Origin of the sequence: Aquimarina intermedia, assembly GCF_008124785.1 — a bacterium.
Lineage (GTDB): Bacteria > Bacteroidota > Bacteroidia > Flavobacteriales > Flavobacteriaceae > Aquimarina > Aquimarina intermedia.
Genome location: NZ_VNHU01000005.1, coordinates 173,015 through 277,704, shown reverse-complemented (window position 1 = coordinate 277,704; position 104,690 = coordinate 173,015). Strand labels below are relative to the sequence as shown.

Below are 104,690 nucleotides of genomic sequence, written 5' to 3'. Positions count from 1 at the left end.
ATCTTTGACTCTAAATGGAATGAGCCCGATACAATATCGAGCTCATTTCCAAAATTAAATTTTGTTTAACCGTCCAACTTTTGGGGTTCAGTCCATAAAGATGACTTTTTTTAATTTTTGGGCAAAGTTTAATTATTTAGCATTCACCATCCATTGTATACCGTATTGGTCTGTGCATCTGCCATAGTGTGCATCCCATGATGTTTCTTGAAAGGGCGTGTTTACCTGTCCCTTCGCGCTTAACGCATCAAACGCCTCTTTGGCTTCTTTCTCATTATCATAATCAATACTCATACACACCGAATTTCCAGAATTCAAAGGGGTATCAGGAGCTACATCATATCCCATAAAATGAAATCCTTTTCCTTTTAATTCTGCATGTTGTAATTTATTACGATAATGCTCTGGGATATCTTGATCTTTATTCTGCCAGGTCTCGCGATTTACGATATCCCCTCCTAATATGCCTTTGTAAAAATTAAATGCCTCTTGACATTCGCCTCTAAATGATAGGTATGCTTGTACTTTCATAATGTTATATTTTATTTTGTCATCTCTAAAATAGGCACTTTCCAATGTTTCCTCAATGCTTTTATAGCGAGCTTATAAAATGTTTAACGTAAGACTCATTTTTTCTTAAAATTACGATCTTCTTTACCTCAAATATCTCCCTATACGCTTAACTAAAAAGCTTTTTACTCACCATGGCTTTATTTGCTCTCACTAATATTCTGTTTTTTTAAGCTCGTGTATATTCAAAAAATTATTTCATCTAATAGCTCCCAGATCACAGATTTTTTATCTAACTTTTCTAACCGTATCCCACCCATCATACGGCAAGCTGAAATACAGCCAACCTGCTCAAAATTGCGTTACTCCATATTCTAGGATACTGAACTAGGATATGATGCAACTAGCTCAGTATCAACATATATTCTATTTTTTATAAACCAATTTAAAATTCAAACAATGAAAATCGTTATCCTGTCACAAAACCCCAAATTGTATTCAACTAAGCGACTTGTCGAAGCCGGAGAAAAGAAAGGCCACGAGATGGTGGTTATCGATCACTCACAATGTAATTTAGTCATTGAAAAAAAGAAACCTTCAATAATATATAAAGGAAAAGAGATCACGAATGTGGATGGTGTCATTCCACGAATCGGAGCCTCCATCACATTTTACGGCACAGCTGTAGTACGTCAATTTGAAATGATGAAAGTCTTTACCGCTACAGAATCTCAGGCACTGGTGCGATCCCGGGACAAACTGAGAAGTCTACAAATTCTATCACGAGCAGGTTTAGGATTACCTAAAACAATTTTCAGCAATTACTCTAAAGACGTTACACAAATTGTCGAACGTGCCGGTGGAGCTCCGCTAGTGATAAAACTTTTGGAAGGAACACAAGGCTTAGGCGTAGTACTCGCTGATAATCAAAATTCTGCCGAATCCATTTTAGAAGCTTTTAATGGATTACAAGCACGGGTTATCGTGCAAGAATTCATCAAAGAGGCTAAAGGTGCCGATTTAAGAGTATTTATAGTCGACGGTGTCGTAGTGGGTGCGATGAAGCGACAAGGGAAAGAAGGCGAATTTAGATCCAATTTACATCGAGGTGGCAGTGCTAATATTATCGAACTTACCGAAGAAGAAGAAAATGCAGCGCTCAAAGCTGCACGTGCTATGGGACTTGGCATTGCCGGGGTTGACATGTTACAGTCTGAACGTGGACCACTAATTCTGGAGGTAAACTCCTCACCGGGATTAGAGGGAATCGAAGGTGCCACAGGCAAAGATATTGCTAATCATATTATTCGTTACGTAGAGCGTAATATAGAATGAAATTTTGAAGCTTGACCTGGATAATATAAGAAAAGGAATCTTACTCCCAAACGGAATTAAGATTCCTTTTTCAATTCATCACTATCATGGTATCGAGATGTACTAATTGTATAAAAAAACACTGTATTTTTAGTCCATACCCTGTTGATAGCATTTCTCTATTATGCCTTTTATCTACATGAAACATCAGACAACTGTTGATATAAACGCAATTTTAATTTCTGGAAATCTTGTATCGACTGAAGATAAACCTCTCTTCTCTTTTCATGTTCTTTTGCCCGGGTAACATCATATTCTTGAGTTCCATATTCATATTCTTTTTTTAATTGTTGCTCATACTGACATAACGTCCCCATATTCAATGTATTCGTTCTTCGTAATCCTTTAATGTTTGAAACGAAGGTTGGGTTATTCAAAAACTTTTTTTCAATACGAATTATAACATCAAGTTCTGTGTTAATGTTTTCCAACATGTCCATCCACTGATTTAATTCAATGGCATCTTTTCTTATACATAGCCGCCTATGAGTATCAACTTTATAAGCCAATGATGCGTTATTCATTCTTTCGATTTTCGTGGATTAAGATGATCTATTTAACAAGGTGAGTTGCTGGCCTTGTACTTTAATGAAGAATTCATCCTTTAGTCTTCTATATTTATCCAAATGATATAAATAACTTCTTCGATAACTTTCGTGCTCTGTAATAAAGACCATATCACACTTAGTATCCTCACATTCTGTTATTTTTTCTCTGGAGAGCATATAGGCACTAAATGCATTGAGCAGATGATCATTTTCTGTCTCCTTTTTTTTAAATTTATCAAGCACACTTTCATCTTTCAATTTGCCATTCAGCTCTTCTGAGCAAAGACTGATCAAATTGTTCAACTCCTTATTGATATATTGTAAATGGTTGATCCAGTTCTTTAACTCTATGGTATTAATTTTATGGGTTACATCCAAATCATTATCATGATTGTATATTTCTGTATTTGAAGCTTCCATTCTTATATTTTTCAAGTTGTTACATTTATTTTTTGATCTTCCATTTGAATGACCGAAACAATCTTAAGTTGCTGTTTTCCGGTAAGAAAATCCCACGTCATACTATCCCCTTCAGCATAGCCGAAGAGTGCAGCGCCCATGGGTCTGAGAACTGATATTTTATCGTTTTTTGCATCTTTCTCTGCCGGAATTACGATTTGTATCGTTTTCTCCCATCCTATCTCTGAGCGCACTGTTACGTGACTCGTAAACCGCACGATATCCTTGGGTATGTCATCTTCATCTACGATAAGCGCATTTTTCAACTCCTCACCCAATCGGATTAACGACTTTTGCGTCTGAAAATCTTCAACATACTCCGAAATATTAAGTATACGTTTTAAGTATACATACTCTTTTTTCTCTATTATTAAACTGCCATACTTCATTTCTCTTTCTTTTAAATAATTATTACTTATGGAAAAATCCCTCGCTGTACATATGCTTTTTCAATACGTCTGATCGCAATACAATAAGCAGCGGTTCGCATGTCCATACCCTCACGCTCAGAATATTCAAAAACTTTATCAAAAGATTCTTTCATCTTCTTATCAAGCTTTGCCATGACTTCATCCAGTTGCCATAACTCTCCATTACGGTTTTGTAACCACTCAAAATAACTAGCTACAACACCTCCTGAATTACATAGAATATCGGGAATAACCGTTATACCACGTTCTAATAGAATTTTCTCACCATCACCATTTGTAGGTCCATTGGCTCCCTCTGCAATTAATTTCGCTTTTATTTTTGGAGCATTGTCTTTGGTAATCTGGTTACCCAGTGCTGCTGGGATACAGATATCACAATCCGTTTCAAAAAAACTTTCTTTAGCTATCTCAGAAGCTTCCGGAAAATCAACAATGCTTCCATTGTTTGCCTTGTTATAGTTCAAAAGGTTTTCTACACTAATACCTGTTTGGTTTTCAATACTTCCAAAAGCATCTTGTGCCGCTACTAATTTTGCGCCTTCTTTTTCTAAGAAATAAGCTGCCCAATAGCCCACATTACCAAAGCCCTGTACACTAAACTTTTTGTCATACAATGCCTCATTAGTACGTTCTGCCCAAAACTTTATATTTAGAAACACGCCATAACCTGTGGCACGATCGCGACCTTCAAGTCCGCCACTACCTTCCGGTTTTCCGGTTACCACATGTTGATTTGCGGTACGCTCAGCTGGCGGGCGCGTACTCATATAGGTATCTGCAATCCATGCCATGGTCTGGCTGTTTGTATTCACATCGGGGGCTGGTATATCATGCTCCGGTCCAATATTATCGGCAAGTGCATAGGTGAACCTTCGTGTAATACGTTCTAACTCTCCTTGAGAATAGTTGGAGGGATCCAGTTGGATACCGCCTTTACCACCACCATACGGCAAACCAGCTAGCGAAGTTTTCCAGGTCATCCACATGGCCAGGGCTCTTGCAGCATCAATATCCACCGTTGGATGATAACGCAATCCACCTTTATATGGACCTAAAGCATTGTTATGCTGTACGCGATAACCTGTAAAAATTTCAACTTCGCCATTGTCCATTTTTACCGGAAAATGGACAATGATTTCATTGTTGGTAATACTTAGTATCTTGCGAATATTAGGATGTAAATCAATGTGATCTGCAGCACTGTTAAATTGCTCCATCACATTCTCCATCATACCTCTTACCGGTGCTTTTTTGATTTTATTATTGAGTTCTACTGTTATTGCTGTCATAATTTTTGTTTTTTGGGGTCTATGCTTATTATTATTATTTGAAAAGTCGGTTAACGATGCTTCTCTCGTGATACTTTTCTGTGATATACTTACTTCTACGTTTCCTGATTTCGGACTTTTGAGAAGTCTTAGTCGTTACTATTGCTTGTGAATTCATAGCGTGTAATTTTAAAGTTACTTTTAAGTCATTACCATTTCTTGCTGACTTTCGGATTTTATTGATACCGGCTCTTGAAAATTATGTGATTGGGTAGTCTCTTCATCGTATTCACTACACGACCATACTTGACTTTTCTCGGTGGTTAGCACACACGTTTCATTATAGACGCACGTAGGACAAATATTAAATGGGTTTGTTTTCATAGTCTTAACTGTTATTTCATCTACTAAAAGGCAATGTGCATGCCACCAGCATACCCAAAAACAGATAGAAACAAGAAATCCCTTATATAGCAAGGGATTATAGACTTTTTGAAATGATAGGAAATTAATTAGTATCGGTACAAAATTACCCGGTTGGTGCAATTTGTACCGAAAATCATGACTATTCTGAAAGCTTTAGACGTATCGTTTTACGATCTATACCTAGAATTTCGGCAGCTTTAGTTTTATTATTATTGGTAACACGAAGTACTTTTTGAATATAACGCTTTTCCATTTCTTTCAGTGGAAGTAATGAATCTTCGGGAAATTCAAGGTTTAATTTTAACGAATCCGGTAGATGTTTCACATTAATTATTTTGTCACACATGATCACTGCTCGCTGAATCACATTTTCGAGCTCACGTATATTCCCCGGCCAGTCATACCGTTCTAAAATAGCCGAAGCCTCTGGACTTATTTTTACAAAGCCATCTTTATATTCAACCCCATATTTAAACAAGAATTTATCTACTAATAAATTTATGTCTGCTTTCCGTTCTCTAAGAGGTGCAACCTCTATTTCTACCACCGTAAGTCGATAATATAGATCTTCTCTAAAAGTTTCTTTTTTAATCATCTCCTTTAGATCGCTATTGGTAGCGGCAATGATTCGTATATCAACTTTTTCCGCTTTTTGGGAGCCTACTTTTACTACTTCTTTTTCCTGAAGTACACGCAATAATCGAGATTGTACTGCAGTTGAGGCATTTCCTATCTCATCGAGAAAAATAGTTCCACCATTAGCAGCCTGAAAGAAACCGTGCCGATTTTTTTCTGCTCCAGTGAAGGCACCTTTAGTGTAACCAAATAATTCAGCCTCTAACAAGTTTTCAGGAATCCCACCACAGTTTACTGCAATAAAAGGTGCTCTTGAGAATTTACCTTGATAATGAATGGCACGCGCTACCAGTTCTTTACCTGTACCGCTTTCCCCTTTGATAAAAATCGTGGCTTTATTATCCTTAACACGCTCAATAATTTGAATGACCTCCCTAATCTTTTCTGAGTTGCCTATGATCTCACTATAGGCTTTACTTTTTTTAGTTTCCGCTCCTACTTCTGCGAAAGCGGTATCTGTAGTAGCGCTTGTATGAGTGCTCATAGATTTATCTATCGCCTTTTTTAACTCATTCTTAGTAAAAGGTTTAGTTAGATACTCCACGACACCTGACTTAATAGCCGCCAGTGAATCTTGCACTGAAGGATAGCCGGTCACAACTAGTTTAGGTAATTTGGGATAATGTTCGGAAACAAATTTGATCAATTCAAATCCATCGATTTCCGGCATTTTCAAATCTGTAACAAGTAAATCAATCTTAGTATCACGTAAAATCTGAACCGCTTCTTTTACCGATACGGCCTTATAAGTATGATAGTTCCAGGATTGCAAATGGCGCTGTAATAGCTCTAAGATATTGATATCATCATCTACAATTAATATGTTTTCCTGTTTCAGCTGCATCGATTGACTAAATTAATTAAGATTTAGGAAGTTTTACGGTAAAGGTAGCACCTTTTCCTTTATTATTTTCTACTGAAATGGAGCCTTTGTGACTCGTAACAATTCCGTGGACAACGCTCAACCCCAATCCAGAGCCATCACCCGTAGGTTTAGTAGAAAAGAACGGTTGAAATACTTTAACCTTCGCTTCTTCTGATAACCCCGGTCCTTCATCCGAAATTTTTAATATGATATCATTTTTAGATTGAAAAGCTTCAATGGTAACAACTCCCTTTTTGGGTGAAAAGTAAATAGCGTTAATAATCAAGTTAAAAATAATTTGCGTGAGTTGGACGGTGTCTGCTTTTAACCATAAGGTTTCTTCCTCTATTTTTACAATATATTTAACTGCTTCTTTTCTGAAGGTAGCATCAAGTAGTGCAATCGCATTTTTAATGCTTGGGACAATATTTACTTGTTGCATCTCCTGCGGCATCTCACAGGCAAAAAACATTAGCTTTTTAACTACCTCACGTGAAAAAATTGAATTTTGAATAATTTTATCAAGATCATCGGCAACCTTTATATCATTCTTAAAATCGTCTTTTAAAAGCTCTGCAAACCCTAAAATATTAGCAAGTGGTGTATTGAGTTCGTGAGCGATCCCTGCGGTTAGTTCTCCTAAAATAGAAAGTCTGTCGGCATGTTCCATTTTTCGCTTAAGCAAGGTTTCATTTTGTTGCATCTCGATACGTTCTAACAGGTTACCAATTTTTAAGGCAACGCTGTCAAGTAGCTGTTTTTCTTCTTTTAAAAACGAACTTTTATCGTCTTTAAGCGAAGCAATGATTTCGCCATTTGGTTTATTAAATACGTTGATTTTTGCAGAAACACTCAGTGGCATAGTAATATTGCCGGTTTCTATAGAATTCATGGCAGTTGATATTGCTATTTCGGTCTCTTTGGGATATTGAAATCCTTTTTTAAGACTGAACGCAATAGCCTGTAGTGTTTCGGTCATTTGCCCGGCATCGGCATTTACAATAATAGAAGAAACTTCGTATAAGCAGGTGAGCTCCTTAATACGTTCTTTCAAGGCATCTTCGGTAGTATTCATCAAGGGTCGATTTAGCACTGCCACAATAATATATCATTAACACATCGTGATGGTAGTATCCTTTTACTTTTTCAAAAACAAGATAAAGATATCTCTTATTATTTAAAAGCCATGAAGATTTCTGACATTCCACACAGTATGGAGATGATTACCTAGTTTATCTCAATAACGTTTTGTAAATGCTTTGTTTATGGGTGCTTATTCGGTAATGAGGATCCCATCTTTCATTTCAGTTTTACTTGGCCTTTCAAACCAATCTTCCATAAAATCAAAATTTTCTGTACTTACTTCGAATTCAAAGGTAGCACCTTTTTCTTCGTTTCGTTGCAGTACCCTACTCAGGCGTGTTTCTTTTGATATATCTAAAAAATGAAGCTGTACCTCATACCCTTTATCGCTCGCAAAGGTTCCGAATTTTTCTCGGTGCTTAAATTTTGATAAACCCAAATCGAGAATTGAATCTGTGTTGGCCGCTTCTAATTGTTCGATCAAATTCATCATGATACGCTCTGCTCTCTCAATCCGCTCCAGAAACCAGTCTAAACCATCTTCTGGCTTTTTATCGGCAAGAAACAGTGTATTGTTCCATTTGTCAATCGAAAAAACAATACCCTTTGTTTTCTGTTTTAACTCAGCCGCATAGGTGGTTTTTCCTGAGCCTGTATTGCCAACGATTAGATGGATCATGTTGTTGATTTTATGATAATAATTTTTGCGTGTCAACCTACTATGAGACTTACAAAATATAGTTATTTGTTTTTCCATGTATTATAAAACCCCATTCGATTCAGTTGGGATTCATATTCAACGTTTTGGTCTGCAAAACTAGCATTTGATTTGCTAATTGTATTCATCTTATATTTAGTCTGAATAGTTCTTATCGGCTCTCCATCAAAATTGAAATAAAGTCTCTTTTCCACAGTTAAAGGTTCCTCTGCCTGATAAGTATTCATTCTCCAAAATACAAAATAAAGGTTATTATCCTTATTAAAATAGTAATCAGAGCTAATGTACCAATCCCCAGATATTGAGTAGTTGTCATAATGAACATAGGTTCCTAAGTTGATGTCTTCAATAACACTCGCGATTTGACATAGAAGCTTATCCTCATCATATGTTTCACTACTACACCATTCATCATTTCGATAATTCTCCCCCCAAACATAGTGGTAAAATTTAGATGAAGTTTTCAATTCATCTTTAACAACTGGTTGCCATTTTTGAAACTTTTCCCGAATCGCATCAATAACCTTTCCCTCCTGCCCAAATGAGTAAGTGCAGATCAACAGGCATAGTTGGATAAGTAGTTTTTTCTTCATTGCTAATTTATCTATTCTATAATTCAACTGTATCCATTTATCACTCCAAACTCATCTGATTTTCCTAATCCGTTGTAATGAATCGAGATTGTTTCTGGCAAATGATTAGACGATAAGATACGAAAATGATACGATTCACAGTTAAGAATGATACATGAGGGAGCACCCTTTTCCTCATTTCATACATTATACATCATGACCCTTCTCCCACAAAGAAATTTGGGGAAGAAGGGACCTTGGATCTAACAAAAAAATCGCTTCTGATCTTTTTATTCTAGAACAGCATGAACGCTCTCACGCTGCTCCACCATTCGTGCAATAAACCATATAAAAGGTTCTACTTGCCCTTTTAGCACACAAGTTCCCTCGCAAATGCTATTGAGTAATCCTTGAACGTCTGAGGACTGCAAAGCAGTTACTGTTTGCTTATCTGTAAGAAGCATTGAACAATAAGATATATCACAACTTCTTTGCCCATTTAATACTACTTCTCCATCTTTTACCAAAATAGTGATAGGCTCAGATTGCCCAGAAACACTAACAGCTATAGCAAGATTTGGAGTAGAAACAGTTACCTCAGCTATCGATTTTTTTAGAAAGTCTGTAAACGCATCGGCCCAGACTACTAAATCAGCGCTTTTAATAGTAATATCCTTTTTCTTATCCTTTTTTTCTTCAAATTGTTCCTCTACTTCACGTTCTGCTTCGATAAGCGCTTTTACCGTTTTGTCTATATCATCACGCGTATGGGATGCCGAGCAAATAAATCTCAAGCGCCCTCGTCCGATTTCAACTATGGGATACGTAACTGCTAATGTTTGAACACCACGTTCATATAAGCCTTGCACTATTGCATATAACTTATCTTTGTCTCCAAAATGAGGTGTGACAATAGGACCGTCTCCGGTTCCCAGATCATAGCCTGCTTCTTCAAATTGCTCGCGCATATAGCGTGTCGTGTCCCATAATTGCTTACGTAACGTATCATCAGAGCGTAGACGTCGTAATGAAGCGAGTCCTGCTGCTATGTCTGCAGGACTAATAGAAGCTTGAAAGATATACGCTCTGGAGGATGATTTCAAAAGATCAATGTGCTGCTGGCTAGCCGCTATAACGCCTCCAATACTTCCCAACGCTTTACTAAGCGTCGTCATAATAAAATCCACCTCTTTAGTGACACCTTGCGCAGCACATACTCCGGCTCCATTCTCACCATAAAAACCAAAAGAATGGGCTTCGTCCACTAACACAAGTGCATCATATTTTTTAGCGGTACGCACTATTTCTGCAACCGGTGCAGTACCTTCCCCCATACTATATACGCTTTCTAACACTACCAGAACTGTGCGATAGGGTGACACTTCTGATTCAAGGACAGCCGCAAGATCAGATGCATTATTATGCTTAAACGTTCTCATAGTTGCACCGCTTAGACGAGCGCCATCAACAATGGATGCATGACAGAGTTGATCGATCACAACGACATCGTTTTGTCCAAGAAGACCAGAAATCGCTCCCAGATTAGCTGTATATCCGGTAGGAAACAAGCATGCACTAGGTTTCCCTACTAAATCGGCAAACTCTTTCTCAAACTCCAGATGTTGAGTAGTCATACCAGTCGCTGCCGCCGAAATACCCATTCCGGTGCCGTAACGCGCTAAGGCATTTGAAGCTTCCTCGATAATTTGTGGATCCCGGTTCAAACCAAAATAAAGATTGGTCGACCAGATAATAGCTTCCTGCTTTTCATTAGTATAGGAGTCCCCTATGGTCCCTCTGGCCGCACTACCCGTTTGTAATACTTTCCCATAAGGATTTCTGCGATTATTATTTACCAAGTGCATAAACTCCTGAACCAGCTTGCTTTTATCATTAGCACTCCATGAGGGGGCATTCGCAGCCTGAAATGTTGGATGACTGGACTGAATATTAATTTGGAAACTGGCAAGCGTATCCCGAACCACCTTAGGTCGTTTATTTGCTAAATGATTATCAGGACCACTTCCTGCCGTAGTAATAATATAATTTGCTAACGTGTTTGGGGTAGTATATTCAAAAATCTTTTGAGCTGACACCTCCTGCCCTAACACTTTGCTAAGTCGACTACTAAACTCTAAGGTACTCAGTGAGTCGAGACCCATGTTTTCAAATGCATCGTCTGGCACAACATCCTTGGGATCACCAAAATTTAGGATTGAAGCCAGTTCATTCTGAATGATTGACAGGATGGCTGCTTGCTGATTATCTTTGGAGCCTATAAATTGTTGTACCAGTTTACCTGTGCCATTTGCTGTATGTTCTCCTGATGTAACTTTCTCTACAACATCTTCTATCCGTACCTCTGTTTCCATGCTCACGAGTTTCTTACGATCGAGTTTGTCATTGGGTAAAAACGGTAAAGATTCTAAGTGTCTTACAACTTGAGGTACCATGTACTTGGGTAGGCGTTCTGATAAATAGGATTTGACTTTTACTTCAGTTACCGCTGCATCCCGACTTACCACGTAGACTACCAATATTTTTTGACCTATACCACCATCTACGGCAGCTGCAGCTGCAGCGTCAACACCCTCCATTGACTCAAGTGCCGACTCAATTTCTTCAAGCTCTATTCTAAAACCTCTGATCTTTACTTGTTGATCAACTCTACCCAGAAATTCAATTTCTTTATTTTCTGTCCAGCGACACAAATCTCCGGTTTTATATAATCGATTGTCCGGTATCAGATCACAAGGTTCCCTTTCTATAAAACGTTCTTTCGTTAGCTCCTCATCATATAAATATCCGCGTGCAAGCTTGCTTCCTGCAAGGTACAATTCACCGGCCTCTCCGACAGGAACTGGTTGCATAGCATCGTCCAAAATATATGCACGAGAGTTCGCTACCGACTTGCCTATCGTAACTATTTTAACTCCCGAAGGAACCTCGGCCAGGGTTGAATATACCGTGTCTTCAGTAGGACCATAAGCATTTAAGATACGTAGATTCGGTGCTAAAGCGTATACCTGTTCTACCACTGAGCGTTTGAGCGCCTCGCCTCCAAAAACTAAGCATCGTAATCCCTTGGGCAATGTTTTAGTAGTTAATAGTGCTTGCAGTGCCGAGGCAACGATTACAACAGTTCTCAACTGATCCGCCGCAGGAAGCGTGGTCAGCTCAAGCGCATTTTTTGCAAGGATAATGGTACCACCAAGTGATAAGGTTCCCATAATTTCCATCACCGAAGTATCAAAACAAACCGAAGCTCCGGCAAATACACCTTTTAGTTCTTCATCACTAAATTTCTCACGCATGGACTGACGCATGGCAACAACGTTTTTATGTTCTACAGCTACTCCTTTTGGGCGCCCTGTTGATCCTGAGGTATAGATGACATAAGCCAAATCATTTGCAGAGGGTCGAATTGTAGCATCCGTATAAGATCCAACTGAATTAATCCATAGCAGTTCACGTACACCTTTACAAAGGGCTGCTGCCTTATCCGTATCAACAATGGCTGCTACCGCACGAGAATGTTCTAACATATATTGCACTCGATCTTGCGGGTATGCTGGATCCAAAGGTACATAAGCACATCCTGCTTGCATCACTCCAATAAGTGTAGCAACAAGTTCCCAGGTACGAGTCATGCACACCCCAACTAATGATCCCGGTACTACCTTACGATTATTGAGCTCTCCTGCCACTTCACTAGCCCGTTTCATAAGGTCCTTGTACTCAATATTGGTATTACCATCAATAATTGCCGTCCGTTCGGGATGTGCTAACATTTGTTGGATAATTAACCCGGATATGGTTGTTTTCATTACCTCACCGGATTTTGGAAACAACTCTTTCTCCATAAACTTTTGCAGATCTTGAGCAGACATTGTAATAATCTCTTCTGAATGTTCAACTCCGGCTGCATGTAACATGCGTTTTCGATTATTGGTAATTTCGCCTTCTGTAGCACCGGAATTAAAATGATTGAATGCTTCTGTATTGGTCAACAGTTCGTTGAAAAACTGAGTTAATTTGTCCATTCTTTCCTTCTTTTATAATTAGTTAGTATGATTAAAAAACAAATGATTGAGGGCGTCAATTGTATGTACATCTCTTTTATCATAACATTCAAATTTGTAAAAACCTAAGGATCATGACATCTGTTCAAACTTAATTGCTTACTACCAATGGCTTCTTCAATTAGCTAAATGGTCTAGTCTTCTATTTTAGCAATGCTAGCAACAAGAGATGAAAAGTTTATAATCAGAATCAGTGGATATTTTGGTTTTAAGTAGTACTAAACTACCGATTTTTTTTGAAACAGATATTTTATCAAAGTCTTTGTAAAAAGAAAAAGAAGGGAATGGGAAACATGAAGTGGAATAAAAGGAGAGCTCAAACACTGGAAACCTTATCTTGATCTTAAACATCTGAAAGACCAGAAATTTTATCAATTCGTCTTTATGATCTTAAGCAAAAAGTAAGCTATCGAAATAAACATGACTCCAAGTGATACCGGAAAAAGCCAAGCCCCAAGATCATCGATAGTTCCTGTTGCTTTTTGTAAAGTTGTTAGAACAACTAAAGTAAAAACAACTACAATAGTCAATTTAACCACCCGTATTAATCGTGTTGCCAGCGTATAGTTTTTTAAAGCATTTTCGTTTGTGATTGTCTTAGGATAATTGAAAATGTGTGGTTTTCTAACCAATAGCATTATCCCAATATAGCATATCAATGCCAGACTCGGACCTAAAAAAATATTCCCTTTGTGACCAAACTCATCTGCTTTTCCTAACCCATTATAATGAATCGGTATTATCTCTGGTAAATCAGGATACGTTGATAAAGGCAATATCCAAATTATCATCAATAGGATAGCCGCTACCACTTCGATACTTTTATCCAAATTAGTTAATGATATTTGAATTTTTGGACGCGCTGTTTGAGTCATTTTTTGTTTGTATTCTATTAATTAATATCAAAAGTATCAATCCATAAACATAACATTTATACTATCTGGGTTATAAATTGCCTTCATTGAAACACTCGATTTTGATTAATCCTTGTCTACTTAAGCCAACCTTTTTTAGCAGCTTTTTTACTATAATAATAAAGAAAAGCTGCGATCCCAATAACCATCATAGGTATAACAATAGAAAATACAATAGAAGTTTTTTTAATGTCGAAAAAAAACAGCCAATAAAATTCAATAAAAAGTAAAGTTATCAATGCAATTGCAAAGAAGACAGTGGCAACCTTTCGTCTCATAAAAAGCATAAAACTACCAAGCATTTCCGAGAATAGGGCGATCAAAAATATAACTATATACCAAAAAGGGATGGACTGCATACTATCAAATTCCTCAGTAGTCATATTTTCTTGTAGCATGTCTAGCTCAAAGGAACTAAAATAGATTTCTATGATATTCCACAAAAGCGCAAAGGTAGCCACAATCCAAAAGGATGTTGGCGGTTTAACGTTTACAACCATAATTTATATTGTTTTGACTGAGTGCTTTATAAAGATAGGTAAATTAACGTGGATTTTGAATTAATAGTTTCAATAGTAGTTATTTAGATGATAAACGCAACTTTAAAAATACTTGCGGTGTTAACCAAGGCTAGCTACATTCTTTTACCGGTATTCAAAGTATTCTTGGTTTTTTTCCTGTACTGTTATCTACGAATTAAAAAACTCGTTTATTTGTATTAAAATTTTTACTTCTTAGCATACTATTAGCAACTACTTATTCCGTATAAAAATCATTATAGTAATAAATCATATCCTTTACCGTAGATTTTCTGAACTCCCCACTATTCACCTTATTAACCAGTCCAGTACAATCAGAAAAATATTCTTTTACTTTTCTCCTAAAATTACCTGTCAAGGCTACCGGAAACTCATCTCCCTCTTTTTGAATATAAATTTTCGAAATTGAAAATTGTTGTCGTGATCTTGATGTTGGCAAACCGTTCGTCATTCCGTGATTTGCATAAAAATAATACGTGGTTACATCAGAGAATAATTTTGTGTTTTCATATACAAGTACTTCTACTAGTGTTGCAGGTTTATCAGGTTTTAATTGCACGTATTCAAAAGTAGTGCTCATATTGAAGCCATAGAAAGTTATCTTTTTGACCATTAGTTTTGTCCATATATCCGGTTTGTCATCTAGGGAAATACGAAATTTGATTTTATCAGTTTTATGAAGCATGCCGTACCCCTCGATGGAGGTTCCATCATTAAAAAACAATTCTGCATCCGTATCTTGTGAAGTCACTAGTCCATAACAGGCAAAGGCTATAAAAAATAGCATACATTTTTTCATTTGTAAATGATACTTACCACCAGTTTTTGTTTGTGCTAATCCTTGACCAATGATTAAAGCTTTCTTAGTACTATTTCTCTTAATTTTATAAAATTATTAAAAAACTATTCTGTTTGTATTATAGCATTTGTACATTTTTTTATTGCAATGGTACGAGCACAAAGTCCGTGGTAGCGAGGGAATTTTTTACTTTAATTTATCTTCTTGATTTATTCGTATTATTATATCCTTTCGCAAACGTTTAATTTATTTAAAGTCATTCTTTGTTGGAATTGAAAAATAATTTCCTTCTTCAAGATTTTGTTTTTGAGTGGCAAGTGAATTATTAGTGCCAATAATCTTCAAATTTTTAATTATAAGCTCAGACACTCCAAGTCCGCCATACTTCTTCTTCCAGTAATAAAAGGTGCTTAGCTTATACCCATTTTTCTACAAATCCCACCCCGTGAAAGCGGTTCCTGTTTCAACTTGTTTAGTCACAAATACAATTTGGGATTCGGGATATTTTGATCGTCTCGTATTAAATAAACTGTTTTAAAATTAATCATTATTAACTCAGAATTCTCCAAATTTTAACTGTGCTGTATATCAGAGGAGATCAATCAAAACCTTGTAAAATAAGGATATTCGAAAATTGGCAAAATATGGGGGCTAACGAATGATTTAAAAACTCTTTCTCTTGAATTTGAACTTAAATAAAACGGATTAGAGGTTACCAATACATTTCGAAGATAATCTTCATATGAATTGAAAGAAGAATAGTTTTCGGCGATTGCCTGAATTGGTTCAAAATCAGCGTTATTAAAAACTTCATGAATATTTCCTTCAAACAGCCCCTGTGGTATTTTAGGTATTATAATCTTATCAACTGTGCCATCAAAAATAAATTCTAAAACAACGCTTGGGTTGTCAATAGAGATAGGAACGCCAGCTTGAGTTTCATTTTCTATCCGAATTTTACCAACTTCATAATTAGATATTCCTTGAAAATTAAGTTGGTTTCCAATTAATGAAAAATCCATAGATAAATTCGGAATATCTATTGACTGAGGAGGCAAGCCTAGTCCTTCTTTATAATAATTGTTAGCACGTACTGAATAAAAATAATTGCTAAAAATATCTGGAAAATGATATTTATATAATTGAAAGGCTACCGAAGGCATTCTTGAATCATAGAGGTCGTGACCACTAAAAACATTCATTAATTCGGTGTTTTCAAAACCATAAATTCTTAAAAATTGGTTATTAACTGTTGAATTAAGATCTATAGAACTAGTAATTACATTGTTGCTACTAAAATCAGAAGATTGTAATGCAGAAACATTTTCAAGATGATCGATAAAAGCCCATTTATAATCATCTGTTGTCGATTGGCTATCATATGCTTTAATCAATGTCTTTGAAGATCCCAAATTATTTGCATAAGAGGTTGTTAGAGTACCGCTCAAAGTGTTACTGATATTGACCATCGAATACCCTTGTCCTGAAGCTTTTATATTTCCTGATAAATTAAGATTGCTAGTGCTTAAATCTATGACTGCATGCGAATTTGTTAGAGGTCTTGGTTTTAAAGTGATTTCGTTTCCAATTCTTTTTTTCGATAAATTACTGTAACAAAATACATTATAAATACTATTGTCAAATACTTCAAAAAATGTTAGCATGTATTCAGCATCAGGGCTAATAGTAATATTACAAAATTCTAAGGTTTCTGGCTGATTATTATAGGTCTTGCTATCAATATAGTTTCCTTCAGCATCTGAAAGTACAATTATCAGTTTTTCTATGGAAGCTCTAGTGAAATCGTTTGGTAAATTAATGTTAACAAAAGGCTTCCCTATCAATACATTAATTGAATCAGATGACTTGTTGCCAACCTCGTCTTCCATTAAAAATTTTAGTTTAGTTTGACCTTCTGAATATAAATTTGGATCTATTTCAAATGTGTAATTAGAATTTCCTTGGATTTCAGAAACGAATACATCATTGACTAAAAATTGTACGTTTCTAACATTTGTGACAGCATCTTCGATAGTAGAATTCAGTATTATTTTATTGCAAATAACTTGACCAGGAATAAGCTCTAGATTGGAAATGACAGGACCGTTATTGTCAGTTCTAAATTTCAGTGATTTCTTTACTGAATTTTGATTTTTTTGAAAAGCTTCTACTTCAAATAAATGCTCTCCGTCAGAATATTCTGATCCAATAAGATTGAATTCATATGGAGGTATCGATAGGGTTTTCTTTATATCACTATCTACTGAAATAATAATTGAATCTATTACAATGTCATTCTCAATTGTAATTGAGATAGTTTTTTGATTCAAAATCTCAAGAGTATCAAAATTTAAAACAATATTGGAAGATTCTAAAACAGGTTCAGAAATCACATCATCTTCACCACATGATACTATAAGTATTAGTAAAAGTAATTTAAAAAAAGGATAATTTTTCATTTCATCTTATTTAATAGTTATTATGTAGCGTTGTTGAGTAAGAAAAGGAAACTTCACCCTACGTATCACTAACAACTTAATGTGATAGTCTCACATCGTGTAGCTCATGTTGTACAAATCTAAGCAATTAAATATATAATGATGTAGCCAATGGAAAAATAAGCAGTTCTAATTTGGGGAAGCTGACACCGGAGTTGGAAAAAATGTTGGATCAAAGCTGCTTTCTATTTCAACACTTGAGGTTTCCAAATTAATTTTCAGCTGATATTGTTTATACAATTTATGAAAGTATTCGACATCTATAAGATCCTCTTCTAATCTTCTTATTGACATTTCATATACCCTATTGTTTTTAGTATCCGCAGTTAAGGCGATATGATAATTTTTGATTAACGCTGGTATTCCCTTAGAAGCAAAGGGTTCAATTTCTTTTAATCCTGCTGTTATCAACACGTCATGTATGTTTTGAAGAATTAGATAATATTCTTTACTAAGTGTATTGCTAGCATAAGAGTCTTCTAAACGATATAAGTTCATCATTAGGTCTTCAGGTTGTACTGCACTACCCAATTGAAATTCAATGCCTCCATCGGCCGTTCTTATTACAGCGGGATCCTCCCAATCCACACCAATATTTTGAATCCCTAGATTAACATCTCCCTTTTTGTAAATTTTAGGGTTAATAAGAAATGTTATTTCATTATAAGCATAGTAATCTTTAACATTGCGAATCTTGTTTTTAAGATGAACTCTTGTCAATTGATTCAAAGGATATCCATTATTTCTTAATTTTTTGGCAATGTCTACGATGAGTTTTTGTTCTAAATCTGTAAAATTAGCAATGTTAGGTGCAAGCCCTCTGGTAATCTTCATAGATAGTTTTTGGTGATCTGCTATATTTAAAAAAGGTATTGTTGCATCTGTATCCTGTGCAGTTATTAGACCATGACAAGCAAGGACCATTAGAAGTAGCATACATTTTTTCATTTGTAAATGATTTTAGCTGCCGCTATTTCTCAACTGATAGATACTGCTTTCTTGATCATATCCTCTTCCAATGTCTAAAAATAAATATGCTGTTTGTACAATAATTCTTGGGTGCATTTTAGTAGTCTTTAATTCTTGTTGTTAGAGATTGTCTATTGCCAAAGTCAAGTTCTGCACTAAATACGAAGTCGTAAATTTCTGATTCTATTTCCCAAACTGTTGAATCTTTTCGAGTTAATTCCATCTTTTCATTTGAGTCCAATGGATTAATTCCGTAATCAGGTGAAAAAGCAATCAACTTTCTAAACAATTTTGAATTTGTAGGCTTTGAAGTGGAAACTAAACTATCTGAAATGTCTAATTCTATTAATAATGATTTTGTGCTATACAAGTCGCTAAGTTCTTTTCCTTCCTTGAAAATTGGATTTCTCTCAACCGATATAATCAAGACTTGATTTATGCCACCTTCAATTTTATACGCGTTTTCGAGAGTATCAATAATCAACTCAGAATTGTTGTATGTCTCAAACGTTCGAGTTATTTCCCAATGGTCCACATAGTCGCCTATAGCTAAGTCGCTCCTTCCACCACAACTTGCCAGTAGCAGAACAATTATGATCTGTATTAAGTATAGAATTTTCATTGTTCGTTTAGTGCCACACAAAGTGTTCTGATATGATTAGTTGCGTGTTTTATGCTCCTAATTTAGTAAATTAGGTGATAAAATAAGCATTTGCTATTGCTAAATCTAGGTGGTCCCATGATGAAAAATGTTGTAACAAGGTTAACATAAAAAACTTGATTCTCAATTCAGTTCCTTATTGTTTATAGTTTTTTTATTTCATATTCAAATTGCAGAACTCTAAAATTCCATAAAGTTAGAGTTTGTATGGCCGTAATTCTATCATTCACACTTTTCACTACTAGCCTATCCTTAAATGACTTAATAAACTTAGTCCATAGCTGTCCTTTTGAGTCTTTTAGCAAAAAGTAAAATCCGCTATCACCAATTTTTTGACCTGAGGAATCCAATATCAGTTCCCCGTTTTTACTAATCTTAGGAGTTAAAATGACTGTTGCGTTCCCATTTGGTAAAGGAAAAATTGCTTTGATGCACGTCTTACCTGATGGAATAGTACAAGTTTCATAAACACCAGAATAGACTACTTGACCTGTCGATTTAAATTCTCGAAGCCAAATTGTTCTTTCAACTCTATTGGTTTTAGAATTGAGTAGTTGAATTATATCACTCGTCAATTCTGATGAATCCTCTAGATCTTGAATTGGAACATTCAATTGTTCTATTCTCTTGCTGAAAATTAGTCTTACCAAAATGCCAAATCCTTTAAATAGTGGATTCCATTTTGCTTTTAATCGAAGTTCATAATCAGATGTGTTTTCATAAAAGTCAATCACATCTTTAGATAAAGCATTTATTTCATTTACAGACAGATTTAACTGGTCAATTGATTCTATTAGTCCTTTGCCTGTTTTTTGGTTACCAATAACTAACTGTTCTTTTACCGCTAATTGCTTAATAAATTTTTGACCAATACCACTTGTACCACCAAAAGGACCCAAAAGCCATTCATGATTTGTTTTGTCAATTTTTCTCCCAAAAACAATGACCCATTGCTGAGTAATCCAATCTTGTAGATTTTGTTTTCCGTGTGCTATCGCCATTTTTACTAGAGTGCTGAAGTGTTGGGAATAAAGTTTGATTGTCCTTTCCATCTACCAAACTCGGCCAAAGGTTTAAATCTCAATGTGGTGAATTCAAAATGAAAGTCTTTTCTTTCTCTTTCTCTCATTGCTGAGGCATGTCTCTTAGGTTTTTTAACCGCACTATGACCATGAACCATATCGGTCATTTCTTTTTCAGTTTTCCAAATTGAAAAAGTTGATACTGTGTTTGGAAACTTTACTGATGCCAATGAAAGGGTAGTACCGGAATGATCTCTTACTAGTTTTTCTACAGGCCTCCCCCAACGGATAAATCTGGGCACTGCAAAAGGTTTCATTCGTGCTATTGTTACAGCAACTACTGGAGAATTTGGATTTTCTAATTTGTCCTTATCGACCGGTATTTTAAATCCACTAAAACTTCCCCATTCTCGAATAAAAGACAAACGAACATACCATCCTTTTGACAGAACTTTTCCAAAATTATCTTGTTCCAAATAGCTGTTAAGTGCAGTTTCATTTTCCCATTGTATAAAAATTGCTACCTGTCCTATTAAGACTCTAGAAGGAGAAAAAATTGGAGAACCTAGAGTCATTGCTGTCATGTATTCGGAGTGAATCAGTCCCTTTGTATTCTTGGAAATTGGATTCGAGAAGATTCTTTTTGCCGCAACAAAAAAAGGTAATTCGACTAAATGATAAGAGAATATACTCACTTTGACTTTGATTGATTTATTAGTTTAATAGGTTCTTCAAGTTACGCATAACGTTCTGTTTATAAAAAGCAGCAAGGCGAATTGCTGCTCTGCTCTACGAATTTTCTGCGCATTGGTTGCCAACCTTTACTTTCTGCAAGCCTTTGCCATTGCAGAATCAGGATTACTATACAATGATTCTTATAGAAGTGCTTTTGTGAGAAATAAACACAGTATTGCTTGTTTTTTGGAACAGTACTCTGTTATTATACGACGTTTTTGTTTTATTTAAAAAATGGTAAGATTTGTGTCTCTAGTTTATTTTGAAACTCATTAGATCTCTCATTCTAAATGATTTTGCATTATTCCATTTATCTTTACTTATTCTATACCAGAAAAATGATATACTAATTTCATCTATTCCTTTAATTAAATCTATATGAGATATTAAATCTAAATATTTTTTTGAAACTAATTCAATTAGTTCATTTTCATTCAAATCGGCCTGTTGTCTAGTCATTTCAACTCTTTTTTAGAATTTAACCAGATGATTCTATAATTTAGAAAGTGTATAATACAAGTTTCACGTAACTCGAAAAATTGTTTTCCAGATCTTTCAATAACATACCAGTTAAAGAAACCGTCATCTACAGTATCAGGCATAATTTGAAAATATGGAGTTTTTTCTTCTAATGGAGTGTGTTCAGATTTGCCCCATTTTCTATGTGCTCCTTGAGCAAAAACATAATTATGTCCAGTAAATTGTTTTAGAAAAATTCTGGCTTCTTTTTCATTAAGGTATTCGTTTTCTAGTTCCATTTTCGTTTTTTAAATTTTCGTTAAGGGACATCCTTTACACAAGTTAAAGATTAGACTTTACACTAAATTAGTTTCTAACCTTGTTGATTGTTTTTTATTTCTTTCCTATCCAAACATCACCCATTAGTCTAAAATACACTTTACCATCTTCATTTTCAATGACTCTATAAGAGTTTTCCTTCAGTTTCTTATAAAATCTTTGGTGAGTAAAATAGTCTTTGTTACTACCATATTGTTCTTTAGGCCATTCGATTTCCCATTCAAATGTCGCTTCTAAGTCAACTTTTCTAGTCCAACTTAAGTCTGCTAGTTGATGCTCAAAGGGTCTGAAATTGTCAGGTACAAAATTTTTAGTTTTCTTAGATTCTAGAAATACCTCATTTTCATAATAGTCGATTTTAGAATCTATGCAACAAACAATTTCGGATAATTCTAATCTTGGATCATAAAGCCAGACTGCTAAATAATATTCGTAATTAAGTTTTTGCAACTGTACATCCCATTCATTATGAATTCTAAGAAGATTTTCAAGCACAAATTTTCTTCCCTTTCCTTTCAAGCCTATATTCGCTCCATACCAATCCTCGAATTGAAAGTTGAAGTATTTTTCTTCATTCAGAAAGTTTAGGTCAAGTTGACTATCTTTCATTATCGAATCCTTAATACTGTCAAAATATCTTTTATATCCTCTAATCTTTCTCATTTTGCAGGGTCTCATCAAATGCAATACAAAACCATTATACAATCACCTATGGTAGCTATATTTCTCTTATAAAAGTAACTCAACGTTACCAAGCGGGGTGGGGATTTTGGTTTTAATGATGACTAAACTACAGATTTTATTTGAGATAGACGATTTCTTTTAAGGCGCTAGTTGTCGCTATTTACTAGGCAGAAGGCAAAAGTTTATCGAAAAGAACTAGGAACCATGATGACAGGAAACAGGATCATGACCTTTAAATCTTAATTTTCCATTGACAACTGATCAACTACTCATCACTTTTGCATCCAAAACTTTTCATTTTACATTTAATATTTAGACGCCACCCTTTCCGACCGCGCGTTGCTTGGCCACCTTTCCCTGTCTAGGGAAAGGAGCATCTTCTACATGTCTCACTAAATATAGAGGCAAACGATAAAGTACGGTAGAACCCGTATTCGGCACGCAAAATCAATGTTTTAGATCTAAAAAGGCCAATGAAGTAATGCATCTATCCGCTATCGCATATAATTTGAAGAAGTACTTAAAAATCATCAAGAAAAACCCGATACGTAAAGCGGGAGTGTATTTAGCCCCTTATTTTTCGATTTGAATGCCTTTTAAGACCTGAAATAAAGCGTTTCGAGCTATTTAGTATTGCAATAATTACTAGTATATCGTTTCAGAAAACCAGCGCTTAGACCCAAGATTTTATACCAATTTTATCTTTTTTGAGGGCTTTTGCAACGGTTACCGGTGTTAGCAGTATACCTTTTTATTTTTCTCTGTTTTCATAGAAATATTCACCAAGTTTGACAACCTTATCCTCTATCGAGTCTTTCGCTTGATTTCTGAATTGGTTTAATAGTTTGTTGGCTTTTTCATTATCGAACGTCTTTAGTGTCTCATATGCATCAGCCCGATAAACTTCGAGTTCGGAGTTGTCAAAAAGAATTTGTCCCATTTGTTCAGTCGCAGGTTGATATTCAATTTTCTGAAGTCCAAGAATGGCATAGCGTCTTGACTTCATTTCCTTATCTTTGATTTTATCAGTCAGTATTGGACCAATTTCATAACCTGCTTCTTCAATCGGTCTGACAATGAATCCTTCGGCAACTGATTGGTTATGAAAAACAGAGTAGTAATGGAAAGCACATTTTTTGTCGATTACTTGTCTAACTGTGAAGTGATAAGTTAAAGTCAATACTATTACGATTCCCGCTGTTTTGAAATTCTTTTTTCTCAGTTGGAGAAGTCCGAATATAACTAAGTTTGCTGTTACCACCCAAAATATTGTCTTGTAGAAGAATATCGAAGTCAGGGCAATGTCAAGCATTAGCAATTCTTTTCCTTCCGGGTTCCAAGCGTAATTGTCCGTCCAAGCCCACATTTTCCAAAATCCAATTACCAACAAACTGGTAATCAAATAAGGTAATATTTTCTTGGTGAATGTCTTCATTTTAGGTTGCTGCTAACGTCTCTTGTATTTATTTTTTTATTCTTTTCCCTTTCACGAACTTTACTTCTTCTTTAAGCTTTCCATCACAGCTATAAAATCTCCATTTTCCTTCCATTGAATAATCTGCAACAGGATGTTCATCATAAATTCCAAATCCTTCTGATTCTAATGAACCATCCGTTCTATAATTTTTCAAATAACATTTTGTTACCCCATTTTCAAGTTCAGTTGGGTTAATTATTTCAAACCAAACCTTTCCAAATAATAATTGTTGGGTTGTTGAGTCATTTAATTGTTTTGGAACTACATTTCTTGGTTCGTCAGTAGGTCCATTTAAATTCCACTCTTCGGGACAAGGATTTTTTCGAGGATCATCTGAATCATTAGCAACCTTAGTTTGATTTACCGTCTTACTTTTCGATTGATCTACACAACCTAGAATTATTATCCCAATTAGGAAGATTAAGATTAGTCTCACCTTTTATTCAATTAAATACAAAACTATTATACAATCATCCTTCGTAACTATATTTATCTTATAAAAGTAACACAAAGCTACCAAGTGGGGTGAGGATTTGGTTTTACTGATGACTAAACTAATAATTTTATTTTGAATAAGCTAATGTCAGGTAAAAGGCACGAGGCAGAAGACAAAAGATTATAGAAGGGAGACAAGAAACGGGAAGGCAGGATACATGATGATAACCTTCAATTCTTGATTTTCGATTGACAACTGATTAACTATTCATCACTTTTACCTTTAGCATTTAAAATGCAATGGCCAAACTTCGATATTCGATATTTTATTTTCGATATTCAGTATTTCAAATAAATCCTTTCCCACCATTGGGAAAGTTTCAGGACTCGGGCGGCACACTTTCACACCACCGGAAAAGCTTCAGGACACGGGCGGCAACTTTCCCACCATCGGGAAACCTTCAGGACTCGGGTGGGACGTTTTCCCACCACCGGGAAACGCTCAGGACACGGGCGGCAACTTTCCAAGCAGTGGTAGCAAGGGTTTACAAAAAATGACTTTTTAATGAATCATGTGTTTTTAAGGCAATTTTTGCTAAAATACAAGGTGAAAGTCTGTGTAGATGAAACAGGACCTTAGGAATCAGGAGTCAGGAACCATAATTCTCTATTCCGTGTTCTTTTCTCTCTGTTCTTTTCTCTCTGTTCTTTTTTCTCTGTTCTTTGTTCTATACTTCTTGTTTCTTACAAAACCAATCTCCTACTCTATCGACACCCCCAACACATTAAACAAGCTTGCATTGGCATGTAGCAATTTTACCTGCAAGGCATTTGCCTTCAATAAGATCTCTATCAATTTTTGTTCGCGAGAGTTAATCAAAAACAACGAACTCTCTCCCAACTCAAATTTACGTTCTTCGGCTATTAAAAGCTTTCGATAATTACCCGCCATATCCAAAATAAGCGCATTCTGCTCTGTCAATGAGGCTATCTCCACACGCGTAGCTTCAATCTTATTTTGTAATTCAACCGTTACGGACATACGTTCAAACGTAGCATCTTGCAGCTTATACTTCGCTAATTGTACCTCGCCTCGCTCCTTTCGTAGAAATAATGGAAAACTAAAATTAACACCGACTTTATAGTTCGCAGTGTTCAGCGTATTCACCTGCTCGGCTTCCTGCGTCAAAAAGTTATATTGCAAATCAAGTTTCGGTAATAATTTATTTCGTTTCAATCTGCGATCGATCGCCAAGCCTTCTATTTTGGCAGTTAGGCTTCGCAATTTAGGATGATTGGTTTCCAGATCGTTTTGCATTTGATTGGTTTGTAGGCGCAATGAAGCGTCCAGCATTTGCATAGTAGGTAATTCCGGCTGTACATCGTCCTGTATTTCCAGTGGTACTTCATTCAGCCATAAAAAGTTGCTGGTCTTAAGTGCTGCTTTTCTTTTTTTGAGTTGCGCAGCTTCCAGATCAAGTTGTCGTGTTTGATAAATAATACGTGCTTCGGTAGCATCGATGGCTGCTTTTTCACCTACCTCAACATTACGTTGTACACCCTCATACCGTATTAGGGCATTCTGTAAAAAATTCTCGTAAATATCTTGTTCGTTTGCTGCTTCAGCCCATTCAAAATATGCTTTACTAGCTTCAAATATCAAGGTGTTGACTAATAAGGTTCTGTCAGCTTCCGTTTGATCCATAAACACGCGTGCTTTTTTAAGCATGGCCATCCGTTCGTTCATCAAAAATCCCTGCGCCAGCGAAAATGAGACTCCTGCACTATACAAACCATCTTCGGGTACGGTGAGACTGGGATCCAAAAACTGTCCGCTGTTTTCTTCGTACTTAGCGTTTAGCTCGATTCCATACCAGGTCGGTATCTTAAACGCTCCGTTTAACTGATCATAGTATTCGGTTCCTTTAAATTTTTTACGATCATAATCTACCTCAATCTTCGGATCAAAACCTCCACGAGCCCGTAGCAAGGTAGCTTCACCCACGCTGAGCTGTAAATTTGCTTGCTTGATCAACGGATGATACTGTTTTACATAACCCAAATACTCCTCAAATGTCAAGATTTGTTGTAGTGAATCTGTCGAGCTTTGCTGAACCCGCGTTTCTGATTGCTGACTATAGGCTGCATGACCAACCACAAGACTGCATAGTGCCAGTATGTATAGAATAGGTGTGTTCATCTATTTTTCAGTTTTATCTGATGTATCGGATTTGGTTTCTTCTTGAGTTTTAGCTTCCGATTCATAATAATTAGGAGGAAAACCGTTAAGCTGACGCCAGATTTCATACCAAATAGGAACATCTTCCAATAGTGCAATGGTATAGGCTCCGGAGCCTACACGAATATTTTTTGGCCAGCTCGTATCTTCTTTATCAGGCGCAATTAGGATTCTGAATTTACCATTTTTACTAATAAAATTTTCTATAGCAACTACCTTACCGCCAAAGGTTCCAAAAGAGGCATTGGGCCAGCCATTAAAAAAGATTGCGGGCCAGCCGTCAAATTGAATACGTACATCTTCTCCCAAATGAATTAACGGCAAATCTAAAGGTTCGACATAGGTTTCAACTGCCAAATCATAGTTAGCCGGCATAATACCCACCAATTTTTCACCTTCTTTGAACGTTTCTCCGATTCCGCCGAATATTGCTTTGGTTATATATCCATTTTGTGGCGCAGTGATATAATAGAGATCATTACGCATCTGGTAGTTAGTGGACTGACTTTCCAGCTTGGTCACTTCTCCTTCAGCTTCAAACTGGTTGGACTCTGCGGTAAAGCGATCACTACGTGCTTTTGAAATCTTATCAGTGTATTCTGCCAACGTTCTGCTAATTTCTAATTGTGCATTGATAATTTCGTTTTGGCTTGACAATAGTTTATTTTCTTGCGAAATTAATTTTGCCTGCGTCTCTTGCAATTTTAGTCGTTTTTCCTCTACATCGGTTACTGCCTTTAATCCTTCGTTTTGCAGTGTCACAGTTCTGTTGTATTGACGTTCGGCAATATCCAGATTTGTTTTTGCTGCCTGAAAGTCGATACTATCACTTTTCACCTTAAGCCGAGCTTGTACCAGCTTATTTTTGGCCTGTTTTAATTTGAGTGCCTGTTCAGCTTGTAATGCTTCAATCTGGTTACCCAGTGCTTTTATTTTTTCCTGATAGGACTGTACTGATCGACTCTTGGCATCTTTTTGCTGATTGGTACGCTCCACTAATCGAGGATCCTGGTACTCATTTTTAATTTCTGAAATATGTAAAATTGTATCTCCCTTCTTCACATAATCCCCTTCTTTGATATACCATGCTTCTATGCGGCCGGGGATTGGGGACTGTATCGTCTGTGGACGTTGATCGGGTGTTAAGGTAGTCACATAGCCATTACCGGTTACATTTTGAGTCCATGGCAAAAACAATATAATGACTCCTAAGATCGCAAAACCTAAAAGGAAGCGATTAAAAAGTTTAAAGTGCGCCGTTTTGAACGCTTTCGCGAAAGCGGTATACCCTTCTAACGTTACCGTTTTATTAAGTTGGTTATTTGATATATTAAGCATTGCGCGTATGATTTAAGGTTCCTTCATTAAGTTCTAAGGTTGACGAGGCCTTGCGAAGCCAAAGTGGGTTACGAGAAGCCACAACAATTGCCCAGGATTGTTCCGGTCTCGTTAGATATTCGATAATCGCAGCAGCTTCATTGGGTTCAAAGTGTTCCAGCGGATCTTTTAACAATAAAAGCTTCGGTTCGTGAATGATGGCTCTGGCCAAAATAATTCGCTTTGAGATGGTGTAAGGCATTTGCTGTCCTTGAGGATATAACATGGTCTGCAATCCATTAGCTTGTTGCTTTACAAACGATAATAAGCCCAGACTTTTAAGCACTTCATGTACGCGTTCTCTGGTAATAGTGGTGTCTCCAAAAGTGATGTTTTCCAAGATTGTTCCTTCAAAGGGTTGTTGCTCGGGTAACACCTGCCCAATATGACTGCGATAACGATTAGGCCAAATTCCTTTGATGGAAGCATCGTTAACATACAAAGTACCGGAAGTTGGGTAGATAATACCTGAAAGCAATTTAAGCAACGTAGTTTTTCCTGAACCGGAGGGACCCCCCAGCACAATTCTATCTGATTGAGAAATTGTTAGATTTATATTTTTTAGAATTGAAAAGTCATCGGTCGTAGTATAGGCTACATTTTCTAATTCAATTTTAAGATCTTGCTGATTTTCGAAAGGATCCACACCCTCTTGAGGTTCGAGCTCTTTATCTACTACTTGTCCGATTTTTTCTAAAGAAGTCAGGACATCATAAAAGGTCTCTAGCCCTTTGATCAGTTTTTCTACCGAAGTAATTACCAACAGTATTATAATCTCTGCAGCTACAAATTGTCCGATATTCATTTGCTGATTAAGTACCAATAGCCCACCTACAATTAATAGACCGGCAGTAACCAAAATCTTGAAACCCACCATTTGTATAAACTGAATCAGTAATATCCTGAAGTGACTTTCTCTTGCTTCCAGATATTCGGTAGTGAGTTTATCATTGCGATTCATGGCAAGCGAAGTATTACCTGATAGTTTGAAACTTATCAGAGAACGCGTCGTCTCCTGTATCCAGTGCGCAACTTTATATTTGTTTTTGGATTCTTTAAGACTGGTTTCTAATCCCTTGTGTGCTGTAAATTTGAAAACGATATAAATTAGTACGATTAATAATAAGCCGTAGATAATAAAAAATGGATGGTAAAAAGAAAGCAGTAAGATTCCAAAAATAATCTGAAGCACCGCAGCCGGAAAATCGATCAGGAGTTTAGATAATCCTTTTTGCACAGTTAATGTATCAAAAAAACGATTGGCCAACTCCGGAGGATAATAGTTGCGGAGTTCACTGGTTTTAATTTTAGGGAAACGATAGATAAATTCAAAGGAAGAACGTGTAAAAATTTTCTGCTGAATATTCTCTAAAATCCGAATCTGCATAATTTGCAAGCCTCCCTGAAACGCTACTCCCAGCGTTACCAATACTACCAAAACGATCCAAGAGGAAGATACCTGTGCCCCTTGAATCAGATTGATTATTGCCTGAATACCTAAGGGCAAGGATAAGGACACCAATCCGGCGAATACGGCATAATACAATATTTGTCGGATATCGCGTCTGTCTAATTGCAACAAGCCAACAAATCGTTGCCAAGGCGACATAGTTTTTTTCATTTATTTTGGATTTGTAGCGACACATTAGATATGATTATAATGTATCGGTATAATAAAAGGGTTTACTAAAAAGCAGGAAAAAGTTGTTGTTAAGCACAACACTGAGAAGTATTAAGATAAGACTATATCGGGAGGCGGAATAGGAATATCCAGAATAATTTCTGAAAAACCAAAGGTCGTATAGTTCCCAAAATTAGTTGAGGACATGATCTCGCCCCATAAGAAAGAAACTAACAAAGGTTGATCTAACTTATAATGATCTACCGTGGTTTGCAAGTTATGATCTTCCTCATTATTTTCTTCACTTCCTAAGATTAAAACAGTAGGAGAAGTGTCTTCCAGAAAAAACATAATTTGCAAAACCGGCTGTATAAAAACTAACGACAGTGTCATGATGACTGCCATTAACCTAAGTGATGCTTGTGTTTCTCTTAACCCCTTTTTCATTGAATAGTTTTTTGAACAAGTTCTGTATAAAAACGAACAATGTAGTTTTCACCTTCCTTTATATCGGTAAGTGTTGGCAAATGCTTAGAGAAATATCGCTGATGATGGGCTCCTTCGATCACAGTAGAAACCAACATATGCGGAAATTCAAATGCAGGATTCACATTCAGCACCAATTCACTAACACGTTGTACAACGCGCTTATAGGTTTTGTAATATCCTTTTTCATTTTCCGCATCAATATCTTTGGTATAATAGGCTTTGGTAGACTCTGAAATAATAATCTGATATAATAAAATCTCATTAATATAGGAGAACGAATGATCCTCGGTAACATCTTGAGTTAATAGAATGATAGCTTCGTGTAAACGGACTTTGGGATCGGTAACATTAGTTGTGGCAAATACCAATTTGTATTCGATCCAACTCCAATACCAACTAATAAGGTAAACTAACAAAGCATGTTTACTACTAAAATAGCGATAGACAGAACTTTCATTTGAACCTATGGCTACCCCGAGTTTTTTAAAAGTAAAACTCTCGAAGCCTAACTCATTGATCATTTCGATACCTTTTGAAATAATCTTTCGCCCCAGTACCGAAGAATCAGGATCTTTGGTATAGAGTTCAGGGCTAATAGTAATATGAAGTGATAATCTTTCCATTTGTTTATCTTACAAAGGTAATAGTATTACTATTGAATAATAAAAGTTTAACTTTTATTTAGTAAAGATCCTTCTGACTTCATGGAAGAAAATAGAAAGAAAAAAATCCTATCAGCTATGCCAATAGGATGTATAAGATTGGGTCTATGCATTATTTAGTCAACCGCTACTTCACGACCATCAAACTTCCATTGTGAAATTCCGCCATTTAAATCATAAATCTTGGTAAATCCAGCCTCTTTCATGATTTGAGAACATTTTGAACTTCGTCCTCCACGTTCGCAATAAACGATAACCGGTTTAGACTTATCTAATGTTGCTATAGAATCCATAAAGTTTTTATTCCTAAAATCTATATTTTCTGCCGCACCGATATAGCCGGTTTCAAACTCTTCTGGTGTACGAACATCGATTACTTGAATCTTTTGATCTTCCATCAATTTCACCATCTCTTCTGATGTAATTCGTTCGATAACCGCCTCGGTCGTTACCGGTTTCTTAGTCGTAGTAGTACAATTAGAAAATACTAAAAGCATTAACAGCACTACAATTCTGGGTAGGTAGTACATATGATTATGATTGTTCAATTGGACCCTCATAATTCATAATGCCACCTTCCAAATTATAAGTGGTCTCAAAACCCATTTGATTCATAAGTGTACAAGCTTGCGCACTGCGTGCTCCCGAGCGGCAATACACATAATAATTTTTTGATTTATCAAGCGCTCCCACTGCATCCAGAAACCCTTGTCCCTGTCTTATATCAATATGCTGCATGTTAGGCAAGTGCCCTTCTTCTACTTCCTCTTCGGTACGAACGTCCAAAACAATTGCATTATCATCCTTAGCTAACTGCTCATCCCACTCATTTTGACTTAAATCTACTGCCATTGGTTTATCTTTTTTAAAATTTCATACAAAGATAAGAAGTCTTGACAATATCTTCTGCTTTCTACTTTTTTTAGTTTTTGAAACTGACTTTAAGATTTGATACTACATCCTATGGCACGTGTAGTCTCTACTGGAACTGCCTTACCGGATAAGAGTGCATCTACAGCATTGCCAACGTATTTTTGATCCGCTTTATCAGCGTCCTTATAGTTATTATCAATTGCCCCGATATACTTAACTCTTAACGCTTTATTCTCTTTTTTAAGTACATACACATGGGGAGTTTTAGTAGCTCCGTATTGAGGGTAAATAGTTTGATCCTCATCAAAAAGATACGGAAAAGTAAATTGCTTGGAAGCTGCACGTTCCTTCATTTTTTCAAAACTATCTTCGGGATACGCCTTTGGATTATTTGGATTAATAGCAACTACGGGATACCCTTGTGATTTGTATTTTTGATCCAAGGCAATAATCCGATCCTCGTAAGCTACCGAATAAGGGCAGTGATTACAGGTAAAAATAATAATAAAGCCTTTTGCCTCGGGATAATCGGATAAAGAGACAAAAGAGTCATCTATATTTCTCAATTTAAAGTCAGTGGCAGCATCTCCTATCGCATAGCCGCTATCAGAATTTGAGTTCCCCACTTGATTGATCGCAAAAGAGCTTATCAGCACCATAAAGGCAACAGCTACTATAATTCTTATACTTTTCATAGTGAGAAATTCTTAAGGTTATTTATTACTTTTTAAGGAATAAACTTTTTTAGTTCTTTTTCCAATTCATTATAGGAGAATGATTGTTCGTAAAAATAACATTCATTTCCTTTATATATGTAGGTTGCAGGAATTGCCCCTGTCCAATCTTCATCTACTTTTGGTATCCATGAATTGGCATCCGGGTCATCCAAAACAACTACTTGACTCTGTATATTTTGACGCTCCAGATACGGAATTAGTTTAGATTCTATTTGTGAAGGCACGTCTAAACTTACCAAAATTACTTCAACGTTCTTATCTGCATAGGCGCTATTTACCAATTCAAAATAAGGCATCTCTTCAATACAAGGCTTACACCAGGTTGCCCAAAAATTCACCACCCGTATTTTGTCATCCTTTTTACCCAAAAGCACTTTGAAGTTTTCAAAATCATATACCGGAATAGCATAGCCCTTTGCCTCAACGATCGCAATGGGATCCATAATTATGGCCGGCTTCTGTTTACAAGAAAGCAAAAAACCGATCAAAACCAGATAACTCAAAGCAAAAGATATTTTTTTCATAGCAGTGCAAATTAGCATCTCCTAATTGCAACAAAAAGTTAATTAACAGCAATTAATACGCATGTTAGCAGAGTTTAAGATTATTTTAGTAACACCATACCTTCCTGTGATATCGAAAAAATTAACATAAGTTTAATGTATGAACCACTCCTACATTCTGTAACGTTACCTTATATTTGTACAAACAATTGTTGTGTATACAAATGAATATAGAAACCCTCATTAAAACCAAAGCGAAACTCCCCTTGCACAAAAAGGTGTTGATCAATTTGATTTATACGGAGCGTATCTTGAAAGAGCAGATTAATGCCGAGTTAAAATCATTTGATATCTCAGTGCAACAATTTAATGTACTTAGAATTTTAAAAGGTCAAAAAGGAACACCTGCCAATCTATCAACTATTCAGACAAGAATGGTAAGCAAGATGAGTAATACAACACGATTGGTAGATAAGCTTATTAACAAGGGTTTGGTAGAGCGTCGTGTATGCCCTTCCAATCGCAGAAAGATTGAAATCACAATTACTAAGGGAGGTCTCAACTTTTTAAGCGAAGTGGATCCGGTAATAGAACATCTCGAAAAAAAACTAACAGCTCCCTTCACAAAAAGTGAGTTGGAACAATTCAATACACTTTTAGACAAACTTAGATCATAAACAATCACTAATTTAATTTAATACTTATGAAAACAATAGTAACTTCAATAATTCTTGTAACTGCAACATTATTTACAACAACTGCAGACGCACAACGTAAGGACATCGACACTTCAGAGAGCACTATCGAATGGACCGGTAAAAAAATCACAGGATCTCACAACGGGACATTAAATTTTTCTAATGGATTCTTAGAATTTAAAGGTGATGCGCTGGTAGGTGGAGAGTTCACAGTAGATATGACGTCTCTTGTAGTAACAGACCTTGAGGCAGGTGAAGGAAAGGAAAAGTTAGAAGGACATTTATCTTCTGATGATTTCTTCGGAATCAAAAATCATAATACAGCAATGCTTACAATTAAGTCAGCAACTATGTCTGATGATGATACATACGAGGTTGTAGGAGACTTAACAATTAAAGGAAAAACACGACCTATCACCTTTGATATGTATGTAGATGAAGATATTGCTACTACTACTCTGGATGTAGATCGTACTAAATATGATATTAAATACGGATCAGGTAGTTTCTTTGATAACTTAGGAGACAAAGCAATTTCTGATGACTTCACATTAGATGTGACATTAAAAATGTAATTTTTTTGCATCTCACTATAATTATTTTATATCTTTGAGCAAATTAAAAGTAGAAATGAATTTAATCTTAACAAATACTTGGTGGTGGTCATATCAAAACGAAATCTCGTGAGATAGCTGCTATCATTATGTTAAGTAAACATATCCAAGGCTTGTCATCACGACAAGCCTTTTTTTGTGCTTAAAATTCAACCAGTGAACAAATCAAATAATTGCCAAAAAGATTAAACATTATTATGAGTTATACCTTAACCACACAATTCAAACAAATTCTGGCTGACACAATTACTCCGGTAAGTGTCTATCTCAAGATACGAGATCGCTACCCAAACAGTCTTCTGCTAGAAAGTAGCGACTACCGTGGTAACGAAAATAGCTTTTCATACATATGTTGTAATCCGATCGCAAGCATTAAGATCGAGAATGAAATCATAACGCAGACTTTTCCCGATGGTATCTCGTCTACTTCAAAAGTTGATGAACATACTGATGTCCCGGGAGTCATTGAAACTTTCGGAAAGCAGTTCCACACAGAAAAAAATGATTTCAAGTTCATTAATAACGGCCTCTTTGGATATATCTCTTATGATGCCGTTCGTTATTTTGAGGATATAGAAATTAGTAAGAAAAAAGGGGATCTAAAAATTCCTGATGTCTACTATGCTGTGTATCAAAACATCATAGCCATTAATCATTTTAATAACGAAGCTTATATTTTTGCACACTGTTACCAAACCGAGAATAATATTGCGCAAATAGAATCTCTGCTACAAGTTAAAAATTTTGCTTCTTATACCTTTGAGACGATTGGTGAGACCACTTCTAATCTTAATGATGACGAATACAAAGCTCAGGTAACTTTAGCTAAAAAGCATTGTCTACGCGGTGATGTCTTTCAACTCGTACTATCCAAACGATTTTCGCAAAAATTTAAGGGCGATGAGTTTAACGTATACCGCGCCTTACGTAGTATTAACCCATCTCCCTACCTATTTTATTTTGATTACGGAAATTTCAAAATTTTTGGGAGTTCTCCAGAAGCGCAGTTGGTAGTCAAAGACAAAGTAGCTGAGATTCATCCGATCGCCGGAACCTTTAAGCGAACCGGTAATGACGAACAGGATGCCGAACTGGCTAAAAAACTGGCAGAAGATGAAAAAGAAAATGCAGAACATGTCATGCTCGTAGATCTGGCACGTAATGATTTAAGTCGCAACGGCTCACACGTTATGGTAGAGAACTATCGCGAAGTTCAGTTTTTTTCTCACGTGATTCACTTAGTAAGCAAGGTGACCGGTAATATACACGCCGAAACCTCAACCATGCGTGTGGTAGCAGATACGTTTCCTGCCGGAACTTTAAGTGGAGCTCCCAAACACAAAGCCATGCAACTCATAGAAAAATATGAAACCGTCAATCGTGATTTTTATGGGGGTGCCATAGGCTTCATGGATTTTTCAGGCAACTTTAACCATGCTATTATGATCCGTACATTTTTGAGTAAAAATCACGAATTACATTGGCAGGCAGGCGCCGGTTTGGTGAATGAATCCAATGAAGAAAGTGAGTTGCAAGAAGTATACAATAAACTTGGTGCACTTACTAAAGCATTAGAATTAGCAAAAGGAATATAGGGGTATTACCCTTCGGGTCGGGCTATTTGCGCTACATGCCTGCCTTGACGGCAAGGCAGAGTAGCCGGCTGCTATCCCTAACACAAACAATATAAGAAATCATTCGATTCATACTCGAAAACAGCATACAAGCAATGAAAAAAATATTAGTTATTGACAATTACGATTCCTTCGTTTACAATCTGGTTCATTATCTGGAGGATTTAGATTGTGCAGTCACCGTACGACGTAATGATCAAATTCATCTGGATGAGATCGAAGCTTTTGATAAAATCTTACTTTCTCCCGGACCCGGTATTCCCGAGGAGGCAGGATTGCTCAAAGAGATCATACAGCGTTATGCCCCTACCAAAAGTATTTTTGGCGTATGCCTTGGTCAACAAGCCATAGGAGAGGTTTTTGGTGGCAGCCTGACAAATCTTAACGAAGTTTATCATGGTGTAGCTACCCAAGTAAAAGTAACTGTACCGGACGAGATTTTGTTTACGGGTCTCAATGAAGAATTTGCCGTTGGCCGCTATCACTCCTGGGTAGTTTCTGATAAAAATTTACCTACCTGTCTCAAGGTTACTGCCTATGATGAGAACGGACAGATAATGGCGCTGCGACATGACACATATGATGTTTGTGGTGTACAATTTCATCCGGAATCGGTGCTCACTCCCGATGGTAAAAAAATATTGGAAAACTGGGTGAATTTATAAGATCCTATTCCGTAAAAAAACGAACACGCTCAAAATTGTAAAATGAAAGATTTACTAAATAGATTAATTAATCACGAAACCATCTCAAAGGATGAGGCCAAGCAGGTATTGGTAAACATCTCCAATGGTGCATACAATCAAAGTCAAATTGCTTCTTTTCTTACCGTATACATGATGCGAAGCATTACTGTACATGAACTTGAAGGGTTTAGAGATGCCTTGCTGGAACTCTGCGTCGCTATAGATCTTAGCGACTATAATGCCATCGATTTATGCGGTACTGGAGGGGATGGCAAAGACACCTTTAATATCTCAACGCTCTCATCATTTGTTACTGCCGGAGCAGGCATACATGTAACAAAACATGGAAACTACGGAGTATCTTCTACTTGTGGGAGTTCGAATGTGATGGAACATTTAGGTATAAAATTTAGTAACGATAAAGATTTCTTAACACGTAGTATCGAAGAGACTGGTATATGTGTATTGCATGCGCCTCTTTTTCACCCTGCAATGAAAAATGTAGCACCCATACGTCGAGAACTTGCCATAAAAACATTTTTTAATATGTTGGGTCCTATGGTAAACCCGGCATTTCCAAAAAATCAGATTGTCGGCGTTTTCAATTTAGAATTAGCACGGATGTATGGATATCTCTATCAAAACACAGATAAAAACTATACTATCGTACATGCACTGGATGGCTATGATGAGATTTCACTTACCGGTGATACCAAAATCATATCGAATCATTCTGAAGGTATGTTGCGTCCACAGGACTTTGGCACTTCCGTCTTATCTCAGGAGGAGATTTCGGGCGGAAACTCTATTCAAGATGCAGCCACAATTTTCATGAATGTACTTTCCGGTAAAGGAACACAAGCTCAAAATAATGTAGTGTGCGCCAACGCAGGTATGGCAATCGCTACTGTAGAAAATTTAACGCCATTGCAAGGTTTTGAAAAAGCAAAAGAATCTTTACTTTCAGGCAAGGGATTAGAAGTATTAAAGAAGGTTCAACAGTTAAGCGCTTAAAAAATGAATATTTTAGATAGAATAGTTGCAGATAAATATAAAGAGGTTGCGCTGAAAAAACAACTCATTCCCGTAAAACAGCTGGAACAATCCGTATTGTTTGAGCGAGACACTAAATCTCTTGCAGATGCTTTAAGAACGAGTGATATTGGTATCATAGCAGAGCATAAACGAAGATCTCCGTCAAAATCAGTCATCAACAACAACACCTCTGTCGATACCGTCACCAAAGGGTATGAGAATGCAGGAATTAACGGAATTTCTGTGTTAACTGACGGAAAATATTTTGGAGGCTCCTTAGATGATTTATTGTTGGCTAGAGCAGCTGTACAACTTCCTTTATTACGTAAAGAGTTTATCATTGATGCCTACCAAATACTAGAAGCCAGAGCCTACGGGGCTGATGCAATTTTATTGATCGCTGCCGTGTTGAGCAAAGATCAAATCAAGGAATTGTCAACTTTTGCCAAGCAATTAGGATTGGATGTCCTTTTAGAAGTTCATAACCAAGAGGAATTAGAAAAATCTCTTATGCCCTCGCTGGATATGCTGGGGGTCAATAATCGCAATCTGAAAACTTTTGAGGTTAGTACCGACATTAGTAAAGATCTAAGCAGTCATATCCCAAATGACTTTGTAAAAGTATCAGAAAGCGGAATTAGTACAGTGTTAGCGATCAAAGATTTAAAGCAGTATGGGTATCAAGGATTTCTAATCGGAGAAAACTTTATGAAAACTGAAGATCCCGGTGCAAGCGCGATGGAATTTGTAAAACAATTGAGTGGTCAATAGATAAGCTAGTATGAAGAACTCAGTACAACTTAAAGTATGTGGTATGAAGGTGCCAGAAAATATCGAGGATGTGGCTGCATTGCAACCTGGATACCTGGGCTTTATCTTCTATGCGAACTCTCCACGAAATTTTGAAGGAAGCATCCCCAAATTATCGGAGGAGATTAAGGGTGTAGGCGTGTTTGTAGATGCCGAAATTTCTTTTATTCTGAAAACGGTAAAAACACACAAATTAAAAGCCGTACAGTTGCATGGTAACGAATCTGTAGCGTTTTGCACAAAATTGAGAAATGAATTAAATGTACAAGAGGCTAACCACAGTTCAAAAACGTCTCAAAACCAAATAGCACTATGGAAGGTCTTTTCGATAAAAGATCAGTTTGATTTTAGCCAACTCAATCCGTATGAAGGAATTGTTGATTGTTTTTTGTTTGATACCAAAGGAAAAAATAAAGGTGGTAATGGCGTAACTTTTGACTGGACTTTGTTATCAAAATATGAGTCAGATACTCCTTTTGTTCTTAGCGGTGGTATCGGACTTGATGAAGTTGATAGTTTACGAGAGTTTATGAAGCAACCGCAAGCGGCTAAGCTTCACGCAATAGATGTAAATAGTAAGTTTGAAAGCAAGCCGGGATTTAAAAACGCCGATCAATTAAAGATGTTTATAACTGACTTGTATCATCCAGGTCAGTGAATTAGTATAAATTTTCACACATAGAAGTTAATTAGAAAAAGCTATGAGTTATCAAGTTAATGAAAAAGGATATTATGGAGATTTTGGTGGAGCGTATATCCCTGAAATGCTCTATCCCAATGTTGAGGAATTGCGAACGCAATACATAAAGATCATGGATGAACCTTCCTTTCAACAGGAGTTCAATCAGCTATTAAAAGATTATGTAGGACGCCCTACGCCTTTATATTTTGCAGAACGTTTTTCTAAAAAATATAACACCAAAATCTATCTCAAACGTGAAGATCTGTGTCACACCGGTGCGCATAAAGTGAATAATACTATCGGGCAGATCTTATTAGCGAAACGACTGGGCAAACAACGCATCATTGCCGAGACAGGTGCCGGTCAACATGGCGTAGCTACAGCCACGGTTTGCGCTCTTATGGGGATGGACTGTATTGTGTATATGGGTGCCATAGATATCGAGCGACAAGCGCCCAATGTTGCACGTATGAAAATGCTTGGCGCGACAGTAATTCCCGCCACCTCGGGAAGTAAAACTTTAAAAGATGCTACGAATGAAGCAATTCGGGATTGGATTAACAATCCTGTCGACACACATTATATAATTGGCTCTGTGGTAGGTCCTCATCCGTATCCTGATATGGTGGCACGTTTTCAATCTATCATTTCTAAAGAGGTAAAATGGCAATTACAAGAAAAAGAAGGGAAACAAAACCCTGATTACGTGGTTGCTTGTGTGGGTGGCGGTAGTAACGCTGCTGGTATTTACTATCAATACCTGGATCAGGAAGACGTTGGTATTATAGCGGTAGAGGCGGCCGGAAAGGGAATTTATACAGGAGAAAGTGCTGCAACATCGGCTTTGGGAAAAGAAGGGATTATCCATGGTAGTAAAACCTTATTGATGCAAACAGAAGACGGTCAGATTACCGAACCCTATTCTATTTCTGCCGGTTTGGATTATCCAGGGGTTGGACCGATGCATGCTAATTTATTCAGGACCGGAAGAGGCGAATTTATCTCTATAACCGATGACGAAGCTATGGCTGCCGGCCTGGAACTCTCAAAACTGGAAGGAATTATTCCGGCGATTGAAACTTCGCATGCGCTCGCCATCTTTAAAGAACGTAAATTTAATCCGGATGATGTGATTGTCATCAATTTATCAGGACGTGGAGACAAAGATTTAAATACGTATATCGATTATTTTAAGTTGTAAAATACTTACTAAAAACATCGCATTTCTGAATTGTATAGAAATGTCTTAATAAAAAGTACATGAATAGAATACATAAAAAATTAGCCGAAGATAAAAAACTGTTATCTATCTATTTTACCGCTGGCTACCCAGCACTGACAGATACGTTCAAAGTACTGGAAGCTCTTGAAGAAAGCGGCGTTGACATGGTCGAGATCGGTTTACCTTTTAGCGATCCCTTAGCTGATGGCCCCACGATTCAGGAAAGCTCTACACAAGCGTTACGTAACGGGATGACTACCGCAGTGCTTTTTGATCAAATCAAAGATATTAGAAAAACGGTTAGCATTCCCCTATTGATTATGGGCTACTTTAATCCAATGCTGCAATATGGGGTAGAGGCATTTTGCGCAAAATGTCAGGAGATTGGAATCGATGGATTAATCATCCCGGATCTTCCGGTACAGGAATATACTGAGCACTATAAAGAGATTTTTGAACAGTATGGCCTTTCTAATGTTTTTTTAATCACGCCACAAACTTCTGAGGATCGTATTGACGAAATTGACAGTATTTCTAACGGTTTTATTTATATGGTAAGTTCTGCAAGTACTACGGGTGCCAAAAACAGCATAGGCGAAGAACAACAGCGTTATTTTGACCGTATCGCCGGACTTGGTTTAAAAACACCTCAAATTGTAGGTTTTGGTATTAGTAATAAGGAAACTTTTGAAAAAGCCACCAAAACTACAAAAGGTGCTATTATCGGCTCTGCTTTCGTAAAACATTTGACAGCACATGGAGTGGATCAGATCGATAGTTTTATAAAAGCGATACGTTAATTAAGATATTTTCATTGTATTAACACTCTGCTGTTAAACTATGTTATCTATTCGATATCAGTGAAGTTAGTGCTATATTTTTATATTTCACTTGCGTGATTTATTTTGTGTCACGCCAAAAAAATGTAGCATGAAAAAGTTTTTTAGAATACTCACAGTTGTCCAATTAGTGTATCAAGGGTATCGATACATAAAAGAGAAAAAAGAAGAACGAGCTGTCACGAAGACGCAATGATTTTTGAGAAAACTCTTAATTAACCTGAGTTTATGAGGGCTTTATCATTTTTTAAGACCTTAATCATCTATCTTTAGGTAACTCTAAAAATAATGATAGTATGGGAAGCATTGAAGATAAAAAGCTAAAAAGAAAAGATCAGGATAAACCGTTAGGTTCATTGGCCCCTAAGGATAAACCTAAAGACATATCGACTACCAAAAAAGGTTCGCTTAAAGAGAAAAAAGAAGAAAAATCATAGTATGGGAAAAGGAGATCGTAAAACAAAAAGAGGGAAAATTTTTTTGGGATCGTATGGAAGATTACGACCTCCACGTAGAAAATTTAAAATAAAACCTACCTCCCTGCCTCATGACCCGGATAAGGAACTCATGTAATTTTAATTTAAAAGAATTTTTTATATTGCAACACCCTGAAATCAATGGTATTGAATTCAGGGTTTTTATTTTTTAAGTGTTTGTACAACTCCATACTCCCGATAGCTCTGTTTGCAGCTCCGGAAGGTGCAGTTAAAGATACGGTTTTTATCGTACGTGTTGCGGTTGCTTCTTCATCATCGAGTAGTTGAAACTGGTGAATTCTTGGAATATCGTTAGTTAGGAGTTCCAGTTTTAAGTTACATTCTTTTAAATGTTTTCTAAAAAAATATTCAGGGCCATTTTTACTATTTCCCCCAGTGAATAGTAGGGTGTCAATACGCTTGTATTTCTTTAAAAATCCAATAAGATCACGTAACTCTATATTTTCCATACCCAGATCTGAAGCATCAATCTTGGTCCGCTGACAGGAGGCGACAATATCGCAAATTCCAATTCCTCTGGATTTCAAAAAGGCTTTGCGTTGCTCGATAGCTGACTCGGTAGTTTCATAGTCCAGCTTAAGCTCAAAAATTCTATCCAACACTGGCCAAAGCAGGCCGCTGATACTACCATAACAAAAATCCACATCGCCTTCTTTAAATTGCCCTACCGTAAATCTTGGCGGCGGTAAGGTCCCAACAATCAGCTTGGTGGCTCCCTCAGGAAAGTATGGTTCATACGGATGTGAATGATGAAACATGTAATAGTTCGTTTTAAATTGTTTTTGAACATCGTAAAGATACAAAGGTATCCTTACTTGCGTAAGCGATAGCAATGACATCCTTTTTATAGTTTTAAAAAAACCGTAAAAAGATATAATGGATAGCGCGACCCAAATGAAATGCCGGGATACGCCCTTCTTATTTTATTTAAAATTGAAAGTATATAAAAGGCTGAAAATCGGCTGCATAGGTTTGATAGCAAACTACAGCAACGATGACGGCTATAGCCCCCTTTATGATAACATGGCTGCGTATAAAACTATGTTCTATTTTGGTTTTCAATAAATTTGGTAACCAATGGGTAAGGTAACCTACGGCCATCACAATGAATACAAGGCGGTATTCATATAACACATTCCACGCATTTGACATGTTCATATTGGTCACTATTTGTTGATAGAAGCGGTCAATATGATCCATACTATTGCCTCTAAAATAAATTCTGGTAAAAGTAATAAAGACAAAAGTCAGGGCGATTTTCCAGCCCGTTATGATCCACAAACGGCTATTTTCATACGGACTTATGTTGCGCCAATATTTATAGAATACAATACCCAAGCCATTGAGCCCTCCCCATATTACAAATTTCCATGCGGCGCCATGCCATAGTCCTCCTACTAACATCGTTATCATAATATTGACATTGGTATTGAAATGCTTGGCCACTTTTTTTGAAAATAGGGTCACTAGCAACGCTATTACAATTACCGTTGCCGCCAATAGTGCTATTGCGTAATTGGAAACTGCTAACACACCTAAAAAAGTAAATAGTAAGATAAAGGTGTACGAAAAAATAGTACCGTTACGATTTCCACCAATGGGAATGTATAAATAATCTTTTAACCAACTGGATAAGGAAATATGCCAACGTTTCCAAAAATCTCCACAATGAATGGCTTTGTAAGGAGAGTTGAAGTTTTTGGGCAAACGATAGCCCATAAGTAAGGCTAAACCAATCGCTATATCCGTGTAGCCGGAAAAATCTCCGTAGATCTGAAGCGAATACCCAAACATTGCCATGATATTCGTAAATCCTGAAAACATTTCAGGCATATCAAAAACACGGTCCAAAAAATTTGCTGCAATATAATCAGCAAAAATCATTTTCTTAATCAGTCCCTTTAATATCATAAAGGTTGCTCTACCAAAATCAACTTTTGAGATACGTATCTCTTTACGAATTTGTGGAACAAAATCTGCTGCGCGCACAATAGGACCTGCCACCAGTTGTGGAAAAAAACTTACAAAGAACCCGAAATCTATCATAGACCGCAATGGTTTGATTTGTTTGCGATAAATATCGACACTATAACTAATCGTCTGAAAGGTATAGAACGAAATTCCAACCGGGAGTATGATACTGTCGACCGTAAAGTAATCTACCTCGCTCCAGGTATTCGCCCATTGGGCCAGATGATTGATCACCTTATGATCAGACTCAAACAAAGCATTGTAAGAGTCGGTAAAAAAATAAGCATATTTAAAATAACATAAGGTGGCCAGGTTGACGGTAACACTTACCGCTACAAGTGTTTTACGCGTCAACTTTGAGGTACTGTTATAGATAGCTTTGCCCAAAAAGAAATCATTAACTGTACTAAAGAGAAGAATACCCACAAAGAGTCCGCTGGTTTTATAATAAAACACCAAACTGATTAAAAAAAGGTATAAACTTCGCAAGCTTTTATTTGGATAAATAAAAGCATATACCAGGTAAATGACAGCAAAAAATATCCAGAAGTTAGCTTGTGTGAAAATCAAAGGAAACTCCTGAGAAAAATTAAAAATATCGTAAAGTCTATTCATTCACGATCTGTTTTAAAATGGAATCCGGTGCTAACTTAAGTTCTTTTTCCCAAGAGTTAGCTAATGCCTGCAACAACAAATCTGCCTTAATATGGTATCCTTTATGGGTAAAATGAATACGGTCTTTTGGCATGAGTTTATTTGCATACCACGCTTTCGACGAGTTAAAGCCACCCATGATCTCATAAAAATCCCAAACTGCCATATTATATTTTCTGGCGAGTTCATAAATAATTCCGCGTGAAATCCTGGTACGTGGATTGGGAAACTTTCGTTTGTAGTAGGAATCATTGGGTACGGTGAGTAGTATCGCACACTCCGGATTAACTTTGAGTACTCGCTGTATAAATTCTTCATAGTTTTTACGAAACGCCTCCGGCTCAAAATCCGGGTGGTAGGCGTCATTGGTACCCACTGATACTATAAATAAATCCGGAGTATACAATTGCAATTGCTCATCAAAATAAGCACTACGATTATAGTAGCTAAAGCTCGCTCCGTTCACTCCAATTGTAGTATACTCAATACCCTTACCATCATTCATCAACTCAAGTCCCATCATTAAAAATTCTGCATCTCCTGTATCTTTAACTTTACATACTTGCAACTCTAGTGTCTCGACGGATCGATGTAATTCAAATTCGATAAAATTAGCAGCGTGATTAATCGATCTACGTTTTATCAGCGATGTATCTTTAAGTAGTACTTCGTAATCATCTGTCCATGCATCATAAAACACTCGGATTTTGTCAAAATTATAGGTATTATCTGTATAATTATTATGATTTGCTTGTACCGCAAAGTTTGCTAAAGAATCTCTGAATTTGGCCGTAACACCAGACATTCCCCATGCAACACTATCTTTTCTGATAGAACATCTGTATCCTTGCCACTCGCCATCAAAATTCACTTGATAATTTGAAGGGTTATTTGTTTCGGCCATACGATATGGAAAAATAAAACCCCGTTGTCCTTTGGCTGTTTTGCTCATATGCTGCAAATAGGATCGTAGGCGGTTTGAGTAAATATCCGCTTGTATATGGGATCCCCCGATATGAAATACATGCACTTTCTCTTCTTCACCATTTGCTATCCTATTTAACTTTTGATATAGCTTTTTAAAGGCCGGTGAATACTCGGCCAGCTTTATTTTATTGGCGTTCCAATTAATAAATGAATATTCTTGCTTTACAGAGTCAATTACATAGTGCTGTGCCATAAGTGGTAAGCAAAGGAGCAGGAAAAAGAAAAATATTTGGTATTTAAAGTTCATTTTTTGAGGCGTTTAGGTCAAGGTATAGGGCTGTAAAAAAAAGTTCTGATATGATTTTAGTTCCTTTAGAGGTAAAGTGAGTATAATCGCTGCCTGCTAATTTTTGATCCACCCAATGTTTCATGGCGCCGGCTCCACCCATGGCATCAAACATACTCCAGTAAGCAACATTATTAGACAAGCAGGTCTCTCGTAAGGTATTGTTGAGATATGGCAATAAAGGATAGGTTTGCATATTCCCATTTACGGGAATACACATATCTGTGGGTCCGATAAAAATAAAACTAACATTAGGGTTGGTACGACGGCGCATCCAATTGACTTGACTTTTAATATAGTCAGCATATTCTCTGACTTTTAACGAGTCTTTCAGGTAAGGAACCGTATTCCCCCCGTATTGCATGATAATAATTTTAGGCTTAATCACCGAGACCATTTGTTTAAAGCTCGAAGCGCTGGAACCGGCAAAGATAGTTCCTGATGAACCTCGCATGGCTACGTTGTCCATTTGAATATCAGAATCTGCACCAAGGGTAAGTCCGTAAAAATCAGCACTCACTTTTCCTTTGAGTTCAATAACTAAGTTGTTCGGTGTCGTTTTAGTGCGAATCTGATACCGATGGTATTGACCATCTGCTATCAATTCATCCTGCTGAATAATTACACCATCATTTTTGACTACAATGCTAATTGGAAATGCACTGTTTCCATAATGCAAACCAATCGTTCTGAAGTTTCTGAATTTTGTATACGTTCTGGATGATTTTCCTATTTTGATTGTAGCGATTCTGGTAGGTAATGAGTCTATAGCTATACTATCTATTGGAACCTCTTGTAAAGGTGTAAATCGGCTAACCGACATAAACATACCATATTTCTTATGTTCGAAACGCTCTTTGGTTCTGTCAAAAATGGCAAAGCGCTCCCAGTTTTCGCTAGGCTCAACAATGGCGCTCACTTGTCGATATACGGGTTTTACAGGAATAAATCCCGGTCCGCTACCACCGTATATCCCTTGAAGTCTGTTTCTCAAATATCCGGTGATACGATCGCCTTCTATCTGTGAATCTCCGTAATGAACAATACGACAAGATGCAGAAGATAGCTGCTTCTTTAAGGTAGCTACAAACTCAGGGTTGCTTTGAGGATACTCAATTCGAGTAACCATCGCTGTGTCCAATCTAGAAAAATCAGGTGGTCGTTGTGATAAAGTAGTATTTAAAGTAGCAATCGTATCTGTACTTAGCGGTGTTTCATCTTCGACCGGTACAATTGCTTCTGTGATCGTTATAATTTCCTTTTGTAATGTTGTTGTGTCTTTGTTTGTCTTTAGAAAATTAGGAACCGTAGGATATTTAATATCCACAAATTCTAAGGCAAATCCATCCTCTGTCGTTTGTGCATGTTGAATTGCCTCGTCTTGGCTCAAAAACATAAGTCCAAACAATGTGCCTAATACCAGGAGGATAAACGTTGCAATTTGTATGGGTTTAATTCTCAAAAGATTGTATGGGTACGTTACTTTCAGGTAAAAATAGTAAGATTTTACTAATATCAAATTTTACAACGAGTGTATCCCGTTAAAGTCGGGAGTAATCACGCAATTCCTAATCAATTATATATAAAAAAAAGAGCTATACGTATATATAGCTCCTTTAGAAGTATGTTTGAAATTTACTTCAAGGTAATAATCAAGTCATCGGCATGTACCATCGTACCTGCTTTAATATTAACTTTCTTAATTACAGCATCTTCATTTGCGGTTATAGTTGTTTCCATTTTCATAGCTTCAATAATGAACAAAGGTTCGTTTTTCTTTACCTCCTGTCCATTTTTAACCAAAACAGTAGACAGGGATCCCTGTAAGGGTGCTGCTATTTGCTTTGGGTCATTTTTATCCGCCTTTACATGAGCAACCTTCTCTACTTTTATAGATTTGTCTTGAATCTCGACATTTCTCGTTTGTCCATTAACTTTAAAAAACACCGTAACCATGCCATTTTCGTGCGGTTCTCCTATAGAAATCAATTCAATCAGCAAGGTTTTACCTCTGTCCAATTCAATGATAATTTCTTCCTCAGGTTTCATCCCGTAAAAGAAATTTTCTGTCGGGATGTTCATTACGTTTCCGTACTCAACATGATGGTTATACGCGCCGGTAAAGACCTTTGGGTATAATTTATAAGATAAGAAATCGGTGATATCTAAATCTCTTCCCATTCCTTTTTTGAACACTTTTACAAAATCATCATATTCAGCTTCAAAATCTACGGGTTCCAAATGTGCATTAGGACGATTGGTAAAAGGCTCCTGATTCTTTAATATTGCGTTTTGTAAATCTTTAGGAAACCCTCCTTCCGGTTGTCCCAATTCTCCTTTGAATAGACTTACCACAGATTGTGGAAAAGAAAGCGACTCTCCACGTTCCTTTACATCCTGTATCGTCAGGTTGTTACTGACCAGATACTGAGCCATATCTCCAACCACCTTGGAACTTGGCGTTACTTTTACCAGATCTCCAAACAGTTCATTAACCTCCCCATACATCTTTGTTATTTCGTGAAAACGATCGGCCAGTCCTAATCCTTCAGCTTGAGGCTTTAGGTTAGAATATTGACCCCCCGGAATTTCATGTTGATACACTTCGCCGGTTCCAGCCTTTAGACCTGACTCAAACACATAATAATATTCTCTAACAGCCTCCCAATAGTTTGCATACTCATTCAGTTTGCTAATATTAATAGGATTTTCTCTCTCATGAAAACGCATCATCTCTGCAATAGCATTAAAATTAGGCTGAGATGTAAGTCCCGATAAACCTGCCAGTGCTACGTCGACCACATCAACGCCAGCTTCGATAGCTTTGGCATAGGTAGCTGATTGTACTGATGAAGTGTCGTGGGTATGTAAATGGATTGGAATATTAATTTCTGATTTTAAGGCAGTAATCAATTCTGAAGCTGCATAAGGCTTTAAAAGACCAGCCATATCCTTAATCCCCAGGATATGGGCTCCGGCATTTTCTATATCTTTGGCGAGTTGGATGTAATATTTTAAGTTATATTTTGTTCGCTTCGGATCCAAAATATCTCCCGTATAGCAAATGGAACCTTCTGCAAGTCCTTGTGTTTTGGTTCGCACCTGTTCAATACATGGCGCTATAGACTGCATCCAGTTTAATGAATCAAAAATTCTAAATACATCCACCCCATTCTTCCATGATTGTTCTACGAACTTGCTAATTAAGTTATCCGGATACGCCTTATACCCTACCCCGTTAGATCCTCGAATTAACATTTGCAACAGGACATTAGGCATGGCTTTACGCAAAGCACGCAATCGCTCCCATGGATTTTCTTTTAAAAATCTCAGGCATACATCAAAGGTGGCTCCTCCCCAGACTTCCATACTAAAAATCTCGGGATGATTCTTAGCATAACCTTCTGCAACTTTAAGCATATCATAGCTACGCATACGTGTAGCTAATAGACTCTGATGCGCATCGCGCATGGTTGTATCGGTATAATGAATCTTTTTTTCGTTTTTCAGCCATTTTGAAAAACCATCAGGTCCTAACTCTGTAAGTAGTTGTTTGGTTCCTTTTGGATGTGAACCTACCGGATCAAATTTAGGAACAATCGGAGTAACAAACTTTTTAGTAGGATCCATTTTTTTTACATCCGGATTTCCATTGATGACGATATCTCCCAGAAACGTAACAAGTTTTGTTGCTCTATTACGTGATTCTTGTATCTGAAACAGACTTTTAGTATTTTGAATAAAATTGACTGTTGCTTCCCCTTTTCTAAAGGTTTCATGAGATAAAATATTATCCAAAAATGGCATATTTGTCTTTACCCCACGAATTCTGAATTCAGACAAGGCTCTTCGCATTTTACGACAGGCTCCATCCAAGGTTCTTCCGCTTGCGGAAACTTTTACCAACATGGAATCAAAAAATGGCGAAATTGTTACACCTTGATACAAACTCCCCGCATCTAAACGAATACCGAATCCTGAAGCACTTCTATACGTAGTTATTGTTCCATAATCAGGTTTGAAATCATTTTCAGGATCCTCAGTTGTAATTCGACATTGCAAAGCGAATCCTGTAGTAGTTAAACTTTCCTGACTCTCGATTTTAATTTGCTGATCGGATAGTTTATATCCTCCTGCGATAAAAATTTGAGCTTTAATTAAATCGATTCCCGTAACCACCTCGGTAACCGTATGTTCTACCTGCACCCGCGGATTCACTTCAATAAAATATATACTACCATCGTCATCGACCAAAAACTCGACAGTTCCGATGTTATTGTAATCAACGGCTTTACATATTTTTAACGCATAGTCATATAACTTATGCTTTGTTGTCTCATCAATACCAAAAGAAGGGGCATATTCAATCACCTTCTGATAGCGTCGTTGTACAGAACAGTCCCTCTCGAATAAGTGTACCATGTTGCCATGATTATCTGCAACAATTTGTATCTCTATATGCTTTGGATTCTCAACAAATTTCTCGAGAAACACCGTATCATCACCAAAGGCATTACCAGCTTCACGCTTGGATTCGGGAAATGCTTTTTGTAGTGTCTCGGCATCACGAATGACTCGCATTCCTCTTCCACCACCACCCGATGCAGCTTTTAGCATCACCGGATATCCTATTCGTTTTGCTTCTTTGAGCGCTATTTTAACATCGGTCAGATCCGCTTTATTACTTTGAATAATTGGGATTTTATTTTCAACAGCAACTTGCTTTGCCATGATTTTATCTCCCAAGGATTTTAAAACAGACACTTTAGGTCCAATAAAAATTATTCCGTTTGCTTCACACTGTGCAGCCAGCTCCGCGTTTTCGGATAAAAAGCCATACCCCGGATGAATGGCATCTACTTGATTTTGCAGTGCTACCTGAATAATGGCTTGTATATTCAGATATGGTTTAAGAGGTTCATTATTTTCACCAATCTGGTAAGCTTCGTCAGCTTTATATCTGTGTAAAGAATATCGATCTTCATAGGTATATATTCCAACAGTTTTGAGACCAATTTCTGTACAAGCCCTAAAGATTCGAATAGCAATTTCACCGCGGTTGGCAACTAAAACCTTTTTAATTTTCATTGTAAGTGTGTAAAATAGATGATTTTTATTTAGCGAACATTCGCAACGAAGATATTGATTCGAGGGTATCTTTGCAATTATTGCTAAAATTTTAAGAGCATTTTATACATCTCGTTATATAGTTAACATAATTCTGCATAAAATAGAAAAACAGCAGCCAAAGCCACTGTTTTTTTATTCATTCTTTAATTGGTTACATACAACTACACGAAGAACAATATTACTGCTGCTGAATTTTATTGTAATATGCCTTTTCTGTAATGTCAGACCATTTGGTAGCTTTTTTCTGAAAATCTGAATAACTATCGTATACTTCTTTTGATAAAGCGTCGTTACCAATCATTTCTTGTATGGCTTCTTTTGTATATGCACGCAACGCATCCAAAGTCTGTTTAGAAAACTCTCTGACCTCAACATTTTCCTCATTAATTAGTTTATCCAAAAATATTGCATTCTGCTTATCGAATTCTGCAAGTACCCACACTTGAGCTTGTTTAGAAGCAGACATTAAAACCGCTTGTAAATGTGGTGGTAAAGCATCATGGAGTTGTTTATTAATAAAAAACTCAAACTGTGTTCCTGGTTCATGCCATCCGGGAGAGTAATAATATTTAGCAATTTTATGAAAGCCCATTTTGTAATCATGATAAGGACCAATCCACTCTGTTGCATCAATCACCCCGCGCTCTAAACTAGTATATATTTCTCCCCCAGATACTAATATCGCCGCACCTCCGGCTTTTTCTAAAACATTACCTCCTATGCCCGGCAAACGCATTTTGAGACCATTAAAATCCGAAACCGAATTGATTTCTTTGTTGAACCAGCCACCCATTTGAACACCGGTATTACCACCGATAAAAGGTACCAAATTAAATTTAGCATACGTTTTCTTCCAAAGTTCATATCCACCACCAGTCTCCAGCCAAGAAGTTAATTGTTGACTATTCATACCAAAGGGTACAGCAGCAAAAAATTGAGCCGCAGGTGTTTTCCCTGCCCAATAATAGGAAGCACCGCATCCCATTTCTATAGTTCCGTTGGATACTGCATCAAATGCCTCGAGCGCCGGTACCAACTCACCTCCGCCATAAACTTTAATTTTAATTTGTCCGTTTGAAGCTTCATCTACCCACGTAGCATATTTTTCTGCTACCTCTCCAAGTACCGGGAAATTTGGTGGCCATGTAGTTGTCATTTTCCAATGAAAAACTTGTGAAGGTTTTGTCACATCGTACGATGTACTTTTCACGGATCCCGGTGGATCGCCTAAACACGAGCTAAGCAGACATAGCATGCTTACTAACAAATAATAAACAGGCTGAATTTGTACCGATCTAACTTTTCTATTAAAAATTATTTGTTTCATCATAAACTTTTTAAAAATTCAATTGAAATAGAATGAATTAATATCATTACTTTTTCTCAACTATTCTAGTCAAAAATTTCATTATGCTAAATGAAAATTATATCAGGAAAAAAGAATACTAAACCAACTATAAATAATTGTATAATGATAAAAGGTAAAATTCCTCTATATATTTGACTTGTCTTTACTTCGGGAGGAGCAACCCCTTTCAGATAAAAGAGTGCAAATCCAAAAGGAGGGGTTAGAAATGAGGTCTGAAGATTTAATGCTATTAAAATTCCCACCCATAACATATCCATGTTTAGTGCATTAAAAATAGGCGTAACCACTGGCACTATGATGAATATAATTTCTATAAAGTCAATAAAAAAGCCTGCTATAAAAACTACCACCATAACTAGCAATAAAAAAACTAAAGGTGTAAGATTGGATGACACTATAAGTTCCTGCAAATATCGATCTCCCCCGAGTGTTCTAAAAACTAAGGTAAAGGTAGTCGCTCCTAAAAGAATGAAAAAAACCATGGACGTAAGTTTGGTAGTTTCTCTAGCCACTTCTTTAAGTATTTTAAGGCTAAATTTCTTTTGTATTAACGTTAATAGTGTAGCTCCGAGAGCCCCAATCGCAGAAGCTTCTGTAGGGGATGCAACTCCGGTAAATATGGACCCTAAGACAATAACTATTAGTAAAATAGGAAGAAGCATAATTTTTATGATTTTACTCACAAAATTATCACCTCTAAATTCTCGAATTTCTTCCTTAGGTATACTGGGTGCGTCATTTTTGTTTAAAAAGGATATAATTAGAATGTAAACGACATATATTGCAACTAGCAGTAAACCGGGTAGAAGTGCTGCGGAAAATAAAGTACCTACATCTACAGAGTCAGAACCTCTTGAAGAACTATTAATTGTATCTGCTAATAAAACTAACACTATTGAGGGTGGAATAATTTGACCAAGCGTTCCTGAGGATGCAATAACACCTGTAGCCAATTCGGTTTTATATCCTCGCTTTAACATAGTCGGCAAGCTAATCAACCCCATAGTAACTACCGTAGCACCAACAATTCCCGTTGATGCAGCCAATAAAGCTCCCACAATCACAACAGATATTGCTAACCCGCCTCGTATACTACCAAACATCATGGCCATAGTTTCTAATAAACTTTGAGCTAGGCCGGATTTTTCTAACATAATTCCCATAAAAATAAACAAAGGAACCGCCATTAGTACATAGTTATTAACCACCCCCATGATTCTGGAGGGCAATAAATAAAAGGTTGTCATAGAAAAATATTCTGGCGCTAAAATCGAAATTCCAAAAGCAAAAATCACAGAAATCCCTCCTAAGGTGAAAGCTACCGGGTACCCTTTAAGTATTAAGATAAAAATGAGAGCAAACAATACAATAGCCAATATTTCCATTAGATATACTGTTTAAAAATAGTTCGAATTGACTTAAGAATATCAGAAACTCCTTGTAGCAATAACAATAAAAATCCTAAAGTAATACTAACTTTTAAAATATATAAAGCCGGAAGACCTCCCGGTTGAGCGGATGATTCATTCATCCCATAAGAAATAGTTACATAGTACCAAGATGAGGCTATGACCACATAACACCATGGTATTAAAAATAAAACGCCCCCTATCAGATCTATCCATGCTTTTCCCTTTTCAGAGAATCGTGCATAAAATAAGTCGACCCGTACGTGCTTTTGAAATTGAAATGTGTATCCTGAAGCAAGGAGAAACATAAAACCGAATAAATAGATTTCGGCTTCTATAACCCAAATATAAGTAAACTGAAAAATGTAGCGAATAACTACATCCAACCCTATGATTATTGCTAAAAAAACAGAAAACCAACTGACTAGTTCACCAATCTTCTTACTGACCCAATCAATTAAAGTAATAATTCTATCCATCTTACAGAATTAATATTAAGTAAGATACAAAAATATCTTAGATTGATTTCAGCTATCTTGTAAAAACCAACTCATTTCTTTTGACAGAGTGCTCCTCACTAAAGCCATAGCCTTCATAATTGAAACCTTTTAAATCCTCAACGGTTTTGGCATTGGTGTCTAATACATAACGTACCATCAAGCCGCGGGCTTTCTTAGCAAAAAAACTTATAACTTTTAATTTGTCATTTTTCCAATCTTTGAAAACAGGAGTAATTACAGGTACCTTGAGTTTCTTAGTGTCTACTGCTTTAAAATACTCATTGCTCGCTAGGTTGACAAACAATTCGTCTATCTCTAATTCTTTATTTAGTGCTTCAGCAAGCATGGGTCTCCAGATGTCATAAAGATTGTCATTTCGCTCGATTGGCAACTTAGTTCCCATTTCTAAGCGATAGGGTTGTATCAAATCCAACGGTCTCAAAACTCCATACAATCCTGATAGTATTCGCAATGTATCCTGTAACGTGTCTAATTTATCTTTGGGAATCGTATAGGCGTCCAGCCCGGCATACACATCGCCATCAAAGGCATATACCGCCGGTCTTGAATTTGACTTCGTGTGCGTTGGCTCAAACTCCTGATTCCTTACGTAATTAAGGTCTGCCAGTTTATCACTGATATGCATTAGCTCTCCGATCTCATTTTTGCTCATTCGAGCTAGTTTACGATTGATTTTAGAGCTTACTTCCAAAAATGCCGGTTGTGTCCCACGTGTTGTAGGCAAAGCATCTTCAAAATTCAAAGACTTGGCTGGAGATATTACGATTTTCATTTGCTGTATTTTATTTCAAAAATACATCCTTGTATTACTACTGAAAATAGTTTTTAGAAATAAATTCTTATTCCGGTATTTAAATTCTTTATGCAAAAAGATTTTGGGCATCAGAATTATTCTTCAAGTAACGTTTGATTTTTGGCATAAGAGCGCCATTTCTCAATACAGTTTTGAATATCTTCAGGGATTTCGCTTTCAAAATACATTTTTTCACCTGTTTCAGGATGTATGAAACCCAAAGTTCTCGCATGCAACGCTTGTCTTGGCAGAACTTTAAAGCAATTATCGACGAACTGCTTATATTTAGTAAAGGTGGTACCCTTTAGAATTTTCTCACCTCCATATCGCTCATCGTTAAATAAGGTATGCCCGATATGTTTCATGTGCACACGTATTTGATGCGTTCTTCCGGTTTCTAACCTACACGATACCAAGGTTACATACCCCAATCGTTCTATTACTTTGAAATGCGTAACGGCTGGCTTTCCTTTGTCTTCCTCTTCTCCATAATACACCGTGTTTTGTAATCGATTTTTTGGATGCCTTCCAATATTACCTTCGATAGTACCTTCATCATCTTCAATATTGCCCCAAACAATGGCAATATACTCCCGCTCTGAGGTCTTATCAAAAAATTGTTTGGCGAGGTGTGTCATTGCCTCTTCAGTTTTTGCAATCACCAAAAGTCCGCTAGTATCCTTATCAATTCTATGAACCAAGCCGGGACGATTACTGCTGTTATTGGGTAAATTATCAAAGTGATATACCAACGCATTAATTAAAGTTCCCGAATAATTACCGTGCCCGGGATGCACCACCATACCTGCTGGCTTATTTACAACTAGTAATACTTCATCTTCATAAACAATATCTAGTGGGATAGCCTCTGGAGTTAGTAGTTGTTCATAAGGTGGATGCGTAAACAGCACCCGAACTATATCATTGGGTTTCACTTTATAATTTGACTTGACCGGTATATCGTTTACGAATACACTCCCGTCCTTGGCAGCCTGCTGAATTTTATTGCGCGTTGCGTTTTCAACAAAATTCATCAAAAATTTATCTACTCGCAAGGGCTCTTGTCCACTGCTTGCAACAAAGCGGTGATGTTCATATAAATCATCATCATTTGTATCAAAATTCTCCGGTTCTTTATAATCTTCCAACGTGAGTAGTATTAAATTAACATATGTGTATAGCAGCGAGCTTAAGAGCAAATTCTCTTATCAATCAGAGCAATCCTAATTATCGTCAGATAAATTAATTGTTGCTCCTTTACCATCTCCCAAAACCAAATCTATCGTAGAAGTTTTCATTAATTTTGTCCCCGGTTGTACACGCTTACCTTTATGACGCAGCTCTAACACCATATCTTCTGCAATATTTGGTTTATAGGTAATGGATCCTATTTTAAATCCTAGTGCCAAAAGTTTTGGTTCTACCTGTCGTCTTGTTTTTTGTATAACATCTTGCGGAATTTCAATTTTGCGGTATCCCGAGGGGTTCAACGTGACATAAATTTTACGATTTTCTTTAACGCTATTACCGGCTGCAGGGTTTTGCTCTATAACCGAATATCTTGGGTACGCAGGGTCAAAATTGGCAGAATCCTGCACTTCATAACGCAATTCCTTTTCTTCTAAAATCTGTTTTACCTCGTCCAATGTTTTTTTACTTAAACTTGGCACGACAATACGTTGATCGTGATTGGTAGTACTGTCCAACCATTGTAAGGTGACAAAACACAAAATCACAAATAAGGCTACAGCAAGTATTAACTGAATCAGAAAAAGTTTGCTAAAAATAAATTTAAAGAAATTCATATACAGATCGATAGTTTGCGCAAAGATATAAAAACGGAAAGTTTTACGCTTTGTTATTAGATAAATGATATTTTTGTTATCAAACATAGCCTTAATGAAAAAGAACATTGCCATTCTCATGGGTGGATATTCGAGTGAATTCGATATATCCATTAACAGCGGAAACGTTGTTTATAAACACATTGATCGAGATAAATATACACCTTACAGAGTGCATATTACAAAAGAGCGATGGTTTTATGTGGATGATAGCGATGCAACTCATACTATTGACAGAAATGATTTTTCTGTACTTATCGATGGTGAGAAGATCACCTTTGACGCTGCATTTAATACAGTCCATGGTACCCCTGGAGAAGATGGTTTGCTTCAAGCCTATTTCAGATTAATTAGGATACCCCAGACCTCTTGCGACTATTATCAAGCAGCGTTATCTTTTAACAAGCGAGATTGCATCAGTACACTTAAACCGTATGGTATCCCGACGGCCAGTAATTATTTCCTTAATCAAGGGGATCCCATAGACCCTGAAGCCATCATAAACACAGTCGGTTTGCCTTGTTTCGTAAAAGCGAATAAAGCAGGAAGCAGCTACGGTATATCAAAAGTTAAAATACTTCAGGAGTTATTGCCGGCAATCGAACATGCCTACAAAGAAGATGATGAAATTATCATAGAGTCTTTTTTAAGTGGCACCGAAGTCTCCGTTGGGGTTATTAATTTTAATGGAGAAGATATCGTACTACCTATAACAGAAATTGTAAGTCATAATGAGTTTTTTGATTACGAAGCCAAATATTTAGGTCAGTCAGAAGAAATCACCCCCGCAAGATTGTCTGAGGAAGATACAGAGAAAGTAAAAGAACTGGCGTTAAAAGTATATCAAACGCTTAAAATGAAAGGTTTTTCTCGTAGTGAATACATTTTTCATAATGGAGAACCTCATTTTTTAGAATTAAATACGAATCCGGGACTTAGTGAAGCTAGCATTTTACCGCAACAAGCCTTAAAAGCCGGCATCTCACTTCAAGAATTATTTACTAATGTTATTGAAGCGTGTATAAACAAACCCGCATGGAGCGAATAACAATTTGATTAAAAACATCATGAGAAGAGCAGTTTTTCCAGGGTCGTTTGACCCGATCACCTTAGGACATTATGACATCATCGAGCGGGGACTTACACTCTTTGACGAAATTATTTTGGCAATCGGTATCAATGCTGATAAAAAATATATGTTCTCCCTTGAGGAGAGAACCCGGTTCATGAAAGAAGCTTTCAAAAATGAGCCCCGAATCAAAGTAATGACCTATAAAGGGCTGACTGTTGATTTTTGTCGGACTCAAAATGCACAATTTATTTTGAGAGGACTCCGTAACCCCGGTGATTTTGAGTTTGAAAAAGCAATTGCCCACACCAATCGCAAAATGTCTGAAATTGAAACTGTATTTTTATTAACCTCTTCGGGAAAAAGTTATATCTCCTCATCTATTGTGCGAGATGTTATACGTCACGGTGGCGACTATACGGGACTCGTCCCCGACACAGTTCGCGTAAACAAGTAAACCATGAAAAAATATCTGGGAGGTATTAAGATCGTTGTAAAAGACTACGACGAAGCTATTTCGTATTACACAAAAGGCTTAGGTTTTATTATAATTGAAGATTTTAAAATCGATGATACCAAGCGCTGGGTAGTACTTGCTCCCAGTCAAGAGTCAGAAACCAGACTTATTTTGGGCAAAGCCACTAATGAAGCTCAAAAATTAGCTATCGGTAATCAAACCGGCGGACGTGTGTTTTTATTTCTCCATACTGATGATTTTTGGAGAGACTACAACAGTATGAAAGGCAAGGGAGTAGTTTTTAAAGAAGAACCACGAGAAGAACCGTATGGAACTGTAGTTGTTTTTGAGGACTTATATGGAAATACCTGGGATTTGATAGAGAGAAACTTTACAAATTAGCTGTTGATTTTGAAGAACTAAATTGGATATTTAATATATTTATTGAATTGAACAAACTATTTGTAATCCATGCAAATCCACGAAACTGCCTTTATAATATCCACGTATCGATCCATGCATCCCGAGGTAAGTAAAGATCCATACGCACATCTTTGGAACAACTCTAAAACCGACAGTCTTCTTCCTGAAATTTTAGATTTTATTTCTGAACATGAGCCTCTACTGCATAGTCTAAGAAACCGCTTCTTTCTGGAAGAGATGACCGCATTCTTTGAGCGCTATCCAAATGCAACTTTATTAAATTTTGGTGCAGGTTTTAGTATGTATCAATTTGTACTTCCTGAAACTGTACAAACGGTTGAAATCGATAAGGAAGATATCGTAAATTATAAAAAAGAAAAAATTGCTGCATGGATGAAAGATGGCACGCTACCAAAACGTAAAATCAACTATTTATCGATGGATTTTAATACGATTGCGGTAAATAAAATAGTACATGAACTAACAAAATCATTAACTGATGCCCCTACGTTTATTCTTTTGGAAGGGGTACTGTTTTTTCTAAATTCAAAAACAACCAACGAGTTATTTCAACTATTCGGAGCGATTCAAAAAAGTGGAGATCTCTTAGGTAGTGTGTCCTACGATCCTCAAGTCCAGACAACGGATGTTTATCAAAAGTTATTGGCTTATTTTGATAAGAATAATGACACCAACGATACATTTGCGCATCAAACACTTCCTGTTTCATTCTATCAAAACTTAAAAGAATATACGCTATTAAAAAATACTGATGAATTTGAAACTGCCCGTGTCTATGCAGTAAACTATAAGCTGCCTAAAAAAACCGAAGTATTGAACGAAAGTTTATATATTTTAAAGAAAAACTAACTCCCTATTATCAGGGCACCGCAAATTCCCAGTCCAACTATAAGATATACACCGGCCAGGATAAAGAACACTTTTGCTGCTTTTTTTTGTAATGTCTTCCAAAGCACTAAACCTATGAATCCTAAAACCAGTGGTGGCCCAAACATGATTCCCAGAATAAAATAAATGATACCGTCGTAATTACCTCCTTCCAGCATTATTAAAGTAGCTATCATATTTCGTTATTTCTAAGTTTCTCTAAATAGTCTCGTTTATCATCGCGATAAAAGAGGTTCATGGTTTCAAAAGGAATAATTTTATAATCTTTATCCACTATATGAACACAGGACTTTTTAATGGATCGCACATCAAAGTTGTATGCATCAATAAATTGCATAATTATGATGCGAAAAAGATTATCATATCCCAAATCTGGTGCTTCGATTTCAGGCAAACAACACATGATAGATTTTAAATTTTCGTTAGCTGTTGCAACAGAATTTCCAGTACTAAACAGTTCAAGCATTTTGCCGTGTAGTTCTTGATCCTGCTCGTACACGATGGTGTTTTTACCATTATCCAATAGATCTGCCGGATTGATGTATCGTGTTAAGGGAAGAACCCCCTCATCATTTTTGAGCGCATATCCCATAACCAAGGCATCAGGATTACATGGCACGGGAATCAGATCATCTGACTCAAAAACAGGAAATTGCTCTAGTATTTTTCTGCGTACTTCGGTCAACGTAATACGGTTTTTTTGAGCATCAAAGTCCTCTAAACGACCCGCGATTTGTGTTGGCTGAAAAGTGACACCCCGTACACATTTTTGTTGTACTGCGTACGCTAAAATTTCTCCTATTTCATGATCATTTAAATGCTTTTCTAAAGTTACTACCAGCGTAGTAGACAAGTTAAATTCATTTAAATTGTCAAGAGCACGTTTGCGTACCTGAGTAAGATCTTCACCTCGCATCTTTTTCAGCACTTCAGGTTGTAACGAGTCGAATTGTAAATAGATTTCAAAGTCAGGCATATAGCCAGCTAAACGCTCTACAAATTTTTTATTCTTTGCTATTCTAATTCCGTTAGTATTTAACATCAAATGCCGTATGGGCAATTGTTTTGCGTAATCCAAAATTTCAAAAAACTGAGGATGCACCGTAGGTTCACCTCCACTTATTTGAACGACATCAGGCTCGTTTTCATTAGCTACGATCGTATCGAGCATCTTTTTTATTTCATCGAGCGTACGATGTCTGCCATACGTTGGGGACGACCCCGCATAACACGTTGGACAGCTCAGGTTACAACGATCTGTAACTTCAACTATCGACAAACAGGAATGCTGCTCATGATCCGGACATAACCCACAATCGTAGGGGCATCCATAATCAGTGGTTGTATTAAATTTATATGGAAATTCTGAAGGTTTATTATAATTTCGTAGGTTTTTATAGTATGCGATATCATCGGCTATTAACACTTTGGATCGCCCATGCACCGGGCAGCGTTTCAGCATATATACTTTTTCATCTTCAAATACTATTTTAGCATCAATTCTTTTGAGACACGTCGGACATAAACTTAAAGTAAAATCATAATACGTATAGGATCTTGTAGGCATGGTATGAGCTTAGTTTTTTTGCTTTTTGTTCGAGTCTAACAACACCTATCTCAACTGTGGTACGTTTGTACTTGAGAAAAGTATTGCAATCGTTTTGCGATAGTAAAGCAGACACAAAATACATAAATACTGGATACTACTGAGTCCCAATATCAAAAATTCATTTGGTTTAAGAAATTCTATCAGAAAACGGAAGGAAAAATATCCAATCATAAAAACTCTAAAAAGCAACCCTTGATTACTCTCAAACTGCGTCTCTTTATACCTTAAAAAGATCCAGAGCGCTATTAAAAAGAAGATTTCATATACTGATAACGGATGGCGATGTATCCCATCCCCAAGATCCATTCCCAAAAAAAAATCAGTTTCAACGCCGTAGGTAAATTCATTAATTCCGTTTAAAAAACAGCCAATTCTACCAATAAGGATAGCTAATAGTAAAGGATATACAAATAAATCGCCTGAGGATCGCTGCTCCCCGATTATCTTTTTACTCACCTCAACTCCTAACAAACCTCCAAACAATCCCCCCATAATAGTTTTAGAATTAAGCAATTGCAATACTTCGGTTAGATTGGAAATCGCGATGGGATGTTCTAAATAACCAAACACACGAGATCCTAAAAAAGCACCAAACACTGCACCTATAATTATAGACAGCCGATTAGTAGACGAAATGGTGTTGTTGGATCTCTTTCGTAAATAAATATAATAACGAAAACCAACAAAGAACGCCAGATACTCAAAAAGTAAATGGATATTCAATTGAACACCAAAAACTATAGGCTCAACAGGAATATCCATTTTATTTAATTGATCAGGTTGTTAGACCTGCTAAAGATATAAAATCTTATTTATTTCATTACTTTGGCCATTACATGGTAACGAGGATCGTCGACATTAGGCTCTATAACACCTGCTAATTTAGGAGAAGCTTTGATCATTAATGCCTGACATTCTTCACTCAAATGTTTTATACGCACCTGTTTTCCAGCATCCTCATACTTCCCTACCAAATTGAATATGGCTTCAAGCGCTGAGTGATCTGTTACGCGAGATTCCATAAAATCAATTTCAACCATATCCGGGTCATTCTTTATATCAAATTTCCCATTAAAATCTTGAATAGAACCAAAGAATAAAGGACCCCAAATTTCATAAACCTTAGTACCATCTTCCTTTATATGTTTACGCGCTCGAATACGTTTTGCATTTTCCCATGCAAACACAAGCGCCGATATGATCACCCCGACAAACACGGCAATTGCTAAATCATATACCACCGTTACTGCAGAAACAATAATTAGCACTGCCGCATCTGATTTAGGAATTTTTCTGAGGATTCTAAAACTGGACCATGCAAAGGTTTCAATAACCATCATAAACATGACCCCAACCAATGCGGCAATTGGTACCTGCTCTATATATTGATCCGTAAACAATATAAAAGTCAATAATGTAAGTGCCATCATAATACCGGATAGTCGTCCGCGTCCACCCGCGTTGATATTAATTACGGTTTGGCCAATCATTCCACATCCTCCGGTACCTCCAAACAACCCACTCATCATATTACCTAATCCTTGTGCCATACATTCACGATTACCATTTCCTCGAGACTCCGTCAACTCATCAACCAAGTTCATCGTCATCAAAGATTCTATAAGACCTACAGAAGCAGCCAAAAATGCATATGGAAGAATAAAGGAAAACGTATCGGCAGTAAAAGGAAGATACTCCCATAATTCGAGATTTGGCGTTGGTAATTCACCAGAAAGACCATCTCCTCCTCCTTCACGAATATAAGAGCCCACGGTACTAACATTTAATTTGGCGAAAATCACCACTCCGGTGGTCACAAGAATCGCCGTTAAAGCAGCGGGGATTTTGGTAGTAAGTTTTGGTAATAGCCATACAATACCCATCGTTAATAGAACTAAAGCGAGCGTTGTATACAGTTCACTGCCTTCCATAGGAATATTGATATATTTTTTAACTCCGTCAGCAGTAACTTCTAATTGTTTATGCGAAAACATTTTAACTTGCGCAATAAAAATCACAATTGCCAATCCGTTAACAAATCCCATCATAACCGGGTGGGGAATCAAGCGTACAAAACGACCCAATTTTAAAACACCGGCACCGATCTGTATAATACCCATTAAAATAACTGTAGCCAGGAGATAGTAATATCCCATGTTCTCTATTGGTGTTTCAAAAGCAAGACCTCTTGCATGACCTTCAGAAATCAAATGCACAAATATCACAGCAACTGCACCTGCAGCCCCTGAAATAAGACCTGGTCTTCCTCCAAAAATAGCTGCTATCAACCCAATAATAAATGCACCTGAAAGCGCCACCAAGGGGTCTATCTGAGCTACAAATGCAAATGCAACCACCTCTGGTATCATAGCTAGTGACACTGTAATTCCCGCCAGTACATCATCTTTTGCATTCGGAACAATTTTTCTAACAAACTCAGTCATAGTAATTTTTTTGAAGATGCAAAAGTAACGTTATTTTGATTTATGACAAGAAAATCCGGTTTTATAGCACTTTTAAGACTTGATGAAATTTACGTAAACAAGGGTCAAAAATCTTTTTATCTTTATCCAATAATTCAGAAATTCATGGACAATACACGTTTCAATTCAGTTTCCTTACTAGTTTTCATAGTATTCACGAATATTATATCTTTTTCTTCACAAAGTCAAACCACATCATATCAAACGCTTTTTGAAAGAAGTGAAGGCATGGAAACTCCCACGTATCCCGAAGTTATTGAATTTTATCAAAAGTTAGCTGACGATTTCAAGGAAATTGAAATAAAAGAGATGGGTATCACAGATAGTGGTCATCCCTTGCACCTAATTATTTATGCTGCAGACGGTAATTTTAGTTTTGAAAAGCAAAGAAAAAACAAGAACGTCCTTTTAATCAATAATGGAATCCATCCCGGAGAAAGTGATGGGATAGATGCTACGATGCTTTTATTTAGAGATCTTGCTCTTAAAAAAAATGAGATCCCAAAAAATACCGTCATAGCTACGATTCCTGTGTATAATATTGGAGGCGCATTGAATCGCAATTCAGGCACACGTACGAATCAAAACGGCCCCAAAGCATATGGTTTTAGAGGGAATGCACGTAATTATGATTTGAATCGTGACTTCATCAAGAGCGATACTAAGAATGCAATCGCTTTTACCGAAATTTTTCATAAAGTCCAACCGGATGTTTTTATAGACAATCATGTTAGTAACGGAGCTGATTATCAATATATCTTAACCCATTTATTTACTCAGCACAACAAACTTGGGGGTGCATTAGGCGATTACTTGTTAAAGAGTTTCCAACCACAACTAGAGACATCCCTGCAAGCCAAAAAATGGGATATTACTCCTTACGTCAATGTATGGGGTACTACTCCGGATAAAGGATTTTCACAATTCATAGACCATCCCCGTTATTCCACAGGGTACACAGCGTTATGGAATACGCTAGGCATGATGGTAGAGACACATATGCTAAAGCCTTATAAAGATCGTGTGCTGGGAACCTATGAATTAATGAAATCTATGCTACAAATCATTGAAAAAGATGGTGCAAAAATTAAAGAGTTAAGAGCCCGTGCTTTTGATCAAATTGGAGCCTTAAAGAAATACCCGGTACAATGGGAGCTTGACACTACCAAGTCGTCCAAATTACAATTCAAAGGATATAAAGGTGACATGATACCCAGCGAGGTAACCGGTCAAAATCGCTTAAAATATTATAAAAACAAACCCTATGTTAAAGAAGTGGTCTATCAAAATTATTTTAAACCGGCCGAGAATATTTTGATCCCTAAAGGATACATCATCCCAAAAGGTCAGTGGGAAATCATTGAAAAATTACAACGCAATCAAATTAAACTTAAGGAGTACCAAAAAGACACCACGTTGATTGCTGAAATATATTATATAAAGAGCTTTACTACTAAAGATAGCCCTTATGAAGGTCATTATTTGCATGCCAACACCAAAGTCACACCAAGTATTCAACAAGTACAAGTGAATCAAGGCGACTTTTATGTTAGCACGAATCAAGAAGGAATACGCTACGTATTAGAGACCTTGGAGCCGGAAGCTATAGATTCTTTTTTTAACTGGAACTTTTTTGATAGCATTCTTCAACAAAAGGAAGGTTTTTCTCCTTATGTATGGGAAGATAAAGCCTTGGAAATACTAAAGGGTAATAAAGAGCTGCAAGCAGCATTTGATCACAAGAAAGAGGATACTGCTTTTGCCAAAAACTGGTACTCACAATTAGATTGGCTACATAAGCAGTCCAAACATTACGAAAAAGCACATAAACGCTATCCTATCTATCGTATTTTGAAGTAAAGCTTACGAAAGGTATTCGTGAGAAAATAATTCACGAATATTAGCATAGGAGTTTTGCAATGCTTTTTTGGCTTTTTTTGCATCCTTCCACTTCACCTTTTTAATGCCTTCATCAATTTGAGGCGTTAATGGGCCATCGTATTCTGTTTTCATTTCAAACCAATAGGTAACTTTTAAACGATATTCGTCATTACGCTTAAAAACATGAAAGGTTTTATAGAGAAATTTTGTTATTTCAAGATCCTTAACCCCAGTTTCCTCTTCTACTTCTCGAATAGCAGTGGTCTCCATATCTTCCTTTTTCTCCGATTTACCTTTTGGAAGGTCCCACTTTCCATTTCTGCGAATAAATAATATCTCTTTACTATCATTATAAACTTTACCACCACCAGCGAGCACCACAGGAAGTTTAGTGTACAAGTGGTCAATTAGTTTTTCTTGATTTTTATGATATAGGTGAAATTTTAGCTTGTCATCCTTCAAAATTTTAAGAATCAAATCATTAAAATCGACCTCTTTTATAGGAATTGTAGTATAATCCTGAACAGCCTTTTTGGTAGAAAGAATAATTGGGGTATTATTCACAAAAACTTTATACATTTGCACTATGATTTTTGATAAAAATACAGCAAAAAAAACCGCTGAATTATTGTTGCAAATTAATGCAATAAAATTACAACCACAAGAACCATTTACATGGGCTTCGGGATGGAAATCTCCTATCTATTGCGACAACAGAATAACTCTTTCTTATCCATTGATACGCAATTACTTAAGAGAAAATTTAGCGAAATTTATAGAAGATAAATATGGTAAACCCGATGTAATCGCCGGTGTTGCCACGGGTGCTATTGGAATTGGTATGCTTGTTGCAGAACAGCTAAATCTTCCTTTTATCTACGTACGCCCCGAAGCTAAAAAGCATGGAAGAAAGAATCAAATTGAAGGAATTGTACCTTCTGGAAAGACCGTAGTAGTAGTCGAAGATTTGATTAGTACCGGTCAAAGTAGTCTCAACGCGGTTAAAGCTTTGCGGGAATGTAATGCGCATGTCAAAGGAATGGTTGCGATTTTTAATTATGGATTCGATATTGCCGTTCAAAATTTCCAAACTGCCGAATTGAACTTACATACTCTAAGCAATTACGACAACCTATTAGAACAGGCGTTAGACACAAACTACATAAATAAAGAACAACACCAAACCTTGCAAAGCTGGAAAAAAGATCCGGCTTCATGGAGTCCAGTAACCTTATAATTATCATATGAATTTAGAAAGTCCTACGGTTACCGTAGAAAAAAGCCCTGCAGAAGTCTACCAATTTTTAACGCAAGTTGAAAACTTTGAGAAAATAATGCCGGAAAGCATTCAGAAATTTGAAAAATTGAGCGATTCAAGGTTTTTATTTCAACTTAAAGGCATGCCCGAAATAGTACTGGAACAAAAAGAGAGTACAGCTTCTTCTCAAGTAGTTTTAGGTGCGGCAAGTGATAAGCTTCCATTTACCTTAACAGCAAACATTAATGAAGTAGCACCCGGTAAAAGCACTACACAGTTATTATTTGAAGGGCAATTTAACGCTATGATGGGGATGATGATTAAGAATCCAATTCAAAAATTTATCAGTACACTGAGCGAAAATTTAAGCAAGATCTAAGTACCATACATATAAATGAGGCAGCTTCTATATGACCATAGTTGCTGCCTTTTTTAATAAACAAACTTCAACTCTTTGAGATCATAGGTTTCAATCTCATTGTCCTCGACAAGCAATTGCAATTTACCCGAACTATCAACCCCTTGAATGATACCAACAAATGATCCTTTAGAGGGTGCTGTAAACATAGAAGGCTTGTCTTTTCTAAAAAGCTTTGCCTCGTAGGCTTCTTTTATAAGGTGAAATTTTGTTGTCTTCAGCATTTTAAAACGGTAGACTATCTTTTTTAATAAAATATCCAAAATTTCTTCCACTTCATACCGAATTCCCAAAATAGCACGTATCGAACCTGCCTGTGGAAGATTCTTAAAGGACAGTTGATTAATATTAAGGCCAATTCCGATAATCACGCCTTGCAACCTGTCATTACGTATACTGTTTTCGATTAAAATCCCGCAAACCTTCAACTTGTCTGACAGAATGTCGTTTGGCCATTTTATGGTAAGTTTAGGTAAGGAAATCTCACGTAAGGTGTCATAAATTGCTAAGGCTACAACCATCGAAACATTAAACTGCTCCTTAATGTTAAGATCCTCACATGGCATAAACACGCTAGTAGTCAAATTTTCTCCTTTCTCACTTTGCCAAGTCGTTCCCATTTGACCCCTTCCGGCTAATTGTTCATTTGTAAAGACACAGGTAGGTTCGGTCAACGCGTTGTCCCGAATTAAATCACGCAAAAACGAATTTGTTGACTCAATGGCATCAACTTTGATTATATGCATATAAAATGGTGTGAAAGTTTTATAAATGTTCCTTTAATACGAACATAAAAATCATAAAAAATAATAACTTTACACAAATTAAAAAAATGCATGAGTAAAAAAGAAATAAACTCTGATGAATTAATTGCTCAAATAATAAAAGGCATAGAAGAGGTAAAAGGAAATGATATTGACATCCTTGATTTAAGAGAAATTGAAAACACCGTTTGTGACTACTTCGTAATTTGTAATGGTACCTCCAATACTCAAGTTAATGCTATTGTAAGCTCAATTCAAAAAATAGTTAGTAAAGCACTTAAAGACAAACCCTGGCATATTGAAGGAAGTGAAAATGCTGAGTGGGTACTAATGGATTATGTGAACGTTGTAGTTCATGTTTTCCAAAAACATATTCGAGAATTTTATGATATTGAAGGCTTATGGGGAGACGCAAAGACCACTTCAATTCAAACTAAATATTAAAAGACTAAGCATACATGGCTAAAGAAAATAAAAAAATGGAACCTAATAAAAAACCGAAATTTAGTGCATACTGGATTTACGCTATCATTATAGTCGGTTTTTTAGCATTGAATTTTATGGGAGGTAGTGGGTGGAACTCCGCTCCTAAGACTACGACTTCCAATTTCCAAGAGTTTTTGCGTAATGGCGAAGTAGACAAAGTTGTCATTTTAAATCGTCGTGATGCAAAAGTATATTTAACACAAGAGGCTAAATCTCTGGAAAAACATCAAAGCAAGAAAAATAAATCCCTTCTCCCTTCTACTGCAAATGAACCCGATTATCAATTTGAGTTTGGAGATCTTCAAAACTTTGAAAATCAAATAGCCAAAATCAAAAGTGAAAAAGGGCTGGAAACACAGGTTATTTACGATACCGAGAATAATTTCTGGGGAGAAATTTTAATTACTTTACTTCCTTTTGCGCTGATCATTGGAGTATGGATTTTTATCATGCGACGAATGAGTGGTGGCGCGAGTGGTGGCGCCGGTGGTCAGATCTTTAATATTGGAAAATCAAAGGCTAAGCTTTTTGATCAAAATACGGACGTTAAAGTTTCTTTTAAGAACGTAGCCGGACTTGAAGGTGCAAAAGAAGAGGTTGAAGAAATCGTAGATTTCTTGAAAAACCCTGATAAGTACACTTCGTTAGGGGGTAAAATACCGAAGGGAGCATTATTAGTTGGACCTCCTGGAACAGGAAAAACCTTATTAGCTAAAGCTGTTGCTGGTGAAGCAAAGGTACCGTTCTTCTCCTTATCAGGATCTGACTTCGTTGAAATGTTTGTGGGTGTAGGTGCCTCAAGAGTACGTGACTTATTTAAGCAAGCTAAAGAAAAATCTCCTGCAATTATCTTTATTGATGAGATTGATGCTATTGGTAGAGCTCGTGGAAAAAGCAATTTTTCCGGATCTAATGATGAACGAGAAAATACACTGAATCAATTGTTAACAGAGATGGATGGTTTTGGAACCAATACCAATGTTATTGTAATTGCAGCTACCAACCGGGCGGATGTTCTTGATAAAGCTTTAATGCGAGCAGGACGTTTTGACCGTCAAATCTATGTGGATTTACCAGACGTTAGAGAACGTAAAGAAATTTTTGAGGTGCATTTAAAACCTCTAACTAAGCTTGAAGAAGAGCTGGATACTGAATTTTTAGCTAAACAAACTCCGGGATTCTCTGGGGCAGATATAGCCAATGTTTGTAACGAGGCCGCGTTAATCGCAGCGAGAAAAGGCAAGGCTGCCGTTGGAAAACAAGATTTCCTTGACGCAGTGGATCGAATTGTAGGTGGGTTAGAGAAAAAGAACAAAATCATAACACCAGACGAAAAACGCGCTATTGCTTTTCATGAAGCTGGTCACGCAACCGTTAGCTGGATGCTCGAACATGCTGCTCCACTGGTTAAAGTAACTATTGTTCCAAGAGGTCAATCTCTGGGAGCTGCTTGGTATTTACCAGAAGAGCGTCTTATTGTAAGACCTAACCAGATGTTGGATGAAATGTGTGCCACCTTGGGCGGTAGAGCTGCAGAAAAGGTTATTTTTAATGAAATTTCTACAGGAGCTTTGAGTGATTTGGAAAAGGTCACAAAACAAGCGCGTGCAATGGTTACTATTTATGGACTTAACGATAAAGTAGGAAATCTTACCTATTACGATTCCTCAGGACAAAGTGAATATAATTTCACTAAGCCATATAGTGAACAAACCAGTGAATTGATCGATAAAGAAATTTCTAATATAATCGAGGAGCAATATCAACGTGCTATCGAACTGCTGGAGAATAATAAAGACAAACTGACTGAACTAGCTGAAGTATTGCTAGAGAAAGAGGTTATTTTTAAAGACAACTTAGAAAAGATATTTGGTAAGCGACCTTTTAACAATAAAGAGGAAGTAATCACCGAACCTTCTTAAATATATATTATTTTTTACTAGTATCATGAAAATCTTAACCCAACGGAAACGTTTAGGTTAAGATTTTTTTTATCTTTGGTTTCAACGTCAATAAAAATCCCAATTAGCAGTTACCAATGAGTCTATTTAGAAAACTTTTTTTTTCAAAATCTAAATCAGACCAAAAGAATAAAGAAAGACACATAGAAGATCGCAGCAAGTACATGCCCGAGATTAATCTTCCAATAGACGAAAGTTTCATGATAAACTTTAAAAGAAATGGAGGAAAATTTTTATACTGTGATAATGAAAATGAAATTCTAGATTCTTTTGACAAAATTCTATTAGAAAATGATTGGTATGAAAAAGACGTTTGTTGCTTTGATATCGGATTAGAACATAGGTTTTCAAATTTTAATCTGAATTTCACCAAAAACATGTCTGCGTCCTTCTTTTTTGCGACCTGTGAATATCTTATCTCTGATAGTGGCTCTATATTAGTTTCATCTAATCAACTTAAGGAAAAGAAGTTACCCGAACTCCCTGATAATTTTATTATTTTTGCTTCAACAAGCCAGCTGGTAACAAGTATCGGAGAAGGCCTTAAAGGCATCAAACAAAAGAACCGAAAATCCATTCCCTCCAATATTACAACCATTAAAAACTTCGAAACGCAAAAAGAAAAAGACTTCTTAAGCTACGGAAGTAGTTCAAAAAATCTATATTTGCTGCTTCTGGAAGATTTATAACATGAAGGAATTGCTCACAAGATCTTTATCGGGATTCTTATACATTTCGATCTTACTGTTTTCTATTTTTATTTCCAAAGAAACTTTCGTTGGTGTTTTTTTTGTTTTCGGACTTATTTGTGTTTATGAATTTCAAAAATTAATACACCTCAAGAACAAATGGTTGTATGTGATATTTACCGTGCTAATTCTGGTTGTCAATTTTACGACCATACATCCTTATTTCCTGTATTTTCTGCTTACCGCAACGGTTTTGACTGAATTGTTATTGGTTCGAGATTTATTGATCATACGAATCATACCAATGTTTGAAAAGAAAAAATACATGACCAGTATTTTTTACTTAATAACGGCGATTGCATTCTTAACCATGATCCCTACATTTAGAGGAGAATACGAACCCTTTATCGTTGCCGGATCTTTTTTTATCATGTGGACTAATGATACGTTTGCCTATCTAGTAGGAAAAAACTTCGGAAAACATAAGCTCTTGGAACGAATCTCACCGAATAAAACCATCGAAGGTTTTGTCGGCGGTATGTTTTTTGGGTTAATCGCAGCAGTAATTATTGCGCTCTCCACACAAACATTATCTCTCGTAATTTGGTTGTTTATCAGTCTAATATTGAGTATTTTTGGAACTTTAGGAGACTTGATACAATCAAAGTTTAAAAGACAGGCAGGTGTTAAGGATAGTGGTTCGATAATGCCCGGACACGGAGGCATTTTTGACCGCCTAGACAGTATCATATTCGCCAGCCCATTTTTATTTGTTTTCTTACAATTATTACAATATGTTTCATAAAGAAGGTTTTAAAATAATATCAGTAGCCCTAGTAATTTTTCTAGGTATTAATGTAGCTTCATATGTTGCTCTACAGCTTCCTGAACTGCAATTAGCTATTCTTATTATAAGTTCTGTATTTTTACTTTTAATACTTCAGTTTTTTAGAAATCCTAAACGTACCACCTCTCTTAGCGATACTTCGGTTGTATCGCCTGTAGATGGAAAAGTTGTGGTGATTGAAGAAGTATTTGAAAAAGAATATTTCAATGAGAAAAGACTGCAAGTCTCCATATTTATGTCTCCTATTAATGTTCACGTAACGCGACATCCTATTGGTGGCGAAGTTGTTTTTAGCAAATATCACCCTGGAAAATTTCTTGTAGCTTGGCATCCAAAATCGTCAGAAGAGAACGAAAGAACCACGGTCGTAGTCAAAAACAACAGTGTTGAAATTTTATATCGTCAAATTGCCGGAGCTTTAGCTAAGCGTATCGTTAATTATGCGGTTCCGGGCGAAAAAGTGGCACAAGGATCTGATAGTGGTTTCATCAAATTCGGATCCAGAGTTGATGTCTTTTTACCGATTGGAACTAAAGTAAACGTAAGCTTAAATCAAAAGGTACGTGGTGGAGAAAGTGTTATAGCTACTGTATAAGACCATGAATGACGAAGATCTAGATATTGCTTTTGAGAAAGCCTTCACCAAGGCCAGCAATACAAAGCTAAAACTTCCTACGGATATAATGCTGCATTTGTATGCACATTATAAGTTAGCGACTCATACCAAGGGATTTTACACCCCATCTGGAACCAGTGAACTTCGTAATGCTTTCAAACTAAATGCCTTGTTTCAGGTTAAGCATCTATCACAAAAGGAAGCAAAACTTAAATATATTGCTTTAGTAGATCAGTATATTACAGATATGAAATAAGCTACAGTTAATTCAAATAAAAAATAAGGCTTGATTTTAAAATCAAGCCTTATTTTTTATTTGAATATGTTTATGATAATAGTTACAATCTATGATTGCAAACTTGCTAAACTGGATTTTAAGGTAGCAATCTTAGCTTCTGCATCCGCCTCTTTCTTACGTTCATTTGTAATTACTTGTTCAGGAGCGTTGTTTACAAAACGCTCATTTTGAAGTTTTTTCTGAACTGATTTCAAAAATCCTTCCGTATATTTCAATTCTTCTTGTAGCTTATTAATCTCCTCATCCACATCAATAGCACCAGAGATAGGTATAAAATATTCATTAGACTTAACTCGGAACGACAAAGCACCATCTACTTTCTCTGTAACATAATCAAGATCAGAAATATTACCCATTTTTTTAATAACACTGTCAAATGTAGTAGTAAGTTTACCACTATTAAGTACAGATAAAGTGATCGCATCTTTAAAAGAAATATTTTTTTCTTTACGCACTGTACGTATCCCTGATATCACTTCTTTTGCTACCTCAAAGTTCTCAATCAATTCCTTATCTATATCTGTCATTGTAGGCCATGAAGCTATAATAAGCGCTTCATCCGTATTTCTAACTCCGATCTGTTGCCAAATCTCTTCTGAAATAAAAGGTACAAAAGGATGCAAAATCTTTAAATTTTCTTCTAAAATTTTTAGAATGGCATCGTAGGTTTTTTTGTCGATTGGCTTACCAAATTCTGGCTTTACCATTTCTAATAACCAACTACAAAAATCATCCCATATCAATTTATAGGTTGTCATGAGCGCATCACTCATTCGATATTTTGAATAATGATCTTCAAGCTCTGCCAATGCTGCCTGAAACTTAGCAGTATACCAATCAATTGCAAGTGCAGATGCCGCAGGCTGATCGATTGTAGAGTCAACCTCCCACCCTTTGATTAACTTAAAGGCATTCCAAATTTTATTTACAAAACTACTTCCTTGTTTACATAACTCCTCATCGAACATCAGATCATTTCCCGCAGGTGAACTCAATAACATCCCCACACGAATACCATCAGCTCCATACTGATCTATAAGATGTAAAGGATCCGGAGAATTTCCGAGAGATTTTGACATTTTACGACGTTGTTTATCTCGTACGATTCCTGTCAGATACACATTGGTAAAAGGTTTTTCTTTTCTATATTCATATCCCGCAATGATCATCCTAGCCACCCAGAAAAATAAAATTTCAGGCGCAGTAACCAGATCATTTGTTGGATAGTAATAGTTTATTTCTTCATTATCCGGTTCTAAAATACCGTTAAATACACTCATCGGCCATAACCAAGAAGAGAACCAAGTATCCAGTGCATCAGGATCTTGAGTCAAGTCTTCGCTTCTTAAATCTGCATTACCCGACTTTTCTTGGGCTAATTGTAGTGCAGCTTCTTTTGTTTCAGCCACTACAAAATCTTCCTTTCCATCACCATAAAAGAAAGCAGGAATTTGATGTCCCCACCATAATTGCCTTGAGATATTCCAGTCTCTTACGTTCTCCATCCAATGGCGGTAAGTATTAACGAACTTTTCAGGTACTAGATTTACTTCTTTATCTAAAACCGCGTCGAGGGCAGGTTGTGCAAGATCTTTCATTTTTAAGAACCACTGATCGCTCAATTTTGGTTCAATAACCGCTTTAGTTCTTTCACTTGTACCCACCTTGTTCATGTGAACTTCAGTTTTTAACAAGGCTCCTATAGCTTCGAGATCTTTAATGATTTCCTTACGAACTATGAAGCGATCTTTTCCTTCGTATTGTAATCCATTCTTATTCAAAGTAGCATCATCATTGAAAATATCAATCACCTCAAGATTGTGCTTATCTCCTAACACTTTATCATTTTGATCATGAGCCGGAGTCACTTTTAAACAACCTGTACCGAACTCAATATCAACATACTCATCTTCAATAATTGGAATGGATCGATTAACTAATGGAATAATAGCCTTTTTCCCCTTAAGATGCGTAAAGCGAGTATCATCGGGATGTACACAAATCGCAGTATCCCCCATGATGGTCTCAGGTCGGGTAGTAGCGATTGTTAAAACCTCATCGCTGCCCTCCACTGTGTAGTTCAGGTAATACAGATTACCTTGTTTTTCTTCATAGATAACTTCTTCATCAGACAAGGTAGTTTTGGCTTCGGGATCCCAATTAACCATTCTGTACCCACGGTATATCAACCCTTTGTTATACAAGTCAACAAAAACTTTGATTACCGATTCAGACAAATTGTCATCCATGGTAAATGCGGTACGTTCCCAGTCACAAGATGCCCCTAGTTTTTTTAATTGTTCTAGAATTATCCCACCGTGCTTATGCGTCCACTCCCATGCGTGCTCCAGAAACTGCTCTCTTGTAAGGCTATTTTTATCAATACCCTCTGCTTTGAGTTTTGCCACAACTTTTGCCTCTGTAGCAATCGATGCATGATCCGTACCCGGTACCCAGCAGGCATTGTAGCCCTTAAGACGAGCTCTTCTGATCAAAACGTCCTGAATGGTGTTATTCAACATATGTCCCATATGCAACACTCCTGTCACATTGGGCGGAGGAATAACGATGGTATATGCTTCACGTTCATCAACTTCAGAATGAAAATAATTATTTTTCATCCAGTAGTCATACCATTTTTCTTCGACTGCTTTTGAGTCATACTTTCCAACTGGAATCATACTTTGGTGTGGTTTTTGAATTTTAGATTGCAAAAGTAATTATTATAAACGACAACTTGAAAGTCTTTTGCTATTTTGAAGTTGCGTAAAAAGTAAGTACTTTTACGTTTAATAAAAACCTACATTATGAAAAGAATGATGCTAATTTTATTTGTTGGCGTACTGAGTACAACCCTTAATGCTCAGGATACCAAAGCTCAAATAGAATTTAAAACAGACGTTGTTGATTATGGAGAAATAATGAAAGGAAGTGATGGTATTCGTAAATTTGAGTTTACAAATACTGGTAATGCTCCTTTAGTTATCTCTAGAGTATATTCAAGTTGCGGATGTACGATTCCTAAAAAACCTGAAGGGCCAATTGCTCCGGGTGCCACAGGAATAATCGAAGTAAAGTATGACACTAAACGAGTAGGACCCATTCGTAAAACAATAACAGTGTATTCTAATGCAGAAGAGGGCACAAAAGCTATTAAAATAAAGGGAACGGTTCTAGATGAATCTTAAAATATTTAAAAACATAACACTAAGGCTCTTCATCGAAGGGCCTTTTTTTATTCAATCACCTTTTTCAGGAAAAAGGAGTAATTCAACCGAACCCCTGCTCTATCTATAACTATTCTGATACGTTTTCCTTCTTTATTGAAAAATAAGTTATTGATTTCCTCTAACTGGTATTCATATGCATTTTTACCATTAATACTGAGTATTCTATCGCCTCGTTTCAAACCGGCATGAGCAGCAGGAGATCCGGGTCTCACGTTTACTATTTCAAAATTAGGCTCCATACTGTAACGGTAGCCAAAGGTATAATCAATCACAATAGCATTGTTTGCTTTTTGTCCTGATCGGATACGTTCTGGTTTTATCTTATCTTCTCTGGTATACACTTTGGTTAACCGTTCACCAGCATGCTCCACTGTGATACCACTCATGTTATAATGGAAGGGTTGCTTAAAAAACCTATTTTTTCTGAATGAAATTTTTTGATCTGGATAATCCACTATCAAATCAAATCTTTTTAATACACCACCACCTAGCGACCCTTGCCGTTGAAGTGTGGAAATTCCTTGTATATACACGCTATCCGGAAAAGAGGCTGTAACACGTTTCATGGTGAATTTTCCAATATGTAACGCCTTAATCTTAGAGCGAGCACCATGGATATCGCCATTAAATCCTTTTCCTAAAAATTCTCTGTAAGAATCCTCTGGCACCTTTATACCCAGCGTCTTATTTTCAAACAGCCACAACGCAGACCCAGAACCCGAGTCTATCAATAAGTTGAGATCAATTCTTTTATCTACACCATATTGTGCCTTGATATATGGTCGCACACCATTGTTAAAATCCAAAGAAGTCTGATAACACTTTCTGCATTTTTTGGCTACGTATGCTTTAGGGTTTGAAATTTTGATCACTTCTTTGGAGTATTTGAGATCTACAATAAAATTTTTAAAAAAATCATACCCTATAATACCATGAATAGGAAATCCCATTCGCGGAGAGAAATCAATAGTTTCATCGAATATCAAATAAACAGTGTGATTGGCACTAATCGCATCCCCTATTTCCAAAGTATTACCGGTTGATTTGATAGCTTCGACCGGTTCTCCATCTCCTAAACCTCTAAGATAAATTTTTGTAGCATTACTAAGTTGTAATTTTTTGTCATCTCCCAGACTGAAAATAATCGTAGAACTCACACCCGTATCAAGAATAAATGAAAGCTCTTCCCCATTAACACTTACAGGTATTACTATCAAGTTATTTGCTAACTTAAAATTTAACTTATCGCTTTCAACCCCTGGACGAAGCTTAAAAATATTCTCTCCCCCATTTTGTTGTGAAGTGACTATGCTTATACCAAAAAGAATCAAAAAAATCAAACATCCTCTACGTAAATCTAAAAATACTATCATTTAACGTACAATTTAACAAAATGATCGAAAAAAAATATCTTTTTGAGCTTCTTTTCATAAATAAACAGGAAATTTACCCAACCAAAAATTACAAGCATGCCTTCAATCTCCAAAAAGGGTATCCAAATGCCCGAATCTCCTATACGCAAACTTGCGCCCTATGCAGAACGAGCCGTAGACGACGGGAAGCAAATTTTTCACCTCAACATTGGCCAACCGGATATAAAAACCCCACGACTTGCTCTAAACGCTATACGCAATCATTCCTTAGAAGTTCTTTCTTATAGTGAATCAAGTGGCTTTAAAAGTTTTAGAGATAAGATAGCCTCCTATTATAAAACTTTAGATGTCGATGTGATTTCAGATGACGTAATAATTACCACCGGTGGCAGTGAAGCCCTTCTATTTGTTATGGGATGTATTGGCGATATAAATGACGAAATAATAATCCCAGAACCTTTTTACGCCAATTACAAAAGTTTTGCTATACAATCAAACATTCATATAATAACCATCACCTCAACGATCAATGACGATTTTTCACTTCCTGATATTAAAGAATTTGAACGATGTATTACTTCTAAAACAAAAGCAATTCTCATCTGTAACCCAGGTAATCCTACCGGCCATTTGTACTCCAGAGAAGAAATAAATCAATTAGCTCAACTTGCTAAAAAGTACGATTTATTCTTAATAGCTGACGAAGTATACCGCGATTTTGTTTATGACGACAGCCGGCATTATTCAGTTCTTGAACTTAATGATATGAATGAGCATACCATAGTAATTGATTCTGTATCCAAGAGATATAGTATGTGTGGGGCAAGGATAGGATGGTTGATTAGTAGAAATAAAACTTTGCTTGCCACTGCCACCAAATTTGCCCAAGCAAGATTGAGTCCTCCTACGTTAGCTCAAATAGCAGCTGAAGCAGCTTTTGATACTTCTATCGCTGACACTAAAGAAACGGTTGCAAAATATAAAAAGAGAAGAGACACTCTCATTCAGGGACTTGAGCAAATTGATGGGGTGATCGTATCAAAACCAAAAGGAGCATTTTATTGTATTGCAGAACTTCCTGTTGATAACACTGAAGATTTCACTCGGTGGTTGCTTGAGCATTTTTCGGTTAATAATCAAACCGTGATGTTGGCTCCGGCCGCTGGCTTTTACGCTAATGAGAAATTAGGAAAAAAACAAGTTCGTATTGCATACGTGTTAAATCGTCGAGATCTTTTACAATCAATTCATATCTTGCGACTCGGATTACAAGCCTACAATAAGAAAAAATAAAATTTTACTAAATAGCTGTGAGTATCATACATAATAAATCCCTCAAGCCCTTCAACACTTTCGGTATTGACGTACAAGCACAAGCATATCAACGTATAGATAGTGAAGAAGAACTAATCAGTACTTTAATTAATTATAAAGATGCCCCACTATTTGTCTTGAGTGGCGGCAGTAATATGCTATTAACTAAAAACATAGATGCACTGGTACTACATATTGCTATTGAAGGGATAGCAACCGAATTGGAATCAGCTAATACAATCTTAGTTACTGCAAAGGCTGGTGAGAATTGGCATGAGTTTGTACAGTTTTGCATACGTAATAATTACGGCGGCCTAGAAAATCTATCGCTCATTCCGGGGTATGTTGGTAGCGCGCCTATACAAAATATAGGAGCCTATGGTACCGAGTTAAAAGACACATTTGTCTCATGTAAAGCTATCGAAATAAAAACCGGTTTAATTAAAGAATTCAGGAATTCTGAATGTGCATTTGGGTATCGAAGTTCCATTTTTAAAACTACACTAAAAGACACACATATTATAACTGAAGTCACCTTCAGACTGACAACTAATGATCATAAGGTAAATACCTCTTATGGTGCAATTCAAGAATTACTTGCAAAACACACCGTTACAGCGCCTACTCCTAAGGATGTCGCAGAGGCCGTTATTGCAATAAGAAAAAGTAAATTACCCGATCCACAGAAAATTGGAAACAGCGGAAGTTTCTTTAAGAACCCGGTGGTTACTCAAGAAACCTTTACAAAGCTAAAAATTAAATATCCCGAAATACCCTCCTATCAGGTTACCAAAGATCAAATAAAAATTCCTGCAGGATGGCTTATTGAAAAATCCGGCTTTAAAGGAAAACGTTGGGGTGATGCAGGCGTTCATGAAAAGCAAGCGTTGGTATTAGTTAATTATGGGAATGCAACAGGATTGGAAATCCTTGATCTTTCAAAAAGAATAAAAAAAGAGATAAAAGATAACTTCGGCATAGAATTGGAAACAGAAGTCAATATTATATAAAATACCTTCAATACACGGTAAACCGTGTGAAGGTATTTTATGGACTAACTCAAATAAAAAAATCACAATTAAGTGATTAAACTAAAGATAATCAATATTTTACAAACACAACTACTTCATCTCCTTAAAACTTCGTTAAGATACATACTAGCATTCGTTTAAATTATAATTCTGCTATTGCACCTTTTATATTCTTCGTATATTTGCAGTTCATTTTAAAACATCATTTATGAAACTTCTACTACTCACTATTGGCTTATTGTTACTAGCTGTTTCTGGCATTGCCATAAAACTGTGGGCAAAAAAAGACGGGAAATTCGCAGGTACATGCGCTAGTCAAAGTCCATTTTTGAATAAAGAAGGTGAGAACTGCTCAATGTGCGGTAAAACTCCTGATCAGTATGCCTCTTGTAGTGAATCAGAAGCTTCTAACAAAGCTTAATTCATCCAGATTTAAATTTATATAATTGAGTCAAGACTCTCAACTTCTTTTACACCATATACAAAGCGCTAAGGACGGAAAACAAATTTCTTTTAACTACCTTCTTAACACGTTTTGGAATCCAGTATACTTTTTTCAGTTAAAACGGGTAAAAGATGAATATGAAGCTGAAGAGATTACCATTCAGACTTTTTCTAAAGCTTTCGACAGAATTGAAACCTTCGATGAACAGTATAATTTTCAAACATGGTTGATTCAAATATCAAAAAACATTCATGTTGATTTACTGCGAAAGAAAAATGCATCTATCAGATCGCAAACTACAACTGAAGCAGATGATACAGTATACAAGATCGCCGATGATAATCCTTCACCGGAAGACAAGTTAATAACAGAGCAAAATTTAGCACAACTTTTACGCTTCATAAAACAATTAAAACCGCACTATCAAGAAGTTATCAATCTACGGTACTTTCAAGAATTGAGCTATAAAGAAATTGCACTAACGCTCGGTGAATCTATTAACAACGTAAAAGTTAAGTTAATGCGTGCTAAAAAATTGCTTTCTGAAATTATTACAGATCAAAAAAAATAGGTCGGAAGACCTTATCTCAAACCAAAAGAAGTTATTGATTTCAAAATTTCATGCAGAGGAGCTATCCATTTATCATGAATTATTTTATCATACTTTATGAATTTTTGTATAAGGCCTTTGGGTGCAGAAATTTCCTTTTCTATAGCTGTGATGTTGATATAGTTTTGATTTTTTAGTAACCAACGTTCAACACGTTTTCTATCATTAGTTTTAGTTACCCGTGTATTATATAATTTTCGTGACATGCAGTACTGATGATTTGGTTATATAAATAACTTTGTTTTACTCCAAAAATTTTGCTTTAACTTAATTTTAACGCTATTTTTTTTAAAACCTTTACTAAACCAACTGAATATCTTCCTGACCCAAAATCACTTTTTGCAACTTTCTGTAGAAGTTGACAGTATTCAACTCAATCTTTGTATTTTTGTATAAAATATGTGCGAATGAATTCAAATGCTGCAACAGTTGCCCCACCGAAAGGAAAACCAAAATGGTTACGTGTTAAGCTTCCTACAGGAAAAAAATATACAGAACTACGAAGTATCGTAGATAAATATAAACTTCATACGATTTGTACCTCAGGTAGTTGTCCAAATATGGGAGAATGCTGGAGTGAAGGTACTGCTACTTTTATGATTCTTGGAAACACCTGCACACGTTCGTGCGGTTTCTGCGGGGTAAAAACAGGAAGACCTGATACCGTAGACTGGGCAGAACCGGAAAAGGTTGCACGTTCGATTAAAATAATGAATATTAAACATGCCGTTATTACTTCTGTAGATCGCGATGATTTACAGGATGGAGGCTCCATTATCTGGGCAGAGACGATAGAGGCCATAAGACGAATGAATCCATCCACAACGCTGGAAACCCTGATCCCTGATTTTCAAGGTAAAACCAAAAATATTGATCGAATAATAGCTGCTAACCCTGAGGTTGTTTCACATAACATGGAAACAGTAAAGCGCTTGACACGAGAGGTTCGTATACAAGCAAAGTATGAGCAAAGCCTGGAAGTACTTAGGTATTTAAAAGATCAGGGCATCGGAAGAACAAAAAGCGGAATCATGCTTGGATTAGGAGAAAAAGAAGACGAGGTAATTCAAACATTACATGATTTGCGAGCAGTTGGTCTGGATATTGTGACCATAGGTCAATATCTGCAACCAAGTAAAAAACATTTACCCGTTAAGCAATTTATAACACCGGATCAGTTTAAGAAATACGAAGAGGTAGGCTTAGATTTAGGTTTCAGACATGTGGAAAGTGGTGCTTTGGTACGTTCCTCATACAAAGCTCAAAAGCATTTAACATAGCATTGTCCGCCCTTACAAATTGAACTATGAATAAACCTATACGAATTGCAATCAACGGTTTTGGTAGAATTGGACGAAATCTTTTTAGATTAGTATACGATAATCCTGCCATCGAAGTTGTTGCGATCAATGATCTTGCCGATGGTATAACCCTTGCCCATCTTTTAAAGTATGACAGTATACACGGAGTACTGCCATATCCAGTTTCTTATAAACAGAATGCTATTGTGGTTGGTAATAAAGTTACTTCATTATCACATATTGCAAGTCCCGAAGATTGGAATTGGAAAGGGTATGACATTGATATTATTGTAGAGGCCACTGGGAAATTTAAAACCTATGAACAGCTAGTCAAACACATTCATGCAGGAGCTAAAAAAGTAATCCTATCATCACCACCGTCAGATGATGTTACGAAAACTGTTGTTCTAGGTGTTAACGAACATATTCTTGATGGCTCAGAGCTTATAATCTCTAACGCCTCATGCACAACTAATAATGCAGCACCGATGATTAAAGTGATTGATGAACTTTGCGGTATTGAACAGGCGTATATAACTACTGTCCATAGCTATACTACTGATCAAAGTCTCCATGACCAGCCCCATCGTGATTTGCGCCGAGCGAGAGCAGCAGGACAATCAATCGTTCCAACAACAACAGGAGCCGCGAAGGCATTAACTAAGATTTTTCCGAATTTACGTGATGTTATTGGAGGCTGTGGCATAAGAGTTCCTGTCCCGGATGGTTCTTTAACTGATATTACCTTCAATGTAGCTCGAGAAACCTCTATAGAAGAAATAAACGCTGCTTTTGCTAAAGCCGCTAACACAACGCTAAAAAACATTCTGGAATATACAAAAGACCCCATTGTCTCTATCGACATCATTGGTAATACACATTCTTGTGTTTTTGATTCGCTAATGACTTCGGTCATCGGAAAGATGGTAAAAATCATTGGTTGGTACGACAACGAAATAGGGTATAGCAGTAGAATAATTGATTTAATTACTCACATTTCTAAGAAATAACTATATTAGTCATGATATTTTATAAAAATGCCAGCCCTACTTAAAACACTTTTCGTCAGCATTACTTGTATTATCTGGTCGTCGACACAGTCACAAACTATGGATTATACAGTTTTTAATGACGCCATCAATGACTCTATAGAAAATTATCTACAAGAGGCATCGTTCTCTATTAGTCAAGCACAACTACAAAGCGCTTTAGCAAATATAACCTTGGCTCGTGAACTAGCATTAAATACTCAAAACAGGATGTATCGTGCTAAAACCAGTAGAGTGTTAGCTGAATTATATTTTGAACTAGGTGATCTGAAAAAGGCTGAAGAGCAAATAAATGATGCTATTAAAATTCAACAAGAGGAAAATAATGAAATAGCACTCGCCTACTCTTATAATATTTACGGCTCCATTCTGACCAAGCTTGAAAGGTACAGCCAATCAAAAAAGCAACTGGATTATGCTGCTGAATTGATCAAAAAGAACGGTATTAAAAATCTGGAAGGCCCGGTTCGACTTAATCTAGGACTTTTGGCGTTATCAAATAATAACCCGAAGCTTGCGATCAATCATTTTAATTCTGGTTTACCTATTATCAATTCTCTGCAACAACATTACTATAAGGCTAAACTTTATACAAATAAGGCGCGCGCTCAACTTGCGCTCAACTTAATTGATGAGGCCAAGAAAACTAATGATCTTGCGATGCAAATCGGAGAAGAAAGGGGATATTCTGAGATACGTTCAGAATGTTTTGAGCTCTATAGTGAAATTTATGAAAGAAAAAAAGACTTTGCAACCTCTTTAGTGAACCTAAAAGCACATCAAAAGTTCAAAGACTCTCTTTTCAATATCAATAAGGAAATAATAGCACAAGAAGCCGGAGCCAAATTAGATCTGAACGATAATAATGTTCTAATTGAAGAATTAACCGAAGAAAATATACAGCAACAAAAGTCGTTAAAGCTTGGGCGACTAACTACTATCTTAAGCATTGCACTAATTACAATTTTATCCCTACTCACCCTTTCGCTGTATAAAAACAACAATTTAAGAGCTAGAGCTAATGAGCTTCTTCAAAATAAAAACACCGAATTAATCTTAGCCAAAGAGAATGCGGAACGTGCCAGTGAAGCAAGAGTACAATTTTTATCGACCATCACACACGAACTAAGAACTCCTTTATATGCAGTAACCGGGTTAACTCATCTACTTTTAGAAGAAAGTCCCACACCTAATCAAAAAGAGCATCTGAATTCTTTAAAGTTTTCTGGCGAATACCTGCTTTCACTTATCAATAACATTCTTGATTTAAACAAACTTGAAGCAAATAAAGTTGAATTAGAAAGCACTTCGTTTAATCTTCAAAAAAGAATCAATGATGTTTTAATTGCATTGGGCAAATCAGCCAGTGACAGAAATAACACATTACACTATGAATTTGACAGTACTATTCCTGCAAAGTTAAAAGGAGATCCTCTTAAAATTTCTCAGATCTTAATTAATTTGATCGGAAACTCGATAAAATTTACACAAAGTGGAGATATTTGGATTCGTGTCAAACTTATAAACAGGATCGATTGCAGAGTATATTTAAATTTTGAAGTTGAAGATAATGGGGTTGGAATTTCTGAGAAGAAACAACAGTCGATTTTTGAGAATTTTACTCAGGGCTCTGTTCAAATAAACAGAAAATTCGGAGGCACCGGTCTGGGATTATCTATAGTCAAAAATCTATTAGCCTTAATGGATAGCGAAATTACACTTGAGAGTCAATTAGGCAAAGGTTCCAAGTTTATGTTTGATCTAAAATTTGACGTATATCAAGACGAAACTACCGATATTAAAAATGAAGCCAAAAAGCTTGATTATGATATTTTAATCAATAAAAGAGTTTTAGTAGTCGAAGACAACAAAATAAACCAATTAATTACACGGAAAATTTTAGAAAAAAATCAAATTATCTGTGAGGTTGCAGATAATGGAGATATTGCGGTACAAAAAACCAAAAACGGTAATTTTGACCTTATTTTAATGGATATTCATATGCCGGGGATTAGTGGTATCGAAGCAACCAAGCAAATTCGACTTTTTGATACCGAAATTCCAATAATTGCACTTACAGCAGTAACGTTGGATGATAATCTTGATGAGTTTTACAAAAACGGATTTGACGATATAATCCCGAAACCCTATAAAACAGAAGAATTTTTTCTAAAATTGCACAAAGCATTCTCCAAAAAACAAATCACCTCCTGAGATATGCACAAGTTTTAAGCTAAAAGCAATAGAGCTGCTTTAATAATAGCTGTCATTTACAAAACTCTTATAACCTATAATTGATTAATAAGATACTCCCCTATTATCTTATCAAAATTTTCTTTTTGGTCTATAAACGATACTTCTATAGGCTGATAGAATAATGTTTCCGGACTTAGACGCTTTTTTAAACGTACATAATCCTTTTCAGTGGTTATGATCAATCCTCTTTCTTTAAAGTCGTCAATATCGGTAGCAGTAAAATTATAATGATCCGAAAATGATATATGTTGAAATTTGAGACCTAAATTCATATAATAATCAACCAAAGGCTTAGGATTCGCTATACCCGTAATCAATGTGAAGCTACTATCTTTCAAATTCTCTAGATCTAATGTTGCTTGCGCGCTCATTAACTGTGAACCATACGCAATAGATGTGAAAAACACCCTTTGATGTGATTTAACTTGAAGACGCTGAGTAATTTGCTCTCGTTCCTGAATTGATATATCAGGTGGGCATTTTGTAACCACAATAATATTTGCTCGATCAGCACCACTACGAGGCTCCCTCAAATTACCAGTTGGCAAGACTATATCATCTACATACATCTGATAATAAGTAGTTAACAAAATATAGAATCCTGCCTTTACTTTACGATGTTGATATGCATCATCAAGTAGAATTACATCGGGTGGATGCACTTGCGTTCTCAGCATTTCAATTCCCTGCTGTCGATTCGCATCCACTGCCACCAGTACATCCCTAAATTTGAGCTTAAACTGCAAAGGCTCATCTCCAATTTCCTCTGCACTATGGGATGTGCGCACTAATTGGAAACCGACTGTGCTTCTTTTATACCCTCTACTTAAGGTTGCAACAGTACACCGCTCTTTAAGCAATCTTATAAGATATTCGATCATTGGCGATTTGCCCGTACCACCAACACTCAGATTCCCTACTGCAATTACAGGAAAATTATAAGATTTTGATTTTTTGATTCCCGCATCATATAACTTATTACGTAACCAGGTAATGAAGTAATAAGCAGGCACAAAAGGATAAAGTAATTTTCGTAAAGTTTTCATCATGTAACAGCACTAAGGCTTCAAAAATATAGATTCTTACTATCGTATTCCTTACGAAAGTATCACATTTTACCAACAACACTAAAAAAATAAGCGACCTTTGATAAGTTATGAAAGATTTTTACTTTTAAAAACAAGTATTCTAATTAAAATAATGCTTAGATAATTTATACAAAACAGCACACATTAAATATACACAGATGAAAATAAAGCAGGTCATTGAACATCTTGACTCCTTATCCCCATTGCACTACGCAGAAGATTTTGATAATGTTGGATTGCTCGTAGGATCAACTGATACTAAAGTAACAGGAATTCTGGTGACGTTGGACACCTTAGAATCTGTAGTAGATGAAGCGATTGATAAAAACTGTAATCTTATCGTAAGTTTTCATCCAATAGTATTCAAAGGGCTAAAAAAATTCAATGGTCAAACCTATGTGGAGCGGGTGATTCAAAAAGCAATCAAATATGATATTGCCATTTTTGCCATTCACACCGCCTTAGATAATGCTAGAAACGGTGTCAATGACATGATCTGTGAGCAACTTGATCTTATCAACAGACAAGTGTTACTTCCACAAAAAGCTACGATCAAAAAATTAACAACTTATGCACCAGAAAATGAGATTGATCAAATTAAGCAAGCGTTGTTCAAAGCAGGAGCAGGAACTATTGGCAACTACGAACATTGCAGCTTTACTACCTCGGGAATCGGAAGTTTTAAACCTCTCGAAGCTACAAACCCTACAGTTGGTGCTATAGGTGCTACACATAGCGATAAGGAAATTCAGCTACAGATCACCTATCCCACGCACCTTGAAAGCAATATTCTCAGCGTGCTTTTCACAACTCACTCGTATGAAGAAGTAGCATACGAAATCCTCACACTTGAAAACACGAATCAACATATCGGTATGGGTATGCTAGGGACCTTAAAAGAGCCTATGTTAGAGAGTGATTTTTTACACCACATAAAGCAGACTTTTAATGCAGGATGTGTTCGTCATTCAAAATTATTAAATAAACCTATTCAAAAGGTAGCTGTATTGGGCGGAAGTGGTAGTTATGCGATTAAAGCTGCTATTCGGGCAAATGCTGACATATTTATTACAGCGGACATGAAATACCATCAGTTCTATGAAGCTGAAGAACAATTAATTATTGCAGATATTGGCCATTACGAAAGCGAACAGTTCACAAAAAATCTAATTGTTAGTTATCTTAGAAAAAAAATCAGTAATTTTGCCATCATTTTATCGGATATAAACACCAATCCAATTCAATACATATAATATGGCAAAGAAAGAAGTTACTGTTGAGCAAAAATTAAGAGCACTATTTGATCTGCAATTAATAGACTCTAGAGTTGATGAGATTCGTAACGTACGTGGAGAGTTACCACTAGAAGTAGAAGACCTTGAAGATGAAGTAGCCGGATTAAACAAACGATTAGAAAAACTAAATGAAGATCTTGAAACTATTGATGAAAGCATCAAGAGTAAAAAGAACTTAATTGAAGAAGCCAAAGTGCTTATTAAAAAATACGGTGAACAACAGAAAAATGTTCGTAACAATCGTGAATTTAACTCATTAAGTAAAGAAGTTGAGTTCCAAGAGTTAGAGATTGAACTTTCAGAGAAACATATCAAAGAATTCAAAGCTCAAATCATTCAAAAGAATGAGATAATCGATCAGACAAAAGATCGGTTAAAAGAGCGTAATGCTCACCTTGCACACAAAAAAGGTGAATTGGATGCGATTCTTGCAGAAACTGAAAAAGAAGAACAAGCGTTATTAGCAAAATCTGCTAATTTTGAAAACGACATCGAAGAACGTTTAGTGAAAGCTTATAAAAGAATCAGAAACAATGTGAAGAATGGATTAGCAGTTGTACCTATCGAACGTGGGGCATCCGGAGGATCTTTCTTTACAATTCCGCCTCAAGTGCAGATGGAAATTGCTTCTAGAAAGAAAATTATCACAGATGAGCACAGTGGACGTATTTTAGTTGACGAGGAGCTTGCTCAAGAAGAAAGAGAGAAAATGCAAGCTATGTTTGCAAAATTATAGGAATAAATCATTCCAAATATTTTAAAACCTCAGGCAGCTGAGGTTTTTTTATTTACAGTATTTTTGAATCTATGAAATTTCTAGAGAAGAATATTCTTATCGTTGGCTCTGTCTGGCCCGAACCCAATTCGTCGGCAGCAGGATCCCGTATGATGCAACTCATTGATATCCTATTGGCATCACGATGCAGTATTACATTTGCAAGTACATCAGGTACAACAGACCATATGGCAGACTTAAATAAGTTCCATATTAAGCAATACCAAATAGGAATTAATGATTCAAATTTTGATTCATTCTTAGCCGAACTACATCCCGATATTGTCATTTTTGATCGTTTTATGATTGAAGAACAGTTTGGCTGGCGGGTAGCCGACACGCTTCCTGGCACTCTTCGGATACTTAATACAGAAGATCTTCATTGCCTTAGAAAGACAAGAGAATACTGTTTTAAAAAAGGACGTGAGTTCACTGTTTCAAGCTTACTGTCAGAAGATATTACAAAAAGAGAACTTGCGAGTATTTATCGCTGCGACCTTTCGATAATTATATCTGAGTACGAAATTTCCCTATTAAAAAATGTCTTTTCAATCAAAGACACACTACTTCTATATCTTCCTTTGCTATATACCCCTGATACAATCAATCAAAATAAAGAGATTTCAGGTTATGATAAAAGGAAAAATTTTATCACTATTGGAAACTTCAGACATACCCCCAATTGGGAAAGTGTTTTGCACTTAAAAAAGAAAATATGGCCGTTTATATCAAAAGAACTCCCTGACGCCGAATTACACGTTTATGGGGCCTATCCCCCGCCAAAAGCTACGCAGCTCACCAATTCAAAAGAACGTTTCTACATTAAGGGCTGGACAAACGATGCACATAAGGTAATGAGCGAAGCTAGGGTCTGTCTGGCACCGCTTCAATTTGGCGCGGGCATCAAAGGTAAATTACTGGATGCTATGCGATGTGGCACTCCCAGTGTTACCACAACTATAGGTGCAGAAGCCATGCACGGCAAATATCCATGGAACGGATTTATCACAGACGACCCACAGGATTTTACAAAGAAAGCCTGCATACTGTACACCGAAGAACACCTTTGGCAAAATGCACAAAAAGCCGGATTTGAAATTATAAAAGATCGGTTCAATAGGACTAAGTTTGAGGATAGCTTGATAACCGCAATTGATAACGCCTTGCTAAACCTGAAAGAAAATCGCACCTTAAACTTTGTTGGAAGCATGTTATCGTACCACAGCTTAAGAAGTACCAAATTTATGTCACGCTGGATCGAATTGAAGAACAAACAAGCAGAAGATTAAACCGAACATCATCCACTTGGACAAAAAACAACAAAAAGCTCTTCATTAAAATGAAGAGCTTTTGATATATACTAAGATTCTAAATTACTACTTATAAAGCAGCAACATGTTTTGTCAATTTTGACTTTAAGTTAGCAGCTTTATTCGAATGAATAACATTACGCTTAGCTAACTTATCGATCATAGAAACTACAGAAGGCAATAAAGTCTCTGCTTCTTTCTTATCAGACTCACGTAATTTCTTGATAGCATTACGAGTAGTTTTATGCTGATACTTATTTCTAAGACGTTTTGTCTCACTGTTTCTAATTCTCTTTAATGCTGACTTGTGATTTGCCATCTCTCTTTTCGTTAAATTTTTTAATCTAAAATTTGTAGCCCGTAGGGGAATCGAACCCCTCTTACCAGGATGAAAACCTGGCGTCCTAGCCGATAGACGAACGGGCCATTACCTCTTTCAAGGAATGCAAATTTATAGCTTTCACTATAAACATGCAATTAAATTTATCTTTTGTAGCCCGTAGGGGAATCGAACCCCTCTTACCAGGATGAAAACCTGGCGTCCTAGCCGATAGACGAACGGGCCAAAACATTTGCTTAATTGCGGATGCAAAAATACAACTATTTTTGAATCGTACAAATGTTATTGATTTTTTTTTAAAATTAATATGCCTTCGCAAACAAAACCCTCTGATTAGAAGGCTTTCCGCTATAAAAACAAATTCCACTTTCTTGTACCGCATCAAAAGGAATACATCGAATTGTTGCCTTAGTCTCCTCTTTTATTTTCTGCTCGGTTTCTATACTTCCATCCCAGTGTGCGGACAAGAAGCCTCCTTTAACCTCTAAGACCTCTTTAAACTCTTCGTAAGAATTAACCTCCGTTATATGCTCATCCCGATACGTTGTAGCTCTCTGATGCAAATTACGCTGAATGTCTTCTAAAACTGAAGGTACTTTCTGTTCAATCTCATTTTGACTTACAAACTCTTTACTTAATGTATCTCTACGCGCAAGTTCGACTGTTCCTTTTTCAAGATCTTTAGGGCCAATCGCAATTCGAACAGGCACGCCTTGTAACTCGTATTGAGCAAACTTAGCTCCCGGTCGATATGTATCGCGATCATCATACTTTACACTCACTCCTTTTGCACGGAGCGCCTTTACCATTTCGTTAGCCACTTCACTAATTTGCGACAGTTGCTCTTCGCCCTTGTAAATCGGCACAATTACCACTTGAATCGGAGCTAAATTTGGCGGTAACACCAAACCATTATCATCACTATGAGTCATGATTAAAGCGCCCATCAATCGCGTTGAAACCCCCCATGAAGTCGCCCAAACATGCTCCTGCTTTCCTTCTTTGGTTGTAAACTTTACGTCAAAAGCTTTTGCAAAATTCTGTCCCAGAAAATGTGATGTACCCGCCTGTAGCGCTTTTCCATCTTGCATCAAAGCTTCAATACAATACGTATCCACTGCGCCTGCAAAACGCTCACTCTCAGTTTTTCTACCACGTATGACAGGTATCGCCATAAAATTCTCAGCAAAATCAGCGTATATATTATTCATTTGTTCAGTCTCATCAATAGCCTCCTGTCGCGTTGCATGAGCAGTATGCCCTTCTTGCCACAAAAACTCTGCAGTACGTAAAAAAAGACGTGTACGCATCTCCCAACGCACCACATTTGCCCATTGATTAATTAACAGAGGCAAATCTCTATAAGACTGTATCCACCCCTTGTAGGTATTCCAAATGATAGCTTCAGAGGTAGGACGTACAATAAGTTCCTCTTCCAGCTTTGCATTGGGATCAACAATCAATTTTCCGGCATCCTCAGGATCTGTTTTAAGGCGATAATGTGTCACTACCGCACATTCTTTAGCAAATCCCTCTGCATTTTTTTCTTCAGCCTCAAAAAGACTTTTGGGAACAAATAAAGGAAAGTATGCATTTTGATGCCCGGTTTCTTTAAATTTTCGATCTAATTCGGCCTGCATTTTCTCCCAAATAGCATATCCATATGGCTTAATTACCATACACCCTCGTACTGCAGAGTTTTCTGCTAAATCTGCTTTTACGACTAACTCATTATACCATTTTGAATAATCTTCGCTTCGTTTAGTTAGGTTCTTCCCCATATATTATTATTTGGCACAAATGTTGTGGCTTTGTTAAATAAAAATTTGTTAATGCAAAACTAACTAAATTTGTAACGTTCAACAATTAAATAAGTAGATATGCAACTTAAAAATATATTAACTAAACACCCCGTGCCGGGAATCTTTTTGTTGGCTACGCTTCTTTTGTTGACATCGTGTGGCTCTTATGAATATGCTTCTTATAATGATGGAGTCTATAGTGACACTGATAGATCACGACAAGAACCTATTGAAAGAGAAGAAACTCAGGTTTCTAACAATTATTACTCGAATTACTTCGCAGAAAAATCTTCAGCATACGACAATATCACTCAAGAGGGTGCTATTTTTACTGATATCGATAGTTATTCTGATAGCGATTATGAAGCGACAGACTCAACAGACCTAGCACTAAATTATGAAGTAGGTCAACCTTCCTGGGGTTCTAACCCTGACATCAGTGTAAACATCTACAACAATGGATGGAATCGCCCGTTCTTCAATCAGGGCTGGTATGGTCCGGGATTTGGTTTTGGGTGGTACGGATATCAAGATCCGTTCTGGTTTGATTACGGATGGGGATGGTCTTTAGGATGGGGCTCTCCATATTGGTATGGTAGAGGATTTTATGGACCTTTTTACGGAAATCGTTTTTATAATCGGGGATACAATCCATACTACAGGAACCGTTATTACGCTTACCATAATAATCCAAGAACATTGTATCGTAGCCGAAGTAACACCTCTTACAATCGCTCGAGCTACAATAGAGCAAGAAATTCTCAATACAGCCGATCGCGCTCAAATTATATAAGACGCAATAATGTGTCTGCAGACCGTAGTCGAAATGCTCGTTCTAATTCCTATTCAAGAAGTTCTAATACACGATACAATAATAACCGATCAAGCGCACCCTCGGTAAGATCCAGATCCACAAGATCAGCGTCACCCGCTGCAAGATCTTCTTCTAGAAGTCGCTCAAATAATCGTTCCTACTCTCCAAGTTCTACGAGAAGAAACAACTCTTCTGTTCGCAGCAGATCAGGGTCCTCTCGTAGCTCTGGCTCAAAATCAGGCGGCAGTAGATCTTCATCAAGAGGTGGTAGAGGAAGAGGTTAATTCTTAATTTTTACAAAAATAAGCTATGATAAATAAATCACTTTTTTTCATATGTACGCTTGTGACCACATGTTTCCATGCACAAGACATTTCTGATGCCGTTCATTTTTCTGATCAGAGCATTAAAGGAACCGCAAGATACAGAGCTATGAGCGGAGCATTCGGGGCATTAGGTGCTGATCTTTCGGCATTACAAACAAATCCGGCCGGCTCGGCTGTCTTTTTAAATTCATCTGCATCGGTTACTTTATCCTCGCAGCGGATTGAAAATGAAACTTCTTACTTCAATACGTTCAACACCACCAAAGAGCGGGATTTAAATTTTAATCAATTAGGTGCTGTTTTTGTATATAATAATCTCGATGCAGAATTTCCGATTAATCGCATTTCGTTAGGAGTTGCTTACGATCAAACCGCTTCGAATGTCGATGAATTTTATGTTTCCGGAAATTCTCGAAATTCAATAGATTCTTACTTTTTGTCACAAGCGCAAGGAATTGAAGTAGGCACATTAACTGTTCAGCCCAGAGAATCTATTGAAGGGGTTTATAGTTTTTTAGGCGAGAATCAAGGGTATGGAGCGCAACAAGCTTTTTTAGGTTACGAATCATTTGTTATCGATGCGGTCGATCCTGACGATCCGAATTCAACACGTTATGTTTCAAATATAGCAGGTGGTCCTGATGGATTTGATCAGTTTTATATCAAAGAAAGTACTGGCTTAAACGGAAAATTTACTTTGAATGCCGGTTTACAACTGCATACCAATTTTTATCTGGGTATAAACCTTAATTCCCACTTTTTAAATTATGATCGCGTTACTCAGTTTACTGAGTTTAACAACAATGCTGGCAGCAATATTAACGAAGTACGATTTAATAATCGTTTATCTACGAACGGTTCCGGTTTTTCAGCTCAAATTGGAGGTATTGCAAAACTTTCTGATCAGCTTAGAGTAGGACTTGCACTTGAATCGCCTACCTGGTATTATATCTCTGATGAGACGCTACAGGAAATTGAAACTTATAGTGATGCTGATGGTCGCGCTCTGGTACGTCCTAATGTGGTAAATATATTTCCCGAATATCAATTAAGAACCCCAGCTAAAGCAACCGGTAGTATTGCCTGGCTGTTTGGAACACGTGGCCTATTAAGTCTTGATTACTCTTATAAAGATTACAGCACTACCGAATTTGATTCTGATGAAGGAGTTTCTTATACGCAGATAAATCAAGGTATTGAGAATTCTTTACAGGGTGCTTCGACATTACGTGTAGGAGGTGAATGGCGAAATGGAAACTGGAGCTTTCGCGGCGGCTTACGATATGAAGAAAGTCCGTATAAAGATGATCGTTTGCTAAGCGAAAAACAAGGCTATTCCTTAGGTTTAGGATACACTTTTAGAAAAGTCAGGTTTGATGCGGCTTATGACCATACATCACAAGATCGTTCCCAGCAATTTTACCCGGGATCTGAATTCATCAACCAAACACTTATCACCACCAAAGAGGAACAATTTATTTTTACCGTAAGTTTCAATTTATAACTACAACTTCTCGTATTCCAACTATGGAAAACTGAGAATTTAAGATTAAAAAATCCATCTGTTTACAAACAGATGGATTTTTTGATTGTATTATTTAAAAGACAGCTTTTTAACGGATTAAAGAAAAATTGCCTGCTACAACTCGACGTCGTTGGTTTGGATCTCTAGGCTCATTAAATTCTACACGAAACCAATAATCTGATGAAGGCATTGGATTACCATTGTACGTTCCGTCCCATCCCGGTCCTCCCGGTCGTAATTGCTTCAATAATTTACCGTATCGATCAAAAATATAAATTTTAGCTAGAGGCTGATCTTCTATATTTATGAGACTCCAGGTATCATGAAAACCGTCTCCGTTGGGTGTGAAATATTTAGGATACCCCATGATAATGATTACTTCAGAAAGCACCTCACTACAACCGGCACTGTGACGCGCGGTTATTTGATGTTCCCCGGGAAAAACATTTTCAAAAACCGGCGATGCCTGATAAATACCATTATCTATTTTATACTCGATATCCTCAATATCACCTACAACAACTTCCGGAATAGCAGTTATGGTGTAGGTTCCCGCAAAGGATTCTTCGGCAATGGTGTAACCAACCCTGCTAACCGCAGCTGAAACATTTACAACCTCAATATCATCTGTACCTACCGTTGCTCCCGTACTGTCATACCCTTCCATTCGGTAAGTTCCCGAGCCGGGCGCGGTGTATACCGGTGCAGTTTCTCCGGCAATAGTCACAAAACTATTAGCTGCTTGTGAAAATGTAAACCATTGGTACGATACCGCATTATCAAAACGTCCTTGCAAAACTACAGCGCGATCTTCACAAATTGCGATATCGTCTCCCAAACCAGGCTCCAGAATATTACAATCTGTAGTTCCTGCTTCCAGCTCGTCCATATTGGTTTGCTGTAACTGGATAACTCCGGATTCATCCGCAAAATTTGTAATCAAAACAATATAATACTCGCCGACAACTGCATTAGGTATAGTTAAGGTTTCGATAGAGTTACGAGAATAACTGCAATCTACAATATTACTATTATCTTGATTTTCGATATAATACAAGGGATCATCTGCGTTATTTTCACACTCTGAGGGACGACCATCGCCGTTATTATTGTTGTCACATTCTTTGGACAATATATCACAATCTACATAAGAAGTTTCAAATGGACCCCACGCTATAAAATCAACATCCAACTGTCGCTCTCCCCTATCAAAAAATCCATCTTCATCAGCATCCACCCATTGCACAATATCAAACGTTAGTTCACCACTGCGATCAATCCGCATGAAATACCAAGCAGGATTAGGGGTGGTGTTAAGACACCCTATTTCACCTAAACTTTCTTGACTAATTGTATTTGCAAATGTAAGTTCTTGCGAAATATCCGAACAAAAGGGAAGTACATTACGGCACTCTTGATCATTTGTCTGTGCAAAAAACGCACATGGAAGCATCAATAAAAACAGGTGTAAATAAAGGATTTTGTAGATTGATTGTACCATAACTTAGAGAACGTTTAATACGCTTATGTTCTTATATTTAGTAAAATTTGGGAGTTAAATATACATAACTTCTTCAAGATTTACGAAAATAAAGCATATTCTATAATAGTTTACCAACGCAACGTTTGGGAAACTACAAAATCGTATCTTTGCAGCCGATTACAGCATAAGATCTGTTTTCTATTGAACAAAAAATGTTAGCCCCTAGAGAAAATTACCAAATCATAAGGATGATATGATGTCTTTGGCTCTCATTTGGATTAAAGAAAAAACCATAAAAAAGTAAACTCGTGAAAATTGACAAGGCCCTTGAAGCAATCGAAGCATTAGGTGACAATCATGTAGCGACCAGCGCAACTACGCCGCTTAGAGCAGACGCTTTTGCACTAACGGATCAAGAAAAAATCGCATCGATTAAAGAAGATGTAAAGCATATTATGGAAACCTTGGGTCTCGATCTTACTGACGATAGTCTTAGAGGTACTCCGCAGCGTGTAGCCAAAATGTTTGTTAACGAAATTTTTTCTGGACTACATCCCGGACGCAAACCCGATGCCTCAACTTTTGCCAACAATTATAAGTATGGTGAGATGTTAGTAGAAAAAAATATCACTGTATATTCTACTTGTGAACATCATTTATTGCCCATCGTAGGTCGTGCCCACGTAGCCTATATTTCTAATGGTACGGTGGTCGGGCTTTCTAAAATGAATCGTATTGTAGATTATTACGCCAAGCGTCCACAGGTACAAGAACGCCTCACTATGCAAATCGTTCAGGATTTGCAAGTTGTTTTAAACACAAAGGATGTGGCATGTGTGATCGATGCAAAACACTTATGTGTCAATTCAAGAGGTATTAGAGATATTGAAAGTAGTACCGTAACCTCAGAATTTGGCGGACGTTTTAAAGAGGAATCTGTACGTCGCGAATTTTTGGATTATATTAAATTAGATACTACATTTTAATCTTATTTTTGAAGTAACCCTTTAAACGATTTATCCAACCATGGCTGAAACTCCATTGTACACGCATCAAAAGTTATCACTTTATAATTCTATCTCCGGAAAGAAAGAAACATTTACTCCCATCACCCCTGGTAATGTAGGAATGTATGTTTGTGGTCCTACGGTGTATAGCAATGTGCATTTGGGTAATTGTCGTACGTTTATTTCTTTTGATCTTATTTATCGTTATCTCAAACATTTGGGCTACAAAGTGCGTTACGTACGTAATATTACGGATGCCGGACATTTAGAAAGTGATGCCGATGTTGGAGAAGATAAAGTCGCAAAAAAAGCGAGACTGGAACAATTAGAACCTATGGAAATTGTACAGCGTTATACGCTTGACTTTCATAATGTTTTAGCAAAATTCAATACGGTACCACCGAGCATTGAACCTACAGCAACCGGTCATATCGTAGAACAGATAGAGATTATAAAAGCCATCATAGAAAATGGTTTTGCTTATGTTGTAAACGGATCGGTCTATTTTGATGTTCTCAAATTCAATGAAAGCAATCATTATGGTAAACTCAGTGGTCGCAATCTCGAAGACATGATTACCAACACCCGAGAATTAGCTGCCCAGAGTGATAAGAAAAATCCGCAGGATTTTGCCTTATGGAAAAAAGCCGAACCGCAGCATATCATGCGATGGCCTTCACCATGGAGTGATGGTTTTCCGGGATGGCATTTAGAATGTACTGCGATGAGCAGTAAATATCTGGGTGAACATTTTGATATCCATGGTGGTGGGATGGATTTAAAATTTCCGCATCATGAATGTGAGATTGCTCAAGGAGAAGCAGCCTGTGGTCAATCTCCTGTAAACTATTGGATGCACGCCAATATGCTTACCCTTAATGGGAAAAAAATGTCTAAATCCACGGGGAATAGTATTTCTCCGGCTGAAATATTTAGCGGAGAAACCGACAAACTTTCTAAAGCATTTGCGCCAACAGTAGCGCGATTTTTTATGCTGCAAGCGCATTACAGAAGTGTGTTGGATTTTTCCAGCGAAGCGCTTGAGGCTTCAGAAAAAGGTTTTTATCGTTTGATGGATGCCGTACAAGCCCTGCCTACTATCCAAACAGGCAGTGAAACCAAAGGTCTGGATGTATCTGCATGGAGACAAACTTGTTACGATGCCATGAATGACGACTTTAATAGTCCCATTCTTATCGCTAAGCTTTTTGATGCTGTTAAGTTTATCAATACCCTTAAAGAGGAAAAAGCCAGCATCACGGCAAATGATCTCGAGTTGTTAAGCACTATGCTACGTGGTTTTGTGTTTGATGTTTTAGGACTTTTGGATTCTAATGAAGCATCTTCAGATATTGGCGATAAACTTTCCGGGACAGTAGAACTACTGATTCGATTGCGTGCAGAAGCACGTGCGAACAAAGATTTTGCTACCGGAGATAAGATCAGAGATGAATTGGCCGATATGGGTATTCAGCTAAAAGATGGTCGTGACGGAACTACGTTTTCGCTTAACTAACATACAAAGGAATGGCTATTACCGCTACTATAAAAAGAGTTTTAGCCATTCCGTTTATTGGTTTAGTCCGCTTTTATCAGTTGGTAATCTCCCCTCTAACCCCTGCTACCTGTCGCTACCACCCTACCTGTTCGCAGTATACACTGGTAGCTTTACAACGATTTGGTATTTTTAAAGGAGGTGCTTTGGCACTTAAAAGAATTTTTAGTTGCCACCCCTGGGGCGGTAAAGGGTATGATCCAGTTCCAGAAAAAGATACTAAGTAATTATATCGGAAAAATTGCTTTGGGCACTACGTGAAATCCCGCTTTGAGCACTTGCCTTTCAACATCTTTTACTTTCAATAAAGCCGAAGTATGTACGGTTAACTGTCTAGGAAAAACATTTTCGTTGATCAACACATCCCTTACCGCTTCGAGCTCACAAATAAATGATTGCACACGCTCAAGATCTTTACGACTTTTAGCGTTTGTTTCAAATATCTTTCCGTGATCTCCCGGGATTACATGTTCTGATAGTAAACTCATGGTCTATACTATTAAAATTGTACCTATTAAAACAAGTAGTAAGAGTAGTTTAGACTTCGTTTGGACTATAAACGGCATCCTTTCTAAAGTTACAAAATCTATGCGTAGTATATCGTGTGATTGTTTAGGAAACTTATTAATATTTTGCTAAATATTGAAGAACCATCCCACAGAATATTATATTGTTAATGAATAGTTCGGGACGAGATATTGGTGTGATGTAAAAAACCAGCTACAAATCATTGTAACTGTTTCTCGTCTTTATTTTCTTACTCCTGTTGGCACGGTATGCAATTCCACGCTATCATATCTGAGCGATCGGGTTTCTATAAATAGAGATAGCGCAGATTTGTAACCCGTGCGGTCAAGGACAAATTATATTATTCCAAAAAAAAAACGGCACAACTTTTACAAACGTGACTGTTATTTGCTGTGTTTTATACTCTTATTAATTACTCATACTTGGTACGGAAAACATTTCCGCGCGATCATATCCGCGCGATGTGGATCAGTCAACACTATAAAGTCTATTCTTCGTAATTATGGTGATAGACGCTATACTTATAAACACAACAACTTGAAGCCAAATATTTGTTCTTACATTATTAAATAGAGCAAAAATAGGACGAACATAATACGCATCAAATAAGACAAAAACTCCTAATCCTAAAGTCATGCAAATTATATAGAACAACCAATCAATATTAAAAAATCTTTTAATTGAAACTGAAACTATTAAGCCTAAAATATAGGTGACTAGGAAATACACTTTATCATAAATAAACCTCTTTTCAGAAAATTGTTCTTTTCCAAAATCAAAATTATAAAAATAGTTATCACTGTAAGCTAAGAACAATAAACCAAACGATCTCACAACTGATAAGACACAATATGTAATTAGTATGATTAAAAGAATGTTGAATGACCTTTTTAATTTGTAACCCATATGTCAATAATGCTTTTTGCTGTTTTGGTTATATTAAACCAGTTTGGGTCATCAAGAATTTCTAAATCACTTTTATCTTCTTCCATATAATTATCAATCATTTTGTCTAATTCAATGATTCTAGAAGGAAGTTGGCTTTTGTTTGATTCATTGACCTTAATATAATCAATATACTTTTTAAAAGAATTGTCATCATATAAAGTATTGATACTGTCAACAAAAGAAGACACATAAAAAGGATGTTTACCCGTCCATGCTAGCTTTTGTAATTCTAAATCAGAAAGGTCTCTTAATGAGTTAAAAATATTAATTTTCCAGCTATCCAATTGTTCTTTATTCATTTCTTAATTATTGACATTAAGTTGATCTTTAAGTAAAAGCTCTTTAAGAATACTAGATCCTGTGGTATTTCCTTTCATTTCATCATAAATACCATTTTTAACATGCTTATATAACCATTAATTGCCCGGATTTCTAATTCATCTAATAATCTTGGGTCTAAATACATGAACAATAACTACATCTATCCTAAATGCTGTAGCAAAACTTACAAATCAAAAACCAAATTTGCTATGAGAATTGTATTTTCTATTTAAACAACCAAAATACAAAAAGCTACAATAGTAATGTTATTTATTTAATTACGCTTAACAAATCACCAATCTATGACTGCACCCGTCACAGACGAGCGCTAGCGGTATATATACTATTATCTAAACTATCTTAATAAAGATGGTTCTCAAATCCATTTAGCTTGTTTTTGACTTCTCAGCCAAACGCTCATCGTTCTAATATAAATACCTATATTTACCTTCCTTAAAAACAATTCTTGTATATGATATTTTCTCAAATTACCTGGAACCCGGTCGAGGGTATTGATTTAGGTTTTTTTATGATTCGTTTTTATAGTCTCATGTTCGTAATCGCCTTTTCACTAGGGTGGTACCTCATGAAACAGATTTATGTCCGCGAAAACATATCGATGGAAAAACTGGACTCGGTTTTTATCTATGCTGTTTTAGGTACGTTAATCGGTGCACGACTGGGGCATGTGATTTTTTACGATTGGGATTATTACCGCAACAACCTGCTCGAGATCTTTCTACCAATCCGTTTTAGTCCGGAGTTTGAGTTTATTGGTTTTAGAGGACTTGCAAGTCACGGTGCGGCTATTGCTTTTATCATTGCCATGTACTATTATTCTAAAAAAGTATTGAAAAAGCATCCCTTGTGGATCATGGATCGCGTTACGATTCCGGCAGCTTTTGGTGGTATTTTTGTACGTTTAGGAAACTTTTTTAATTCTGAAATCATTGGTGAACCCACCGATTCTGTATTCGGAGTTCGTTTTATTCGAGAAGCTTTATCGAAGTATGAGGTAGTAAAAGCAACGGGAATTAAAAATGTAAATGAAGCGTACTCAGCAGTAGTTACCAATCCGGAATATGCAACTTTGCTTGAAACGGTGCCCTTTCGCCATCCTGCACAGCTATACGAAGCGTTTGGATATATATTTGTATCGTTTATTTTATGGTTCCTTTACTGGAAAACTAATAAACGTAACCATCCGGGATTTTTGTTTGGAATGTATTTAATCTTAATCTGGCTTGTACGCTTTATTGTGGAGTTTGTAAAGAAAAGTCAAGGTGGGTTTGAAGATTCGTTGGGAGATGTATTATCTACCGGTCAGTGGTTGAGTATTCCTTTTATCATCGTTGGCTTATATTTTGTGTTACGACCTGTAAAGAAAACTGAAGCAGTATAATTCAATTCTAATTCAGCTTTAATATAAAAAAAATCGTTGCTAGGATTAGCAACGATTTTTTTATGTTCTCTAAGAGTTGTTTTATTAAATCTAAAACAACTCGCTCGATTCTTTAAGTTTCTCTGTATTGGCAACTAACTCCAGTTCATCAATAATCTTTTGAATATCTCCGTCAATAATATTACCAAGATCATATAGCGTTAAGCCAATTCTGTGATCGGTAACGCGTCCTTGTGGATAGTTGTAGGTTCTAATTTTTGCCGAACGGTCACCGCTCGATACCATACTCTTACGCTTCTCAGAGTCAGCAGCCTGCTTTTTGGCTAATTCGATCTCATACAACCTTGATCGTAAAACTTTTAATGCTTTTTCAAGGTTCTTATGTGAGGATTTTTGATCTTGACAACTTACAATCATTCCCGTAGGCTCATGATGTAATTTAATAGCAGAATAGGTCGTGTTTACCGACTGCCCTCCCGGCCCTGTGGATGTTGTACGTTCAATACGCACATCCTGCATATCCAGTTCAACATCAAATTCTTCAGCCTCAGGCAACACCATAACAGTAGCTGCACTTGTATGTACACGTCCTTGGGTTTCTGTTTGTGGAACACGTTGTACACGATGCACCCCAGCTTCATATTTCAGAGTACCATATACATCTTCGCCATTAACTTCAAAAATAACCTCTTTGTACCCCCCACTTGTACCTTCATTAAGGTCAACAATACTGGTCGACCATCCTCTCCCCTCACAGTACTTCGTATACATTCTAAAGAGATCCCCGGCAAAAATACTTGCTTCATCACCACCTGTTCCTGCACGGATTTCAACCACACAGTTTTTAGCATCTTCAGGGTCTTTAGGCACTAACATAAAGCGAATCGATTCTTCTAATCCCGGTAGTTCCGTTTTAGCTTCCTCTAGCTGTATCTTAGCCATATCCACCATTTCGGCATCACTCCCATCGGCAATGATTTCCTCGGCTTCTGTAATATTGTTAGTCAACTCTATATATTGATCTCTTTTATCCATCAAGGCTTTGAGATCTTTATATTCTTTATTTAGTTGTATATAACGCTTTTGGTCCGAAATAATATCCGGCTGAATGATTAAATCATTCACTTCTTCAAAACGTTGTTTTACTATATTTAATTTATCAATCATAATAGGTTCTTCCTTCTGTAGAAGCTACAAAAGTAATCTTTTTTGTCTAAAGCGCATATTGCTTTAATCTTATTATGAAGCAATTTATGGCAAATATTCATTCATACAAAGAAAGAAACTAATGTTGTTTGTTGCTACCAAAGTGATTCAATCTTATAGGGGGAAAACCCGTATCACACTCCAGTAAACCACTAGTCTATTACGCTCGATAAACCTAATGAATTTCAGTTAATTGACTCTTTCCTTCGTTGATCTTTTGAAGTAGGTTTGAATTTCACAAAAGGGCATGGATCCTTTTGATATTTCAGTAATTCATAAAATTAAATACATATATCATGGAAAAAATCTCAAAGTCAGTATCAAATCTGCGCAGTAATTTCAACATTTTACTGCTAGCGGCTAAAGATTCGCAAAATAATGTTCTGTCAGCTACAGAAGCTATTGGCGATCTTTCTTCTATAAACCAGAACACACAATTCGAAGAAATCGTATGCGTTAGTTATATCCCTAAAAATGAAGTGATCAATGCAATTGTAAAAATTAAACAAGCATCAGGCTACGGAGGTAATGCGTGTAGTAAAGGGACATTTGAATATGTTCGTTTTTACTTCGACTATGATCGCAACGGAAATTGGGTAGATGAAGGGGTCACCAATTTTAATGCACATAGTCTGGGTTTTGACGAGGATTTGTGTTATAACGTCCAACTTAAAATTGATCCGGACAAGCGCAGATGTTGCGATAAGAAACCTGTGCTCCCTAAAGTACGTGCCATTCTATCATGGAACGCGGCACCACCGGCCAATCAACCAAATTGGACACCTTATTGGGGCAATGTTATCGAACGTAACGTTCAAATCGAACCTTTACGCGGATTTCAATGCTTTTTTGATGATTTCGTTTTATATCCAAAATTTAAAAAAATCGACACCATTTTAAAGAAAAATAACCTGTTACCCGATTTCAAGAATATTTCAATCAAAGACCAGGTGGAAATCATTAAGAAACACAAAATTCCGGCAACACGCTTTGGGTATGCATCTGCGATTAAGAAAATAAATTCTCAAGATGCAACACCCTTTGCATTACCGGGATACCTTAATCAGCTTGATTTTGATTTTTCTAATATTTTGGATTTCCTGTTGAAACCAAAGTTTAACACAACCTATGAAGAGTTGACCTGTGTCGCACTTAATCGTGCAATGACTACCTTGCATGGTACCATCCACCTCAAAAAATCAGCAGGATACTCCGGTAATCTTTGTCAGACGGGGAGTAAAGAGTATGTTGCTTTTTACATGGATTTTGGCAGTGGCTGGGAATATATGGGAACCTCTTCAATCACGGTTCACAATATTTCAGAAATTCCGAAAGATGGACTTAATTACAACGCAGCACTCGCCGTAGATTTAGACAAAAAACGCAAAGAGTGGTGTGAGTCCGGTAAAGCCAAACTAAAAGGTATTTTAAGCTGGAATGTTGCGCCACCAATAAACCAACCAAATCATGTGGCGCATTGGGGAGATTGGGAACAATGTCATG

Annotated in this window: 104 protein-coding genes, 2 tRNA genes and 1 pseudogene (1 of these 107 cut by a window edge); 43 read left to right on the top strand and 64 right to left on the bottom strand. The window is 36.6% G+C overall.

Annotated elements, in window-relative coordinates; translation table 11 throughout:
- Positions 1-132 precede the first annotated feature (132 nt).
- On the bottom strand, positions 133-531 hold the full coding sequence (locus tag BD809_RS09755) for a VOC family protein (protein ID WP_148782775.1): 399 nt from the start codon (positions 529-531) through the stop codon (positions 133-135).
- Positions 532-969: 438 nt separating this feature from the next.
- On the opposite strand from BD809_RS09755, the gene rimK reads away from it, so the two are divergent.
- Positions 970-1,845 carry a 30S ribosomal protein S6--L-glutamate ligase gene (rimK, locus tag BD809_RS09750; RefSeq protein ID WP_148782774.1) on the top strand — a complete coding sequence of 292 codons (876 nt, stop codon included), beginning with the start codon at positions 970-972 and terminating at the stop codon, positions 1,843-1,845.
- 170 nt (positions 1,846-2,015) lie between these two features.
- Here the strand turns inward: rimK and BD809_RS09745 are convergent, their stop codons facing one another.
- The 34 genes and pseudogenes from BD809_RS09745 to BD809_RS09585 form a co-directional block, all read right to left on the bottom strand.
- The gene (locus BD809_RS09745) at positions 2,016-2,408 is read right to left on the bottom strand and encodes a hypothetical protein (RefSeq protein ID WP_148782773.1); all 393 of its coding nucleotides are present in this window, start codon (positions 2,406-2,408) and stop codon (positions 2,016-2,018) included.
- 18 nt (positions 2,409-2,426) lie between these two features.
- Positions 2,427-2,867 carry a hypothetical protein gene (locus tag BD809_RS09740; RefSeq protein ID WP_246131497.1) on the bottom strand — a complete coding sequence of 147 codons (441 nt, stop codon included), beginning with the start codon at positions 2,865-2,867 and terminating at the stop codon, positions 2,427-2,429.
- On the bottom strand, positions 2,864-3,280 hold the full coding sequence (locus BD809_RS09735) for a GreA/GreB family elongation factor (RefSeq protein ID WP_148782772.1): 417 nt from the start codon (positions 3,278-3,280) through the stop codon (positions 2,864-2,866). Before BD809_RS09735 ends, BD809_RS09740 begins: the two co-directional genes overlap by 4 nt.
- A gap of 26 nt (positions 3,281-3,306) precedes the next feature.
- Positions 3,307-4,611, bottom strand: coding sequence for a Glu/Leu/Phe/Val family dehydrogenase (locus tag BD809_RS09730; RefSeq protein ID WP_148782771.1), 1,305 nt, complete (start codon positions 4,609-4,611; stop codon positions 3,307-3,309).
- Positions 4,612-4,645: 34 nt separating this feature from the next.
- Positions 4,646-4,768, bottom strand: a complete 123-nt coding sequence (locus BD809_RS15965) for a hypothetical protein (protein ID WP_262712886.1) — start codon at positions 4,766-4,768, stop codon at positions 4,646-4,648.
- A gap of 23 nt (positions 4,769-4,791) precedes the next feature.
- Positions 4,792-4,974 carry a hypothetical protein gene (locus BD809_RS09725; RefSeq protein WP_148782770.1) on the bottom strand — a complete coding sequence of 61 codons (183 nt, stop codon included), beginning with the start codon at positions 4,972-4,974 and terminating at the stop codon, positions 4,792-4,794.
- Positions 4,975-5,155: 181 nt separating this feature from the next.
- Positions 5,156-6,496 carry a sigma-54-dependent transcriptional regulator gene (locus BD809_RS09720; protein ID WP_148782769.1) on the bottom strand — a complete coding sequence of 447 codons (1,341 nt, stop codon included), beginning with the start codon at positions 6,494-6,496 and terminating at the stop codon, positions 5,156-5,158.
- Between the two features lie 16 nt (positions 6,497-6,512).
- Complete coding sequence (locus tag BD809_RS09715; RefSeq protein ID WP_148782768.1) at positions 6,513-7,592, bottom strand: sensor histidine kinase; 1,080 nt, start codon at positions 7,590-7,592, stop codon at positions 6,513-6,515.
- A 198-nt stretch (positions 7,593-7,790) separates the two neighbouring features.
- A complete protein-coding gene (locus BD809_RS09710) occupies positions 7,791-8,357 on the bottom strand; it encodes an AAA family ATPase (RefSeq protein ID WP_148782767.1) in 567 nt (188 codons plus the stop codon).
- The gene (locus BD809_RS09705) at positions 8,342-8,911 is read right to left on the bottom strand and encodes a hypothetical protein (RefSeq protein ID WP_148782766.1); all 570 of its coding nucleotides are present in this window, start codon (positions 8,909-8,911) and stop codon (positions 8,342-8,344) included. The genes BD809_RS09710 and BD809_RS09705 overlap by 16 nt, the downstream gene beginning before the upstream one ends.
- Positions 8,912-9,180: 269 nt before the next feature.
- Positions 9,181-12,933 carry an amino acid adenylation domain-containing protein gene (locus BD809_RS09700; protein ID WP_148782765.1) on the bottom strand — a complete coding sequence of 1,251 codons (3,753 nt, stop codon included), beginning with the start codon at positions 12,931-12,933 and terminating at the stop codon, positions 9,181-9,183.
- Between the two features lie 410 nt (positions 12,934-13,343).
- The gene (locus BD809_RS09695) at positions 13,344-13,847 is read right to left on the bottom strand and encodes a DUF1648 domain-containing protein (protein ID WP_148782764.1); all 504 of its coding nucleotides are present in this window, start codon (positions 13,845-13,847) and stop codon (positions 13,344-13,346) included.
- Between the two features lie 116 nt (positions 13,848-13,963).
- The gene (locus BD809_RS09690) at positions 13,964-14,386 is read right to left on the bottom strand and encodes a hypothetical protein (RefSeq protein ID WP_148782763.1); all 423 of its coding nucleotides are present in this window, start codon (positions 14,384-14,386) and stop codon (positions 13,964-13,966) included.
- Between the two features lie 256 nt (positions 14,387-14,642).
- On the bottom strand, positions 14,643-15,212 hold the full coding sequence (locus BD809_RS09685) for a hypothetical protein (protein WP_148782762.1): 570 nt from the start codon (positions 15,210-15,212) through the stop codon (positions 14,643-14,645).
- Between the two features lie 369 nt (positions 15,213-15,581).
- Positions 15,582-15,713, bottom strand: a pseudogene (locus tag BD809_RS16035) (transposase); the annotation flags it as partial.
- 113 nt (positions 15,714-15,826) lie between these two features.
- Positions 15,827-17,683, bottom strand: coding sequence for a hypothetical protein (locus BD809_RS09680; protein WP_148782761.1), 1,857 nt, complete (start codon positions 17,681-17,683; stop codon positions 15,827-15,829).
- 168 nt (positions 17,684-17,851) lie between these two features.
- Entirely contained in the window at positions 17,852-18,670 is an 819-nt protein-coding gene (locus BD809_RS09675) for a hypothetical protein (RefSeq protein ID WP_148782760.1), read from the bottom strand.
- Positions 18,671-18,788: 118 nt separating this feature from the next.
- Entirely contained in the window at positions 18,789-19,313 is a 525-nt protein-coding gene (locus BD809_RS09670) for a hypothetical protein (protein ID WP_148782759.1), read from the bottom strand.
- Positions 19,314-19,495: 182 nt separating this feature from the next.
- Complete coding sequence (locus tag BD809_RS09665; RefSeq protein ID WP_148782758.1) at positions 19,496-20,353, bottom strand: hypothetical protein; 858 nt, start codon at positions 20,351-20,353, stop codon at positions 19,496-19,498.
- 5 nt (positions 20,354-20,358) lie between these two features.
- On the bottom strand, positions 20,359-21,069 hold the full coding sequence (locus BD809_RS09660) for a hypothetical protein (protein ID WP_148782757.1): 711 nt from the start codon (positions 21,067-21,069) through the stop codon (positions 20,359-20,361).
- Between the two features lie 292 nt (positions 21,070-21,361).
- A complete protein-coding gene (locus tag BD809_RS09655) occupies positions 21,362-21,568 on the bottom strand; it encodes a hypothetical protein (RefSeq protein ID WP_148782756.1) in 207 nt (68 codons plus the stop codon).
- Positions 21,565-21,867, bottom strand: coding sequence for a hypothetical protein (locus BD809_RS09650; protein ID WP_148782755.1), 303 nt, complete (start codon positions 21,865-21,867; stop codon positions 21,565-21,567). Before BD809_RS09650 ends, BD809_RS09655 begins: the two co-directional genes overlap by 4 nt.
- A gap of 94 nt (positions 21,868-21,961) precedes the next feature.
- Complete coding sequence (locus tag BD809_RS09645; RefSeq protein WP_148782754.1) at positions 21,962-22,570, bottom strand: hypothetical protein; 609 nt, start codon at positions 22,568-22,570, stop codon at positions 21,962-21,964.
- A gap of 772 nt (positions 22,571-23,342) precedes the next feature.
- Entirely contained in the window at positions 23,343-24,026 is a 684-nt protein-coding gene (locus BD809_RS09635) for a hypothetical protein (protein ID WP_148782753.1), read from the bottom strand.
- 28 nt (positions 24,027-24,054) lie between these two features.
- Entirely contained in the window at positions 24,055-24,504 is a 450-nt protein-coding gene (locus tag BD809_RS09630; RefSeq protein ID WP_148782752.1) for a hypothetical protein, read from the bottom strand.
- A 759-nt stretch (positions 24,505-25,263) separates the two neighbouring features.
- Positions 25,264-26,703, bottom strand: coding sequence for a TolC family protein (locus BD809_RS09625; RefSeq protein ID WP_148782751.1), 1,440 nt, complete (start codon positions 26,701-26,703; stop codon positions 25,264-25,266).
- Positions 26,704-28,080: an HlyD family secretion protein gene (locus BD809_RS09620; RefSeq protein WP_148782750.1), complete on the bottom strand. Its 1,377-nt coding sequence runs from the start codon at positions 28,078-28,080 to the stop codon at positions 26,704-26,706.
- On the bottom strand, positions 28,073-29,740 hold the full coding sequence (locus tag BD809_RS09615; protein ID WP_148782749.1) for a peptidase domain-containing ABC transporter: 1,668 nt from the start codon (positions 29,738-29,740) through the stop codon (positions 28,073-28,075). Before BD809_RS09615 ends, BD809_RS09620 begins: the two co-directional genes overlap by 8 nt.
- Before the next feature lie 111 nt (positions 29,741-29,851).
- Entirely contained in the window at positions 29,852-30,187 is a 336-nt protein-coding gene (locus tag BD809_RS09610) for a hypothetical protein (protein ID WP_148782748.1), read from the bottom strand.
- Positions 30,184-30,852 carry a TetR/AcrR family transcriptional regulator gene (locus tag BD809_RS09605; protein ID WP_148782747.1) on the bottom strand — a complete coding sequence of 223 codons (669 nt, stop codon included), beginning with the start codon at positions 30,850-30,852 and terminating at the stop codon, positions 30,184-30,186. The genes BD809_RS09610 and BD809_RS09605 overlap by 4 nt, the downstream gene beginning before the upstream one ends.
- A 155-nt stretch (positions 30,853-31,007) precedes the next feature.
- On the bottom strand, positions 31,008-31,421 hold the full coding sequence (locus BD809_RS09600) for a rhodanese-like domain-containing protein (protein WP_148782746.1): 414 nt from the start codon (positions 31,419-31,421) through the stop codon (positions 31,008-31,010).
- Positions 31,422-31,425: 4 nt separating this feature from the next.
- Positions 31,426-31,743: a rhodanese-like domain-containing protein gene (locus BD809_RS09595; RefSeq protein WP_148782745.1), complete on the bottom strand. Its 318-nt coding sequence runs from the start codon at positions 31,741-31,743 to the stop codon at positions 31,426-31,428.
- A gap of 89 nt (positions 31,744-31,832) precedes the next feature.
- Positions 31,833-32,459: a thioredoxin family protein gene (locus BD809_RS09590; protein WP_148782744.1), complete on the bottom strand. Its 627-nt coding sequence runs from the start codon at positions 32,457-32,459 to the stop codon at positions 31,833-31,835.
- 32 nt (positions 32,460-32,491) lie between these two features.
- Positions 32,492-33,025: a TlpA disulfide reductase family protein gene (locus BD809_RS09585; protein ID WP_148782743.1), complete on the bottom strand. Its 534-nt coding sequence runs from the start codon at positions 33,023-33,025 to the stop codon at positions 32,492-32,494.
- A 203-nt stretch (positions 33,026-33,228) separates the two neighbouring features.
- Between BD809_RS09585 and BD809_RS09580 the strand changes: the two genes are divergently transcribed.
- The 11 genes from BD809_RS09580 (at position 33,229) to BD809_RS09535 (ending at position 41,797) form a co-directional block, all read left to right on the top strand.
- A complete protein-coding gene (locus BD809_RS09580) occupies positions 33,229-33,681 on the top strand; it encodes a MarR family winged helix-turn-helix transcriptional regulator (protein ID WP_148782742.1) in 453 nt (150 codons plus the stop codon).
- Between the two features lie 26 nt (positions 33,682-33,707).
- A complete protein-coding gene (locus BD809_RS09575; protein ID WP_148782741.1) occupies positions 33,708-34,277 on the top strand; it encodes a YceI family protein in 570 nt (189 codons plus the stop codon).
- Between the two features lie 236 nt (positions 34,278-34,513).
- A complete protein-coding gene (locus tag BD809_RS09570; RefSeq protein ID WP_170251846.1) occupies positions 34,514-35,911 on the top strand; it encodes an anthranilate synthase component I family protein in 1,398 nt (465 codons plus the stop codon).
- Positions 35,912-36,045: 134 nt separating this feature from the next.
- Complete coding sequence (locus BD809_RS09565; RefSeq protein WP_148782740.1) at positions 36,046-36,615, top strand: anthranilate synthase component II; 570 nt, start codon at positions 36,046-36,048, stop codon at positions 36,613-36,615.
- A gap of 42 nt (positions 36,616-36,657) precedes the next feature.
- Complete coding sequence (gene trpD / locus BD809_RS09560) at positions 36,658-37,650, top strand: anthranilate phosphoribosyltransferase (RefSeq protein WP_148782739.1); 993 nt, start codon at positions 36,658-36,660, stop codon at positions 37,648-37,650.
- Between the two features lie 3 nt (positions 37,651-37,653).
- The gene (gene trpC / locus BD809_RS09555; protein ID WP_148782738.1) at positions 37,654-38,442 is read left to right on the top strand and encodes an indole-3-glycerol phosphate synthase TrpC; all 789 of its coding nucleotides are present in this window, start codon (positions 37,654-37,656) and stop codon (positions 38,440-38,442) included.
- A 10-nt stretch (positions 38,443-38,452) separates the two neighbouring features.
- Complete coding sequence (locus BD809_RS09550; protein ID WP_246131494.1) at positions 38,453-39,139, top strand: phosphoribosylanthranilate isomerase; 687 nt, start codon at positions 38,453-38,455, stop codon at positions 39,137-39,139.
- 43 nt (positions 39,140-39,182) lie between these two features.
- Complete coding sequence (trpB, locus tag BD809_RS09545) at positions 39,183-40,364, top strand: tryptophan synthase subunit beta (protein ID WP_148782737.1); 1,182 nt, start codon at positions 39,183-39,185, stop codon at positions 40,362-40,364.
- A gap of 59 nt (positions 40,365-40,423) precedes the next feature.
- The gene (gene trpA, locus BD809_RS09540) at positions 40,424-41,185 is read left to right on the top strand and encodes a tryptophan synthase subunit alpha (protein WP_148782736.1); all 762 of its coding nucleotides are present in this window, start codon (positions 40,424-40,426) and stop codon (positions 41,183-41,185) included.
- Between the two features lie 335 nt (positions 41,186-41,520).
- On the top strand, positions 41,521-41,661 hold the full coding sequence (locus BD809_RS15615) for a hypothetical protein (RefSeq protein WP_170251844.1): 141 nt from the start codon (positions 41,521-41,523) through the stop codon (positions 41,659-41,661).
- Position 41,662: 1 nt separating this feature from the next.
- The gene (locus BD809_RS09535; RefSeq protein ID WP_148782735.1) at positions 41,663-41,797 is read left to right on the top strand and encodes a 30S ribosomal protein THX; all 135 of its coding nucleotides are present in this window, start codon (positions 41,663-41,665) and stop codon (positions 41,795-41,797) included.
- A gap of 7 nt (positions 41,798-41,804) precedes the next feature.
- On the opposite strand, the gene BD809_RS09530 is transcribed toward BD809_RS09535, so the two are convergent.
- The 11 genes from BD809_RS09530 to BD809_RS09480 all read right to left on the bottom strand — a co-directional run bounded on the left by BD809_RS09530 (position 41,805) and on the right by BD809_RS09480 (position 56,646).
- Complete coding sequence (locus BD809_RS09530; RefSeq protein ID WP_148782734.1) at positions 41,805-42,479, bottom strand: uracil-DNA glycosylase family protein; 675 nt, start codon at positions 42,477-42,479, stop codon at positions 41,805-41,807.
- Between the two features lie 169 nt (positions 42,480-42,648).
- Positions 42,649-44,307, bottom strand: a complete 1,659-nt coding sequence (locus BD809_RS09525; protein WP_148782733.1) for an MBOAT family O-acyltransferase — start codon at positions 44,305-44,307, stop codon at positions 42,649-42,651.
- Positions 44,300-45,580 (bottom strand): GDSL-type esterase/lipase family protein, encoded by a 1,281-nt coding sequence (locus tag BD809_RS09520; RefSeq protein ID WP_148782732.1) that lies wholly within the window; start codon positions 45,578-45,580, stop codon positions 44,300-44,302. The genes BD809_RS09525 and BD809_RS09520 overlap by 8 nt, the downstream gene beginning before the upstream one ends.
- A complete protein-coding gene (locus tag BD809_RS09515; protein WP_148782731.1) occupies positions 45,570-47,081 on the bottom strand; it encodes an SGNH/GDSL hydrolase family protein in 1,512 nt (503 codons plus the stop codon). Before BD809_RS09515 ends, BD809_RS09520 begins: the two co-directional genes overlap by 11 nt.
- A 173-nt stretch (positions 47,082-47,254) precedes the next feature.
- Positions 47,255-50,707 (bottom strand): pyruvate carboxylase, encoded by a 3,453-nt coding sequence (locus BD809_RS09510; RefSeq protein ID WP_148782730.1) that lies wholly within the window; start codon positions 50,705-50,707, stop codon positions 47,255-47,257.
- Between the two features lie 220 nt (positions 50,708-50,927).
- On the bottom strand, positions 50,928-52,076 hold the full coding sequence (locus tag BD809_RS09505) for a TRAP transporter substrate-binding protein (protein ID WP_246131492.1): 1,149 nt from the start codon (positions 52,074-52,076) through the stop codon (positions 50,928-50,930).
- 86 nt (positions 52,077-52,162) lie between these two features.
- The gene (locus tag BD809_RS09500) at positions 52,163-53,503 is read right to left on the bottom strand and encodes a TRAP transporter large permease (protein WP_148782729.1); all 1,341 of its coding nucleotides are present in this window, start codon (positions 53,501-53,503) and stop codon (positions 52,163-52,165) included.
- Positions 53,503-54,006, bottom strand: a complete 504-nt coding sequence (locus BD809_RS09495) for a TRAP transporter small permease subunit (RefSeq protein WP_148782728.1) — start codon at positions 54,004-54,006, stop codon at positions 53,503-53,505. Before BD809_RS09495 ends, BD809_RS09500 begins: the two co-directional genes overlap by 1 nt.
- Positions 54,007-54,058: 52 nt before the next feature.
- Positions 54,059-54,820 (bottom strand): peroxide stress protein YaaA, encoded by a 762-nt coding sequence (yaaA, locus tag BD809_RS09490; protein ID WP_148782727.1) that lies wholly within the window; start codon positions 54,818-54,820, stop codon positions 54,059-54,061.
- A gap of 116 nt (positions 54,821-54,936) precedes the next feature.
- Entirely contained in the window at positions 54,937-55,989 is a 1,053-nt protein-coding gene (locus tag BD809_RS09485) for an RluA family pseudouridine synthase (protein WP_148782726.1), read from the bottom strand.
- A gap of 75 nt (positions 55,990-56,064) precedes the next feature.
- On the bottom strand, positions 56,065-56,646 hold the full coding sequence (locus BD809_RS09480) for a PASTA domain-containing protein (protein ID WP_148782725.1): 582 nt from the start codon (positions 56,644-56,646) through the stop codon (positions 56,065-56,067).
- 94 nt (positions 56,647-56,740) lie between these two features.
- On the opposite strand from BD809_RS09480, the gene BD809_RS09475 reads away from it, so the two are divergent.
- The 4 genes from BD809_RS09475 (at position 56,741) to BD809_RS09460 (ending at position 59,504) form a co-directional block, all read left to right on the top strand.
- Positions 56,741-57,733, top strand: coding sequence for a D-alanine--D-alanine ligase (locus BD809_RS09475; protein WP_148782724.1), 993 nt, complete (start codon positions 56,741-56,743; stop codon positions 57,731-57,733).
- A gap of 19 nt (positions 57,734-57,752) precedes the next feature.
- Positions 57,753-58,211 carry a pantetheine-phosphate adenylyltransferase gene (gene coaD, locus BD809_RS09470; RefSeq protein ID WP_148782723.1) on the top strand — a complete coding sequence of 153 codons (459 nt, stop codon included), beginning with the start codon at positions 57,753-57,755 and terminating at the stop codon, positions 58,209-58,211.
- 3 nt (positions 58,212-58,214) lie between these two features.
- Positions 58,215-58,613: a VOC family protein gene (locus BD809_RS09465; protein ID WP_148782722.1), complete on the top strand. Its 399-nt coding sequence runs from the start codon at positions 58,215-58,217 to the stop codon at positions 58,611-58,613.
- A gap of 69 nt (positions 58,614-58,682) precedes the next feature.
- Positions 58,683-59,504, top strand: a complete 822-nt coding sequence (locus BD809_RS09460) for a class I SAM-dependent methyltransferase (RefSeq protein ID WP_148782721.1) — start codon at positions 58,683-58,685, stop codon at positions 59,502-59,504.
- On the opposite strand, the gene BD809_RS09455 is transcribed toward BD809_RS09460, so the two are convergent.
- From BD809_RS09455 to BD809_RS09440, 4 genes are read right to left on the bottom strand one after another with little or no spacing between them, the layout of a single operon-like run.
- Positions 59,501-59,719, bottom strand: coding sequence for a hypothetical protein (locus BD809_RS09455; protein WP_246131491.1), 219 nt, complete (start codon positions 59,717-59,719; stop codon positions 59,501-59,503). The two genes, BD809_RS09460 and BD809_RS09455, sit on opposite strands and share 4 nt — an antisense overlap.
- Entirely contained in the window at positions 59,716-61,110 is a 1,395-nt protein-coding gene (locus tag BD809_RS09450; RefSeq protein ID WP_148782720.1) for a radical SAM protein, read from the bottom strand. Before BD809_RS09450 ends, BD809_RS09455 begins: the two co-directional genes overlap by 4 nt.
- Before the next feature lie 45 nt (positions 61,111-61,155).
- Entirely contained in the window at positions 61,156-61,914 is a 759-nt protein-coding gene (locus tag BD809_RS09445; RefSeq protein ID WP_148782719.1) for a prolipoprotein diacylglyceryl transferase, read from the bottom strand.
- Positions 61,915-61,964: 50 nt separating this feature from the next.
- Entirely contained in the window at positions 61,965-63,596 is a 1,632-nt protein-coding gene (locus tag BD809_RS09440; RefSeq protein WP_148782718.1) for a SulP family inorganic anion transporter, read from the bottom strand.
- Positions 63,597-63,740: 144 nt separating this feature from the next.
- Here BD809_RS09440 and BD809_RS09435 point away from each other — a divergent pair, with 144 nt between their 5' ends.
- Positions 63,741-65,495 carry a M14 family metallopeptidase gene (locus BD809_RS09435; protein ID WP_148782786.1) on the top strand — a complete coding sequence of 585 codons (1,755 nt, stop codon included), beginning with the start codon at positions 63,741-63,743 and terminating at the stop codon, positions 65,493-65,495.
- 3 nt (positions 65,496-65,498) lie between these two features.
- Here the strand turns inward: BD809_RS09435 and BD809_RS09430 are convergent, their stop codons facing one another.
- A complete protein-coding gene (locus tag BD809_RS09430) occupies positions 65,499-66,095 on the bottom strand; it encodes an NUDIX hydrolase (RefSeq protein ID WP_148782717.1) in 597 nt (198 codons plus the stop codon).
- A gap of 7 nt (positions 66,096-66,102) precedes the next feature.
- Between BD809_RS09430 and pyrE the strand changes: the two genes are divergently transcribed.
- Positions 66,103-66,753: an orotate phosphoribosyltransferase gene (gene pyrE, locus BD809_RS09425; RefSeq protein ID WP_148782716.1), complete on the top strand. Its 651-nt coding sequence runs from the start codon at positions 66,103-66,105 to the stop codon at positions 66,751-66,753.
- A 7-nt stretch (positions 66,754-66,760) separates the two neighbouring features.
- Positions 66,761-67,153 carry an SRPBCC family protein gene (locus BD809_RS09420; RefSeq protein WP_148782715.1) on the top strand — a complete coding sequence of 131 codons (393 nt, stop codon included), beginning with the start codon at positions 66,761-66,763 and terminating at the stop codon, positions 67,151-67,153.
- A gap of 53 nt (positions 67,154-67,206) precedes the next feature.
- Here BD809_RS09420 and BD809_RS09415 read toward each other — a convergent pair whose 3' ends face one another.
- Positions 67,207-67,938, bottom strand: a complete 732-nt coding sequence (locus BD809_RS09415) for a biotin--[acetyl-CoA-carboxylase] ligase (RefSeq protein ID WP_148782714.1) — start codon at positions 67,936-67,938, stop codon at positions 67,207-67,209.
- Positions 67,939-68,028: 90 nt separating this feature from the next.
- Between BD809_RS09415 and rsfS the strand changes: the two genes are divergently transcribed.
- From rsfS to BD809_RS09385, 6 genes are all read left to right on the top strand, one after another.
- Positions 68,029-68,400 carry a ribosome silencing factor gene (gene rsfS / locus BD809_RS09410; protein ID WP_148782713.1) on the top strand — a complete coding sequence of 124 codons (372 nt, stop codon included), beginning with the start codon at positions 68,029-68,031 and terminating at the stop codon, positions 68,398-68,400.
- Positions 68,401-68,414: 14 nt separating this feature from the next.
- Positions 68,415-70,364 (top strand): ATP-dependent zinc metalloprotease FtsH, encoded by a 1,950-nt coding sequence (ftsH, locus tag BD809_RS09405; protein WP_148782712.1) that lies wholly within the window; start codon positions 68,415-68,417, stop codon positions 70,362-70,364.
- A 239-nt stretch (positions 70,365-70,603) separates the two neighbouring features.
- Entirely contained in the window at positions 70,604-71,092 is a 489-nt protein-coding gene (locus tag BD809_RS09400) for an LUD domain-containing protein (RefSeq protein ID WP_317130864.1), read from the top strand.
- 1 nt (position 71,093) lies between these two features.
- Positions 71,094-71,897, top strand: a complete 804-nt coding sequence (locus BD809_RS09395; RefSeq protein WP_148782710.1) for a phosphatidate cytidylyltransferase — start codon at positions 71,094-71,096, stop codon at positions 71,895-71,897.
- The gene (locus BD809_RS09390; protein ID WP_148782709.1) at positions 71,887-72,534 is read left to right on the top strand and encodes a phosphatidylserine decarboxylase family protein; all 648 of its coding nucleotides are present in this window, start codon (positions 71,887-71,889) and stop codon (positions 72,532-72,534) included. Before BD809_RS09395 ends, BD809_RS09390 begins: the two co-directional genes overlap by 11 nt.
- A 4-nt stretch (positions 72,535-72,538) precedes the next feature.
- Entirely contained in the window at positions 72,539-72,811 is a 273-nt protein-coding gene (locus BD809_RS09385; protein WP_148782708.1) for an acyl-CoA-binding domain-containing protein, read from the top strand.
- Positions 72,812-72,900: 89 nt separating this feature from the next.
- On the opposite strand, the gene BD809_RS09380 is transcribed toward BD809_RS09385, so the two are convergent.
- Positions 72,901-75,534 carry a valine--tRNA ligase gene (locus BD809_RS09380; protein ID WP_148782707.1) on the bottom strand — a complete coding sequence of 878 codons (2,634 nt, stop codon included), beginning with the start codon at positions 75,532-75,534 and terminating at the stop codon, positions 72,901-72,903.
- Between the two features lie 126 nt (positions 75,535-75,660).
- Here BD809_RS09380 and BD809_RS09375 point away from each other — a divergent pair, with 126 nt between their 5' ends.
- Positions 75,661-76,041, top strand: coding sequence for a DUF1573 domain-containing protein (locus BD809_RS09375; protein ID WP_148782706.1), 381 nt, complete (start codon positions 75,661-75,663; stop codon positions 76,039-76,041).
- 47 nt (positions 76,042-76,088) lie between these two features.
- On the opposite strand, the gene BD809_RS09370 is transcribed toward BD809_RS09375, so the two are convergent.
- Complete coding sequence (locus BD809_RS09370) at positions 76,089-77,456, bottom strand: aspartyl protease family protein (RefSeq protein WP_148782705.1); 1,368 nt, start codon at positions 77,454-77,456, stop codon at positions 76,089-76,091.
- Between the two features lie 96 nt (positions 77,457-77,552).
- Here BD809_RS09370 and BD809_RS09365 point away from each other — a divergent pair, with 96 nt between their 5' ends.
- The 4 genes from BD809_RS09365 to BD809_RS09350 all read left to right on the top strand — a co-directional run bounded on the left by BD809_RS09365 (position 77,553) and on the right by BD809_RS09350 (position 80,817).
- Positions 77,553-78,749 carry a pyridoxal phosphate-dependent aminotransferase gene (locus BD809_RS09365; protein ID WP_148782704.1) on the top strand — a complete coding sequence of 399 codons (1,197 nt, stop codon included), beginning with the start codon at positions 77,553-77,555 and terminating at the stop codon, positions 78,747-78,749.
- A gap of 17 nt (positions 78,750-78,766) precedes the next feature.
- The gene (murB, locus tag BD809_RS09360; protein WP_148782703.1) at positions 78,767-79,780 is read left to right on the top strand and encodes a UDP-N-acetylmuramate dehydrogenase; all 1,014 of its coding nucleotides are present in this window, start codon (positions 78,767-78,769) and stop codon (positions 79,778-79,780) included.
- A gap of 229 nt (positions 79,781-80,009) precedes the next feature.
- Positions 80,010-80,222 (top strand): membrane or secreted protein, encoded by a 213-nt coding sequence (locus tag BD809_RS09355; protein WP_148782702.1) that lies wholly within the window; start codon positions 80,010-80,012, stop codon positions 80,220-80,222.
- A gap of 25 nt (positions 80,223-80,247) precedes the next feature.
- Positions 80,248-80,817, top strand: a complete 570-nt coding sequence (locus tag BD809_RS09350; RefSeq protein ID WP_148782701.1) for an RNA polymerase sigma factor — start codon at positions 80,248-80,250, stop codon at positions 80,815-80,817.
- An 11-nt stretch (positions 80,818-80,828) separates the two neighbouring features.
- On the opposite strand, the gene BD809_RS09345 is transcribed toward BD809_RS09350, so the two are convergent.
- Complete coding sequence (locus BD809_RS09345; RefSeq protein WP_148782700.1) at positions 80,829-81,062, bottom strand: hypothetical protein; 234 nt, start codon at positions 81,060-81,062, stop codon at positions 80,829-80,831.
- Positions 81,063-81,263: 201 nt separating this feature from the next.
- Here BD809_RS09345 and lipA point away from each other — a divergent pair, with 201 nt between their 5' ends.
- The 3 genes from lipA to BD809_RS09330 all read left to right on the top strand — a co-directional run bounded on the left by lipA (position 81,264) and on the right by BD809_RS09330 (position 85,420).
- Positions 81,264-82,136 carry a lipoyl synthase gene (gene lipA, locus BD809_RS09340; protein ID WP_148782699.1) on the top strand — a complete coding sequence of 291 codons (873 nt, stop codon included), beginning with the start codon at positions 81,264-81,266 and terminating at the stop codon, positions 82,134-82,136.
- A 26-nt stretch (positions 82,137-82,162) separates the two neighbouring features.
- Entirely contained in the window at positions 82,163-83,167 is a 1,005-nt protein-coding gene (gene gap / locus BD809_RS09335; RefSeq protein ID WP_148782698.1) for a type I glyceraldehyde-3-phosphate dehydrogenase, read from the top strand.
- Between the two features lie 99 nt (positions 83,168-83,266).
- Positions 83,267-85,420: a tetratricopeptide repeat-containing hybrid sensor histidine kinase/response regulator gene (locus tag BD809_RS09330; protein ID WP_170251842.1), complete on the top strand. Its 2,154-nt coding sequence runs from the start codon at positions 83,267-83,269 to the stop codon at positions 85,418-85,420.
- Positions 85,421-85,494: 74 nt separating this feature from the next.
- Here the strand turns inward: BD809_RS09330 and lpxK are convergent, their stop codons facing one another.
- Entirely contained in the window at positions 85,495-86,511 is a 1,017-nt protein-coding gene (gene lpxK, locus BD809_RS09325; protein WP_317130863.1) for a tetraacyldisaccharide 4'-kinase, read from the bottom strand.
- Between the two features lie 197 nt (positions 86,512-86,708).
- Between lpxK and BD809_RS09320 the strand changes: the two genes are divergently transcribed.
- From BD809_RS09320 to BD809_RS09310, 3 genes are all read left to right on the top strand, one after another.
- Positions 86,709-87,803 (top strand): Nif3-like dinuclear metal center hexameric protein, encoded by a 1,095-nt coding sequence (locus BD809_RS09320; protein ID WP_148782697.1) that lies wholly within the window; start codon positions 86,709-86,711, stop codon positions 87,801-87,803.
- Position 87,804: 1 nt separating this feature from the next.
- Complete coding sequence (locus BD809_RS09315) at positions 87,805-88,581, top strand: zinc ribbon domain-containing protein (RefSeq protein ID WP_148782696.1); 777 nt, start codon at positions 87,805-87,807, stop codon at positions 88,579-88,581.
- 71 nt (positions 88,582-88,652) lie between these two features.
- On the top strand, positions 88,653-89,909 hold the full coding sequence (locus BD809_RS09310; protein WP_148782695.1) for a glycosyltransferase: 1,257 nt from the start codon (positions 88,653-88,655) through the stop codon (positions 89,907-89,909).
- 91 nt (positions 89,910-90,000) lie between these two features.
- On the opposite strand, the gene rpsT is transcribed toward BD809_RS09310, so the two are convergent.
- From rpsT to proS, 4 genes are all read right to left on the bottom strand, one after another.
- Positions 90,001-90,249 carry a 30S ribosomal protein S20 gene (gene rpsT / locus BD809_RS09305; RefSeq protein WP_148782694.1) on the bottom strand — a complete coding sequence of 83 codons (249 nt, stop codon included), beginning with the start codon at positions 90,247-90,249 and terminating at the stop codon, positions 90,001-90,003.
- 35 nt (positions 90,250-90,284) lie between these two features.
- Positions 90,285-90,356: transfer RNA gene (locus BD809_RS09300), tRNA-Glu, on the bottom strand.
- A 67-nt stretch (positions 90,357-90,423) separates the two neighbouring features.
- Positions 90,424-90,495 (bottom strand) — tRNA-Glu (locus BD809_RS09295).
- A gap of 77 nt (positions 90,496-90,572) precedes the next feature.
- Positions 90,573-92,051, bottom strand: coding sequence for a proline--tRNA ligase (gene proS, locus BD809_RS09290; RefSeq protein WP_148782693.1), 1,479 nt, complete (start codon positions 92,049-92,051; stop codon positions 90,573-90,575).
- Between the two features lie 99 nt (positions 92,052-92,150).
- On the opposite strand from proS, the gene BD809_RS09285 reads away from it, so the two are divergent.
- Positions 92,151-93,170 carry a DUF5320 domain-containing protein gene (locus BD809_RS09285; RefSeq protein ID WP_148782692.1) on the top strand — a complete coding sequence of 340 codons (1,020 nt, stop codon included), beginning with the start codon at positions 92,151-92,153 and terminating at the stop codon, positions 93,168-93,170.
- A gap of 61 nt (positions 93,171-93,231) precedes the next feature.
- Complete coding sequence (locus BD809_RS09280) at positions 93,232-94,716, top strand: OmpP1/FadL family transporter (protein WP_170251840.1); 1,485 nt, start codon at positions 93,232-93,234, stop codon at positions 94,714-94,716.
- A 109-nt stretch (positions 94,717-94,825) separates the two neighbouring features.
- Here BD809_RS09280 and BD809_RS09275 read toward each other — a convergent pair whose 3' ends face one another.
- Entirely contained in the window at positions 94,826-96,238 is a 1,413-nt protein-coding gene (locus BD809_RS09275) for a T9SS type B sorting domain-containing protein (protein WP_148782690.1), read from the bottom strand.
- A gap of 290 nt (positions 96,239-96,528) precedes the next feature.
- Between BD809_RS09275 and folE the strand changes: the two genes are divergently transcribed.
- Genes folE through yidD form a run of 3 tightly spaced genes read left to right on the top strand, consistent with a single transcriptional unit; the run spans position 96,529 to position 99,009 of the window.
- Entirely contained in the window at positions 96,529-97,206 is a 678-nt protein-coding gene (gene folE, locus BD809_RS09270) for a GTP cyclohydrolase I FolE (RefSeq protein WP_148782689.1), read from the top strand.
- Between the two features lie 40 nt (positions 97,207-97,246).
- Complete coding sequence (cysS, locus tag BD809_RS09265; RefSeq protein ID WP_148782688.1) at positions 97,247-98,743, top strand: cysteine--tRNA ligase; 1,497 nt, start codon at positions 97,247-97,249, stop codon at positions 98,741-98,743.
- An 11-nt stretch (positions 98,744-98,754) separates the two neighbouring features.
- Positions 98,755-99,009: a membrane protein insertion efficiency factor YidD gene (gene yidD, locus BD809_RS09260; RefSeq protein ID WP_211356707.1), complete on the top strand. Its 255-nt coding sequence runs from the start codon at positions 98,755-98,757 to the stop codon at positions 99,007-99,009.
- On the opposite strand, the gene BD809_RS09255 is transcribed toward yidD, so the two are convergent.
- Together BD809_RS09255 and BD809_RS09250 are read right to left on the bottom strand one after the other, a co-directional pair.
- Positions 99,010-99,270: a heavy-metal-associated domain-containing protein gene (locus BD809_RS09255; protein WP_148782687.1), complete on the bottom strand. Its 261-nt coding sequence runs from the start codon at positions 99,268-99,270 to the stop codon at positions 99,010-99,012.
- A 930-nt stretch (positions 99,271-100,200) separates the two neighbouring features.
- Positions 100,201-100,557: a hypothetical protein gene (locus BD809_RS09250; protein ID WP_148782686.1), complete on the bottom strand. Its 357-nt coding sequence runs from the start codon at positions 100,555-100,557 to the stop codon at positions 100,201-100,203.
- Positions 100,558-101,051: 494 nt separating this feature from the next.
- On the opposite strand from BD809_RS09250, the gene lgt reads away from it, so the two are divergent.
- Entirely contained in the window at positions 101,052-101,981 is a 930-nt protein-coding gene (gene lgt / locus BD809_RS09245) for a prolipoprotein diacylglyceryl transferase (protein ID WP_148782685.1), read from the top strand.
- A 90-nt stretch (positions 101,982-102,071) separates the two neighbouring features.
- Here the strand turns inward: lgt and prfA are convergent, their stop codons facing one another.
- Positions 102,072-103,148: a peptide chain release factor 1 gene (gene prfA, locus BD809_RS09240; RefSeq protein WP_148782684.1), complete on the bottom strand. Its 1,077-nt coding sequence runs from the start codon at positions 103,146-103,148 to the stop codon at positions 102,072-102,074.
- Between the two features lie 335 nt (positions 103,149-103,483).
- On the opposite strand from prfA, the gene BD809_RS09235 reads away from it, so the two are divergent.
- Positions 103,484-104,690: the 5' portion of a hypothetical protein gene (locus BD809_RS09235; protein ID WP_148782683.1), read on the top strand. Its footprint extends 851 nt past the window's final position; only the first 1,207 of its 2,058 coding nucleotides appear in the window; it begins with the start codon at positions 103,484-103,486; its stop codon lies beyond the right edge, outside the window.

Excerpts from the sequence above, each read along its gene's own strand:
- BD809_RS09755 (WP_148782775.1), bottom strand. The coding sequence starts at position 531 with ATGAAAGTACAAGCATACCTATCATTTAGAGGCGAATGTCAAGAGGCA.
- rimK (WP_148782774.1), top strand. The coding sequence starts at position 970 with ATGAAAATCGTTATCCTGTCACAAAACCCCAAATTGTATTCAACTAAG.
- BD809_RS09745 (WP_148782773.1), bottom strand. The coding sequence starts at position 2,408 with ATGAATAACGCATCATTGGCTTATAAAGTTGATACTCATAGGCGGCTA.
- BD809_RS09735 (WP_148782772.1), bottom strand. The coding sequence starts at position 3,280 with ATGAAGTATGGCAGTTTAATAATAGAGAAAAAAGAGTATGTATACTTA.
- BD809_RS09730 (WP_148782771.1), bottom strand. The coding sequence starts at position 4,611 with ATGACAGCAATAACAGTAGAACTCAATAATAAAATCAAAAAAGCACCG.
- BD809_RS15965 (WP_262712886.1), bottom strand. The coding sequence starts at position 4,768 with ATGAATTCACAAGCAATAGTAACGACTAAGACTTCTCAAAAGTCCGAA.
- BD809_RS09725 (WP_148782770.1), bottom strand. The coding sequence starts at position 4,974 with ATGAAAACAAACCCATTTAATATTTGTCCTACGTGCGTCTATAATGAA.
- BD809_RS09720 (WP_148782769.1), bottom strand. The coding sequence starts at position 6,496 with ATGCAGCTGAAACAGGAAAACATATTAATTGTAGATGATGATATCAAT.
- BD809_RS09715 (WP_148782768.1), bottom strand. The coding sequence starts at position 7,592 with ATGAATACTACCGAAGATGCCTTGAAAGAACGTATTAAGGAGCTCACC.
- BD809_RS09710 (WP_148782767.1), bottom strand. The coding sequence starts at position 8,357 with ATGGAAAAACAAATAACTATATTTTGTAAGTCTCATAGTAGGTTGACA.
- BD809_RS09705 (WP_148782766.1), bottom strand. The coding sequence starts at position 8,911 with ATGAAGAAAAAACTACTTATCCAACTATGCCTGTTGATCTGCACTTAC.
- BD809_RS09700 (WP_148782765.1), bottom strand. The coding sequence starts at position 12,933 with ATGGACAAATTAACTCAGTTTTTCAACGAACTGTTGACCAATACAGAA.
- BD809_RS09695 (WP_148782764.1), bottom strand. The coding sequence starts at position 13,847 with ATGACTCAAACAGCGCGTCCAAAAATTCAAATATCATTAACTAATTTG.
- BD809_RS09690 (WP_148782763.1), bottom strand. The coding sequence starts at position 14,386 with ATGGTTGTAAACGTTAAACCGCCAACATCCTTTTGGATTGTGGCTACC.
- BD809_RS09685 (WP_148782762.1), bottom strand. The coding sequence starts at position 15,212 with ATGCTATTTTTTATAGCCTTTGCCTGTTATGGACTAGTGACTTCACAA.
- BD809_RS09680 (WP_148782761.1), bottom strand. The coding sequence starts at position 17,683 with ATGAAAAATTATCCTTTTTTTAAATTACTTTTACTAATACTTATAGTA.
- BD809_RS09675 (WP_148782760.1), bottom strand. The coding sequence starts at position 18,670 with ATGAAAAAATGTATGCTACTTCTAATGGTCCTTGCTTGTCATGGTCTA.
- BD809_RS09670 (WP_148782759.1), bottom strand. The coding sequence starts at position 19,313 with ATGAAAATTCTATACTTAATACAGATCATAATTGTTCTGCTACTGGCA.
- BD809_RS09665 (WP_148782758.1), bottom strand. The coding sequence starts at position 20,353 with ATGGCGATAGCACACGGAAAACAAAATCTACAAGATTGGATTACTCAG.
- BD809_RS09655 (WP_148782756.1), bottom strand. The coding sequence starts at position 21,568 with ATGACTAGACAACAGGCCGATTTGAATGAAAATGAACTAATTGAATTA.
- BD809_RS09650 (WP_148782755.1), bottom strand. The coding sequence starts at position 21,867 with ATGGAACTAGAAAACGAATACCTTAATGAAAAAGAAGCCAGAATTTTT.
- BD809_RS09645 (WP_148782754.1), bottom strand. The coding sequence starts at position 22,570 with ATGAGAAAGATTAGAGGATATAAAAGATATTTTGACAGTATTAAGGAT.
- BD809_RS09635 (WP_148782753.1), bottom strand. The coding sequence starts at position 24,026 with ATGAAGACATTCACCAAGAAAATATTACCTTATTTGATTACCAGTTTG.
- BD809_RS09625 (WP_148782751.1), bottom strand. The coding sequence starts at position 26,703 with ATGAACACACCTATTCTATACATACTGGCACTATGCAGTCTTGTGGTT.
- BD809_RS09620 (WP_148782750.1), bottom strand. The coding sequence starts at position 28,080 with ATGCTTAATATATCAAATAACCAACTTAATAAAACGGTAACGTTAGAA.
- BD809_RS09615 (WP_148782749.1), bottom strand. The coding sequence starts at position 29,740 with ATGAAAAAAACTATGTCGCCTTGGCAACGATTTGTTGGCTTGTTGCAA.
- BD809_RS09610 (WP_148782748.1), bottom strand. The coding sequence starts at position 30,187 with ATGAAAAAGGGGTTAAGAGAAACACAAGCATCACTTAGGTTAATGGCA.
- BD809_RS09605 (WP_148782747.1), bottom strand. The coding sequence starts at position 30,852 with ATGGAAAGATTATCACTTCATATTACTATTAGCCCTGAACTCTATACC.
- BD809_RS09600 (WP_148782746.1), bottom strand. The coding sequence starts at position 31,421 with ATGTACTACCTACCCAGAATTGTAGTGCTGTTAATGCTTTTAGTATTT.
- BD809_RS09595 (WP_148782745.1), bottom strand. The coding sequence starts at position 31,743 with ATGGCAGTAGATTTAAGTCAAAATGAGTGGGATGAGCAGTTAGCTAAG.
- BD809_RS09590 (WP_148782744.1), bottom strand. The coding sequence starts at position 32,459 with ATGAAAAGTATAAGAATTATAGTAGCTGTTGCCTTTATGGTGCTGATA.
- BD809_RS09585 (WP_148782743.1), bottom strand. The coding sequence starts at position 33,025 with ATGAAAAAAATATCTTTTGCTTTGAGTTATCTGGTTTTGATCGGTTTT.
- BD809_RS09580 (WP_148782742.1), top strand. The coding sequence starts at position 33,229 with ATGAATATAGAAACCCTCATTAAAACCAAAGCGAAACTCCCCTTGCAC.
- BD809_RS09575 (WP_148782741.1), top strand. The coding sequence starts at position 33,708 with ATGAAAACAATAGTAACTTCAATAATTCTTGTAACTGCAACATTATTT.
- BD809_RS09570 (WP_170251846.1), top strand. The coding sequence starts at position 34,514 with ATGAGTTATACCTTAACCACACAATTCAAACAAATTCTGGCTGACACA.
- BD809_RS09565 (WP_148782740.1), top strand. The coding sequence starts at position 36,046 with ATGAAAAAAATATTAGTTATTGACAATTACGATTCCTTCGTTTACAAT.
- trpD (WP_148782739.1), top strand. The coding sequence starts at position 36,658 with ATGAAAGATTTACTAAATAGATTAATTAATCACGAAACCATCTCAAAG.
- trpC (WP_148782738.1), top strand. The coding sequence starts at position 37,654 with ATGAATATTTTAGATAGAATAGTTGCAGATAAATATAAAGAGGTTGCG.
- BD809_RS09550 (WP_246131494.1), top strand. The coding sequence starts at position 38,453 with ATGAAGAACTCAGTACAACTTAAAGTATGTGGTATGAAGGTGCCAGAA.
- trpB (WP_148782737.1), top strand. The coding sequence starts at position 39,183 with ATGAGTTATCAAGTTAATGAAAAAGGATATTATGGAGATTTTGGTGGA.
- trpA (WP_148782736.1), top strand. The coding sequence starts at position 40,424 with ATGAATAGAATACATAAAAAATTAGCCGAAGATAAAAAACTGTTATCT.
- BD809_RS15615 (WP_170251844.1), top strand. The coding sequence starts at position 41,521 with ATGGGAAGCATTGAAGATAAAAAGCTAAAAAGAAAAGATCAGGATAAA.
- BD809_RS09535 (WP_148782735.1), top strand. The coding sequence starts at position 41,663 with ATGGGAAAAGGAGATCGTAAAACAAAAAGAGGGAAAATTTTTTTGGGA.
- BD809_RS09530 (WP_148782734.1), bottom strand. The coding sequence starts at position 42,479 with ATGTTTCATCATTCACATCCGTATGAACCATACTTTCCTGAGGGAGCC.
- BD809_RS09525 (WP_148782733.1), bottom strand. The coding sequence starts at position 44,307 with ATGAATAGACTTTACGATATTTTTAATTTTTCTCAGGAGTTTCCTTTG.
- BD809_RS09520 (WP_148782732.1), bottom strand. The coding sequence starts at position 45,580 with ATGAACTTTAAATACCAAATATTTTTCTTTTTCCTGCTCCTTTGCTTA.
- BD809_RS09510 (WP_148782730.1), bottom strand. The coding sequence starts at position 50,707 with ATGAAAATTAAAAAGGTTTTAGTTGCCAACCGCGGTGAAATTGCTATT.
- BD809_RS09505 (WP_246131492.1), bottom strand. The coding sequence starts at position 52,076 with ATGAAACAAATAATTTTTAATAGAAAAGTTAGATCGGTACAAATTCAG.
- BD809_RS09500 (WP_148782729.1), bottom strand. The coding sequence starts at position 53,503 with ATGGAAATATTGGCTATTGTATTGTTTGCTCTCATTTTTATCTTAATA.
- BD809_RS09495 (WP_148782728.1), bottom strand. The coding sequence starts at position 54,006 with ATGGATAGAATTATTACTTTAATTGATTGGGTCAGTAAGAAGATTGGT.
- yaaA (WP_148782727.1), bottom strand. The coding sequence starts at position 54,820 with ATGAAAATCGTAATATCTCCAGCCAAGTCTTTGAATTTTGAAGATGCT.
- BD809_RS09480 (WP_148782725.1), bottom strand. The coding sequence starts at position 56,646 with ATGAATTTCTTTAAATTTATTTTTAGCAAACTTTTTCTGATTCAGTTA.
- BD809_RS09475 (WP_148782724.1), top strand. The coding sequence starts at position 56,741 with ATGAAAAAGAACATTGCCATTCTCATGGGTGGATATTCGAGTGAATTC.
- coaD (WP_148782723.1), top strand. The coding sequence starts at position 57,753 with ATGAGAAGAGCAGTTTTTCCAGGGTCGTTTGACCCGATCACCTTAGGA.
- BD809_RS09465 (WP_148782722.1), top strand. The coding sequence starts at position 58,215 with ATGAAAAAATATCTGGGAGGTATTAAGATCGTTGTAAAAGACTACGAC.
- BD809_RS09460 (WP_148782721.1), top strand. The coding sequence starts at position 58,683 with ATGCAAATCCACGAAACTGCCTTTATAATATCCACGTATCGATCCATG.
- BD809_RS09455 (WP_246131491.1), bottom strand. The coding sequence starts at position 59,719 with ATGATAGCTACTTTAATAATGCTGGAAGGAGGTAATTACGACGGTATC.
- BD809_RS09450 (WP_148782720.1), bottom strand. The coding sequence starts at position 61,110 with ATGCCTACAAGATCCTATACGTATTATGATTTTACTTTAAGTTTATGT.
- BD809_RS09445 (WP_148782719.1), bottom strand. The coding sequence starts at position 61,914 with ATGGATATTCCTGTTGAGCCTATAGTTTTTGGTGTTCAATTGAATATC.
- BD809_RS09440 (WP_148782718.1), bottom strand. The coding sequence starts at position 63,596 with ATGACTGAGTTTGTTAGAAAAATTGTTCCGAATGCAAAAGATGATGTA.
- BD809_RS09435 (WP_148782786.1), top strand. The coding sequence starts at position 63,741 with ATGGACAATACACGTTTCAATTCAGTTTCCTTACTAGTTTTCATAGTA.
- BD809_RS09430 (WP_148782717.1), bottom strand. The coding sequence starts at position 66,095 with ATGTATAAAGTTTTTGTGAATAATACCCCAATTATTCTTTCTACCAAA.
- pyrE (WP_148782716.1), top strand. The coding sequence starts at position 66,103 with ATGATTTTTGATAAAAATACAGCAAAAAAAACCGCTGAATTATTGTTG.
- BD809_RS09420 (WP_148782715.1), top strand. The coding sequence starts at position 66,761 with ATGAATTTAGAAAGTCCTACGGTTACCGTAGAAAAAAGCCCTGCAGAA.
- BD809_RS09415 (WP_148782714.1), bottom strand. The coding sequence starts at position 67,938 with ATGCATATAATCAAAGTTGATGCCATTGAGTCAACAAATTCGTTTTTG.
- rsfS (WP_148782713.1), top strand. The coding sequence starts at position 68,029 with ATGAGTAAAAAAGAAATAAACTCTGATGAATTAATTGCTCAAATAATA.
- ftsH (WP_148782712.1), top strand. The coding sequence starts at position 68,415 with ATGGCTAAAGAAAATAAAAAAATGGAACCTAATAAAAAACCGAAATTT.
- BD809_RS09400 (WP_317130864.1), top strand. The coding sequence starts at position 70,604 with ATGATAAACTTTAAAAGAAATGGAGGAAAATTTTTATACTGTGATAAT.
- BD809_RS09395 (WP_148782710.1), top strand. The coding sequence starts at position 71,094 with ATGAAGGAATTGCTCACAAGATCTTTATCGGGATTCTTATACATTTCG.
- BD809_RS09390 (WP_148782709.1), top strand. The coding sequence starts at position 71,887 with ATGTTTCATAAAGAAGGTTTTAAAATAATATCAGTAGCCCTAGTAATT.
- BD809_RS09385 (WP_148782708.1), top strand. The coding sequence starts at position 72,539 with ATGAATGACGAAGATCTAGATATTGCTTTTGAGAAAGCCTTCACCAAG.
- BD809_RS09380 (WP_148782707.1), bottom strand. The coding sequence starts at position 75,534 with ATGATTCCAGTTGGAAAGTATGACTCAAAAGCAGTCGAAGAAAAATGG.
- BD809_RS09375 (WP_148782706.1), top strand. The coding sequence starts at position 75,661 with ATGAAAAGAATGATGCTAATTTTATTTGTTGGCGTACTGAGTACAACC.
- BD809_RS09370 (WP_148782705.1), bottom strand. The coding sequence starts at position 77,456 with ATGATAGTATTTTTAGATTTACGTAGAGGATGTTTGATTTTTTTGATT.
- BD809_RS09365 (WP_148782704.1), top strand. The coding sequence starts at position 77,553 with ATGCCTTCAATCTCCAAAAAGGGTATCCAAATGCCCGAATCTCCTATA.
- BD809_RS09355 (WP_148782702.1), top strand. The coding sequence starts at position 80,010 with ATGAAACTTCTACTACTCACTATTGGCTTATTGTTACTAGCTGTTTCT.
- BD809_RS09345 (WP_148782700.1), bottom strand. The coding sequence starts at position 81,062 with ATGTCACGAAAATTATATAATACACGGGTAACTAAAACTAATGATAGA.
- lipA (WP_148782699.1), top strand. The coding sequence starts at position 81,264 with ATGAATTCAAATGCTGCAACAGTTGCCCCACCGAAAGGAAAACCAAAA.
- gap (WP_148782698.1), top strand. The coding sequence starts at position 82,163 with ATGAATAAACCTATACGAATTGCAATCAACGGTTTTGGTAGAATTGGA.
- BD809_RS09330 (WP_170251842.1), top strand. The coding sequence starts at position 83,267 with ATGGATTATACAGTTTTTAATGACGCCATCAATGACTCTATAGAAAAT.
- lpxK (WP_317130863.1), bottom strand. The coding sequence starts at position 86,511 with ATGATGAAAACTTTACGAAAATTACTTTATCCTTTTGTGCCTGCTTAT.
- BD809_RS09320 (WP_148782697.1), top strand. The coding sequence starts at position 86,709 with ATGAAAATAAAGCAGGTCATTGAACATCTTGACTCCTTATCCCCATTG.
- BD809_RS09315 (WP_148782696.1), top strand. The coding sequence starts at position 87,805 with ATGGCAAAGAAAGAAGTTACTGTTGAGCAAAAATTAAGAGCACTATTT.
- BD809_RS09310 (WP_148782695.1), top strand. The coding sequence starts at position 88,653 with ATGAAATTTCTAGAGAAGAATATTCTTATCGTTGGCTCTGTCTGGCCC.
- rpsT (WP_148782694.1), bottom strand. The coding sequence starts at position 90,249 with ATGGCAAATCACAAGTCAGCATTAAAGAGAATTAGAAACAGTGAGACA.
- proS (WP_148782693.1), bottom strand. The coding sequence starts at position 92,051 with ATGGGGAAGAACCTAACTAAACGAAGCGAAGATTATTCAAAATGGTAT.
- BD809_RS09285 (WP_148782692.1), top strand. The coding sequence starts at position 92,151 with ATGCAACTTAAAAATATATTAACTAAACACCCCGTGCCGGGAATCTTT.
- BD809_RS09275 (WP_148782690.1), bottom strand. The coding sequence starts at position 96,238 with ATGGTACAATCAATCTACAAAATCCTTTATTTACACCTGTTTTTATTG.
- cysS (WP_148782688.1), top strand. The coding sequence starts at position 97,247 with ATGGCTGAAACTCCATTGTACACGCATCAAAAGTTATCACTTTATAAT.
- yidD (WP_211356707.1), top strand. The coding sequence starts at position 98,755 with ATGGCTATTACCGCTACTATAAAAAGAGTTTTAGCCATTCCGTTTATT.
- BD809_RS09255 (WP_148782687.1), bottom strand. The coding sequence starts at position 99,270 with ATGAGTTTACTATCAGAACATGTAATCCCGGGAGATCACGGAAAGATA.
- BD809_RS09250 (WP_148782686.1), bottom strand. The coding sequence starts at position 100,557 with ATGAATAAAGAACAATTGGATAGCTGGAAAATTAATATTTTTAACTCA.
- lgt (WP_148782685.1), top strand. The coding sequence starts at position 101,052 with ATGATATTTTCTCAAATTACCTGGAACCCGGTCGAGGGTATTGATTTA.
- prfA (WP_148782684.1), bottom strand. The coding sequence starts at position 103,148 with ATGATTGATAAATTAAATATAGTAAAACAACGTTTTGAAGAAGTGAAT.